Genomic DNA, 105400 nt, shown 5'->3' on the forward strand with positions numbered 1-105400 from the left:
GCGCTGCTGCACATCGCTTACGAGCGTCTGTTGACCGGTATTCACAACGAAGACACCATTGAACAGTATCATTCTCATGGTCGTCAGTTGGGTAAACTGCTGTATCAGGGCCGCTGGTTCGACTCGCAGGCGCTGATGCTGCGTGACGGCCTGCAACGTTGGGTCGCCAGCCAGATTACCGGTGAAGTGACGTTGGAGCTGCGTCGCGGCAACGACTACTCAATTCTGAACACCGTATCCGACAATCTGACCTATAAGCCAGAACGTTTAACCATGGAAAAAGGCGATTCCGTATTCTCGCCAGACGATCGTATCGGTCAGTTGACGATGCGTAACCTGGACATCACCGATACGCGTGAAAAACTGTATGGCTATGCGCAGTCTGGCCTGCTGGCGACATCGTCCGCCACCGGTTTACCGCAGGTCGGTAGTCTGGAAAACAATGCAAAGTAACCGAATGATATTTCTCACAGGTCGCGCAAGCGGCCTTTTTTATGAGGGATAATGACTGTAGGCCGAACAAGGCGTTTACGCCGCCATCCGGCATTGATTGCCTGATGGCGCTACGCTTATCAGGCCTACATGCCACATCATTTGACGGGTCACAGACGAAAAAAAAGACGCTTTTCAGCGTCTTTCTTTCGGAATATTGGTACCGAGGACGGGACTTGAACCCGTAAGCCCTATTGGGCACTACCACCTCAAGGTAGCGTGTCTACCAATTCCACCACCTCGGCACGGATACTGCTATTAGCGCGGGATATCGCTGGTCGGCTGGGCCGGCGCGGCAGGTTGAGTCTGCTCGGTCTTCGCCGGCGCGCTCAGATTTTCCCACTCGCTCCCTTTATTGGTTTTGTTGCTATTGATATTACCCAACACCAGACTGATGATGAAGAACAGCGTCGCCAATACCGCCGTCATTCGGGTCATGAAGTTACCAGAACCACTTGAACCAAATAGCGTAGCGGAAGCGCCTGCTCCGAAGGAGGCTCCCATATCAGCGCCTTTACCTTGCTGCAGCATGATCAGACCTACAAGGCCAATTGCCACAATAAGGAAAACAACTAAAAGAGCTTCGTACATAATCAACCTGTTCCTTGCGGAGTTGCCGCGTACCAATGCTTCTACCAATAAAGCGGGATTTTTACTGTTTCCCACTGAAGCGGGTGTGAATACTAACCAAAGCGAATGACCTTCGCAAGGGCAATTTAAGCGCATTGTATCAACTGCGGAAAAAAACAGCAAAAGCGTTGTTTTTTAGGTGCAGCAAGGCGGCAACCGCCGCCTTTTTAGTCACTTAAACGCTTAAACGGCTTTTACCGCATCCGCGATACGATGAGCGAATGCCGTAACCTGCGCTTCATCCTCGCCTTCCACCATCACGCGAATCAGCGGTTCGGTACCGGATTTACGTAGCAGTACCCGCCCACGATTGCCGAGTGTGGCTTCTACGTCCGCCGTTACCGCTTTCACCGCTTCATTTTCCAGCGGATCGCCGCTACCAGCGGTGTAACGCACGTTAACCAGAATCTGCGGGAACATTTTCATACCGCTGCACAGATCGTGCAGACTCATATGATTACGCACCATCGCCGCCAGAACTTGTAGCCCCGCTACAATACCGTCGCCAGTGGTCGTTTTATCCAGCAGAATAACGTGACCAGAGTTTTCCGCGCCGATGCGCCAGCCTTTTTCCTGCAATTTTTCCAGCACGTAGCGGTCGCCCACTTTCGCCCGGGCAAACGGAATGCCAAGCTGCTTGAGCGCCAGCTCCAGCCCCATATTGCTCATCAGCGTCCCCACCGCGCCGCCGCGCAGTTGCCCCTGGCGCAACCCTTCGCGCGCGATGATATACATGATCTGATCGCCATCGACTTTTGCGCCTTCATGGTCAACCATGATGACCCGGTCGCCGTCGCCGTCAAGCGCGATGCCGAGGTCCGCTTTCTCCGCCAACACGCGCGCCTGTAACGCGTGCACGTCGGTCGCGCCCACTTCTTCGTTAATGTTGACGCCGTTTGGCTCACAGCCGATGGCGATCACGGTCGCGCCCAGCTCGCGCAGCACATTCGGCGCGATATGGTAGGTAGCGCCGTTGGCGCAATCCACAACCACTTTCAGGCCGTTGAGGCTCAGTTCGTTCGGGAAGGTGCCTTTGCAGAACTCAATATAGCGTCCGGCGGCATCGACGATGCGGCTGGCTTTACCCAGCTCGGCGGAGTCTACGCAGGTGATCTCTTTTTCCATTTCGGCTTCGATGGCTTCTTCCACATCGTCAGGCAGTTTCGTACCGTCGATAGAGAAGAATTTAATGCCGTTATCATAGAATGGGTTATGCGAAGCCGAGATAACGATACCCGCCTCCGCGCGGAAAGTCCGCGTCAGATAGGCGACGGCTGGCGTTGGCATAGGTCCGGTAAACGAGGCCGACAGCCCCGCAGCGGCAAGGCCCGCCTCCAGCGCGGATTCCAGCATATAGCCAGAAATACGCGTATCTTTACCGATAATGATTTTACGCGAACCATGACGCGCCAGCACTTTTCCGGCAGCCCAACCCAGTTTAAGCACAAAATCAGGTGTAATAGGGGCATCGCCTACACGTCCGCGAATCCCATCGGTACCGAAATATTTACGATTACTCATAGCGTTTGTTTCCCTTTGCAGACAGAGTGGCTTCCACCACCCGCATCGCCTCTACGGTTTCTTTGACGTCATGGACGCGAATGATCTGCGCGCCCTGCATCGCGGCAATTACTGCGCACGCAAGGCTGCCGTTCAGACGGTCTGATGGCCCCACGTTAAGTAGCTGACCAACCATCGTTTTACGCGACATGCCCACCAGCAGCGGCAGGTTAAAATGATGAAACTCACCCAGTCGCGCCAGTAAGGTATAGTTGTGAGAGAGATTTTTACCGAAACCGAATCCGGGGTCGAGCAACAATTTCTCTTTTGCGATGCCGGCCTTCTCACAACGTGCTATTTGCTCAATAAAGTAGCGATTCACCTCAGCAAAGACATCGTCATATTTCGGCGCCTCCTGCATGGTTTTGGGGTTGCCCTGCATGTGCATAAGACTGACCGGCAAGCCGGTTTCCGCTGCCGCTTCCAACGCGCCGGGCTCGGAGAGCGAACGGACATCATTGATAATATGCGCGCCCGCCCTTGCCGCTTCACGGATCACCTCGGGTTTAGAGGTATCCACAGAAATCCACACTTCAAAACGTTGCGCGATTGCTTCCAGTACCGGAATAACGCGATCCAGCTCTTCTTCCACGCTCACTTCCGCCGCGCCTGGTCGCGTTGATTCCCCCCCCACATCAATAATTGTCGCCCCGGCATTCACCATTAAATTCGCATGTTTCACCGCCTCAATCAGCGTGTTATGCGCACCGCCGTCGGAGAACGAATCCGGCGTTACGTTCAGGATCCCCATAACATGCGGATGAGTGAGATCGAGCGTGGCGCCCTGAGCGAAGAGTTTCATGGTCAAAATCCCTGTTTTATTTGTGGTGAGTTAAAAAAAGAAAAACCCCGGGGCAAGCCCCAGGGTTTCGGTGAGCGCTAAACATAATGTTGTACAACAAACGCTTATTTGTCGCCCAGTTGCTCTGACATCGTGTTGCCCGGGTTCGGCGTGCGTGGTTCATCAACCGGACGCGGCGCCTGAGGCGTACCATTGCTGTCAGAGTTATTGGTGCCGTTTGGATCTTCCCAGCCCGCAGGCGGACGCACTTCACGACGCGCCATCAGGTCATCAATCTGCGGCGCATCGATGGTTTCATATTTCATCAGCGCATCTTTCATCGCGTGCAGAATATCCATATTGTCAGTCAGGATCTGACGAGCGCGATTGTAGTTACGCTCAATCAGCGCTTTCACTTCCTGGTCGATGATACGCGCGGTTTCATCAGACATATGTTTCGCTTTTGCGACGCTACGGCCGAGGAACACTTCGCCCTCTTCTTCCGCATACAGCAGCGGACCAAGTTTGTCGGAGAAGCCCCACTGAGTCACCATGTTACGCGCCAGGTTAGTCGCGACTTTAATGTCGTTCGACGCACCGGTAGAAACATGCTCAACGCCGTAGATAATCTCTTCCGCCAGACGGCCGCCGTACAGCGTGCTGATTTGGCTTTCCAGCTTCTGACGGCTGGCGCTGATCGCGTCACCTTCAGGCAGGAAGAAGGTCACACCCAGCGCGCGACCACGTGGGATAATCGTCACTTTGTGCACCGGATCGTGTTCCGGCACCAGGCGACCGATAATCGCGTGGCCCGCTTCGTGGTACGCGGTCGACTCTTTCTGCGCTTCTGTCATCACCATGGAGCGACGTTCCGCACCCATCATGATTTTGTCTTTCGCTTTTTCGAACTCAACCATCGACACTACGCGTTTGTTGCCGCGTGCGGCAAACAGCGCCGCTTCGTTGACCAGGTTCGCCAGGTCCGCACCGGAGAAACCCGGCGTACCGCGCGCAATGATCGCCGCATCAATGTCCGTCGCTAACGGCACGCGACGCATATGCACCTTCAGAATCTGCTCACGACCGCGAACATCCGGCAGGCCTACCACCACCTGACGGTCAAAACGGCCTGGACGCAGCAACGCCGGGTCCAGAACGTCCGGACGGTTAGTTGCGGCGATAACGATGATACCTTCGTTACCTTCGAAGCCGTCCATCTCGACCAGCATCTGGTTCAACGTCTGCTCACGTTCATCGTGACCACCGCCCAGACCAGCGCCACGCTGGCGACCTACGGCGTCGATTTCATCGATGAAGATAATGCACGGCGCCGCTTTCTTGGCCTGTTCGAACATGTCACGCACACGAGACGCGCCGACACCGACGAACATTTCCACAAAGTCAGAACCGGAAATCGTAAAGAATGGCACCTTCGCTTCACCCGCAATGGCTTTTGCCAGCAGGGTTTTACCGGTACCCGGCGGGCCGACCATCAGGACGCCTTTCGGAATTTTACCGCCCAGCTTCTGGAAACGGCTCGGTTCACGCAGGTATTCAACCAGTTCCGCCACTTCTTCTTTCGCTTCGTCACAACCCGCGACGTCAGCAAACGTGGTTTTGATCTGATCTTCCGTCAGCATACGCGCCTTGCTCTTACCGAACGACATGGCGCCTTTGCCACCGCCGCCCTGCATCTGACGCATAAAGAAGATCCAGACGCCGATCAGCAACAGCATCGGGAACCAGGAAATGAAGATAGAAGCCAGCAGGCTTGGCTCTTCAGGTGGTTCGCCAACAACCTTGACGTTTTTAGTCAGCAGGTTATCAAGCAGCTTCGGATCATTAATCGGAATGTAAGTCGTGTAACGGTTACTATCTTTCTTGGTAACGTTGATCTCACGTCCGTTGATACGCGCTTCGCGAACCTGGTCCTGATTGACCTCTTGCAGGAAGGTAGAGTAATCCACCTTACGGCCATTAGACTCGCTGGGCCCAAAGCTCTGGAATACTGACATCAGCACAACGGCAATGACCAGCCAGAGTATTAGGTTTTTCGCCATGTCACTCAAGGGATTAACCTCTTATTACAACTGTGTTAAAAACAGCGTCAGGATACTCTATATCCAGTTTCTTTCAAACCTTACGTCTGAAATCTGCCGGTTATCACTTTCGCCCGGTCGCTACAATGTACACTTCACGCGAACGCGCACGCGAAGAGTCCGGCTTACGAACTTTAACCTTCGTAAACAGGGAGCGAATTTCCCTTAGATACTCATCGAAACCTTCGCCCTGGAACACCTTCACTACAAAACTTCCGCCTGGCGCCAGCACATCGCGGCACATCTCTAACGCCAGCTCCACCAGATACATGGCGCGGGGGATATCCACCGCCGGTGTTCCGCTCATGTTTGGTGCCATATCAGACATGACAACTTGTACTTTACTGTCACCCACGCGTTCCAGTAACGCTTTCATGACAAGTTCATCACGAAAATCGCCCTGAAGAAAGTCCACACCAACGATAGGATCCATAGGTAAAAGATCACAAGCGATGATGCGGCCTTTGCCGCCAATCTGCGTGACCACATACTGTGACCAGCCTCCTGGCGCAGCGCCGAGATCGACTACCGTCATTCCCGGCTTAAAAAGTTTGTCACTTTGCTGTATTTCATCAAGTTTAAACCAGGCACGGGAGCGTAGCCCCTTTTTCTGCGCCTGTTGAACATATTTATCGCTAAAGTGTTCCTGAAGCCAGCGGCTTGAGCTGGCAGAACGCTTTTTACCTGTCATTTAACTTTCCCGTCGGGGCAGTTCATCGTAGCCAATGGCGTAAATTTCTACACGCCTATTTGGCGATATAAGGGAGATGGCGGTAGAATGACCCGTTTTCAATCCCAACGTAAGCAAAAATATACGATGAATCTGAGTACTAAACAAAAACAGCACCTAAAAGGTCTGGCACATCCGCTCAAGCCTGTTGTTATGCTTGGCAATAATGGTTTGACCGAAGGGGTACTGGCCGAGATTGAACAAGCGTTAGAGCACCATGAACTTATCAAGGTGAAAATCGCCTCGGAAGATCGCGAAACAAAAACCTTGATCGTGGACGCTATCGTGCGCGAAACCGGCGCCTGTAACGTACAGGTCATCGGTAAAACGCTGGTGCTGTATCGCCCAACTAAAGAGCGTAAAATCTCGCTGCCGCGTTAAGGATATCCTAAAGTCGAACACAAAATCTGTGTAAAACGAGGGGTTTTCCACGAGCAGAAGAGCAAAATGCCACGCTCTCTCCGTTGATAAAAGGCCGCTATGCGGCCTTTTTCCTTTCTTTACAATACACCAACAATTTGCGTATTGAGTACTACTTAAAGGTATTCCACTTTAAGCACTTCGTATTCCACATCGCCGCCAGGCGTTTTGATCACCACGACGTCATCCTGCTCTTTGCCGATCAGGCCGCGAGCGATTGGCGAGTTTACCGAAATGAGATTTTGCTTAAAATCCGCCTCATCATCGCCAACAATACGGTAGGTCTGCTCTTCGTCGGTGTCCAGGTTCAGCACCGTGACGGTAGCGCCGAAAATCACGCGACCATTGTTCGGCATTTTAGTGACATCAATCACCTGCGCATTCGACAGTTTTGCTTCGATATCTTTAATGCGCCCTTCGCAGAAACCCTGCTGTTCGCGTGCAGCATGATACTCCGCGTTTTCTTTTAAATCGCCATGTTCGCGCGCTTCGGCGATAGCGGCGATGATTTCAGGACGGCGCACAGATTTCAGAAAATCCAGCTCTTCGCGCAGTTTTTCGGCTCCGCGTAAGGTCATCGGAATAGCTTGCATTTGTTATACCTCTTGAACATTCCTGTAGGGGGCAATGAACTCTACCCCGGCTGCTAAGCCAGCCCCGGCATATGCCATACCAGGGTCAGAAGCAAAAAAACACCAACCCGGGCGCGCAGTCCCAGGTCAGCTACAATTTCCTCTTTGATAACCATTTTACCCTGGAGTTCCCTATGGGTCATCGTTTACTTTTTAGGGCGTTGCGCCGTAGTATGACGGCTTGTTTCCAGGGTGTTAGCGCGAGATTATGCGATTTTCCAGATTTATCATCGGATTGACCACCAGTATAGCGTTCAGCGTTCAGGCCGCGAATATTGACGAATACATCAAACAGCTTCCGGCCGGCGCCAACCTCGCGCTGATGGTGCAAAAGATTGGCGCGCCCGCGCCGGCTATTGATTATCATAGTCAGCAGATGGCGCTTCCCGCCAGTACCCAAAAGGTGATTACCGCGCTGGCGGCGCTGATTCAACTCGGCCCGGATTTCCGTTTTACGACCACGCTGGAGACTAAAGGCAACGTCGATAACGGCATCCTGAAAGGTGACGTAATTGCGCGCTTCGGTGGCGATCCAACGCTAAGACGTCAGGATATTCGCAATATGGTCGCGACGCTGAAAAAGTCCGGCGTCACGCAAATCGACGGCAATGTGCTTATCGACACGTCGATTTTCGCCAGCCACGATAAAGCGCCAGGCTGGCCGTGGAACGACCTGACGCAGTGTTTCAGCGCGCCTCCCGCCGCCGCCATTGTTGACCGCAACTGTTTTTCTGTGTCGCTTTATAGCGCGCAAAAACCAAACGATTTAGCCTTTATTCGCGTGGCCTCTTATTATCCGGTAACGATGTTCAGCCAGGTACGGACTCTGCCGCGCGGTTCGGCAGACGCGCAGTATTGCGAGCTGGATGTTGTGCCTGGCGATTTGAACCGTTATACGCTTACCGGCTGTTTACCACAGCGCGCCGACCCGCTGCCGCTGGCCTTTGCTATTCAGGACGGTGCCAGCTACGCGGGCGCGATCCTCAAGCAGGAACTGAAAGAGGCCGGGATAACTTACCGCGGCACGCTGCTGCGCCAGACGCAGGTTAACGAGCCCGGAACGATCGTCGCCAGTAAACAGTCGGCGCCACTGCACGATCTGCTTAAGATTATGCTGAAAAAGTCAGACAACATGATCGCCGATACTGTTTTTCGGATGATTGGTCATGTCAGGTTTAACGTGCCTGGCACCTGGCGGGCGGGATCGGATGCCGTTCGCCAGATCCTGCGCCAACAGGCGGGAATTGATATCGGCAATACCATTATTGCCGACGGTTCCGGTCTTTCTCGCCATAACCTGATCGCTCCCACCACGATGATGCAGGTGTTGCAATATATCGCCCAACACGATAACGAGCTGAACTTTATCTCTATGCTGCCGCTGGCGGGCTATGATGGTTCATTGCAATACCGCGCCGGGCTACATCAGGCGGGCGTAGACGGTAAGGTTTCGGCGAAAACCGGGTCACTGCAGGGCGTGTATAATCTGGCGGGCTTTATTACCACCGCAAGCGGGCAACGGATGGCATTTGTACAGTATTTGTCCGGCTACGCGGTTCCACCTGCTGACCAGCGTAATCGCCGAATCCCGCTGGTACGCTTCGAGAGTCGGTTGTATAAGGATATTTATCAGACTAACTGAGTGCATTATTGCCGGATGGCGGCGCTAACGCGTCTTATCTGGCCTACAACGAACATAATAAAACGGGCCGCAAATGCGGCCCGTTGACTTTTGTAGGCCGGATAAGCGTAAGCGCCATCCGGCTACGAGATTAACGTTTGTAGATGAACTCGACGCCTTCTTCGTCGTCTTCATCCCAGTCGTCATCCCAGTCATCGTCTGCGTCTTCTTCCACTTCAGCCAACTGCTGGCGATGATAATCGTCCCACATGAACTCGACTTTTTCCGGCTGTTTTGCTTCTTCAGCCTGCGCGATCGGATTCTCGATGATAAAGGTCATCACATCCCAGCAGAGATCTTTCACCCCTAGCTGACTGGCGGCGGAAATCAGATAGTATTTCCCTTCCCAGCCCAACGCTTCGGCGATCGCTTTCGCTTTCTCTTCCGCTTCGGTTTTATCCATCAGATCGATCTTGTTGAACACTAACCAGCGCGGTTTAGCCGCCAGATCCTGGCTGTATTTTTCCAGTTCGCCAATAATGATACGGGCGTTTTCCACCGGATCGGAACCGTCGATCGGATCAATATCAATGAGGTGCAGCAGTACGCGGCAACGTTCGAGGTGCTTCAGGAAGCGAATCCCCAGGCCCGCGCCTTCCGCCGCGCCTTCGATCAACCCCGGAATGTCGGCCACCACAAAACTCTTTTCGCTGTCCATACGTACCACGCCCAGGCTCGGCACCAGCGTGGTAAACGGATAGTCCGCGACTTTCGGTTTTGCTGCCGATACCGCGCGAATGAACGTTGATTTACCGGCGTTTGGCATCCCCAGCATCCCGACATCCGCCAGCAGCATCAGTTCCAGCAGCAGGTCGCGCTTATCGCCCGGCGTACCATTGGTTTTCTGGCGCGGCGTACGGTTAACCGAGGATTTAAAACGGGTATTGCCTAACCCATGCCAGCCGCCCTTCGCGACCAACAGACGCTGACCGTGTTTGGTCATGTCGCCCATCGTTTCACCGGTTCCCTGGTCGATAACGCGCGTACCGACCGGCACTTTAATGGTCACGTCTTTACCGCGTTTACCGGTACAGTCGCGGCTCGCGCCATTCTGACCACGTTCAGCGCGGAACGATTTTTCAAAGCGGTAATCGATCAGAGTATTCAGGTTTTCATCGGCTTCCATCCAGACGTCGCCGCCGTCGCCGCCATCACCGCCGTCCGGGCCGCCTTTCGGGATATATTTTTCGCGGCGGAAGCTCACACAGCCATTACCGCCATCGCCTGCAACGACCAGAATCGATGCTTCATCAACAAACTTCATTTTATTCTCCGTAAATCATTCGCCTGAGCGGGGTTGCGAAACCACCGTTTCATGCTTGCGTAAACCGCCCCAAATACGATGACCAATGGCGGAATACATCGCGCCCGCAACCACGACAAACGCACCGAGATAACCTAAAAGGTTTAACATCGGTCTGGCGAAGAAATCGGGCCAGGCCATAGATAAAAGATCTGAAAACAGCAGGGTAAATAGCGGTGTAAGCGTGATTATCGCGCTCACCTGCGCCGCCTGCCAACGCGCCATCGCTTCCGCCAGGGCGCCATATCCTACCAGCGTATTTAGCCCGCAGAAAATCAAACAGGCGAGCTGCCAGTCGCTCAGTTGCGCTATCACCATCGGTTTTGCCAGCGGCAAGAGCGCTATCGTACATAAAGTGTACAGTAAAAACAGGATCTGCTGCGAGGCCAGACGTCGCAATAATACTTTTTGCGCCACGCCATAGCTCACCCACACCATCGCCGCGCCTACGCCAAAAATAACGCCCCAGGTGTAGTCGGTCAGTCGGGTAAAAATCTCGATCAGACTGGTGTTAAAAAACATCACCAGCCCGCTCAATAACATCAGCGCGCCAATCACCTGCGTACCGCGCATCTTTTCTTTCAGAATAAAGACGCTGGCGACCATCATGCCAACCGGCGAGAGCTGGCCGATAACCTGCGACGCGGTTGGGCTTAAATATTGCAGGGAAGAACTGAACAAAATGAAATTACCGAACAGTCCGCAGGTCGCTATCGCCAATAACACCAACCAGCGCGGCTTACGAAAAATACGCAGCGGCGGCAGCTTTCTTTTTACTACCAGTATCGCCCCGAGGCCAATACTGGCCATGAAGAAGCGGTAGAAGACAATGGTTGGAGGCTCCATTACCTCCAGCACTTGCTTCATTGCTATTGGCAACGCTCCCCAGCACATCGCGGTAGTGAGCGCTAAAAGAATGCCAATGCCTGCCTGCTGCTTCATGCCGTGTTCCCTGCAAAGACCCGTTAACGGCATTCGTACAGCCACACGGGTATATTTTAGTCGGCCATCGAATGTAAAAAGCCCCGCAACAGGTGCGGGGCTTTCATCCGTTACCGGACCACAAAAAACTTACTCAGCAACGATGCTGATGTATTTACGGTTTTTCGGGCCTTTAACTTCGAATTTCACTTTACCGTCTGCTTTAGCAAACAGAGTGTGGTCACGACCGCAACCAACGTTGGTGCCAGCGTGGAATTTAGTACCACGTTGACGAACGATGATGCTGCCTGCCAGAACTGCTTCACCGCCAAAGCGTTTTACGCCCAGACGTTTAGCTTCAGAATCGCGACCGTTACGAGTCGAGCCGCCAGCCTTTTTATGTGCCATTTAATCTGCTCCCCTAATCTTAAGCGCTGATGCCGGTAATTTTCACATCAGTGAACCACTGACGATGGCCCTGCTGCTTACGGTAGTGTTTACGGCGACGAAACTTAACGATTTTAACTTTCTCGCCACGACCGTGGGCAACAACTTCAGCTTTGATTACGCCGCCATCAACGAAAGGAACGCCGATTTTGACTTCTTCACCGTTTGCGATCATCAGAACTTCAGCGAACTCGATAGTTTCGCCAGTTGCGATGTCCAGCTTTTCCAGGCGAACGGTCTGACCTTCGCTTACTCGGTGTTGTTTACCACCACTTTGGAAAACCGCGTACATAAAAAACTCCGCTTCCGCGCACACCTTTCAATGATTCAGAGCGCGCTATAAATATTCACAATAGGGCGCGAATATTACGCAAATTGCACGGCTTTGACAAGTGCTACCATCAATACATGAAGAAAAAAAACACAACGCATACGGTAACGTTTATCTGCGGCGTTTTTTCAGTACAATCAGGGTATATTTCTAACCATAAACCCTACGTTACCTCATTCAGACATGGGATAATCGGGGCGATAAGCCCGGCTTTTGCGATGAATTTAGAAAAAATCAACGAGTTAACCGCGCAAGATATGGCGGGTGTCAATGCGACAATCCTTGAACAGCTTAATTCCGATGTTCAACTGATTAATCAGCTAGGATATTACATTATTAGCGGCGGCGGAAAACGCATTCGTCCGATGATTGCCGTTCTTGCCGCGCGTGCGGTGGGTTATCAGGGTAACGCGCACGTGACTATCGCCGCTCTGATCGAGTTTATCCACACGGCGACGCTGCTACATGATGATGTGGTGGATGAATCCGATATGCGTCGCGGCAAAGCGACGGCAAATGCCGCCTTCGGTAATGCTGCCAGCGTGTTGGTCGGCGACTTTATCTATACCCGCGCCTTCCAGATGATGACCAGCCTCGGCTCGTTAAAAGTGCTGGAAGTGATGTCGGAAGCGGTCAACGTGATTGCAGAAGGCGAAGTGCTGCAATTGATGAACGTGAATGACCCGGACATTACCGAAGAAAATTACATGCGGGTGATTTACAGTAAAACGGCGCGTCTGTTCGAGGCCGCCGCCCAGTGCTCCGGTATTCTTGCCGGTTGTACGCCTGAGCAAGAGCAAGGGTTGCAGGACTATGGTCGCTACCTTGGTACGGCTTTTCAGCTCATTGACGATCTGCTGGATTACAGCGCCGACGGCGAGCATCTCGGTAAAAATGTGGGTGATGACCTCAATGAGGGCAAACCCACCTTACCGTTGCTTCACGCCATGCGCCACGGTACGCCAGAACAATCAGCGATGATCCGTACCGCTATTGAACAAGGTAATGGCCGTCATCTTCTGGAACCGGTTCTGGAAGCGATGACCACCTGCGGCTCGCTGGAATGGACGCGTCAGCGAGCGGAAGAAGAAGCCGACAAAGCGATATCCGCGTTGCAGATATTGCCGGATACTCCCTGGCGTGAGGCGCTAATCGGTCTCGCACACATCGCGGTGCAGCGCGATCGTTAATGCCGTTCTCTTATCCCGCGTACTGCGCGGGATACCCCATTAAGTTCTAATAAATTCCATATAATCTATTGCCTGTCTTTTTATATACCCATATACGGCTTTCCCTGGCATATTCTGAATATTGCCGCCACTTACATGAACTTTTTAGAACATTCTTTCACGAAGCGTTATAGTATCGAACGTCGTCGGGTTGTTAAAACCGTAAGTGATTAACCTAAGGAGTGATGGATGTATGGAAAGCAAGCTTATTGACTGGCATCCGGCCGATATCATTGCCGGACTACGTAAAAAAGGGACTTCAATGGCCGCTGAGTCACGTCGGAATGGATTGAGTTCATCCACGCTGGCCAATGCATTAACGCGCCCGTGGCCGAAAGGAGAGTTGATTATCGCGAAAGCATTGGGAACGGAACCCTGGGTTATTTGGCCATCGCGTTATCACGATCCGCGCACGCATGAGTTTATCGACAGAACGCGGCTTATGAGAGCGCGTAATAAAGACAAACAGAATGTAGAGTAAGAGCCTGTAAAACAACCCCCGCATCGCGTTCGCGGGGGTTATTCAGCGTACAGAAGGTTATTCGCCTTTCACGCGTTCAATATTCGCGCCTAGCGCGCGCAGTTTGTCTTCGATACGCTCATAACCGCGATCGATGTGATAAATGCGATCCACAATCGTCGTGCCTTCCGCAATACAGCCCGCCAGCACCAGGCTCGCAGATGCCCGCAGATCTGTCGCCATGACCTGGGCGCCAGAGAGCGTTTCTACGCCATGGCATATGACGGTATTGCTTTCAATTTCCGCACGCGCGCCCATGCGGCTGAGTTCAGGCACGTGCATAAAACGGTTTTCAAAGACGGTTTCAGTGATAAAGCCCGTCCCTTGCGCCACCAGGTTCAGCAACGTGAACTGCGCCTGCATATCGGTCGGGAATGCCGGGTGCGGTGCGGTACGGACATTGACCGCCTTCGGTCGTTTGCCGTGCATGTCCAGACTAATCCAGTCCTCGCCCACTTCGATATCCGCGCCAGCATCGCGCAGTTTCGCCAGTACCGCGTCCAGAGTGTCCGGTTGCGCGTTACGGCAGAGGATTTTGCCGCGAGAGATCGCTGCCGCCACCAGGAAAGTCCCCGTTTCGATACGATCCGGCAGCACACGATAAACGCCGCCGCCCAGACGCTCTACGCCCTCGATCGTAATACGGTCGGTGCCCTGCCCGGCGATCTTCGCCCCCAGCGTAACCAGGAAGTTAGCGGTGTCGACAATTTCCGGCTCGCGCGCGGCGTTTTCAATGATGGTCGTCCCTTCCGCCAGCGTAGCAGCGCACATAATGGTGACGGTCGCGCCGACGCTGACCTTATCCATCACGATATGCGCCCCTTTAAGACGTCCTTCGACGGAGGCCTTTACGTAGCCCTCTTCCAGCTTGATGGTCGCACCCAGTTGTTCCAGACCGGTAATATGCAGATCAACCGGACGCGCGCCGATAGTACAGCCCCCCGGCAGAGAGACTTGTCCCTGACCAAAACGGGCAACCAGCGGCCCCAGCGCCCATATCGAGGCGCGCATGGTCTTAACCAGATCATAAGGCGCGCAGAACACGTTCACCTGGCTGGCGTCAATGTGTACCGATCCATTGCGTTCCACTTTCGCGCCTAATTGGCTCAGGAGCTTCATCGACGTATCCACGTCTTTCAGTTTTGGAACGTTTTGGATCTCTACCGGTTCTTCTGCCAGCAGAGCGGCGAACAGGATCGGCAGCGCGGCGTTTTTGGCGCCGGAAATTGTGACTTCGCCCTGGAGCGTCGTTGGCCCCTGTACACGAAATTTATCCATTATTGTATTCTCAGTTAAGCATTCATCTCCGCTACCGGCAGGTTACCCGTAGCTTAAAATCCGTTAAGTTTACGATCGCGCGCCCATTCCGCCGGGGTATACGCTTTGATCGATACGGCATGGATACGGTTGTCCGCAATGTACTCCATTAGCGGCCCATAGACCGTTTGCTGTTTCTTGACCCGGCTCATGCCGTCAAACATCTCGCCCACGGCAATAACCTGAAAGTGACTGCCATCGCCGGAGACATGGACTTCCTGGAGGGAGAGGGCATTCATCAGCACACTCTGAATTTCATGATTTTCCATGGGTTCTTTATTCGTCAAATAGTGAAAACAGCCCAACATCTTAGAGCAAAGTCGCGCCGTCTTAAATAAGCAAAAGATTACGCTGATAAATCAGCGCGGTAAAAGTGCCGGATGGTGCTGCTAACGCAACTTATCCGGCCTACGGGGATCATGCGAAGTGTAGGCCGGATAAACCATCCGGCATTCATTACATACGGGGAAGTACGTCTTCGGGCAAGTTATATAATTGCGCCAGCGCGTAAACCTTGTCGTTAACGCCAGACAGCGATACGGCATTGCCCTGCTTTTTTGCCTGGTTCACAAGGTGCGCCAGCAGCGCCAGTCCCCCCGTATCCACCCTGGAGATCTGGCTCAGGTCGATACGGGTAACGCCAGTCATCGCTTCTACGCGCGCGTCCCATAGCGGCGACAACACGTCCTGATCCAGCTCTCCCGCCAGCACCAGAGTGTCCGCCTCACGCGTCCAGGTGAGTTGCGGCGTCATTACTGTTTCTCGTCCAAAGTAATTTTCTGTTGAGAGATAGATTTCAGTTGTGCGGTCAGGCCGTCGATGCCTTTAGTACGCAGCAGATCGCTCCACTCATTTTGCTTGGTGGTGATCATGCTGACGCCTTCCGCAATCATGTCATACGCCTGCCAGTTGCCGGTCTGGGTGTTTTTGCGCCACTGGAAATCCAGGCGTACCGGCGGACGACCGTTGGGATCGATAATCGTTACACGGATAGGCACAATGGTCGCATCGCCCAGCGGTTGCTCAGGCGCTATCTGGTAAGTCTGGCCGTGGTACATCGCCAGCGCCTGACCGTATGCCTGTTTCAGGTATTCGCGAAACGCTGCAAAATAGGCTTCACGCTGCGCCGGGGTCGCCTCTTTGTAGTAGCGGCCCAACACCAGCGCGCCGGCATATTTTACCTGCACGTACGGCAGAAGTTCCTGATCAACAACGTCGCGCAGGTAATCCGGATTGGCACGAATTTTCGGCTGTTCGTTTTTCAGGCGATCAAAAGTTTTCTGCGCCGCCTCGTTCATCAGTTTATAAGGATTGCTCTGATCCGCTGCCGTTGCTGCGCTTAATGGCGCAATGACCAGCAGGGCCACCATCATCAGTCGTTTAAACATGCCTCAATTCTCCTGAGATTATTTCGTTTCGCCCGCGGGCGTTGTGGCTTCAGTATGGCCTTCCGTTGCGGCTGGCGCATCGCCAGAATTCTTATTGTCGTCGCCTTTGCTGTTATAAAGGAACTGGCCAATCATATCTTCCAGCACCATTGCAGACTTGGTGTCCTGAATCGTACTCCCATCTTTGAGGATAGACGTTCCCAGCTCAGGATCTTCAAAACCGACGTTTAATGCCAGATATTGCTCCCCCAGCAGCCCGGAAGTACGAATACTCAACGAGCTGGTATCGGGAATATGGTTATAACGCTCTTCGATGTCGAGCGTTACGCGCGGCAGGTATGTTTTCGGATCAAGCGAGATATCTTCAACCCGCCCGACAACCACCCCGCCGATGCGTACCGGGGAACGCACTTTCAGACCGCCGATGTTATCGAAGGTCGCATAAACCTTATAGGTCGGCTCCGTGCGCATAGAGGTCACATTTGCCGCCTTCAGGCAAACAAACAGCGCCGCCAGCAACGCTACCAGCAAAAAAACGCCTACCCAAATTTCATTTTTTTTCGTTTGCATGAACTCAATTCCCAAACATCAGTGCGGTCAGCACAAAATCCAGCCCCAGAACGGCCAACGATGCGTGAACCACGGTACGCGTCGTTGCCCGGCTAATCCCGGCAGAAGTTGGTATTGCGTCATAACCGTTGAATAACGCAATCCATGTTACCGTAATGGCGAACACCACGCTCTTTATCAGACAGTTCACCAGATCCATACGCCAGTCGACGGCATTCTGCATCGCGGACCAGAAGAACCCGGCGTCGATTCCTTTCCAGCTTACGCCGACCAGCGAGCCGCCCCAGATACCGACCGCCACAAAGATAATGGTCAGTAGCGGCAACGAAATCACGCCCGCCCAAAAGCGCGGCGAAATCACCCGGCGCAATGGATCGACCGCCATCATCTCCATACTGGAGAGCTGCTCCGTCGCCCGCATCAGGCCGATTTCCGCCGTCAACGCCGACCCGGCCCGCCCGGCAAACAGCAACGCCGCGACCACCGGCCCCAGCTCGCGCAGCAGCGAAAGCGCCACTAACATGCCAAGACTGGTCTCCGCGCTGTAAGTGGTCAGAACCAGATAGCCTTGCAGCCCCAGCACCATACCGATGAATACGCCGGAGACAATAATGATAAGCATCGACAAGACGCCCACATTATAAAGCTGGCGCACCAGCAGCGGCGCATGTTTGCGAAACTCCGGCTTACCGATAATCGCATTGAATAACATTAACCCGGCGCGCCCGAACGTCCTGACGGTTTTGATCCCGCTGTGTCCGAGTGCTGCCAGCGCATTTAACAGCATGAGTGGCTTAACTCCCCGTTTCGAGTAAATCAAGGTGATAGTCGCCCGCCGGATAGCGGAACGGAACCGGCCCGTCGGCAATGCCGTCAAGGAACTGACGCACGCGCGGGTCCGTATTCTCCTGCAACGCCTGAGCGCTACCGTGAGCGACGATTTTTTTGTCCGCCATGATCCAGGCGTGATCCGCAATACTGAGCACCTCTGGCACATCATGAGAGACCACCACGCAGGTCACGCCCAGCGCGCTGTTCAATTCTGAAATCAGCTTCACCAGAACGCCCATGGTAATCGGGTCCTGGCCGACAAACGGCTCATCGAACATGATGAGATCCGGTTCCAGAGCGATGGCGCGCGCCAACGCGGCACGGCGCGCCATCCCACCGGAGAGCTCGGAAGGCATCAGTTTTGCCGCGCCGCGCAGCCCGACAGCTTCTAGTTTCATCATCACGACGCTTTTTAGCAGCGGCGCGGGTAAATTGGTGTGCTCCCGTAGCGGATAGGCCACATTGTCAAACACGTTCATGTCGGTAAACAGCGCTCCCGACTGAAACAGCATACTCATACGTTTGCGGACGGTGTAGAGCCGCGAACGGGACATGGCCGGCACATTCTCGCCATCAAATAAGATCTCGCCCTTATCCGGCGGGATCTGTCCGCCAATCAGGCGCAACAGCGTGGTTTTACCGATGCCCGACGGCCCCATGATCGCCGTGATCTTCCCGCGCGGCACCGTCAGGGAAATATTATCGAAAATGCAGCGTTCGCCACGGGAAAAGCTGACGTCGCGCATATCGACTAAATTGGCCGCAGACTGACCCATTGATTCATCCTTCGTATTGCCTTGTTGAGGTAACCATGGCGCTGAATTTAACCATGGGTTCGACATAATTACAGAATATTAACTGACAGGGTTAGCGAAAGCTGGCATTCGTTTTACTTTTTAGCCGCATAAAGTCAAAATTAGGACTTCGTTACGGCTTCCAGATATCCCTTCCAGGGGACCGGCGAGTATACCTGAAGAAAGGACTTTAGATGCTTTTAGCGATGGCGCTACTCATAATTGGTTTGCTTCTGGTGGCCTACGGCGCCGATCGTCTGGTGTTTGCGGCCTCTATTTTATGCCGTACATTCGGTATTCCCCCGCTGATCATCGGGATGACGGTAGTGAGTATCGGCACCTCGCTGCCGGAAATTATTGTGTCGGTCGCCGCATCGCTACACGGTCAGCTCGATTTGGCCGTCGGCGCGGCGCTCGGTTCTAACATCACCAATATTTTGCTGATCTTAGGGCTGGCGGCACTGGTTCGTCCATTTACCGTGCATTCCGATGTTTTACGTCGCGAATTGCCATTAATGTTATTTGTTAGCGTGGTAGCCGGTTCCGTACTGCATGACGGACAGTTAAGCCGCAGTGATGGTATCTTTCTCCTGCTTCTGGCTGTGCTATGGCTGTTATTCATTGTTAAAATCGCGCGTCTGGCCGAACGCCAGGGGAATGACAGCCTCACCCGCGAACAACTGGCGGAGCTGCCGCGCGAAGGCGGGCTCCCCGTCGCGTTCTTATGGCTGGGCATTGCGCTGGTCATCATGCCGATGGCGACGCGCATGGTAATCGATAACGCTACAGTGCTGGCGAACTATTTCGCCATGAGTGAATTAACGCTCGGTCTGACAGTCATCGCCGTCGGCACCAGTCTGCCAGAGCTGGCGACGGCGATTGCCGGCGTGCGAAAAGGCGAAAATGATATTGCCGTTGGTAATCTCATTGGTGCCAATATTTTTAATCTCGCCATCGTGCTGGGGCTGCCTGCGCTGATCGCGCCGGGGGAGATCAACCCGCTGGCGTTTGGGCGTGATTATAGCGTGATGTTGCTGGTTAGCGTGGTTTTCGCTTTACTTTGCTGGCGGCATCCGCGCCAGATTGGTCGGGGCGCAGGTATACTGCTGACCGGCGGGTTTATCGTATGGCTGGCGATGCTCTATTGGCTATCGCCACTTCTTGTTGGATAACTGGAAACGGATTATGTCGCATTTAGCGTTGCAACCGGGGTTTGACTTTCAGCAGGCAGGCAAAGAGGTCCTGGAAATTGAACGTGAAGGCCTGGCGGAGCTTGATCAATATATCAACCAGGATTTCACGCTGGCCTGTGAAAAAATGTTCAACTGCACCGGAAAAGTGGTGGTCATGGGGATGGGAAAATCCGGTCATATCGGACGGAAAATGGCCGCCACGTTCGCCAGTACCGGCACCTCTTCCTTTTTTGTACATCCGGGCGAAGCCGCGCACGGCGATTTGGGGATGGTTACGCCGCAGGATGTGGTTATCGCTATCTCCAATTCCGGCGAATCCAGCGAGATCGCGGCGCTAATACCGGTGCTTAAACGTCTGCACGTACCGTTAATTTGCATTACCGGGCGACCGGAAAGCAGCATGGCGCGTGCGGCAGATGTGCATCTGTGTGTTAAAGTGCCCAAAGAAGCGTGTCCGTTAGGCCTGGCGCCTACCACTAGTACCACCGCAACGCTGGTGATGGGTGACGCGCTCGCCGTGGCATTGTTAAAAGCGCGCGGCTTTACCGCCGAGGATTTCGCTCTGTCGCATCCTGGCGGCGCGCTGGGACGTAAGCTACTGCTGCGCGTAAGCGATATTATGCATACTGGCGATGAGATCCCGCATGTTAATAAACATGCCACCCTGCGTGATGCGCTGTTAGAAATTACGCGTAAAAATCTCGGTATGACCGTCATTTGCGATGAATCCATGAAGATCGACGGTATCTTCACCGACGGCGATTTACGTCGCGTGTTCGATATGGGCGGCGATATGCGCCTGTTGGGGATCGCCGAGGTGATGACGCCAGGGGGTATTCGCGTGCGCCCCGGTATTCTCGCTGTCGATGCGCTGAATTTAATGCAGTCCCGCCATATCACCTCCGTACTGGTTGCTGATGGCGACCAGTTACTCGGTGTGTTACATATGCATGATCTCCTGCGTGCAGGCGTCGTGTAGAAACTCAAGGATAATTAACGATGAGTAAAGCAGGTGCGTCGCTTGCGACCTGTTATGGCCCCGTCAGCACCCACGTCATGACCAGGGCGGAGAATATCCGCCTGCTCATCCTGGACGTGGATGGCGTATTGTCTGACGGCCTGATTTATATGGGCAATAACGGCGAAGAGCTGAAGGCTTTCAACGTTCGTGACGGCTATGGTATTCGCTGTGCTTTGACCTCCAATATCGAGGTTGCCATTATTACCGGACGAAAGGCTAAACTTGTAGAAGATCGCTGCGCCACGCTGGGGATTGTCCATCTTTATCAGGGACAGTCGAATAAGCTGATCGCCTTTAGCGATCTGCTGGAAAAACTGGCCATTGCGCCGGAAAATGTTGCCTATGTCGGCGATGATCTGATTGACTGGCCGGTGATGGAAAAAGTGGGGTTAAGCGTTGCCGTTGCGGATGCGCATCCGCTGCTGATCCCCCGCGCTGACTATGTGACGCACATTGCTGGCGGGCGCGGCGCGGTACGTGAGGTGTGCGATTTGCTGCTGCTGGCGCAGGGCAAGCTGGATGAGGCCAAAGGGCAATCGATATGAGTAAAACCAGACGTTGGGTTATCATTCTACTGTCGCTGGCCATTCTGGTACTGATTGGTATCAATCTGGCGGATAAAGACGATCCTGCTGCCGTGATGGTCAACAGCAACGATCCCACGTATAAAAGCGAGCATACGGATACCGTCGTGTACAGTCCGGAAGGCGCGTTGAGCTATCGGCTGATCGCGCAGCACGTTGAATATTTTTCCGATCAGGCGATCTCATGGTTTACACAACCGGTATTAACCACCTTTGATAAGGATAAAGTGCCAACATGGTCGATCAAAGCCGATAAAGCCAAATTGACTAACGATCGAATGCTCTATCTGTATGGCCATGTTGAAGTCAACGCCCTGGTGCCTGACGCTCAATTACGCAGAATTACCACCGATAACGCGCAGATTAATCTGGTGACGCAGGATGTTACCTCGAACGATCTGGTGACGTTATACGGCACAACATTTAACTCCAGCGGACTGAAAATGCGCGGTAACTTACGCAGCAAGAACGCCGAGCTGATTGAAAAGGTTAGAACCTCTTATGAAATTCAAAACAAACAAACTCAGCCTTAATCTTATGCTTGCCGGCTCGCTGCTGGCCGCCAGCATTCCGGCCTTCGCCGTCACGGGCGATACCGAACAGCCTATTCATATTGACTCGGATCAACAGTCGCTGGATATGCAAGGCAACGTCGTGACCTTTACGGGCAACGTGGTGATGACCCAGGGCACGATTAAGATCAACGCCGATAAAGTCGTGGTTACCCGCCCAGGCGGCGAACAGGGGAAAGAGGTGATCGACGGTTACGGCAATCCGGCCACCTTCTACCAGATGCAGGACAACGGTAAGCCGGTGAAAGGCCACGCTTCCCATATGCACTACGAGCTGGCGAAAGATTTTGTGGTGCTGACCGGCAACGCTTATCTGGAGCAGCTTGACAGCAACATTACCGGCGACAAAATCACCTACCTGGTGAAAGAGCAGAAAATGCAGGCCTTCAGCGAGAAAGGCAAACGCGTCACCACCGTTCTGGTGCCATCGCAGTTGCAAGACAAAAACAAAGGCCAGACTCCGGCGCAAAAGAAGAGTAACTAATTCGTTATGGCAACATTAACTGCAAAGAATCTGGCGAAGGCCTATAAAGGCCGTCGCGTAGTGGAAGATGTCAGTCTGACCGTTAACTCCGGGGAGATTGTCGGGCTGCTCGGCCCAAACGGCGCGGGTAAAACCACCACCTTTTATATGGTCGTCGGTATCGTGCCGCGTGACGCGGGCAATATCATCATTGATGATGAAGATATCAGTCTGCTGCCGCTGCACGCGCGTGCGCGCCGCGGTATCGGCTATTTGCCGCAGGAAGCCTCTATTTTCCGCCGTCTCAGCGTATTTGATAACCTGATGGCGGTACTGCAAATTCGTGACGATTTGACCGCAGAACAGCGAGAAGACCGCGCCAACGAGCTGATGGAAGAGTTTCATATTGAGCATCTGCGCGACAGCATGGGACAGGCGCTGTCCGGTGGTGAACGCCGTCGTGTAGAAATTGCCCGCGCGTTGGCCGCTAATCCCAAATTTATCCTGCTGGATGAACCCTTTGCCGGCGTTGACCCAATTTCCGTTATCGACATCAAACGCATTATCGAGCATCTGCGCGATAGCGGGCTCGGCGTGCTGATCACCGACCATAACGTCCGTGAGACGCTGGCAGTCTGTGAACGCGCCTATATCGTGAGCCAGGGCCATCTTATTGCCCACGGTACACCGACAGAAATCCTGCAAGACGAACACGTTAAGCGTGTATATCTTGGGGAAGACTTCAGACTCTGATAGGGTAGAGGGCTATGCTGCTCTAGCGGGAGAAAACGACTCTGAATATGAAGCAAGGTTTGCAACTCAGGCTTAGCCAACAACTGGCGATGACGCCTCAGCTACAACAGGCCATCCGTCTGTTGCAGTTGTCTACGCTGGAACTTCAGCAGGAACTCCAGCAAGCGCTGGAAAATAACCCGCTGCTTGAGCAAACCGATCTTCATGACGAAATCGACACTCAGCAACCTCAGGATAACGATCCTCTCGATACCGCCGACGCGCTCGAACAAAAAGAGATGCCGGAAGAGCTGCCGCTTGACGCCAGCTGGGATGAAATTTACACCGCCGGGACGCCGTCCGGCCCCAGCGGCGATTATATCGACGATGAGCTGCCCGTCTATCAGGGCGAAACGACGCAGTCGTTGCAGGATTATCTGATGTGGCAGGTTGAGCTAACGCCCTTCTCGGACACCGATCGCGCTATTGCGACATCCATTGTCGACGCGGTAGATGATACCGGCTATCTCACCGTATCCCTGGATGAAATTCGCGAAAGCATGGGCGATGTAGAGGTGGATCTCGATGAGGTCGAAGCCGTCCTGAAGCGCATTCAGCGTTTTGATCCGGTAGGCGTCGCGGCAAAAGATCTTCGCGACTGTCTGCTGATCCAGCTTTCACAATTCGACAAATCCACGCCGTGGCTGGAAGAGGCGCGGCTCATTATCTGCGATCACCTTGATCTGCTGGCCAACCACGATTTCCGCACGTTGATGCGCGTTACCCGACTAAAAGAAGAGGTGCTGAAAGAGGCGGTAAACCTGATTCAGTCGCTCGATCCCAGACCCGGTCAATCGATCCAGACCGGCGAGCCGGAGTACGTTATCCCGGATGTGCTGGTACGCAAGCATAACGGTCGCTGGACGGTGGAGCTTAATAGCGACAGTATTCCCCGTTTACAGATTAACCAGCACTATGCCGCCATGTGCAACAGCGCGCGCAACGATGCCGACAGCCAGTTCATCCGCAGTAATTTACAGGATGCGAAGTGGCTGATAAAAAGCCTTGAAAGCCGCAACGACACATTGCTGCGTGTCAGTCGCTGCATCGTCGAGCAACAGCAAGCCTTTTTTGAACAGGGCGAAGAATATATGAAACCGATGGTACTGGCGGATATCGCCCAGGCCGTCGAGATGCACGAATCCACCATATCCCGCGTGACCACGCAGAAGTATTTGCACAGCCCGCGCGGTATTTTTGAACTCAAATATTTCTTTTCCAGCCACGTCAATACCGAAGGCGGAGGCGAAGCCTCTTCCACCGCGATTCGCGCGCTGGTGAAGAAGTTAATTGCGGCGGAAAACCCCGCGAAACCGCTGAGTGACAGCAAGTTAACCTCTCTGCTGTCAGAACAGGGTATCATGGTGGCACGCCGCACTGTTGCGAAGTACCGAGAGTCTTTATCCATTCCGCCGTCAAACCAACGCAAACAGCTGGTTTGACCCAACCGATAAGGAAGACACTATGCAGCTCAATATCACCGGACATAACGTCGAAATTACTGAAGCCCTGCGTGAATTTGTGACGACGAAATTCGCCAAACTTGAACAGTATTTTGAGCGGATTAATCAGGTATACGTGGTGTTGAAAGTGGAGAAGGTCACGCACATCTCGGATGCGACGCTACATGTTAACGGCGGCGAAATTCACGCCAGCGCGGAAGGCCAGGATATGTATGCCGCCATTGACGGCTTGATTGATAAACTGGCAAGGCAGTTAACCAGGCATAAAGATAAACTGAAACAACACTAATTGTCCGGGCAGTTAGCCAGTGCAGGACGGCCTGTTGTGTGACACAACGGGCCATTTGTACAGTTAGCGCTCCGAACCTGGCCATCAACCTGACAGGACAGGTTCTTAGGTGAAATTATGATAAATAACGATACGACTCTACAACTGAGCAGTGTACTTAACCAGGAGTGTACGCGTAGCGGCGTTCATTGTCAGAGTAAGAAACGCGCGCTGGAAATCATCAGCGAACTGGCGGCAAAACAGCTCAGTTTACCTCCTCAGGTCGTGTTTGAAGCCATTCTGACACGCGAAAAAATGGGCAGTACCGGTATTGGTAATGGTATCGCCATCCCGCACGGGAAACTGGAAGAAGATACCTTACGCGCCGTCGGCGTGTTCGTTCAGCTCGAAACGCCGATCGCGTTCGACGCCATTGATAATCAGCCGGTCGATCTCCTCTTCGCCCTGCTGGTGCCCGCCGATCAAACTAAAACGCATCTGCACACGCTGTCGCTGGTGGCGAAACGTCTGGCGGATAAAACGATCTGCCGCCGCCTGCGCGCGGCGCTGAATGATGAAGAGCTGTATCAAATCATTACTGACACCGAAGGTGAGCAGAATGAGGCATAACAACTCAATGGCATTTCTTTCTGTCGTTGTGAGGAGAAACGGTACATGGTACTGATGATCGTCAGCGGGCGCTCCGGATCAGGTAAATCTGTCGCTCTGCGCGCGCTGGAAGATATGGGATTTTACTGCGTAGATAACCTCCCCGTCGTGCTGTTGCCCGATCTGGCGCGAACGCTGGCCGATCGCCAGATTTCCGCCGCCGTCAGCATTGATGTGCGCAATATGCCTGAATCACCTGAGATTTTTGAACAGGCGATGAATAATCTGCCTGGCGCTTTCTCGCCGCAATTGCTGTTTCTTGATGCCGACCGCAATACCTTGATTCGCCGCTACAGCGACACGCGCCGTTTGCATCCGCTTTCCAGCAAAAATCTTTCTTTAGAGAGTGCGATCGATAAAGAGAGTGACTTGCTGGAGCCGTTACGCTCACGTGCAGATCTGATCGTCGACACTTCAGAAATGTCCGTCCATGAGCTGGCGGAGATGCTGCGTACCCGGCTGTTGGGCAAACGCGAGCGCGAACTGACGATGGTATTTGAGTCCTTCGGCTTTAAACATGGTATCCCGATTGATGCGGACTATGTGTTCGATGTCCGCTTTCTGCCCAACCCGCACTGGGATCCAAAACTGCGCCCCATGACCGGGCTTGATAAGCCGGTAGCCGCGTTTCTTGACCGACACACAGAAGTTCACAATTTTATCTATCAGACTCGCAGCTATCTTGAGCTATGGTTACCGATGCTGGAGACCAACAACCGTAGCTACCTTACCGTCGCTATCGGTTGTACCGGCGGGAAACACCGTTCGGTGTATATTGCAGAACAGCTGGCAGACTACTTCCGCTCGCGCGGTAAAAATGTCCAGTCTCGCCATCGCACGCTGGAAAAACGCAAAACATGACCGTAAAGCAAACTGTTGAAGTCACCAATAAGCTGGGCATGCATGCCCGGCCTGCCATGAAGCTTTTCGAACTGATGCAGGGTTTTGACGCCGAGGTGCTATTACGCAATGACGAAGGCACCGAAGCGGAAGCGAACAGCGTCATCGCGCTGTTAATGCTCGATTCCGCCAAAGGGCGTCAGATCGAAATTGAAGCCACCGGCCCGCAAGAAGTTGAAGCGCTGGCAGCGGTTATCGATCTGTTCAATTCCGGCTTTGACGAAGACTAAACCTCCCCTCTATTCCCTATTTCCCCCAACGCCGTCCCGGTATTTGATGACAGCACCCCCAAAGCCGGGCGTGTTACGCCTGCCTGCCACTTCTCCCGCAGCCCCACCCTTTTGTAAGATTTGTACATTTCGTGCGCTTTACCTGTGCATAAAAACATTAAGAAAACCTTAAAAAATTTCGTTTAGGTTTTATTTAAGTTCTTTGTCCATACTAAATTTATGTGAATAAATTTAGTATGGACTTGCCATGATCCTCTTATCCAAACAGACTCCGCTGGGCGCCGGTCGACATCGTAAATGCTATACACATCCGGATAATGCCCGGCGTTGCATAAAGGTCATTTACAACCGTGACCACGGCGGTGATAAAGAGATTCGGCGTGAACTGAACTACTATGCGCATCTGTCCCGCTACCTGACAGACTGGAGCGCTATCCCCCGTTATTACGGCACGGTAGAAACCGATTGCGGCACCGGCTATGTCTACGACATGATTACCGATTTCAACGGCGCGCCCTCTATTACCCTGACCGAGTTCGCCGTGCAATGCCGTTATGAAGAGGATGTCGCTGTCCTGCGGCGGCTACTGAAAAAACTGAAACGTTACCTGCTGGATAACCATATTGTGACGATGTCGCTGAAGCCGCAAAACATCCTGTGCCAGCGTATCAGCGAGTCAGAAGTGGTTCCGGTGGTTTGCGACAATCTGGGGGAAAGTACCTTTATCCCGCTGGCGACCTGGTCAACATGGTGCTGTGAACGCAAACTGGAGAGAGTGTGGCAGCGGTTTATCGCCCAGCCTGCGCTGGCCGTTGCCCTGGAGAGGGACGCGCAGCTAAAAGACAAAAAAGGGCTGGCGCTTACTTCTCACGAAGCTTAATGGCCTGTGCTTATCAGGCCTGGACGACACAGACGCAGGCCGGATAAGGCGTTCACGCCGCCATTCGGCAAAATTAATTAAGCTGGTTGCGCGTCATAAAAGATTCCCCGCCCAGTTGGCGCATCTGGCGCATAATCCACGCCTGCCGGCTACGCACATAGCCGGAAGGCGCATTCGCCTTATAGCGAATCGGGTTAGGCAGCACGGCCGCCAGCAACGCGGCTTCGGCCATATTTAAGCGGCTGGCGGGCTTATTGAAATATCGCCAGGCCGCAGCCTCCACACCAAAAATACCATCGCCAAACTCCGCGATATTCAGATAAACCGTGAGGATGCGCTTTTTGCTCCAGACAGTTTCAATGCCCAGCGTTAGCCCGGCCTCGAGACCTTTGCGCACCCAACTGCGGCCATCCCATAAAAAGAGATTTTTCGCCGTTTGCTGCGAAAGCGTAGAGGCGCCGCGAATACGGCTCTCATTCCGCTCATTATGCGCCAGCGCTTTTTCAATCGCCGGAACATCAAAGCCCCAGTGCTCAGGGAACTTCTGGTCTTCCGCCGCAATTACCGCCAGCCCCATCCACGGCGAGATATCCGCCATACTGACCCAGTCAGAATGCGCCACATAACCGAACTCTCCGCCGAACCAGGCGCTAATCTGCCGTTCCGCCATCACCGCCGAAAAAGGCACCGGAACCACGCTAAACAGCGCAATGCCGCCGCCCCAAAAGACGGCGAGCGCAGCAAGAGTACGTAAAAGTAGACGGCGCAAAAACGTTAACGGCGCGATGCGTCGTTTGCTCATTCCGCCAGAACCAGCACGCGCGACACTAATTTATCAATGCCGCTTGCCGCCTGGGCGATATCCTGCGCCAGCATATAGGCAGGGGTGGTCACGACCTTGTTATCCTCGTCCACAACGATATCATCAACCGGGCAAGGTACGTGTTCGGCGCCCATCTCTTCAAGTACTTCAGCGGTATCAATATCCGTCCCTATTGTCAGACGTAGCGGAAAGTCAAAGATTTTCGGCAACATTGCGGGCGCGATACAGATGAATCCCAGCGGCTTGCCGGAATGATGCATGGCCTTCGCCAGCGCGACGACATCGCTATCCACCCGGCATTCGCTCCCCTGGCTGGCGAAATTACTCAGGTTCTTCGCCGCGCCGAAACCACCAGGCACAATGAGCGCATCCAGTTCCTCTGGCTGAGCCTGGGACAGGGGACGAATATCGCCCCGCGTAATACGCGCCGCCTCAATCAGAACGTTACGCGTTTCCGCCATCGCTTCGCCGGTCAGGTGATTAATAACATCCGCCTGTGGTTTATCCGGCGCGAAGCAGACAGCCTGCGCGCCGCTGCGGGCAATGGCCAACAGCGTCAGAACGGCCTCATGAATTTCGGCGCCGTCATAGACGCCGCATCCGCTGAGCACTACGCCAATTTTTTTCATGGTGAACATCCTCCTGCAACCGACTCAAGCCCATTAATAATTTTGATTAAAATGCTACGCTTCACACATTTAAATGATTCATGTAACAAATCATTTAGGATTTGCTATCTTAACTGCGTGCGGCCTGAAAACAGGACTGCGCCTTTGACATCATCATAATAAGCACGGCGCAGCCACGATTTCCCTGGTGTTGGCGCAGTATTCGCGCACCCCGGTCAAACCGGGGTCATTTTTTTTCCGCGTTTGCCACCCAGGCTTTCAGCACCGCGACATCGTGCTGCCACTCCTGCTTCATCTCTTCAATCCATTCCGCGACATTATCTTCCCAGGCGGGAAGATCCGGCGACTGGATTTGCTGGCCAAGTTGTTGCAGATGACGCAGCCCTACCGAACCGGCGGCGCCTTTAATCTTATGCCCTTCCTCAACGACACCTTTTTTGTCACGCGCCGTCAGATTGGACTCCAGCACGCTTAAATAGCCAGGCATCATTTTTTCAAACACCACGAGACCGTCGGTGATCAATTTAGGCCCAACCAACTCGATGTACTGTTCCAGCATCGGGATATCCAGCAGCGCTTGCGCTTTATCGCTCTCTTCAGGCGTCACGGTACTCTCCTCTTTATCGGTGGCATCCCAGAATTTTTTAATCATCGCGGTTAAGGCTGGCACCGACAGCGGCTTACTCAGCACATCGTCCATACCGGCGTCCAGATACTCTTTTTTATCTTTCAGAACGTTAGCCGTAAGCGCTACCAGCGGCGGTAAATCTTCCCGCGCGTGGCGACGGGTCAGTTCTCTGGCAATATCCAGACCCGTCATATCCGGTAGCTGAATATCCAGTAAGACCAGGTCATATTCGCCCGGCGCGAACATCTCCAGCGCCGCCTTGCCGGTCATCGCGACATCCACGCTGTTACCCAGTTTTTCCAGTACTGAACGCGCCACAATCACGTTCAGTTCAATATCTTCGACCAGCAGAACATGCAACGCGGGCAGCGGCATGTCGTCTTCATCAAAGGCGTCCTCCACCTCTTCCGCCACCGCTGGCGCATGGACCGTTAGCGTAAAGGTCGACCCTTTGCCCGGCAGACTGGAAACGGTAATATCGCCACCCATATTTTTCGCCAGCCGACGGGAGACCGCCAGCCCGATACCAGTACCCGTTGCCGGTTTACCGCCATGACTGTCTTTCACCTGATAATACATGGCGAAAATTTTATCCTGCTCATCCTGCGGAATGCCGATCCCGGAATCTTCCACTTCAAAGTGCAGCATGTCGCCTTCATCATAGCGCGCCCGCACCGTCACCCGGCCCTGCTGAGTAAACTTCACCGCATTGCTGATCAAATTCCACAAAATCTGGCGCAGACGCGTTCCGTCGGTAATGACTTTGTGCGGTAGCGGCAGCGTCGGCTCAAGCACAAAACGTAGCCCTTTTTGCTGCGCCTGCAAACCGGAAAGGTTTTCCAGATCGGCCATAAAGCTGGTGAAATCAACCGGTTGGTTATCAAGCTGAACCTTACGCCGCTCCATCTTATCCATATCAATGATATCATTGAAAATATTGCCTAACGTTACGGCGGAGACATGGATTGTCTTAAGGTATTTTTCCTGTTCGGCGGTGAGATCGGTATCCAGCAGGATGCGGCTTAAACCAACGATGCCGTTAAGCGGGGTGCGCAGTTCATGACTGATGGTAGAGATAAACGTGGTCTTGTCGCGGCTGGCGCGCTCCAGCGCGTCCTGATAACGCTTACGTTCGGTAATATCACGACCAAATCCCATCAGGCCATGACGTTTACCGACACGGTCGTAATAAGGCACTTTACGAATTTCAAAGCAGGCTTTTCGTCCGTCCGGGTAATCCAGCCACTGTTCGTAGGTCAGGGAGACGTTATGGCGGAATACTTTTTCATCGGTTTCAATGACTTTCTCCGCCGCTTCGGGAGAGTACACATCTTCCGGCTTCAAATGCACCAGTTGTTTTTCGCTCTTGCCGGTTAGCAATTCCATTGCGCGGTTACAGCCGGAAAATTCTTTATCTTCATTACGATAAAAAACCAAATCCGGCGAGGCGTCCAGAAATGAGCGCAGAAAAGAGGATTGCTGTTCTAGCTGGATTTGCGCCTCTTCACGCTCTTTAATTTCTACTTTTAGCTGTTCAAATGTCTCTTGCAGCTCCGCTTCCGCTTTTTCGCGATCGGCAATTTCCTGATTAAGCTGGGCAATATTGTCCTTCAACTGTACGTTAAGCTTGAGATCGCGCTCGCGCATCTCCTCCAGCTTTTGCACCAGACGCGACAGTCGCTGCCTTGACTCTTCCAGTTGTTCAACAACAACGGATAAGAAATAGACCGCCCAGGGCGTAATTAACAGGCCAAAAAAGATGGAACGAATGACGTCGATACTTTCAACCTGACCATGCAGCACCATGGTCACCGCCATCTGCACGACAATCGCCAGCACCACCAATGCCAACGCCAGGAGCATGGAAAAGCGCACCAGACCCAATTTCATCATCAGATCGACATAGTATTGCGCCAGCATACGAATTTGCTTCATAGAGGATTCCTTCACCGCAACTTCGCACATAATACCCAATTATGGGAACCGCGTTGAATATTGTGCGAAATATGCGTAGCGCCCCTCATCACGCTACGCTATAGGTGGTATCCAGGGACGGGCCAGCGCAGAGCCCTGCACGCCATGCTCATTCAGGTATCTGTCCAGCTCAACCATCCCCGTCCAGCGATTCTCGCACCACAGCGGGGCAAGCAGCGTCGGACGGCGAGCGCTGGCTGAAATCCGGTGATAAATCACCTCCGGCGGCGTATGACGAATCATCTCACCTGCCGTTAGCGTGTAGTCGTCCAGTTCGATGCCGTTCAGCCGCCCCGCTTCCCAGGCTTTGGCCATCGTACTGCCTTTCACAATATGCAGCGGATGCAGTTTAATACCGTCCACGCCGGTCTCGACCACGCGTTGCAGCGTTTGCAAGCATTCACTCTGGCCTTCGCCCGGCAGCCCCACAATCAGATGCGCGCACACTTTCAGCCCGCGCTCCCGGGCAATCCGGGTGGTACGCTGATAGCAGGCGAAGTCATGCCCGCGGTTAATTCGGTGCAGGGTTTTATCGTGCGCGGTTTGCAATCCCAGTTCCAGCCACACCTCGTAGCCTTGATCTTTATATTCACACAGTAAATCTACTACTGCCTGCGGGACGCAATCCGGACGCGTACCGACGCATAACCCGACGATACTGGCCTGGCTGACTGCCTGTTGATACATGGAACGCAGCACCTGCACTTCTGCAAAGGTGCTGGTGTAGGCCTGGAAATAGGCCAGATAGCGTTTAGCGCGGTTCACCAGATGCGCCTGATGCGCAAGCTGCTCGGCAATCGAATGATGCTGCTGCGCCTCATCGGCAAAAGAGGCGACATTACAGAAGGTGCAACCGCCACGCCCGATGGTGCCGTCGCGATTAGGGCAGCTAAAACCGCCATGAAGCGTCAGCTTATGAACCTTTTGCCCATACCGACGTAAAAGATCCCCACCAAACATATTGACTAATTTCTGTAACTGCATAATCTGATAGACCGCCTCTTAAAAAGAGGCCAAAGCCTGCCATTTTTAGTCTCCTTTGGCGATGACCTGGATCAATCGTCCCGGAAGGCTTTTATCAGTTGCATAATCAAGCAAAATAAACGACATTTCATTCATAATCCCGCTGATGATTTTTCCTGATATTCCCCTCTTTTTTCAGCGTCTGCAGGGCCATCAATAAAAACAGTATCATTCAATACTGTTCACTCTCAAAACAGCATAAAATGCTAAGATTTTTGAAAAAGCAAGGTCAGATAACGCCTGGCGAGCGGCTCTTATAGTGAGACAGATCACAGGCTTTCTGTCGCTCCGTATTAGCAGCTCTTCTATAAAAAACCTTTTAATTTCAACAGATTCAAAAAGTTATCTGTGCTACAGCACACTTTTGCATAAATCAGTTTGCCATTTGACCTGGGTGTGGATTCCCGATAAGTTGGGGATCCGCTGGAAGCTTTCTGGATGAGCCGTCTGCTCATCATATTTATGCAGTAATTGAGATTCCCTCTTAACCGTATTTATCAATGCGCAAAGGACACAAAGAGGGCGAATGCGAGGTAAGCGTATGATGCGCCAGCCCCGTCGCCATGCTCTTGCTGTGCCCGCGCGCCGTCGGTTGGGAGAGCGTCCCGTAGAGCCTGGGGAGGTTCACTGATATGTTGTACGATAAATCCCTTGAGAAGGATAACTGTGGTTTCGGCCTGATCGCCCACATAGAAGGCGAACCTAGTCACAAGGTAGTGCGTACCGCCATACACGCGCTGGCCCGGATGCAGCACCGTGGCGCGATCCTTGCCGACGGTAAAACCGGCGACGGTTGCGGCTTGCTGTTACAAAAACCTGACCGTTTCTTCCGCATCGTGGCCGAAGAGCGCGGCTGGCGCTTAGCCAAAAACTACGCCGTCGGGATGATCTTTTTGAATAAAGATCCTGAACTGGCCGCCGCGTCACGCCATATTGTCGAAGAAGAATTACAGCAGGAAACCCTGTCGATTGTCGGCTGGCGCGATGTGCCAACCAATGAAGGCGTGCTCGGTGAAATCGCCCTCTCCTCTCTGCCGCGTATTGAGCAGATTTTTGTCAACGCTCCGGCAGGCTGGCGTCCGCGTGATATGGAGCGCCGTCTGTTTATCGCCCGCCGACGCATTGAAAAACGCCTGCAGAACGACAAAGATTTCTACGTATGCAGCCTGTCGAACCTGGTCAACATTTATAAAGGTCTGTGTATGCCGGCGGATCTGCCGCGCTTCTACCTGGATCTTGCGGATCTGCGTCTGGAATCGGCCATCTGCCTGTTCCACCAGCGCTTTTCCACTAACACCGTGCCGCGTTGGCCGCTGGCGCAGCCGTTCCGCTACCTGGCGCATAATGGCGAGATTAACACCATCACCGGCAACCGCCAGTGGGCGCGCGCCCGTACCTATAAATTCCAGACGCCGCTGATCCCGGATTTACAGTCCGCTGCGCCGTTTGTTAACGAAACCGGTTCGGATTCCAGCTCGCTGGACAACATGCTGGAACTGCTGCTGGCAGGCGGGATGGACATCATCCGCGCCATGCGCCTGTTGGTGCCGCCCGCCTGGCAGAACAACCCCGATATGGACCAGGATCTGCGCGCCTTCTTTGACTTTAACTCCATGCATATGGAGCCGTGGGACGGTCCGGCAGGCATCGTGATGTCCGACGGGCGCTTCGCCGCCTGTAACCTTGACCGTAACGGCCTGCGCCCGGCACGCTATGTCATTACCAAAGACAAGCTGATTACCTGCGCCTCCGAAGTCGGTATCTGGGACTATCAGCCGGATGAAGTGGTCGAGAAAGGCCGCGTCGGCCCAGGCGAACTGATGGTGATCGACACCCGCGGCGGACGTATTCTGCATTCCGCGGAAACCGATGACGATCTGAAAAGCCGCCATCCATATAAAGCGTGGATGGAAAAGAATGTTCGCCGTCTGGTGCCGTTTGAAGAGTTGCCAGATGAAGAAGTCGGTAGCCGCGAACTGGACGATGACCTGCTCGCCAGCTATCAGAAACAGTTTAACTACAGCGCCGAAGAGCTGGACTCGGTTATCCGCGTGTTGGGCGAAAACGGCCAGGAAGCCGTCGGCTCAATGGGCGACGACACCCCCTTTGCCGTGCTCTCCAGCCAGCCGCGTATTATTTACGACTACTTCCGCCAGCAGTTCGCGCAGGTCACTAACCCGCCTATCGACCCGCTGCGTGAAGCGCACGTCATGTCGCTCGCCACCAGCATCGGTCGCGAAATGAACGTCTTCTGCGAAGCGGAAGGTCAGGCCCATCGCCTGAGTTTTAAATCGCCAATTCTGCTGTACTCCGATTTCAAACAGCTCACCACCATGAGCGAGCATCACTACCGCGCCGACTGGCTTGATATTACCTTTGATGTCACCGAAACCACACTGGACGCGACGGTTAAGGCGCTGTGCGATAAAGCGGAACAGATGGTGCGTAACGGCACCGTGCTGCTGGTCCTCTCGGATCGCAATATCGGTAAGAATCGCTTGCCGGTCCCCGCGCCGATGGCGGTGGGCGCGGTGCAAACGCGTCTGGTAGAACAAAGCCTGCGCTGCGACGCTAACATCATCGTAGAAACCGGAAGCGCCCGCGATCCGCATCACTTTGCGGTACTGCTCGGCTTTGGCGCAACGGCCATCTATCCGTACCTGGCCTACGAAACGCTGGGGCGTCTGATTGATACCCAGGCCATCGCTAAAAACTACCGTACCGTGATGCAGAACTACCGTAACGGCATCAACAAGGGGCTGTACAAGATTATGTCCAAAATGGGCATTTCGACCATTGCCTCTTACCGTTGCTCCAAACTGTTTGAAGCGGTTGGGCTGCACGATGATGTGGTAAACCTGTGCTTCCAGGGCGTGGTCAGCCGTATCGGCGGCGCGAGCTTTGATGACTTCCAGCAGGATCTGCTGAATCTCTCCAAACGCGCCTGGCTGGCGCGCAAACCCATTAGCCCGGGCGGCCTGCTGAAGTACGTCCACGGCGGCGAATATCACGCCTATAACCCGGATGTCGTGCGTACCCTGCAACAGGCGGTACAGAGCGGCGAGTACAGCGATTATCAGGAATACGCCAAACTGGTCAATGAGCGTCCGGCGGCAACGCTGCGCGATCTGCTGGCGATACATCCAGACGGCGAGGCGGTGACTATCGACGAGGTTGAGCCCGCCAGTGAGCTGTTTAAACGCTTTGATACCGCAGCCATGTCTATTGGCGCATTAAGTCCGGAAGCGCACGAAGCGCTGGCGGAAGCGATGAACAGCCTCGGCGGCAACTCCAACTCCGGCGAAGGCGGTGAAGACCCTGCGCGCTACGGCACCAATAAAGTGTCGCGTATCAAACAGGTGGCCTCTGGTCGCTTTGGCGTGACGCCGGCCTACCTGGTCAATGCCGATGTGATTCAGATTAAAGTCGCGCAGGGCGCGAAACCGGGCGAAGGCGGTCAGTTGCCGGGGGATAAAGTCACTCCGTATATCGCTAAACTGCGTTATTCAGTGCCGGGCGTGACGCTGATCTCCCCGCCGCCGCACCACGATATCTACTCTATCGAGGACTTAGCGCAGCTCATTTTCGATCTCAAGCAGGTCAACCCGAAGGCAATGATCTCCGTGAAGCTGGTGTCCGAACCGGGCGTCGGCACCATCGCGACCGGCGTGGCGAAAGCCTATGCGGATCTGATCACTATCGCCGGCTACGACGGCGGTACCGGCGCCAGCCCGCTCTCTTCGGTGAAATATGCGGGCTGTCCGTGGGAACTCGGACTTGTTGAAACCCAGCAGGCGCTGGTCGCCAACGGTCTGCGTCACAAGATTCGTTTGCAGGTGGACGGCGGTCTGAAAACCGGCGTCGACATCATTAAAGCGGCGATTCTCGGTGCGGAAAGTTTCGGCTTCGGCACCGGCCCGATGGTGGCGCTGGGCTGTAAATACCTGCGCATTTGCCATCTGAACAACTGCGCAACCGGCGTGGCGACGCAGGATGAAAAACTGCGTAAGAACCACTATCACGGCCTGCCGTTCAAAGTAACCAACTACTTTGAATTTATCGCCCGCGAAGTGCGCGAGCTGATGGCTTCGCTTGGCGTGACCCGCCTGGTGGATTTGATTGGCCGCACCGACCTGCTGAAAGAGCTGGAGGGCTTCACCGCTAAACAGCAGAAGCTGGCGCTGTCTCGTCTACTGGAAACCGCTGAACCTCATCCGGGTAAAGCGCTGTACTGCACCGAGAATAACCCGCCGTTTGATAACGGTGTGCTGAATGCGCAACTGTTGCAGCAGGCGAAGCCGTTTGTCGATGCGCGCCAGAGCAAAACCTTCTGGTTCGACATCCGCAACACCGATCGTTCCGTCGGCGCGTCGCTTTCCGGCTACATCGCACAGACCCACGGCGATCAGGGGCTGGCTTCCGATCCGATTAAAGCGCACTTCAGCGGTACCGCAGGCCAGAGCTTTGGCGTGTGGAACGCGGGCGGCGTGGAGTTATATCTGACTGGCGATGCCAACGACTATGTCGGTAAAGGTATGGCAGGCGGTTTGATCGCCATCAGACCACCGGTAGGTTCCGCCTTCCTCAGTCATAAGGCCAGCATTATCGGCAACACCTGCCTGTATGGAGCCACCGGTGGCCGTCTGTACGCGGCGGGCCGCGCGGGCGAACGTTTCGGCGTGCGTAACTCCGGGGCGATTACCGTAGTAGAGGGCATCGGCGACAACGGCTGTGAATACATGACCGGCGGCATCGTCTGCGTGCTGGGTAAAACCGGCGTTAACTTCGGCGCGGGCATGACCGGCGGCTTCGCCTATGTGCTGGACGAAGATGGCGAATTCCGTAAACGCGTGAACCCGGAACTGGTAGAAGTACTGGACGTTGATTCGCTGGCTATCCACGAAGAGCATCTGCGCGGTCTGATCACCGAGCACGTGCAACATACTGGTTCGCAACGCGGCGAAGAGATCCTGTCCAGGTGGTCAAGCTTCTCAACCCAATTCGCGTTAGTGAAGCCCAAGTCCAGCGATGTCAAAGCCCTGTTGGGCCACCGTAGTCGTAGTGCGGCAGAATTGCGCGTGCAGGCGCAGTAAGGAATTGAAATGAGCCAGAATGTTTATCAATTTATCGACCTGCAGCGCGTTGATCCGCCGAAGAAACCGCTGAAGATCCGTAAGATCGAATTTGTTGAAATCTACGAACCGTTTTCTGAAGGTCAGGCGAAAGCCCAGGCGGATCGCTGTTTGTCCTGCGGTAACCCCTACTGCGAGTGGAAATGTCCGGTACATAACTACATCCCGAACTGGCTGAAACTGGCTAACGAAGGGCGTATTTTTGAGGCGGCTGAGCTATCGCACCAGACTAACACCCTGCCGGAAGTGTGTGGCCGCGTCTGCCCGCAGGACCGCCTGTGCGAAGGCTCCTGTACGCTGCACGATGAGTTCGGCGCGGTGACCATAGGTAACATTGAGCGCTATATCAACGATAAAGCGTTTGAGATGGGCTGGCGCCCGGATATGACCGGCGTGCGTCAGACGGACAAGCGCGTCGCGATTATCGGCGCAGGTCCGGCAGGGCTGGCGTGCGCCGACGTGCTGACCCGCAACGGCGTGAAGGCGGTAGTCTTTGATCGCCATCCGGAAATCGGCGGCCTGCTGACCTTCGGTATTCCAGCTTTCAAACTGGAAAAAGAGGTGATGACCCGCCGTCGCGAGATCTTCACCGGCATGGGTATTGAGTTCAAACTCAATGTTGAAGTGGGCCGCGACGTGGAACTTGACGAGCTGTTGAAAGAGTACGACGCGGTATTCCTTGGCGTCGGCACCTATCAGTCGATGCGCGGCGGGCTGGAAAATGAAAATGCGGACGGCGTATTCGACGCTCTACCGTTCCTGATTGCCAATACGAAGCAGATCATGGGGTTTGGCGAAACCAGCGACGAACCATATGTCAGCATGGAAGGCAAACGCGTGGTGGTGCTGGGCGGCGGCGATACCGCAATGGACTGCGTACGTACCTCCATCCGTCAGGGCGCAACGCACGTCACCTGTGCTTATCGTCGTGATGAAGAGAACATGCCGGGCTCCAGACGCGAAGTGAAGAACGCGCGCGAGGAAGGTGTCGAATTTCAGTTTAACGTTCAACCGCTGGGCATTGAAGTCAATGCCAACGGCAAAGTGAGCGGCGTAAAAATGGTGCGCACTGAAATGGGCGAACCGGATGCCAAAGGCCGTCGGCGGGCGGAGATCGTCGCCGGTTCCGAGCATGTGGTTCCGGCTGATGCGGTGGTGATGGCATTTGGTTTTCGTCCACACAGCATGGAATGGCTGGCGAAACACAGCGTGGAGCTGGACTCGCAGGGACGAATTATCGCGCCGGAACGCAGCGATAATGCTTTCCAGACCAGCAACCCGAAAATCTTCGCCGGTGGCGACATCGTGCGCGGTTCCGATCTGGTGGTGACGGCGATTGCCGAAGGCCGTAAGGCGGCTGACGGGATTATGAACTACCTCGAAGTGTAACCCTTCCGGCTCCCCGGTTGATGCCTTGTGCTGATGGCTGGGGAGCCGATATTCCTCTCCTCAATATCTCTCCTGCCGGTTCTGGAAACCCGCTCGTAAATCGAGATGTAATGCCATGTAAAATCCGTTCATGGATTGATCCGTTTACGCCTGAAGCGTATTGATAGCGTTCTAATTTCACAATGAAACTATCACGTAAGGGATGACATGACGAATCCAACTTTAGCGCCACAGTCTGATGAATATCAGCAAATCCATGACGGCATTATTCGTCTGGTCGATACGGCACGTACCGAGACCGTGCGCAGCATCAATGCCATTATGACTGCCACCTACTGGGAAATGGGCCGACGCATTGTCGAATTTGAACAAGGCGGTGAAGCCAGAGCTGCTTATGGTGAACAGCTAATTGATCGTTTATCACAGGATTTAAGCCAAAGATATAAACGAGGTTTTTCTGCCAGTAATCTATGGCAATTTAAAAAGTTTTATCTTTATTTTCAAAAAATTGAGATTCTCCAGACAGTGTCTGGAGAATCTCTCCATTTGGCGCAACTGGCTAAATCTTTCCCACTCCCCTGGTCGGCGTATGTCCGCCTCTTGTCGGTAAAAAATCCCGATGCCCGCACTTTTTACGAGAAAGAGACGCTACGTAACGGCTGGTCCGTACGGCAGCTCGATCGGCAAATCGCCACTCAATTTTACGAACGAACACTACTGTCCCACGACAAATCCGCCATGTTGCAGCAGCCTGCACCCGCCGAGCCAAACGTTTTGCCGGAGCAAGCCATACGCGACCCGTTCATTCTGGAATTTCTTAACCTGAAGGACGAGTATTCCGAATCAGATCTCGAAGACGCGCTGCTCAGCCACCTGATGGACTTTATGCTGGAGCTCGGTGACGATTTTGCTTTTGTTGGCCGCCAACGCCGACTACGCATAGACGATAGCTGGTTCCGCGTCGATCTGCTGTTCTTCCATCGTCGCTTGCGCTGCCTGTTGCTCGTTGACCTGAAGGTAGGCAAATTCGGTTATGCGGATGCCGGGCAGATGAATATGTACCTGAACTATGCCAAAGAGCACTGGACAATGCCCGGAGAAAACCCGCCAGTCGGCCTGGTTTTGTGCGCAGGGAAAGGCGCGGGGGAAGCGCATTACGCGCTGACTGGCCTGCCAAACACCATCATGGCGAGCGAGTACAAAGTGCAGTTGCCCGACGAAAAATTACTCACAGACGAACTTATTCGTTCGCAAACCATGCTGGAAACTCAACTCACACGCGGTGGTTCACTGACAACGGAGAGAAACTAGCGAACCATTAATACCATGAATAATTATCAAAAAAAATATCATACGAAAACGTTTGCTTTATTCTGAGAACTGTATATTATGCGGCGGATTTTTTGGGCAAAATTCATGGAGGCGTTGTGTCGCAGGACAACAATTATAGCCAGGGCCCCGTCCCTCTGGCGGCGCGGAAGGGCGTGATTCCACTGACATTTGTCATGTTGGGTTTAACGTTTTTTTCCGCCAGTATGTGGACCGGAGGGACACTCGGCACCGGTCTTACCTATCACGATTTCTTCCTCGCAGTTCTCTTCGGTAATCTCCTCCTCGGTATCTACACTGCATTTCTTGGTTACATCGGCGCAAAAACCGGACTCTCCACCCACCTCCTTGCACGTTACTCCTTTGGCGTTAAAGGCTCATGGCTTCCCTCGCTGCTGCTAGGCGGTACTCAAGTGGGCTGGTTTGGCGTTGGCGTAGCGATGTTCGCTATTCCGGTCAGTAAAGCGACGGGCATTGATGCCAATATTCTGATTGCCGTTTCGGGTCTGCTGATGACCCTGACCATTTTTTTCGGCATCTCGGCGTTGACCATTTTGTCTATCATTGCCGTACCCGCGATCGTTATTCTGGGCAGCTACTCCGTCTGGCTGGCGGTCAGCGGCGTGGGTGGGCTGGAGCATTTAAAAACGATAGCGCCGCAGACGCCGCTGGATTTTTCCAGCGCGCTGGCGCTGGTGGTGGGATCGTTTGTCAGCGCCGGTACATTGACCGCCGACTTCGTCCGCTTCGGGCGTCATGCCAAAAGCGCCGTACTGATTGCGATGGTCGCTTTTTTCCTCGGCAACTCGCTGATGTTTATCTTTGGCGCGGCAGGCGCTGCCGCCGTCGGTCAGGCGGATATCTCTGACGTGATGATAGCGCAGGGGCTGCTGCTGCCCGCGATTGTGGTGCTTGGCCTGAATATCTGGACCACCAACGATAACGCGCTGTACGCATCGGGTCTGGGCTTCGCCAATATTACCGGTCTTTCCAGCCGTACGCTGTCGGTGGTGAACGGGATTATCGGTACCGTGTGCGCGCTGTGGCTTTACAATAATTTTGTCGGCTGGCTGACGTTCCTGTCATCTGCCATCCCACCGATTGGCGGAGTGATTATTGCCGACTATCTGTTGAACCGCCGCCGCTATGCCGACTTCAACACCGTGCGCTTTATTCCCGTTAACTGGATTGCTATTCTTTCTGTCGCACTGGGCATCGCCGCCGGACATTATGTTCCTGGTATTGTGCCCGTCAACGCCGTACTCGGCGGCGTCTTCAGCTATATCCTGCTGAATCCACTTTTCAACCGCAGCCTTGCTAAATCACCAGAGGTCAGCCATGCAGAACAATAACATCACCATTCGTCAGGCGCGTCTGCAGGGACACGAAGGATTATGGCAGATTACGATTGAAAACGGGCGCTTTAGCCGGATTGAGCCTCAGGAAGCCGCATCGTTACCGCAGGGCGAAGTGCTTGATGCCGAAGGCGATCTGGCTATTCCACCGTTTGTTGAGCCACATATCCACCTGGATACCACGCAAACGGCGGGTGAACCGAACTGGAACCAGTCCGGCACACTGTTTGAAGGGATTGAGCGCTGGGCAGAACGTAAAGCAATGCTCACGCATGAAGATGTGAAAGCGCGCGCGATGCAGACCCTGAAATGGCAGATGGCTAACGGCATCCAGTACGTTCGTACTCACGTTGACGTTTCAGATCCTACGCTCACCGCGCTGAAAGCCATGCTGGAAGTGAAGCAAGAGGTTGCGCCGTGGGTAGACCTGCAAATTGTCGCCTTTCCGCAAGAAGGCATTCTGTCTTATCCCAACGGTGAAGCGCTGTTAGAGGAAGCCGTGCGTTTGGGCGCTGACGTTATTGGCGCTATTCCGCACTTTGAGTTCACGCGGGAATATGGCGTTGAATCGCTGCACAAAATCTTCGCCCTGGCGCAGAAATACGATCGCTTGATCGATGTGCACTGCGACGAAATTGATGACGAGCAGTCTCGCTTTGTCGAAACGGTCGCGGCGCTGGCGCATCGCGATGGCATGGGGGCGCGCGTGACCGCCAGCCACACCACGGCTATGCACTCGTACAACGGCGCGTATGCGTCACGCCTGTTCCGCCTGTTGAAAATGTCGGGGATTAACTTCGTCGCCAACCCGCTGGTGAATATTCATCTGCAAGGACGGTTTGACACTTACCCGAAACGTCGTGGCGTCACGCGAGTGAAAGAGATGCTGGAAGCGGGGATCAACGTCTGCTTTGGCCATGATGACGTCTTCGACCCGTGGTATCCATTAGGCACGGCAAATATGCTGCAGGTGCTGCATATGGGGTTACACGTTTGCCAGTTGATGGGGTATGGGCAAATCAACGATGGGTTAAATCTGATCACTACCCACAGCGCAAAAACCCTGCATTTACAGGACTACGGTCTGAGTGTCGGCAATGCCGCGAATCTGGTTATCTTACCCGCTGAGAATGGATTCGATGCGGTACGTCGCCAGACGCCTGCCCGTTACTCGATTCGCCACGGGCGGGTAATTGCCGAGACGGTGCCGAGCCAGACGACGCTGCACCTGACCCAGCCGGAAGCCGTGACGTTTAAGCGTTAACCCGTCATACCCGCGCTCTCCGGCACATTCGCCACGCAGCCCGTAAGGGGCTGCGTTCGGAAGACTGTTCCGGCAAGAGATTCAGGCCACCAGCAGACTGGCGCGTACTTTCACTACCACTTTCTTGATGTCATCCGGCTCACCCACTGCACATCCCGGTTTATGCGGTTCTCCCGGCATAAACACAGCAAACGTCCCCGCTTGCAGCGTAATAGTCTGCTCGTCGGCAATTTGACTACAAAGCTGGTAATCCTCGTCAACATGCATCTCCTCGCACTGGCGAGCGGCACCGGACATCCCAAACGCAATACGCTCGACGCCGGTTAGTAGTAGCTGAATATCAATGTATTGTTCATGCAATTCCGCTTTCTTCTCTGCCGGCATTTGCGTCGTTAACTGCATTACATTCATAAAGATATTGTCGCCCTGCAATTCATAGCGCCCCGGCGCTTTCTCCTGCGGCCTTGCCGCCAGCGCGAGAGTCAAGGCATCCAGCAGTCGCGGATGCAACCCGCAAGAAGGCAACGACTGTACTTCCCCCATCATCATAATGTGTCTCCTTGAGCTAACAAAGCAGCGCCTAATAATCCTGCGTCATGCCGATAGTGAGCGGCGCTCAGTGCCACGTGATAAGGCGCAGGCTCTTGCATCAAAAACGCGCGAACCTGCTCCAGGTATCCCTCAGCTAACCCTACGCTGCCGCCAATAACCACACACTGGCAGTTGGTAATCGCTTTCACATCGGCGATCATCCGCGCTATTACCTGCGCGGATTGGCTTACCAGATGTCGCGCCTGCCGATGACCTTCGCCAGCGCGAATAAACAGGGTTTTGGCGTCGCATCCCGCCAGATCGTCCCGCGCCGCCGCGGCCATCCCTCGTCCGGAGGCGATGGCCTCTACACAGCCAACGCGTCCACAGCCGCATACGGGCCCGTGTGGGTCCGCCAGGGTGTGTCCCAGGTGCCCGGCCAGACCGCCTTTTCCGGTAAGGAGCTTGCCGTCGCAGACAACGCCGCCGCCAACGCCTGTTGAAACGGTGATAAATACCATATCGCGGATATCATCAGGGAGCGCGTGATACTCCGCCCAGGCCGCCGCCTGCGCGTCGTTCACCGCCAGCGTCGGCAGACCTGCGATCGTTTCCAGTGTTTGTACTAACGGAAAGTGTAGCAAGCCGCCCAGATTATGGGGGTTTAGCGCCAGCAACATCCCTTCCTGAATGATCCCGGTAGAAGCTATCGCTACCTGACGCGCCTCTGCCCGTAGTGGTTCAACCAGCGCCTTTAATGCTTCACGTAACGCATCCGGCGTTTTGCTTGCGGGGGTCGGCAGCTCGCGACGCTGGCTAATGCGCAAGTTTTTGTCGATGAGCGCGGCGGCAAGTTTAGTACCGCCAATATCGATTGCTAACGTAGTCATGACGCCGCCTTTTTTAATGCGTCGTTATACCATCCACAGATATGTTCCAGACGGGTAATGGCGGACCCCACCGTCACCGCCCATGCGCCATAGCGGATCGCCTCCGCCGCCAGTGCTGGCGAGTTATAGCGCCCTTCGGCTATTACCCGGCATCCGGCGTCATGCAACGCTTTGACTAAGGGCAGATCGGGGTCCTCCGGCGTATCGGAGGTGGTGTAGCCGGACATTGTCGTGCCGATAATGTCCGCGCCTATCCGTTGGCAGGCAAGACCATCGTCCACGGATGAGCAGTCGGCCATCGCCAGTAGATGGTGGTGATGAATGCGCGCCAACAACGCCTCAACGGCTACCGGCCGTTGCCGAGCGGTTCCATCAACGGCGATAATATTTGCGCCGGCCTGCGCCAGCGCATCTACATCGTCGAGAAAAGGGGTAATGCGCACTGGAGACTCATCCAGATCGCGTTTGATAATGCCGATAATGGGTACCGAAACGAGCGAGCGGGCCACACGCAGGTTGTCTATGCCTTCAATACGCACCGCAACCGCGCCCGCCTGTTCCGCCGCCCACGCCATTGCCGCTACAATCTCCGGCTTATCCAGCGGACTGCCCGGAACGGGCTGGCAGGAGACAATCAGGCCGCCAGAAGCGGCAATATTTTTATCCAGTTGTTCAAGTAACGACATACTACTCCCTTACAAATATTGCCCGGTTTAAAACCGGGCAAGCGGATTAACTTTTCGTTTTTACAAAGGCACCTTTACCACTGCCAAGCGGTACGGCTCCGCTGAACGGTTTGTCGTCGATAGCATCGTGGGTGCGTAACGCTTCCGGACGTAGCCAACGCTGTACGCGAGACGGCATATCAAGCCCAATAAGCAGGATCACGACAAACGTCAGGCTGAAAGAGAGCGATGCCAACGCAGTGCCCAAATCCAGACGTTGAGCGATCAGCGCTCCCAGGATCGGCGCCAGCGCGCCGCCGAGCGCGCCGACGTTATAAGTAAAGCCCAGCCCCGCCGCGCGCTGATCGGTATCGAAGTAACCGCCGATCAGTTTCGGCAGAATCCCGGCAATCCCCTGCCCCAACATCTGTTGGAAAAACAGTAGCAGACCCAGAACCCAGACGTTTGTGCCGCCAATCGCAAAGACCGGAATAATGAGGATTTGCGAGGCCAGCAGGCTACAGACATAGGCTTTACGGGTTCCCAACCAGTCGCCAAGAAAACCGCCTACGCAGCAACCAACCGCCGCGCCAAATCCGCTAAAGAACAGGACATTCGCCACCGTATGCGGATCGTAGGCCAGCTCGGTTTTCAGATAAGTAGGTAATAGCGCCTGAATCGGCCAGGAATAGAGGAAAGCAAACAGTACCACCAGCATCAGCATGACGCCAGTGGGCCAGCGTTTACCGCTGCTCTGCACCATAAAACTGATAAAGATAACCGCGCACAGTAGTCCCAGCCCCGCCACAATCGCAGCATTTTGTAGGTTACCGGCAAAGCAGAACCACAGCGCAGCGGCGGCGGCGAAGGTCATTAAAATGTTGATGATGCGATGTTCGCCCCGATAAAGAATGTCGACCATCGTGCGTACCGGCGCTTTACCCGCGTGTTTCTCTTTCCAGTCTTCCGCTTCCGGAATGTTTTTCCGCAGCCAGAGGGCGAAGATAATTGGCAAGATGCCAATGAAAAACAGCGCGCGCCAGCCCCAGACAGGCACCACCAGGCTGTACACCTGCGCGGCAACGACCGCGCCGACGGAGAAGCCGGAAATCAAAAAACCGCTGGCTTTATTGCGTAAATGTTTTGGCCAGCTTTCAATCACATAGGTCGCGCTGGAACCATATTCGCCCGCCATGCCCATACCAATCACCAGTCGGGCGATGAACATGGTGGTGTAACCGGGCGCAAACCCGCAGGCCAGGGTTCCCACCGAAAACAGAATGATGCTGCTGACCATCGCCAGACGACGCCCATAGCGATCGCCCATCGCGCCCAGTAATAACCCGCCGAACCAGCGAGAGATAAAAGCTGCAGAAATCAGGCTTGCCGCCTGTACCGTCGTCAGCCCAAATTCGCTTTGTACCTCAGTCAGTACAAGAGCAATCAACACAAAATCAAAACCATCAAGCAGATATCCCAGCCAGGCAGCGGAAAATGCCCGCCACTGCGCCCGGTTGAGATGGCGATACCACGGGATGTTCTGGGTAGAAGTACTCATTTTACTCTCCCGACGATTTTTGTTGTCGTTATGCCGAATGGCGGCTCCGCCTTATCCGGCCTACTGTTCGCACTGTTGTAGGCCGGGCAAGCGTAGCGCCCCCGGCATTATGCTGTTACGCCTTTTCTTCCATCAGTTGTTGAGCCAGCGCCTTGAGCTCCGGCAAGTATTTTTCATCAACAGGCGCGAACGGTTTACGACACAGCGGCACCGATACCACGTCCATATAATGCAGGACCGTTTTCAGGCCGCGGAATACGCCGGTTTTAATCAGTAAATCAATAACCTTATTGCACTCGGTTTGCAGACGCTGCGCTTTCGCCACATCGCCCTCACGTAATGCCTGCACAATCCCCTGATAACGCCAGCCCATAATGTTGTATGTGCTGCCGATACCGCCGTCCGCGCCCGCCAGCAGGCCGGAAGCGAAGATTTCGTCATAACCGTTGTACAGCACCAGATCCGGATGCGCGCGGCGGATCTGCTCCATCTGGAAGAGATCGCCAGAGGTTTGCTTCAGCGCGCTCACGCCCGGTAATGTCACCAGCGTATTGATCTGATCGAGGGTAAGTTTTACGCCGCTTAACGCCGGAATGTTGTATACCACCATCGGCAATCCATCTGCGGAATCAATGATTGCCCGATAATGGTCACAGTGCTCTTCAAAACTGAAAGGGTAATAAAAAGGCGTCACCGCAGAGACCGCATCAAAACCGTAACGCTTTGCGGCGCTGGCAAGCTGCTGGCTTTCTGCGGTGCTTACCGTCCCGACATGGGCGATCAACGTGATTTTTCCCTTCGCCTCTTCGGCGACAATCTCCAGTACTTGCTCTCTTTCAGCAAGGTTCTGTACGAATGCTTCCCCGGTGGAACCGCCAACGTACAGCCCGTCGATACCCTGCCCGATGTTAAAACGCACCAGACGGCGCAGGCTTTCGCTATCCAGTTGCTGCTGATGATCAAATGGGGTCAACAACGCCGCCATTACGCCTTGCAATGCTTTTGCCATACCTACCTCTACGGATGATGAATATATTAACTACCTACCTTTATACCTGTTATACCAGATCAAATAAGCAGCAAATAATACAGAACGCTTATAGTGCGATCTGCTTCACTAAACTGGGATCGGAGGTGCGATCGCTACCGCATTTTTTGACTTTTTTTACCGAGCGCGTGCCAGGTAGCGGAAACGCTATTGAGGTGGGTTTGCAGAGCGCGATCCGCTTTATCGGGATCTCGCTGGCGAATAGCATCAACAATCACAATATGCTGTTGATAACTCACGTTATTATGTTCATGCAGCTCACGATCGGGAACGCTTGGGCGAGCGGCGATTAGCCAGTCCAGCAGAGCAACATGAATAGCCATAAAGATCGGATTGCCGGGAATTTCAGCCAGCACCCGGTGAAACTCGACATCCGAACGAATAAACAGCGCGTTGTCATCCAGCGACTGGCTATTAATTTCCAGCGCTTTCGTTAACAACGCGATCTGCTCGTCGGTGGCATGTTCCGCCGCATAGCGCACCAGGCTGGATTCAAAGAAAAGCCGTAGCTGTTCAAAGTGAGCGATGCCGCCAGGATGAGTAAGAAAATCTTTCGCCATACCCGACAGTTCGCTGATGATGGTATCAGCAGAGGGGCGCGAGACGCGGGCGCGTTCGCCGTTATTGATTTGCACCAGACCTTTACGCTTCAGCGCAGCTAACGCTTCACGCACGGAGGGACGTCCCACATTGAAGAAGGCCATTAATTCACGTTCAGACGGTAGCTGTTCTCCCTCGCCAAACTCATGACGGCGGATCATCTGCTCCAGCTCCTCCTCAACCATTTCAGACAGTTTTTTACGCGCCAGCGGACGGCGGCGCAAACTACGCCCGAGGGATGTCGGAGAATCTTCTGCTTGCGAATCAAATGCGTTCATAACGTCCATTCATGAGTGGTCGGTGGCAAATAATAGCAAACTTATCGTAACACAGCTTCAAAAGCAGGGTGAACCCGCGAGGAGACCAAACAAAACAGGCCCTTCAGGGCCTGTTGATTATTTTACTACGCGCAGCGCCGGACGTCCGCCACGCGGCGGAGGCGGCTCGTCATCAGGACTACTGTCGTCATCGTGGTCGGGCTTATCGCCATCAATGACGGACATCACGGTCTCGCTTTCCGCGCCTGCGGTATTGTCATCATCATTTAAGCTGACAACGTCTTCATCATAGGCGGCTTCAGGCTCAAACATGGTGCCTGCGCCGTTTTCACGGGCGTAAATCGCCAGCACCGCAGCCAAAGGCACAGAAACCTGACGGGGAACGCCGCCGAAGCGCGCATTAAAACGCACTTCATCATTAGACAGCTCCAGATTACCTACCGCCCGCGGCGCAATATTAAGGACGATTTGCCCATCGCGCGCATATTCCATAGGGACATGCACGCCAGGCAACATCACATCCACCACCAGATGCGGGGTCAACTGGTTATCCAGCAACCACTCGTAGAAAGCACGCAACAGATAAGGACGACGCGGCGTCAACTGTGACAAATCCATACAGGTTAACCCCGACCGAGGCGCATTTCACGTTCAGCTTCGGTTAAAGAAGCCAGGAAAGAATCACGTTCAAAGACGCGGGTCATATAGCCTTTCAGCTCTTTCGCCCCTGCACCGCTGAATTCAATACCCAACTGCGGTAAACGCCACAGAAGAGGCGCCAGGTAGCAATCAACCAGGCTGAATTCGTCGCTCAGGAAATACGGTTTCTGACCAAATACCGGCGCAATCGCCAGCAGCTCTTCACGCAGTTGTTTACGCGCAGAGTCGGCCTCGGAAGCAGACCCGTTTACGATGACGTTCATCAGCGTATACCAGTCTTTTTCAATACGGTGCATGTACAGACGGCTTTCACCGCGCGCGACCGGATAAACCGGCATCAGCGGCGGATGAGGGAAACGCTCATCCAGATATTCCATAATGATGCGAGATTCCCACAGGGTCAGCTCACGATCCACCAGTGTCGGAACGCTTTGATTCGGGTTGAGGTCAATCAGATCCTGAGGTGGATTGTCCTTTTCCACATGTTCGATCTCAAAACTAACACCCTTTTCAGCCAGCACAATGCGGACCTGATGGCTATAGATGTCAGTAGGACCAGAAAACAGCGTCATTACCGAACGTTTGTTGGCAGCGACAGCCATGAAAACCTCCAGGTATATTCAGAATTTTTACTGCTACCAGCCACAATGTGACCAGCCAGATGTTATGTCACCCAGGGCGAAAAAAGCCATCATTGCTCAGAAACGAGACAAAAAATGAACATTCCCCGCTATTTGGGCAGAAAATTGGATGATAGTTTACCAGATTTTGTGACCTTTGTGGTGAGTCGATTCTGGAATTGGGGAAAAAGAGATATTCCTGGTCTGAAATGCTCGCCCCACCTGAGATATTGTCTTTCGCCTGTTATGCCTGTACTACCGGTGCGCCCCAGCCATCAAAACTGCCGCCATGTTTTTCAGCCAGATCGGTAAGCTGGCAAGTGATTTCTGTCATATGCCATTGTTGCGGAGCATCGGTGCTGATAAAAGACGCCATAAACCCCTGTTGCGGGTCATTCATTCGAATACTGACCAGCGTTATGCCATACGGTAATGCAGCAATATCTTGCGCCAGGTCGCGCGCTGCGACCTCTGTAGGCAATGTCGCATAATAATCAATAGCGCGCGGAAGCGTCAGATCATCACCTTGTTCCTGTAATCCCCGGCACACACGGGAATCGTGTATCCAGTTCCAGTCGTATCGGGTTGGATACAAGAACTGGCGGTAAAAGTTTCCTTTATCATTGTGACTCTCTCTATAACTAAAAGAGATTTCCGGGCCACCAGCGAGCAATTTATCCAGCGTCTTTTCCCAGTTAAGATCCTCTTCCGACATGAACACAAAATCGCGCCAGCCTTGTTGGGTAACCACACCCACCAGCCAGATCGGAAACGTCTTCCCCTTTTCATCAAGCCAGTCCTCTATACGATTTAAACTCTGTGTTTCATCGGGCTGCGGTAAACCATTTTCATAACAGTTGGTGTAATGAACACGTAAGAACCCGGTATGGATAAGGCGATCAAATTTTTCATCCTGAATGGCGCCGATATCCACACGTATACCCGTAACATGGTCATCCACCGTTGTTATAAAGAATTCCCATTTATTCGACAGCATTAACGACTCTTTCTTAGTAAACAATGAGTTAAAAAATCCCACTGTGACTTCCTTTTCTCTGAGCGTGCATGAAAAATGAATAAGATGAGAATAATGCTAAAGATAGGGAGGAAAAGAGACTGGATTCGGACTTTAGCCATAAAAAAACCCGCCGAAGCGGGTTTTTCGCTAACAGTTGTCTGCCGAAGCAGAAACCCATTAACGTTTGGAGAACTGCGGACGACGACGTGCTTTACGCAGGCCGACTTTCTTACGTTCAACCTGACGAGCGTCACGAGTAACGAAGCCAGCTTTACGCAGTTCGCCACGCAGGGACTCGTCGTACTCCATCAGAGCGCGGGTGATACCGTGACGGATCGCACCAGCCTGACCAGAGATACCACCACCTTTAACAGTGATGTACAGATCCAGTTTCTCAACCATGTCGACCAGTTCCAGCGGCTGACGAACTACCATGCGGGCAGTTTCACGACCGAAGTACTGTTCCAGAGAACGTTGGTTGATAACGATTTTACCGTTGCCCGGTTTGATGAACACGCGAGCTGCGGAACTTTTGCGGCGACCAGTGCCGTAGTATTGATTTTCAGCCATTGCCTATAATCCCGATTAGATGTCAAGAACTTGCGGTTGCTGTGCCGCGTGGTTGTGCTCGTTGCCCGCGTAAACTTTCAGTTTACGGAACATAGCACGACCCAGCGGGCCTTTTGGCAGCATGCCTTTAACCGCGATTTCAATCACACGCTCAGGACGGCGGGCAATCATCTCTTCAAAGGTCGCTTGTTTGATACCACCGATGTGGCCGGTGTGGTGATAGTACACTTTGTCAGTACGCTTGTTGCCGGTTACAGCAACTTTGTCAGCGTTCAGAACGATGATGTAATCACCGGTATCTACGTGCGGAGTGTATTCCGCTTTGTGCTTACCGCGCAGGCGACGAGCCAGTTCAGTAGCCAGACGGCCCAGAGTTTTACCGGTCGCGTCAACAACATACCAGTCGCGTTTTACGGTTTCTGGTTTAGCTGTAAAAGTTTTCATTAAAAGCTTACCCAAATAAATAAGTTACACGTTGGTGAACACCCAAACGTTTTAAATAGTTGAGGTTCACACGACAAAGTCCGGTAAACCTACCCCCTCGGATATGTTTGGCCGGCACAGAGAAAGTTTGGGAAAAAACTCTCTTGTAACGTGGGGTCGCAGGATTATAGAGAAGTCCAGGTCAAAGATCGACCCCTTTTTGCGATTTGCCGCGGGTTTTGTTCAGGCCTGGTTCACCCTCGGTCGGGGAGGTTGCACAGATATAATACCGCACAATGCCGGGGCGCTGCGCTTGTCCGGCTTACGGCATATGCTCCCGCTTGAGGTACTCCGCACTCTGCATCTCTTGCAGGCGTGACAGACAGCGCTGAAATTCAAACTTGAGCCGCTCCCCCTGATAAATTTCATATAACGGCGCGGCGGCGCTGACCACCAGCTTAACGTGGCGCTCGTAAAACTCATCCACCAGTGCAATAAAGCGGCGCGCTTCGTTCTCCATCAGCGGCGTCATGACCGGCACGTCAAACAGCAGAACCGTGTGAAATAACCTTGAGAGCGCAATGTAATCATGCTGGCTGCGGGCCTCGACGCACAGCGTAGCGAAAGAGACCGCTAACGTTTGGTTTTCAACGCCCAGGGTGGATAAAGGGCGATGATTGATTTCCAGCGTCGGAGCGTGCTCGCGCGCGGCCCCCGCTAACGCCAGCCACAGTTTATCCATTTGCCGCCGGGTTTCATCATTAAGCGGCGTTAGCCATAAATGGGCCTGCGTCAGCGTCCGCAGTCGGTAATCGACGCCTGCGTCCACATTCATAATGTCGCAGTGCTGTTTAATGGCATCGATAGCCGGCAGGAAGCGGGCGCGTTGCAAACCGTTGCGGTAGAGTTCATCCGGCGGAATATTGGAGGTCGCGACCAGCGTAATGCCGCGTGCAAACAGCGCTTTCATTAAACCGCCCAGCAGCATGGCGTCGCTAATATCGGTGACGAAAAACTCATCGAAACACAGTACGTCCGTCTCGGTTTTAAACCGATCGGCAATAATGTCTAACGGATCGATCTGTCCCTGTAACGCGGTAAGCTCTTCATGCACGCGCAGCATAAACCGATGAAAATGCAGGCGTAGTTTTCGCTTGCCCGGCAGGCTGTGGTAGAAGAGATCCATGAGCCAGGTTTTGCCGCGCCCCACGCCCCCCCACATATACAGCCCGCGAACCGGTATTTGCGCGTCCGGTTCGTTTTTGCCTAATAATTTCCCCAGTCGCGCTATCAGACCGCCGGGTGGCGTAGCCGACGATTTTTTCGCGGTGAGCGCTTGATAAAGGGTTTCCAGACGGTCGACCGCCTCTTTCTGTACGTCGTCAGGCTGATGGGTGCCTTCGTTGAGTGCCTGGAGATAACGCGATGTAGGGGAAAGGCTTTGCATAATGTTATTGTTATTCCTTGAAAATCGATGTGCCGTCGTTCACGGCTGACGAAAAAAAGGCCGTTCTACACTACGCGATATGCTGTCGGGATTCCACTTCTACGAAATTAGCGGTTATAGTGGCATAATCAGGCGCGGGCATGGAGCCTGGAGCCAACACCCTACGGAAACATAAGACAACGGGAGATGTTCATGACCTGGGAATATGCGCTAATTGGATTAGTCGTCGGTATCATCATTGGTGCCGTGGCCATGCGTTTTGGTAATCGTAAGTTACGTCAACAGCAGGCATTGCAGTACGAACTGGAAAAAAACAAAGCTGAGCTGGAAGAGTACCGTGAAGAGCTGGTTAGCCACTTTGCCCGCAGCGCGGAACTGCTGGATACCATGGCGCATGATTACCGCCAGCTGTATCAGCATATGGCGAAAAGCTCCAGCAGCCTGCTGCCGGAAATGTCTGCGGAGTCGAATCCGTTCCGTAACCGTCTGGCGGAGTCTGAGGCGAGCAACGATCAGGCGCCAGTACAAATGCCACGTGATTATTCTGAAGGCGCGTCTGGCCTGTTACGTAGCGGCGCAAAGCGCGATTAATCGCACGCCGTTAAGAAATTTATCGGGCGCATCGCTTGCGCCCTCTCTCTATCTTTCCTGTCCCAGCTATTATCATTGTTACCAGGCTGAAAATTCAATAACATCAATCTGTTTTGAATTGTCTATCCGTTCATTCAAGGTACGAGAGCAGCATCCATGAAAAAACACACCCAGCTGTTAAGTGCATTAGCGTTAAGTGTCGGGTTAACTCTTTCGGCGCCGTTTCCAGCCCTTGCATCGATACCAGGCCAGGTGCCAGGCCAGGCGGCGCTGCCAAGCCTTGCCCCTATGCTGGAGAAAGTGCTGCCTGCTGTCGTCAGCGTAAAAGTCGAGGGAACCGCCGCCCAGAGCCAAAAAGTGCCGGAGGAGTTTAAAAAATTCTTTGGCGAGGATCTGCCAGACCAGCCGTCCCAGCCGTTTGAAGGACTCGGTTCGGGGGTGATTATCGATGCCGCAAAAGGCTATGTATTAACCAATAATCATGTGATTAATCAGGCACAGAAGATCAGCATTCAACTGAATGACGGACGCGAATTCGACGCGAAGCTGATCGGCGGCGACGACCAGAGCGATATCGCCCTGTTACAAATTCAGAATCCCAGCCAGTTAACGCAAATTGCCATCGCCGATTCCGACAAACTCCGCGTCGGCGATTTCGCCGTGGCGGTCGGTAATCCGTTTGGCCTTGGGCAAACCGCCACCTCCGGAATTATTTCAGCGCTGGGACGCAGCGGGCTTAATCTGGAAGGGCTTGAGAACTTTATTCAAACCGATGCCTCTATTAACCGCGGCAACTCCGGCGGCGCGCTGCTTAACCTGAACGGCGAGCTGATCGGGATTAATACCGCAATCCTCGCGCCAGGGGGCGGGAGCATCGGCATTGGCTTTGCTATTCCTTCCAATATGGCGCAGACGCTGGCGCAGCAGTTAATTCAGTTCGGCGAAATCAAACGCGGATTGCTGGGAATTAAAGGCACTGAAATGACCGCTGATATCGCTAAGGCATTCAAACTGAACGTTCAGCGTGGCGCTTTTGTCAGCGAGGTTTTACCCAATTCAGGTTCGGCGAAGGCCGGAGTGAAATCCGGAGACGTGATTATCAGTCTTAACGGTAAGCCGCTGAATAGCTTTGCCGAACTGCGTTCGCGTATCGCCACCACCGAACCGGGCACGAAAGTGAAGCTGGGCCTGCTGCGCGATGGTAAGCCGCTGGAGGTGGAAGTCACGCTGGATTCTAATACCTCCTCTTCCGCCAGCGCCGAAATGATCGCCCCGGCGTTGCAAGGCGCGACGTTGAGCGACGGCCAACTGAAAGGCGGGGCGAAAGGCGTTAAGATTGATAGCGTCGAAAAAAGCAGTCCTGCCGCGCAGGCCGGTTTGCAAAAAGATGATGTTATCATCGGCGTTAACCGCGATCGCATCAGTTCTATCGCCGAAATGCGCAAAGTGATGGCGGCAAAACCGTCCATCATTGCTCTTCAGGTAGTACGCGGCAACGAGAACATTTATCTATTGCTGCGCTAATCCTGTCTTAAACCGGGCATCAGCCTGCGATGTGATGTCCGGTTAACTCATGGTATGCTGCTGCCGTTCCCTTTTTTAACGACGCCTCCATCATGTTTGTGAAGCTATTACGTTCGGTCGCAATAGGTTTAATTGTCGGCGCTATTCTGTTGGCCGTCATGCCTTCTTTGCGCAAAATTAATCCTATCGCCGTCCCGCAATTCGACAGTACCGATGAGACGCCAGCCAGTTATAATTTTGCGGTTCGCCGCGCCGCGCCTGCCGTCGTCAATGTCTATAACCGCAGTATGAACAGTACCGCGCATAATCAACTGGAGATCCGCACGCTGGGTTCCGGCGTGATCATGGATCAACGCGGTTATATTATTACCAACAAGCACGTGATTAACGATGCCGATCAGATTATCGTCGCGCTACAGGATGGCCGCGTCTTTGAAGCGCTACTGGTTGGCTCCGATTCGCTTACCGATCTGGCGGTGCTGAAGATCAACGCCACTGGCGGGCTGCCTACCATCCCGATTAATACAAAGCGTACACCGCATATTGGCGACGTCGTACTGGCTATCGGCAACCCATATAATCTGGGACAGACCATCACCCAGGGGATCATCAGCGCAACGGGTCGTATCGGCCTGAACCCGACGGGGCGACAGAATTTTCTCCAGACCGACGCCTCGATTAACCACGGTAATTCCGGCGGCGCGCTGGTCAACTCGTTAGGCGAACTGATGGGGATCAACACCCTCTCTTTTGATAAGAGTAACGATGGCGAAACGCCGGAAGGCATCGGTTTTGCGATTCCCTTCCAGCTAGCCACGAAAATTATGGATAAGCTTATCCGCGACGGTCGCGTGATTCGCGGCTATATCGGTATTGGCGGACGAGAAATCGCGCCGCTGCACGCGCAGCAGGGTAGCGGCATGGACCCGATTCAGGGCATTGTCGTTAATGAAGTGACGCCAAACGGCCCCGCCGCGCTTGCCGGTATTCAGGTTAATGATTTGATTATTTCGGTCAATAATAAACCCGCCGTGTCCGCGCTGGAGACGATGGATCAGGTGGCGGAAATCCGCCCAGGCTCCGTCATTCCGGTCGTGGTGATGCGGGATGATAAGCAGCTCACGTTCCAGGTGACGGTGCAGGAATACCCGGCGTCGAACTAAAACGACGCGGCTTTTGCCCGCGTCGTTCGACGGCTAGTCAATAAAGACTGGCCCTGCCGGAAAATGTGCCAGGAAACTCGTGAAGATCAGCAGAGCGGGGAGACTTTTCTCCCCGACGGCTTCTTCACGCAGCGCCTTATCCAGTGCAAGCAGGCTATGCTCCCCCCCTTCCCCCAAAATGCCGCCCATCCAGAGCAGTCGTTGCGCCTGTTGACGCGCATACTGCGATGCGCTTTTCCAGGCGACCAGATGCAGCAACGTTTGTAACAGCAGGATCCGAGACGCGTGACCATCGCGTTGTAATCGCCTGAATACGGGTAATGCAATACTACGTACCGTCGAGAAACCGCTCGCCGCTTCCTCTTCAATCGGCGATAAACCAACAGCCGCCTGTTTGACGAAATCGCATAACTGATTGTGTGTTAATGGCCGCTCGCCTGCGCTCATATACCCTGCGGCAAAACAGAGTAACCCGATACCCTGAGCCCAATCGGTTGATGGCAGAATCCCCTGCGGAACATTCGGTGCCGACGTCTGTGCGGCACAAAGCCCCTCGTCGTAACACTGTGCAAAACGTTGCTCATATATTGCTGAGTTGACGCCGGACCACGGCAGCAAATGCAGCGCTGGCTCAAGCTCAGTTATCTGATTCACCGTCTCAACAACATAATGCAAGATGGTTTCTCTGGATGGCATGGATGTACCTTGCCGAAACGCAACCATTTCACTCATTACTGTGTCCTCATTTTGCGGGAGCAGAATCACTGCTCCCGATTAGATTGGATTACATCGCCAGCACGTATTTCAGCATCACGCCCGCGGCAATCGCCGAACCAATAACACCCGCCACGTTCGGCCCCATCGCGTGCATCAGCAGGAAGTTCTGTGCGTCTGATTCCAGGCCCACCTTGTTCGACACCCTGGCTGCCATTGGCACCGCCGACACCCCCGCCGAACCTATCAGCGGGTTGATTTTGTTCTTACTGCACAGGTTCAGCAGCTTCGCCATCAGCACCCCGGCCGCCGTCCCAATTCCGAACGCAATCACCCCCAGCAGCAGAATGCCCAGCGTCTGCGGCTGCAGGAACTTATCCGCCACCAGCTTCGCGCCCACCGACAGCCCGAGGAAGATGGTGACGATATTAATCAGCCCGTTCTGTACCGTGTCGCTCAGACGCTCCACCACCCCGCTCTCGCGCATCAGGTTGCCGAAGCAGAACATCCCCAGCAGCGGGGCCGCGTCCGGCAGCAGCAGCGCCACCAGCAGCAACAGCACCGCCGGGAAGAGGATTTTTTCCCGCTTACTCACCGTGCGCAGCTGCACCATGCGGATTTTCCGCTCCTTCTCCGTGGTCAGCGCCTTCATAATCGGCGGCTGGATTAACGGCACCAGCGCCATATACGAGTACGCCGCCACCGCGATGGCTCCCAGCAGCTCCGGCGCCAGCTTGCCCGACAGGTAAATGGCCGTCGGGCCGTCCGCGCCGCCGATAATGCCGATGGCCGCCGCCTGCGGCAGGGTAAAGCTGATAAGGCCGAAGTAGTTCAGCGTCAGCGCCCCCAGCACCGTGGCGAAGATACCGAACTGCGCCGCCGCGCCGAGCAGCAGGGTGCGCGGGTTGGCCAGCAGCGGGCCGAAGTCGGTCATCGCGCCGACGCCCATGAAGATGACCAGCGGCGCGACACCGGAGCCAATCGCCACTTTGTAGAACAACGCCAGCACCCCCGGCGTGTAGCCCATGTCCACCGCCAGGTTCTCCATCTGGCTCTGCACCGACGGCAGGGCCAGGGCTAACGCCTCCTTGATGGCGTGCACGTCCGGCGCGCAGTTGAGCTTCGCGGCAATCACCGCCAGTTGCCCGGCGTCGTGGTGCGCCAGCAGGCTTTCCAGCGCGGTCAGCGCCATGCCCGCTTCCGGGATGTTGGAGAGCAGGCCGCCGAAGCCAATCGGCAGCAACAGCAACGGCTCGAATTTCTTCGCAATCGCCAGCCACAGCAGCAGCAGGCTCACCAGCAGCATGATGGCCTGGCCTGCGCCAAGGTGCATCAGCCCCATGCCCTGAAGCAGGGCGTTCAGACTTTCCATTTCAGTTCTCCGTTACGCCAGCGTCATCAGGGTGTCGCCCACGGAGACCGCGTCCCCGGACTTCACCGCGATACCGCGTACCGTCCCGGCCTGCGCGGCGCGGATTTCGGTTTCCATCTTCATGGCTTCCAGAATCAGCAGCACGTCGCCTTCCGCCACCGTCTGGCCCTCGGTGGCAATCACCTTCCAGATGTTGCCCGCCAGCGGCGCGGTGACCGGGGTGCCGGCGCCTGCCGGGGCGGCAGCCTGAACCGGTGCGGAAGACGGGGTGGCAGCAGTGAGCTGGCTGATATCGCCGCCGTCGCTGACTTTGACCACAAAGGCTTTGCCCTCCACTTCGACGGTGTAGATACCGGAGGCGGCAGGCTTCTCTGCTTTTGCCACCGGCTGCGCGGCTTCCGCCTGCGGTACTGGCTCAAACGCCGCCGGGTTGTGGCGGTTCTCAAGGAACTTGAGGCCGATTTGCGGGAACAGCGCCACGGTGAGTACGTCGTCGATGGCGTTTTCCGCAAGGGTAATTCCCTTCTCCTGCGCCTGGCGCTTCACGTCGGCTTCCAGTTCAGCCAGTTCCGGTTTCAGCAGGTCCGCCGGGCGGCAGGTCACCGGAGCGCCCCCTTCCAGCACGCGGGCCTGTAACGCGGCGTTAACCGGCACCGGGGTGTGGCCGTATTCGCCTTTCAGAATGCCGGCGGTTTCTTTGGCGATGGTTTTGTAGCGCTCGCCGGTCAGGACGTTGAGCACCGCCTGGGTGCCGACAATCTGTGAAGTCGGAGTGACCAGCGGAATAAAGCCGAGGTCCTCGCGCACGCGGGGGATTTCCGCCAGCACCTGGTCGAGTTTGTCCGCCGCGTTCTGCTGCTTCATCTGGCCTTCCAGGTTGGTGAGCATTCCGCCCGGCACCTGAGCCACGAGGATGCGGCTGTCGTAGCCCTTCAACTGGCCTTCAAAGGCGTGATACTTTTTGCGCACCTCGCGGAAGTACGCGGCGATATTTTCCAGCTTCAGGATATCCAGCCCGGTGTCGTGCTCAGTACCTGCCAACGTCGCCACCAGCGCTTCGGTGGCCGGGTGGCCGTAGGTGGCGCTCATGGAGGAAATCGCCGTGTCCACGCCGTCGACGCCCGCCTCGATGGCCTTCAGCAGGGCCATCTCCGCCATCCCGGTGGTGGCGTGACAGTGCAGGTGCAGGCGCACCTCAAAACGTTTTTTGATTTCGCTGACCAGCTCAAAAGCGGCCATCGGGGTGAGGATGCCGGACATATCCTTGATGGCAATCGAGTCAACGCCGGTTTCCAGCAGTTGCTCCGTTAAATCCAGCCAGGTCTGCAGCGTATGCGCCGGGCTGGTGGTATAGCTCAGCGTGCCCTGGGCGTGCGCGCCGTGGCTGCGCACCGCCTGCAGGGCGGCTTTCATATTGCGCGGGTCGTTCATGGCGTCGAAGACGCGGAACACGTCCATGCCGTTTTTCACCGCGCGTTCGACGAAGCGTTCCACCACGTCATCGGCGTAGTGGCGGTAGCCGAGCAGGTTCTGGCCACGCAGCAGCATCTGCAGCGGTGTTTTGGGCATGGCTTTTTTGAGTTCGCGCAGGCGCAGCCACGGGTCTTCGCCGAGAAAGCGGATACAGGCGTCAAAGGTGGCGCCGCCCCAGCATTCGAGGGAACCGTAGCCCACGTCGTCGAGCTGAGCGGCAATCGGCAGCATATCGTCAAGGCGCAGGCGGGTGGCGAAAAGGGACTGGTGGGCGTCGCGCAGGACGACATCGGTAATGGCAATAGTCATGGATCCCTCCGTGAAATTAAACGTGGTGGCGGTGATGGTGAATGGCGGCGGCAATCACCGGCTTTAAGCGGGTGAAGTCGTCCACGACGGGAACGGCGCGCGGTGCGGGCGCGGCGACGGGTTCCGGGAAGAAGCGAGTAATCACGGCGGACATGCCGCGGATGGCGAAAATCAGCAGGAACAGAAACGCCAACACGAACCCCATGCCGAGGAACATCAGGGTGAAGCCTTCACCTAATAGCAGAGCTGCATTAGTCATAAAATAGCCTTCAGGCAGGAGGCACGATAATGGGGCTATTTATGACGATGAAATAATAAGGGTGGATTTCCCTGAGCCGCCCCCGGCCAGAGCCCTTGGTTATTATTATCGTCATAACGTATTACCACCATTATCGTGCAATTTACGTAATCAGGTTTATTTAATGAAACTTACGTTCTGGCATATTTCATCAGCGACGATCTCTTTACGCTGATTAAAAATAATTTTGTTCTGTTCAAACAGATTATTTCCATGGGTATCAATAGAAACAATCAGCGGGCCAAACTCTTTAACCCGGCAGACCCACAGCGTTTCCGGCATCCCCAGATCGCGCCATTGGGCATCTTCAATTTCTTCCACGCACACGGCGGCTACAACCGCACAACCGGCAGGGAATACGCAGTGCAGCGCTTTGTGTTCAGCACAGCCCTCTTCGGTACCTTTACCCATACCGCCTTTACCCACAATTAATTTCACGCCGGTCTGCGCAATAAATTCTTTTTCGAATTTTTCCATACGCATGCTGGTGGTTGGTCCCACGGAGACCATTTCAAACTTATCGTCTTCGCCTTTAATTGGGCGGACAATTGGGCCAGCGTGTAAAATAGCGCCGCCGCGAACATCTACCGGAAGTTCGCGACCACCTTCAATTAAACGGCGATGTGCTACGTCACGGCAGGTAACAATATGACCGTTGAGATAAATAATATCGCCAGCCTTAATATCCGCTAAATCTTCATCTTTAATTGGCGTAGTCAGGATTTTTTTAGTCATCAGAAATTCACTCCGCTGTGAGACGTAATGGTGTAATTCAAATCTTTATCGAAAACGATATGCCCTTTACGGTGCGACCAGCAGCCGACGTTTACCGCCACGCCGATGGTAGAAGGATGACGCGCGGTGTTTTCAATGTTCACGCCCATAACGGAGGTATTACCGGACATCCCCTGCGGCCCCAGGCCAATTTTGTTAATGCCGTCTTCCAGCATTTTTTCCAGCGAGGCTGCACGCTCATTCTCGTTATGCGAACCGATCGGACGCATCAGCGCTTTTTTCGATAGCAGTGCCGCCGTTTCAACAGAGGTCGCTACGCCCACGCCAACCAACAGCGGCGGACACGCGTTGAGGCCGTAGCTGGTCATCACATCCAGTACAAAGCGGGTCACACCTTCATAGCCTGCACCCGGCATCAGCACCATCGCTTTCCCCGGCAGAGAACAACCGCCGCCCGCCATATAGGTATAAATGCTGCACTGATCGGAATTGGGAACGATCTCCCAGAAGACCGTCGGCGTACCTTTACCAACGTTTTTACCGGTGTTGTATTCATCAAAAGTTTCTACGCTGTTGTGGCGCAGCGGAGAATCTACAGTTGCTTTGATCACCGCCTCACGCAACAACGCTTCCAGCTCGCCAATCAGCGGAAAGTTCGTCCCGCACTCCACCAGAAACTGAATGACACCGGTGTCCTGGCAGGAAGGTCGATCCAGCTCTTTCGCCAGACGCTGGTTCTCAATCATGGTAGTAAAGATGACGTCGGCCAGTTTACTGGTCTCTTTCTTATGCAAATCTTCCAGTTTTGCAGTGACATCATCAGGCAAAACTTTGCCGGTATATCCCACAAACTTGGCCATAACGTCGGTCATATGGGATATCTGTTCACTTTTGCTCATAAATGCTCCTTAGTCAGAACAGCTTCCGTTAATTACGGATGAAAAGGGAAAAGGATTGGCAGCAGGATCAAGCTGACAATGGTTGAAACGATAATCAGGGGGATACCGGCCTTAGCGTAGTCGACAAATTTATAGCCACCCGCGGAGAGCACCATCATGTTGGCAGGCATACCGATAGGGGTTGCGTAGGCGCAGGAACCGCCAATGACCGTCGCCATCAGAACCGCACGCGGGTCGGCCCCCATGCCTGCGGCAATGGACAAACTCACCGGCACCAATAGCGCTGTCGTTGCGGTATTGGACATAAAGTTGGTCATCACAACGGATAAGGCGAAAACGGCGATCAGCAACATGAACGGTGAGGAGTTTTGCCCCAGCATGCCGATTACATAGTCCGCAACCAGCTTGCCTGCCCCGGTCATTTCCAGCGCTTTTGCCAGCGCCAGGGTGCCGCCAAAGATAAAAATAGTCTGTGAATCAATGGCTTTATAGGCCTGTTTTTCCGTGAGTACGCCGCTTACGACCAGCACAAGAGCGCCAATACAACCGGTCACGGCCAGGCTGACACCGATCTTCTTCTCAAAGATCATGCCGAGGATCGTTGCGATCAACACCACGAGTGAGAGCCGTTGTTTCCACTGTGGAACATGGCTGTAGTCACGTTGCTCCCCGACGCTCCCCACCTCACCGCCGGTCGCATTATTCGGCAGAAAGCGATAGCCAATAGTCAGGAAGTAGAGAATGCCGCAGATGAGCATCGGGAGACCGATTTTTGCGTATTCAAAAAAGCCAAAGCCGCCGCCAATATTCTGTAGCGCAGACTGCGCGATAAGATTTCCCGGCGCGCCAATTAACGACAGGTTACCGCCAAGCGCTGCCGCAAAAACCAGCGGCATCAGTAGACGAGAACGCGAGAAGCCCGATTTTGCCGCCACGCCGATCACCACCGGAATCAAAACCGCAGCGGTACCGGTGTTAGAGAGGACGCCAGACATCAAACCCACCACCACCATAATGGTGAAGATCAGCTGTTTTTCTGTTTTCGCGAAGCGCGTGATGACGCCTCCCACTTTGTTCGCCATACCGGTCTCGAACAACGCACCGCCCACGATGAACATCGCGACAAAGAGGATGACGTTAGTGTCGATAAACCCAGCAAAGGCCTGTTTGATATTCAGAACGCCGGTGATAACTAAGGCCACGCAGACAATCATGGAAGTGACGGCCAGCGGCACTTTTTCCCATACAAACATGACGATAGCGAACACCAATAAACATAGGGTAAGGGTAATGGGTTCCATAGTTATAATTATCCAATCAATGATATATGATATTGTATCCAATGTTGACGGGAAGAAATTATTCCCATACAAAAACTAAGTCAAATCGTTTCTCAGGAAAGATGCAGGAGTGAGATCTACATCAAGATCGTAGTTGGATCGTTACTGGACGTGATTAATAGAATTGAAGAATTGGTTGAAGCGCCTGCGATGCTCACGCAGGCGAAAAGATCAGGCAGAAGGGTCACCAACATAGCGGGTCAGCATATTCTCCATCGAGCGAATAATGTGTTCGCGCATACGCTGGCGTGCCAATGTTTCGTCATGAAGTTCAAGAGCTTGCAGAATACTTTTATGTTCCTGAATGGAAATCACGGCATACTCTTCTTCGGTGACCTTATGGCCCATCGACAGGCCGTTCCACATATTACAGAGCAACATTTTCATTTTTTCGTTGCCAGCAACATTCCATATTTCCATATGAAATGCCTGATTCAGGTCGGAGTATTCCGCCGAGTTATTTTCCGCGAGAGCCTTTTCAGCGGCATAATGCACCTGGGCTATCCGCGAGATATCGGTGCCAGGACGAGAAGCTTTAGCCACCGCCTCACTTTCTAACAGCGCGCGAATTTCATAGTGTTCACGGATCGTTTGTTCATTGATGCCCAACACCACCGCCCCTTTATTAGGGCGCACTTTTATCAGCCCATCCGCCGCCAGAATCTGAAACGCCTCGCGCACTGGCATACTGGACACGCCGACCATTCCGGCAATGCCTTCTAACGTAATCTCCTGCCCTTCCACTAACTCCCTCGAAAGAATCGCTTTACGCAGCACCGCCGCGACCTGTTCTTTCGCTGAAAGAAGCTTAATCTTCCCTAACTTAGGCTTCTGCACTTTCCCAATCCTTCATATGTTGACGCATTATTTCTGCTAAAGAGAGGAAATAACGCTGCATAACTTGCCCAATCTCATCACGCCGCCCCTGGCGTATGACGTCAGCCAGTTCAGCGAAAAGCTGCGCCGACTCCTGATTATCTTTTTTCAGATGCAAAATAACATAAGAGACATAACCGTCCAGGAACTGCTGATACACCTTTTCCAGATAGCGGCTATTCACATAAGAAATCAGCATCGCATGACACTCCAGCTCGCAGGATTTGTCTTCTGCGACAGCCAGCGCTTGCGCACGTATCAGGAGGGCATCGCCTACTTCGCTGGGTATCAGCGAAAACATTTCGGCGGCCATCGCGGCAATCACGCGAAAAATATGACTCACGCGATCGGCCTCAAGATGCGCGACCTGCATGTGCCTGTTGGGCAGTCGGATTAAAAAACCTTCCTGTTCGAGTGACTGTAGCGCTTCTCGAACCGGCATTCGTGAAAGACCGAGCTGCTCCGCAATACTTTCCTGCGCGAGTTCTTCTCCCGCTTTTATATTGCCGGAAAGAATTTCATAGCGAAGCATTTGCGTAATGTGATCGCGGGTTTGCGTTCTTTGGATCTTTTTCACGACGTTCTCGTTAATAACCGATAAGACGTGAGGAGTTTAGCAGATTTAGTGCTTGATTTCGTGGCTTGTTTACAGTCAAAGAAGCCGGAGCAAAAGCCCCGGCATCGGGCAGGAACAGCTTATTTATTAATAAAATCTTCACCCAGCTGAATATCTTTTTTCAGCGTATCCAGCATAGCGTCCAGCGAATGTTGCTCGAAAGCGCTCAGTGTGCCGATGGATTTGCGCTCTTCTACGCCGTTTTTACCCAGCAGCAGCGGCTGAGAGAAGAAACGGGCATACTGACCGTCGCCTTCCACATAGGCGCATTCCACCACGCCTTTTTCGCCCTGCAGAGCGCGAACCAAAGAAAGACCGAAACGCGCGGCAGCCTGACCCATAGAGAGGGTTGCCGATCCGCCGCCGGCTTTCGCCTCGACGACTTCAGTACCGGCGTTCTGAATGCGTTTAGTCAGCTCGGCCGCTTCTTGTTCGGTAAAACTTACGCCTGGAATCTGCGACAGCAGCGGCAGAATCGTCACGCCGGAGTGTCCGCCAATCACCGGAACTTCAACTTCCGTTGGCAGCTTACCTTTCAGCTCTGCGACAAAGGTATTAGAGCGGATGATATCCAGCGTGGTAACGCCAAACAGTTTGTTTTTGTCGTATACGCCTGCTTTTTTCAGCACTTCCGCCGCAATCGCAACGGTGGTGTTCACCGGGTTGGTGATAATGCCCACGCACGCTTTCGGGCAGGTTTTAGCGATCTGCTGCACCAGGTTTTTCACGATGCCGGCGTTAACGTTAAACAGGTCGGAACGGTCCATACCCGGCTTACGCGCCACACCCGCAGAAATCAGTACTACGTCAGCGCCTTCAAGCGCCGGGGTTGCGTCTTCACCGGAGAAACCTTTGATTTTTACAGCGGTGGGGATGTGGCTCAAATCAACGGCCACACCGGGAGTCACTGGAGCGATGTCGTACAGGGAGAGTTCTGAACCTGAAGGCAGTTGGTTTTTTAAAAGTAATGCCAGCGCCTGACCGATACCACCAGCAGCGCCGAGGACTGCGACTTTCATCCTAAACTCCTTATTATATGATTAACTAAGTGTCTATTGCTCCGCGGCGGCGACCTTAATTCACAAATTCAATGATTACAATCCTCACTCATCAAGAATGCGGAGTCGCGCAATTTTGGCTTTTATGCATTTAATTTGCGTAATCCGGATCGACTGCAACCAGAGAGCAACGTTCCTACAGGTGGTGACAATATACCCTACTATCCTCTCAAAACAACATCATTTTGATAACAATTAATTTACTTTTAATCTTATTTGCGAGGCGTGACACAGGCATGTTTCTTGATAACGAAATTTGATAAAATTCCGCTCTTTCATAACATTATTTCAGCCTTAAACAAGGCAGACTGTTTGCATAAAAATTCATCTGTATGCACAATAATGTTGTTTCTACCGCCATATTACGGGTGACTTATGCGAAGCTCGGCTAAACAAGAAGAACTAGTAAGAGCGTTTAAAGCGCTCCTCAAAGAAGAAAAATTCAGCTCACAGGGCGAAATCGTCCTCGCGTTGCAGGATCAGGGCTTTGAAAATATCAATCAGTCCAAGGTCTCGCGCATGTTGACTAAGTTCGGCGCAGTGCGTACACGTAACGCAAAAATGGAAATGGTGTACTGTCTTCCGGCTGAACTGGGCGTCCCAACAACATCCAGTCCGTTGAAAAATCTGGTGCTGGATATCGACTATAACGACGCTGTCGTGGTGATTCATACCAGCCCCGGCGCGGCACAACTCATCGCGCGCCTGCTGGATTCACTGGGGAAAGCGGAAGGTATTCTCGGCACGATTGCCGGCGACGATACTATCTTCACTACGCCTGCCAGCGGCTTTTCCGTAAGAGATCTGTACGAAGCCATTCTGGAACTTTTTGAACAAGAGCTCTAGTCCCACTTCCTCCGTCGTCGTACGGCGGAGGCATCTTTTTGCCCTCTCCCCTCGCCGCTTTCCTGTACGGCTATCATTTGGCAAATCATGCCCTTAAACATTCATCACATGAATGACAAATCAAAAAAACGCACAAAATGTCAAATTTTTTAACCAATTGATTTTCTTTTATTTTTCAAACAACAGCGGCGAAAAACAGCAATTTTAATTCCATAACGTTATAAAAAATAAAATTTTTGATATTTTTAAAAAGCAGAAACAATTAGCGTGGTATTAATTAATCGCGTGATTAGTGTATACTTAATTTTGTGATGAGGGTCACGAAACAAAGACCCCAGTAAAGGAATTCGACGAGGTAAAAATCATGAAAATCAAAACCACTGTTGCAACATTAAGTATTCTGTCCGTTCTCTCTTTTGGCGCTTTCGCCGCAGAACCTATCAGCGCAGAGCAAGCGCAAAACCGTGAAGCAATCGGATCGGTTTCAGTCAGCGCTATCGGCTCATCGCCTATGGATATGAATGCCATGTTGAGCAAAAAAGCGGATGAACAAGGCGCTACGGCCTACCACATTACCGAAGCGCGTAGCGGCAGCAACTGGCACGCCACTGCCGAACTGTACAAATAAAATTCACCTGCCATCGCATATAACGTGTCGTTACTTCGCGGAGATATCGCATAAGAAAAGCCCATTAATCCGCGAGGTTGACCCTATAAAGGAATAAAAGACCATGAAAACGAAATACATTATCGCATCACTCGGCCTGGCCACTCTACTCTCTTTCGGCGCAAATGCCGCAGTACATCAGGTCAACGCGGAACAGGCGCAGAATCTGCAACCGATGGGCACCATTTCCGTCTCGCAGATTGGCAGTACGCCAATGGATATGCGCCATGAGATCGTCGCTAAAGCCGAAAAAGCAGGGGCTAATAGCTATCGCATCATTGAATTAAAAGAAGGTGATAACTGGCACGCCACCGCCGAGTTGTATCAGTAAACCCTCGTCGTCTAACCCGACGACTTGCCCCCGCCTGTCGGGGGCTTTTTTATGCTTTTTCAATGCCGGACATTAAACCGTAGCCGCCCCTCCAGCTCTTCTTCCGCTTCATCAAAGAGTAAAATCAGCGCCCCATATCGCCTGCGCAGTTTATCAGGCAGGTGAACGAACTCAATCTCTAGCGGTAGGGGTAAGATATCGCTCATTACCGCATCCCATAATGTATCAAGATCGCTTACTTTCTCACTGGCAAGACCAAACGTCTGCGTAAACTCGCGATAAAAATCGCTTTGGTTTTTAATATCATTAAAATCAAAAGTATAGACATTCATAGCCAGCCACCATCCCCGACAGACAATTGTCTGTTTTACTACTAAGCATCATTATGCAGAGGTTTCACTTCCAGAAACGCTTTTAGCCCCGGAGCACTCTTGCGCTGTTTTTGTATCTCAAATAAGTATAGTCATAAAAAAACCGACGCTTTTGGCATCGGTTCTTGTGGGTTAGCTATCGGTAAGCGCGTTCTGGTATTTATGTAACATGCCCGTCAGGCGTTTAACCGGTTCCGTCACCTGCGGCGGCGCCTCCCAGATACGTAATTTCTCCTGATAGATATCCAGCTCATCCAGCAACTGACCAAAGTAGCGTCGCCGTTTATCATCGCTTCCGGCGGAAATAACATGGTCTGCAGTACGACGAAGCTGGCGGTGGAACACTGACAGATCTTCATTAACCGGTATCGGCGCGTCGCGCAGACGTTGATGAGCAATGATCATCGTTAGCGCCAGGCGAAACTTCGGCAAATCGCCAGGGAATTTATTCATCAGCAAAAAGAGTTGCTGATATAACGCAGGCAGACGGTTTTCTTTACGACGTACCACGTTGGTCGTCATTGCCGAGACCGCAGCGGAAACAAACTGATTAAGCAGCACGCGACCGGTTCGATCTTTGGATTTATCACGCACCAGCAGGATGACGATAAACGCCAGCATACAGCCGACAATTTGCCCCAACGCGCTGTCGAGGAACTGGCTGAAATGGAACGTCATCGGATTATCCAACACAATAATGTTAATCGTACTGGCCAGCGCCCCCATCGACCCCAGACGCCGTTTCTGGACCTCAATGCCGATAAAGAACCCCAATACCGCCAGGCTCAAACATAACAACAGCATACTTTGCTGCGTATTGGGAATAATCACCAGGAAATAGAGCAATCCCAGCGGCAACGCCGCCAGAGTGCCATAAATAAAATCAATGCAGACCATGCGCGGATTGGGTAAACGCATCGCCAGCGAGGTCACCACGGCAATCATCACCATCGCGCCATTACCCGATGTCCAGCCGGTCCATAGCCAGAATAATGTCCCCAGTATGCAGGAAAGCGTGGTGCGCCAGAAGTTCACCATCGCATGGTGACGTTCAGCGGATTCCACTTTAACCACGGGCTCGCCTTGCAGGATCTCTTCTTCCGTCGCGCTGATTTTGGTGTTGCTGATCACGCCGCGTTTAAGCAGCAGATAGCGCGTCGCAGCGCCTACCCAGCTATAAAGCGTGACGGGCGTTTCGCGCTCGCCGGTCCAGACAATAACACGCCGCATCCGTTTTAACTGCCTGTGGACGTCCTGTACCGTTTCAACCGGCGTCTCGAACAGTTCCCGGAATGTATCGGTAATCAGTTCCGGCCGCGTGTTTTGAATAAGATAAGTTTCACAGGATTGCGTAATCAGCGTGAGCGAAAGCGTATTCAACGCTTTCAGGCGGCGGTTAGCGCGTACCCAGCGCGAAGATTCCATATTCAGATTACTTCGCATCCCCTCCAGCGCCGCCGTGCGTCGCACCAGATCGCCCCAAGCGTTGTCGACTTCTTCGCTGTCGCCATGCTTAATACAAAGTTGCATTAGCTGATATTGCGCTACCAGTAAACTGTCCAGTTCGCGATCAACCTCCTGCTTTATCGATCGCGGCGAAAAAAGCAGATCCGCTAAAATAGCGCAGCCAATGCCTATGACGATTTCGCTACAACGCTCAAGCGCAAATTGCGGCGTGAGCAGCGGCTCCGTCTGAATGGTAATCACAATGATCAGCGCAGTATAACCTGACAGTCCCCACGCATAAGAGTTTTCGATCCGTACTAAAGAGGAGATCCAGGTACAAAAACCGGCCCAGACACAGCACACCAGAATCATCAATAGCGGCGCGCGGATCATAGCGATAATGATGATAAGCGCGGCGATACAGCCAATAAACGTCCCGATAATACGCAACATTCCGCGATAACGGATAGCGCCGGAATAGGGTTCTCCGCCGGCGGCAAATGCCGGGCCTGCCGCCACGATCGCGGCGGTCAGCACCGCCCAACGCGGCGTCTCCAGTTGAAAATGGAAGCCGATAAATAATGCCAGCACAATGGCGCACGCCAGCTTTACCGCAAAGCGAATGTGCTGGTTGGCAATGGAGAAAATGCCCATGACGATTAACCGAATTCGCGCAGCCGGTGCGCCAGTTTACGGAAGAAGGAGTCCTGGCTTGCGTCACGATCCTGCTTACCGGTGATCACGACGGTTGCCGTCGTACCGGCAGGCCACAAATTCCCCTGCTGCTCGTCAAGCCGGATGCGCACCGGGACACGCTGGGCCAGACGCACCCATTCGAGGTTAGAGTCTATCGTCGCCATCCCTTTCGCATCGCTGGTACTGCTGGCATTCGTTACCCCTGCCGCCACGCTATCGACGGTCCCTTTTAATACCCGGTTGCTGCCAAGCGGCGTGATTTCGGCACGATATCCCGGACGCACGCCTTCCAGCTTGGTCTCTTCCATATAGGCCTGCACGTAAAAAGAGTTCTTTTTCACCAGGGCGACGGCTGTGGTACCGCGGGTAATAAATTCACCGGCATAAACATTGAGGTTAGTCACCCAGCCATCGGCAGGCGCGCGAATGACGGTGCGCTCCAGATCGAGTTTAGCCAGATCACGCGTCGCCTGGGCTTTAGCCAGTTGATGCAGTACTGTCTGCAAGACATTGTTCGCCTGATCGATCTCTTCCCGGGACATCGCCTGTACGCCGAGGCGATTACGGCGACTGGCTTCCTGGCGTTTTTCCTGCGCCAGGACCTGATAATAGGCTACATCAGCTTCCGCTTCCGCCAGCGCTTTTTGATAGCGTGGCTGATCGATGGTAAACAGGACCTGATCCTTTTTCACCAGTTGGTTATCATGCACGTTTACATGGGTAATCAGGCCCGCGACATCCGGGGCAATAGCGACGACATCGGCGCTAAAACGCGCGTCGCGCGTCCAGGGAGATTCGGTGTAATACACCCAGGCGCGGAAAATGGCGATAAAGGCCAGAATAACCAGTACGAGGGTAATGGCCGTACGGGAGAGTTTTCTTGTTAGTGTTTTCACTTCAACCTCAAACGAACAGGCGCGATATTAAATAAAACAGACAACAATACAGCGCAGTATTGAACAGAGCCGGATGCCAGACAAAATCATAGATGCCCGTCGGCACTAGCATCCGACGCACCAGCCAAAAAATAGCCAGTGACAAAAGCAATTCGAAAAATATCGGTGGGAAGGAAAGACCAAACACCACGATAACGGGAAACAGACTCATGTTGACCTTGATTTCTGAGAGAGAGCAGGCGATAGATTGTTAAGCTACATCGCCGCAGAGAAGGGCAAGAGACGCCAGGCGAGAGCGACATAGCTCTTATTCGAATAATAGTATATTAACGTAATTGTTATGCTGTTATCTATATTATGTGATCTAAATCACTTTTAAGCCAGAGTGAATAATGGAACGATTAAAACGAATGTCGGTATTCGCCAAAGTTGTCGAGTTCGGCTCTTTTACCGCCGCAGCCAGACAGCTGCAAATGAGCGTATCGTCCATCAGCCAGACTGTGGCGAAACTGGAAGATGAGCTTCAGGTTAAATTGCTCAACCGCAGCACACGCAGCATTGGGCTCACCGAAGCTGGAAAAATCTATTATCAGGGCTGTCGTCGTATGCTGCATGAAGTGCAGGATGTTCACGAGCAGCTTTACGCTTTTAATAACACGCCTATCGGTACATTGCGTATCGGCTGTTCTTCAACCATGGCGCAAAATGTGCTGGCCGGGCTTACCGCAAAATTATTAAAAGAGTATCCCGGTCTGGCGGTCAATCTGGTGACAGGAATTCCGGCTCCGGATTTAATTGCCGACGGGCTGGACGTGGTGATCCGCGTGGGCGCGCTGCAAGACTCCAGCCTGTTTTCCCGTCGACTCGGCGCGATGCCGATGGTTGTGTGCGCCGCCAAGCCGTACCTCGCTCAGTACGGCGTCCCGGAAAAACCCGCCGATCTCAGTAGCCATTCCTGGCTGGAATATAGCGTGCGCCCGGATAATGAGTTTGAACTTATCGCGCCGGAAGGAATTTCTACCCGACTGATTCCACAGGGGCGGTTCGTCACTAACGATCCGATGACGCTGGTACGCTGGCTGACCGCCGGAACCGGAATCGCCTATGTGCCGCTGATGTGGGTGATCGATGAGATTAATCGTGGCGATCTGGAGATCCTGCTGCCTCGCTATCAGTCCGATCCTCGTCCGGTGTACGCGCTGTACACCGAAAAAGATAAGCTGCCGCTTAAAGTGCAGGTAGTGATTAACGCGTTAACTGACTATTTTGTCGATGTCGCACACCTGTTTCAGGGGATGCACGGGCGAGGGAAAGAAAAATAAAAACACCGGGTAATTGCTGAAGACGATTGTAGGCCAGATGCCACCCGACGCAGACATTGCCTGATGGCGCTGCGCTTATCAGGCCTGGGCGGCACACACCACAGGCCTGATAAGGCGGACAGTTATGCGGTGCCGCCAACCGTCAGGTTATCGACTTTCAGCGTCGGCTGGCCTACGCCTACCGGCAGACTTTGACCCTCTTTACCGCAGACCCCCACCCCGTTATCCAGCTTAAGGTCGTTGCCGACCATGGAGATCTGTTGCATCGTTTCAATGCCTGATCCAATCAACGTCGCACCCTTCACCGGCGTCGTGACTTTGCCGTTTTCAATCAGATACGCTTCCGAGGTAGAGAACACAAACTTGCCGGAGGTGATATCCACCTGACCACCGCCAAAGTTAGGCGCATAGATGCCGTACTCAACGGATTCGATAATTTCCTGCGGCGTTGACTGCCCCGCCAACATATAGGTATTCGTCATACGCGGCATCGGCAGATGCGCATAAGATTCGCGACGCCCGTTACCGGTCGGCGCAGCGCCCATCAGGCGCGCGTTCAGCTTGTCCTGCATGTATCCTTTCAGTACGCCATTTTCAATCAATACGTTGTACTGGCCTGGCGTACCTTCATCATCAATAGCAACGGAGCCGCGACGGTTCATCATTGTGCCGTCATCCACTACGGTGCAAAGCGCGGAGGCAACCTGCTCGCCGATCTGACCGCTAAACACAGATGTCCCACGACGGTTAAAATCACCTTCCAGCCCGTGACCGACCGCTTCGTGCAGCAATACGCCCGGCCACCCGGCGCCCAGAACCACCGGTAACGTCCCCGCTGGCGCAGCGACCGCGGAGAGATTAACCAGCGCCATGCGTACCGCTTCTTTCGCCCACGCGTCGGCACGAACCTCGCCGTCGAGATCGGCAAGAAAATACTCATAACCAAAGCGACCGCCGCCGCCGCTGGCGCCGCGCTCGCGTTTACCGTCTTCTTCCACCTGCACGCTAACGGACAACCGCACCAGTGGACGGACATCCGCCGCCAGCGTCCCGTCGGTCGCCGCCACGAGGATTAATTCATATACGCCGGTCAGGCTGGCGTTAACTTCCTGCACGCGTTTATCGGCTTCTCGCGCCGCTTTGTCAACGCGTCTGAGGATATCCAGCTTCTCTTCGCGGCTCATACTTTGCAGCGGATCAAGGGTGGTGTAGAGCGGCTGATGCGCTACGGCGGCGAGCGTTTTTACCTTGCCTTCGCCGTTCTCGCGTACAATGGTTCGCGCTGCCTGCGCACTCTGCTCCAGCGCCAGGAGGCTTATCTGGTCAGCATAAGCAAAACCGGTTTTTTCGCCGCTAATGGCGCGAACGCCAACGCCCTGGTCGATATTATATGAACCATCTTTAATGATGCGGTCTTCTAAAACCCAGGATTCGTGATAGCTCGACTGAAAATAGAGGTCGCCATAATCAAGACGGCGTTCGGCCAGTTGGCCCAAAATAGCGAACAGATCCTGATGGTTCAGGCCATTCGCCGCTAGCAATTGTTCACTTACCAGGTTCAGACTCATCGTTTTTGCTACTCGTTGATTTCTGCCGGATGGCGGTTCACGCCTTATCCGGACTACGTTGTTAGATTGTACAAACCGGATAAACGCAGCGCCGTCCGGCATGACTATTTACTGAGAGTGGGGCAATTCCTCGCCCCCGTCAAATCATTGCTGGCTTTCTTTTATCGGTTGGCGCAGAACTTCGTTGATCTGCGGCGCATCGACCGGACCGGTAATGCGATAACGCAGAATGGAGACCTTGCTCCATAGCGGCCCCAACACTTTACTGGCGGCAAATACCGCCGCGCCGACAATCGGGTTAACGGCAAACGCGGCGGCGACGCCCACTGTGGCGGAAATTTCCGGCGCGACGACTGCCTCCATATCAAGACGACGACGCACCAGATCAACAGAACCTTTCATTGCAATATCCGCTTCCAGCCCATCCACCAGCGTATCGTCAGTATGCAGGACGCCATCTTTAATCCACGCGGTACTATGAATAGAGTCGAAATAGAAGCCCTCGCTAAAGGTATCTCTGAAGTCAAACCGCAGCTTACGCAGCAACGCATCAAAACTGAGCAGCCGCAGTAGCTGTCCGGCATGACCGCTACTGAGATCAGTAAACTCGCCTTTACCCAGACGCGTGCGTAAAATCCCGTTGAGCGTGGCTTCATCAGGTTGCCAGGGCGGGTTTCGCCAGTGCAGATCGTAATCTACGTTAAAAGACGCGTTCTGGATTGGCGTCGAGATACCGAAGAACCCGGCAGCCGTGTCGAGGTTACTACCATGCAGACTACCTTTCAGCGAGGTTCGTTCATTACCCGGCGCATTCACCCACTCGCCGTTCGCTTTCAAACGGGCGAATCCGGTATCGATCAGGCCATTCGCCAGAGTCAGCGTATTGCCTTTGATGGCGAAATCGCCATCAATACGCCCATATTTTTGCCCCCACAGCCAGCACTCTTCGCAGCGAAGCTGTAAGTCCGGCCAGCCGCGGAAGCTAATCGTGTTCGCCGAAGCCAACGGCGATGTCGGCGTTGGTGACGAGGCGTGCGTTTTTGCGACGCCAGGGTTGTAGTACAGGTACTTAATGTTCGCCAGCCACGGCGCATGGTTGCGCATGAGCAGCGTGGCGTTCACCTCACGCCCCTGCGCTTCAATTTTTGTTCCGTTCAGCGAGGGGGCTGAAACGACGCTCAAATTGTTCCACTGCTGGCCGCCCAGCGATAGCGCGGGAGTACGCAACGTGACGCGTTGAGGAAACTCGGCCGAACTGCTCACGTTATCCGCCGCGCCTTTCTGGAATAACGCCAGCCATTGCGCACCATCCAGCGCCGGCAGATTGAGTTCAACGCCTTGTTGAGCAGGTAATGGCGGAATCGTCCGGCTGTCCGTCGTCCAGATAGCCCGATCCAACGTCAGCTTCTGATTTAATAACCAGCGGCTGTTAAAGTGATTTTTACTCCCTGCGCTCCCCGTTAGCGCAAAACTTTTCAGGTTGCCGTCAGCCTGAATGTTCACCGGAATGGCTTCGCCTGCGGGTTTATTTAGCGGAGAAGGTAAGTGACTGCTCACATTTCTCAGATCGCCGTTCAGCTCGATGTGATAAGTGGTGTCAGCGTGATACGGAAGATCGATGCCGACTTTACCATTCCACGTCACGCTGCCGCTCAGGGCGTCATTCAGTTGCGGCGGTAAGACGCCCATACGCGTTGGCTGCCAGTTACCGTTCAGGTTGACGGCGACCTGATAGGCTTTTGCCCCTTCCGTCGTACTGAAATCCAGGTTAAGCGGCTGATTAAACCAGTTTGCCGTCAGCGGCCCGCTTTTTAGCGCGCCATTCACAAAGCTGAATTTACCGTTCAGATTTTTGAGCGTGCTGTTTAGCGGCTTAATAAACAGACTGTTATTACGCAACGAGACATCGCCCTCGGCGGTAACCTGTTCACCATCCAGCGGAATATCAAGATGTAAGCGAGCATTCACATCGCCATCTAATTGGAGCTCCGTCAGCGTCGAGCCAAGCGAGTCTTTTAGCGGCGTCTCGTCGAAATAAGGCCCAACGGCTTTTCCCGGCCCGTTAATATCGGCATCAATGAGCAGTTTCTCTTTGGAATAATCCGGAATCGCCGCTGCGAGTTTTCTGGCCTTCACCCCGCCCAAATCGACGCTATCCGAACGCATCCACAGACCGTCGTTCAGGAAATCCAGTTCAATGTTGAGATTTTTTAGCGCCGGCCAGTCGGGTTGAAAGGCAAACGTCGCATTGCGTAGCGGCACCAGCACTTCAAACTGACCTTCGTTATGCTTATAGGGAAAGAGGTGCGGGTTACCACCGTAAACCAACGTGGCGTTATCCGCCTCGCCGCCCTGAATCGCGCCGCTAAGGTAATCGACCAGCGCTTTGCCCATCAGGTTTTCCGGAAAATAGCGCCACGCCTGAGATCCATCGTCGGTACTGATTCCGGCCAGAATGCCCAGCCACGGTTCGTCGCCCGTCGGTTGCAGATAGCGGAACCCGCCGCGCGCATGTACCGCCTTTGCTTTGACGTCAATGTCGCGGCCATCAAGCTGAAAGCCGTTCTCATTCTTCAACCAACTAAGCGTCGCGACGCCGTTTTCAATTTCCAGCGGCGCGCGAAAAACGGTTTCATAGGGCATTTTAGCCTGCTGCATCGCAACCTTCATCTGCCCGTCTTCTACGCTTCCCGCCAGCGTACCGGAAAAATGTTCCGCGCCGGGCAACAGCTTCCACTGTTTCCAGGCAAGATTTTCCCACGATGCCTGAAAACGCGTTTTTTCGGTCGCCTGTAGCGGAATATCCAGCGCCAGTGTGGCGATCTTTCCGCTCGGCTGCGTAGCCTGCCATATTTCGCCCAGCACAGGCGACAGTTTAGCCGCCAGCGGACGTAATGCTTCCAGCCCCGCCAGTTCAAGATTACTGGCGCGAATGCGTAGTTCATCGCTACGTGTGTGATTCTCGCCGCCGACGTCCTGCTGCGGGAGCCAGGCCACGGTTAAGGCTCCGCTCGGCCAGGGTTTACCATCAAGCGTAATCCGTGTGTCCGGAATATAAAACTGCCAGCCCGGCTGCTCGCGGCTAATCTGCGCCGTCAGGTTATCGACAGACAGCGTGTGCGTCGTGTTATCGCCCAGCCAGCTTGCGCCGCCCTGTTTCAGCCAGACGTCTCCTCCGGCGATTTCGCCTTTACTGAGCGTCATCCAGCCTTCCAGACTGAAACGCGCCGTCTGGAGCGCCACATTATCCTGCATCCATTTGCCCAGCCACGGCTTGACGTCAATATCGTCGGCCTGTAACCAGACTCTGCCGTTATTCAGCAAACCGTCGTCATCGCGTAAATCCATCCGCACCTGCATCACGCCGTGCTGCCCGGTCAGGCTGGAGAGGCTGACCTCGCCTTCGGCGCGGTGCCGCTCTTTGCCGTTTAGCCAGGTAAGCTGTGGGATCGCCAGCTCCGCGCGTTGTCCGGAAAGCGTCAGAAAACTGATTTGGCTATCGCGCAGATCGAAATGATCGAACTGCCGCAGGAAAAGATCGCTTAAACGGCTGGTTTCGATGCCTTCGCCGTCGCTGCTTTGAAGAGGCGTATTGGTGCGGAAATTGAGTTGCCAGAAGGTCAGGTCGCGAAACTGCCAGCGCATATGCAACAGGCTTTGCCAGACGTCCAGCGCCAGCGTAACGCGTTTTATCGACAGTTCGCCGCCATCTTTCAGGGCGGCATGAATATTATGCGCTTCCAGCGTAGGGCCAAAATTTTGCCAGCTTGCGGAGAGTTGGCTGGCGGCCACCGGCACGCCGGTCACAGACTCAATTTTATTCAGGATAGCTGGACGCCAGGCGTCAAGATGAGGCAACGCCAGGCGCAGCCCGCTAACCAGCAGCGCTGCAATGACGATGAGCGCGGCTCCAGTGAGCAATAAAATCCCCGGCAATCGCCTCACGCGTCTCTCCTTGTCTGCCAAAAAATACGACTCACACCCCTTGAGGGTATATTGCCGGATGGCGGCGCTTGCGCCTTATCCGGCCTACATGCGCTGGTGCTACTACTCAATTACATCATTACGACGTCAAACTGCTCCTGGTTATAAAGCGGTTCGATCTGAACTTTCACCTGTTTGCCGACAAAGATTTCGACTTCCGCCAGCGCGTGTGATTCTTCGCCTTTCAGCGCTTCCGCCACCGCAGGAGAAGCATAAACCAGGAAGCGATCGGAGTCATAAGCGTGATGAACACGTACAATTTCACGCATGATCTCATAGCAGACGGTTTCCACCGTTTTTACCGTCCCGCGGCCATGACAGGTTGGACACTCGTTACAAAGCACATGTTCCACGCTTTCACGGGTCCGTTTACGGGTCATTTCCACCAGTCCCAGCGGCGAAAAACCGTTAATACTGGTTTTCACGCGATCCTTACTTAACGCCTGTTCCAGCGAATGCAGCACCCGGCGGCGATGATCTTCATTATTCATGTCGATAAAATCGATAATGATAATGCCGCCCAGATTACGCAGGCGTAGCTGGCGGGCAATGGCCTGAGTCGCTTCAATATTGGTATTAAAAATGGTGTCGTCGAGATTACGGTGTCCGACAAACGCGCCGGTATTGATATCTACCGTCGTCATCGCTTCGGTTTGGTCGATAATCAGATAACCGCCGGACTTGAGTTCAACCTTGCGCTCCAGCGCGCGCTGGATTTCATTTTCCACGTCATAAAGATCGAAGATCGGCTGATGGCCACTGTAATGCTCCAGCTTACTGGTCATTTCCGGGATGTATTCTGCGGTAAACTCCAGCAGCGACTCATAGGTCAGACGTGAGTCGACGCGAATTCGGTCCAACTGCGCATCGGCGAAATCGCGCAGCACGCGCTGCGCCAGCGCCAGTTCGCCATACATCTGGTAGCGCGTTTGCGGACGCTTTTTGCGCTCCATGACTTTCGTCCAGACGCGCTTGAGATAGGCGGCGTCAGACGCGAGATCCTCTTCACACACGCCTTCCGCCGCGGTACGGATAATAAACCCGCCCTGTTCGTCGCAGTATTCCGCCACCACCTTTTTCAGGCGCTCGCGTTCACTTTCGCTTTCGATGCGCTGGGAAACGCCAACGTGTGACGCGCCGGGCATAAAAACAAGGTAACGGGAGGGCAACGTGATGTCCGTGGTCAAACGCGCGCCTTTCGTGCCGAGCGGATCTTTCACTACCTGCACCATCAGATCCTGTCCCTGACGCACCAGTTCGGAGATATCGCGCACGGTAAACTGTTTTTGCTCGTCGCCTGCCACGCATTCGGTATGCGGCATAATGTCGGAAGCGTGAAGAAATGCGGCTTTATCCAGCCCAATATCTACAAAAGCCGCCTGCATACCTGGAAGTACACGACTTACACGACCTTTGTAGATATTGCCAACGATTCCGCGTCGCGCTTCGCGCTCAATATGGATTTCCTGAAGAATACCGCCATCAATGTACGCCACGCGCGTTTCCGATGGCGTTACGTTTACCAACAATTCAGCCGTCATGTTTATCCCTTTTATCACGCAGTGCGTTAAAATGACTCAACAACTCATACGTTTCAACCAGCGGTAAGCCGACCACGGCGTGATAGCTGCCATTTATCTTCCTGACAAAACAGCCACCCCGCCCCTGAATACCGTATGCACCTGCTTTATCTAAAGGCTCGCCGCTGGCGACATAGCCAGTAATATCCTGCGCAGAAAGCGTGCGGAAAGTCACCTCCGTTACCACCAGACAATCCAGCGTCTGCTGCGAGTCCGCAAGCGCAACAGCAGTCATCACCTGATGCGTATTTCCGGAAAGCAAACGCAACATTTCTGCGGCATGAGCGGCGTCGCGCGGCTTTTCCAGCACCTCGCCGTTTAACACGACTATCGTATCCGCGCCCAACACCGGCAGATCACGGGGAACCAGCGCCACGCCAGCCTGCGCCTTTTCGCGCGCCAGCCGAACAACATACTGCTGCGCGCTTTCCTGAGCACGCCGTTGCTCTTCAATACCAGGCACGACCTGCTCGAATGAAAATCCAAGTTGAGTCAATAATTCCTGGCGACGCGGGGAACCGGAAGCAAGATACAGAGTTGTCATATCGACCTTTATTGCACAGCAAACTGCTGGCGTACTTTACGCATCAGCAAAAAGAGCCAGGGCCACAGCACGCCATTGACTACACTACTCCAGAACACTTCCGGTCTGAAAGAGACGTTGATCACTAAAAACTCGGCCCAGAAAACAATAATGTCCACGGCCAGTGAAAGCAACATTACCACCAGCGCCTGCTGCCAGAGCGCCAGGTTACGGAAGAGCTGGAATTTCAGAGCGACCAGGTAGGCGACAATACTCATCGACAGAGCGCGCACGCCAAGTGTGGAACCGCTGATGAGATCAAGTATGGCACCCATCACAAATCCCGTCCCCACATTTACGCGGTGCGGCAGGGCCAGAATCCAGTACAGTAAGATGAGCAAAACCCAGTTTGGCCGGAAAACAATGATGTCGTCCGGCCAGGGCATGATTTGCAGCAACAGCGCAATAAGAAACGAGAGCCAGATAACCCAGCGCCCCTGGCTACGATAACTCGCCACCATTACCCTCCCGGCGCACGCGCAGGCGGCGTGGTCGCGCCCGAAGGCGATGGTTGCGTTGCTACCGGCGCCGTCTGGCCCGCAGATGGCTGAGTAATCCCCGTCGCCGGGTCCGGCACTGGCGCCGGCGGCCCCATCGCATCCGGAGAAGGCAACACCTGCGGCATCATCTGCATCAGGCGCTCATTGGCAACGCGGTGAACCTCTTCCGGCGTCATCGGATTGGCGCCGTTACGATCGGCTCCCCACAACAGCAGCAGATAGCGTAAACGCTGCAAACCCGCGGTTGGACGTGCCTGAATGACGGTATAGGCGCGCTGAGTGTCCAGCTTGACGGAGGAGACCACCGCCACCGGATACCCTTCCGGGAAACGCCCACCAAGTCCGGACGTTACCAGCACATCGCCGACGCGAATATCGGTATTGGCGGGCAGATGTTCAAGCTGAAGATCGTCAGTACAGCCGTTACCGGCGGCAATCACGCGGATGTCATTGCGCAGTACCTGAATCGGCAGCGCATGAGTCGCATCGCAAATCAGCAGTACGCGACTGGTCAGTTTCGCCACGGCGACAACCTGCCCTACGACGCCTTTGTCGCTAATGACCGGTTGACCTTCATATACGCCATTAACACTGCCTTTATCGATAACGACCTGATCGCTGTAAGGATCGTTAACCGTTGAAATAACCTGCGTTACCATTTTCTGCTCGTCCTGACGCAGCGGCGACCCCAGCAGCTCGCGCAACCGCGCGTTCTCCTGTTTGTACTGCCCCAGCATCAGCAGGTCGCTGTTTTTTAGCAGTAATTCCTGGCGCAGCGCCCGGTTTTCCAGCTCAAGCTGGTCGCGAGAAGCCAGCGTTTGCGACACGCTGTCGAGCAGTTCACGAGGGCCGTTTGAAATAAAATAGAAAGGACTGACGGCAGTGTCCATGTACGTTCGGATTTGACTGAACGTCCCCAGGCGGCTGTCGGCAATGATAACGCCGAGCGCCACCAGCACCGCCAGAATAAGGCGAATCTGTAGCGACGGGCCACGGCTAAAAATTGGCTTCATAGGCTATGCGTATTCTCGCGTCGGAGAGGCAGGACAATCCAGGGATAATCCTGCCCGAATCCAACTACTCTTCGCTGAACAGGTCGCCGCCGTGCATATCGATCATTTCCAGCGCCTTGCCGCCGCCGCGCGCCACACAGGTCAGCGGATCTTCAGCAACCACGACAGGAATGCCCGTCTCTTCCATTAACAGACGGTCAAGGTTACGCAGCAGCGCGCCGCCGCCGGTGAGCACCATACCGCGCTCGGAGATGTCTGACGCCAGCTCCGGCGGACACTGCTCCAGCGCCACCATTACCGCGCTGACGATACCGGTCAACGGTTCCTGCAACGCTTCCAGAATCTCGTTTGAGTTCAGAGTAAAGCCGCGTGGAACGCCTTCCGCCAGGTTACGGCCACGCACTTCGATCTCGCGGACTTCATCGCCCGGATAAGCGGAACCGATTTCGTGTTTAATACGTTCTGCGGTGGCTTCACCAATCAGAGAACCGTAGTTACGACGAACGTAATTAATGATGGCTTCGTCGAAGCGGTCACCACCAATACGGACAGAAGAAGAGTAAACCACGCCGTTCAGGGAGATAACGGCAACTTCAGTGGTACCACCACCGATATCCACAACCATTGAACCGGTTGCTTCAGAAACTGGCAGACCTGCGCCGATCGCGGCCGCCATCGGCTCTTCGATCAAAAAGACTTCACGGGCGCCTGCGCCCTGAGCGGATTCACGAATCGCGCGGCGTTCTACCTGCGTCGCGCCGACCGGCACGCATACCAGTACGCGCGGGCTTGGGCGCATAAAGCTGTTGCTGTGCACTTGCTTAATAAAGTGCTGGAGCATTTTTTCGGTCACAAAGAAGTCAGCGATAACGCCGTCTTTCATCGGACGGATCGCAGCGATATTGCCCGGCGTACGGCCCAGCATCTGCTTTGCATCATGACCGACTGCAGCCACGCTTTTCGGCGAACCGGCACGATCCTGACGAATGGCCACAACGGAAGGCTCATTCAATACGATGCCTTGTCCTTTTACATAAATGAGGGTATTCGCGGTACCCAGGTCAATGGACAGGTCATTGGAAAACATGCCACGAAATTTTTTCAACATACTAAGGGATAATCCTGAAAGCTGGGGCGGAAAACAAAATCCGCTTACTTTACCAACCACACGCAGCAGCGACAAGGCGCAAAAATCATCTGCTACGGTGAAAATTAGTGCAGTTCGTTTCCTTTGTTACAAATCTCGGTCTGAGTCCCTCAGGGCTGAAAAAATCAGCAGCAATCCTCGCCTTCGTTTGCAACCTGTCAAAGGTCATTCACCTGCATATTTGCTGCAACAATCTGGCGAGCAGACAAGCACACTCCCATGAGGCGCAGCGCGCGTTATTCTACGTGAAAACAAATTAAACGGCAGGTTAAACCGAGTATCTTTGCGAATATTTTTTCACGTTTGTGTCAAGTAATTGGGAGGAGGCAAAAAAATCACCCTGCCCGCCAGCCACACCGCTTTTTGTCAGCGTCTGCCACTCGCCGCGCGAACGGACGCCCGTCGCGTAAACCTGCGTAGGCGTACCCGCGCAGGCCTCTACCAGACTTTGAACCAGAAGCTGGTTTTCCGTTCGCTTCTCAATGTTTCTGACCAGACTCGGATGCAGCTTGAGTAATTCCACATTGAGCGCTTTAATCCAGCTCGTGCTAACCAGCGTCAAACCCGCCTGTGTCACCGCCACCCGAACGCCAAGCGCATTGACTAAGCGAAGGATGGGTTGTAACCGGCTGATGTGTTGACAAACATCTGCCTCCGCAAGTTCAATAATTATGCGATTTCGCTGTGATTTTTCACACTGCATTAACGTATCGCGCAACCAGCGCTGAAAACGCGGACGAATCAGCGACTCAACCGTCAACTGCATTGCCAGATTTTCATCCGGCCAGTAGCCCAGCAACGTAATCAGGCGGCTAATTTGTAATCTGTCATACTCTTCCGATAAACCAAATTGCAACACCATCGGCATATACTCCGCCGAGCTCACCTCTTCTTTACCGTCATAGATGCGACACATCAATTCCCGATGATGCACGCGACCTTCTCGCGTGACCGCCGGTTTTTGATAAAGTCGCGGTCCGCCCCGGTTCAGCATCTGCTCAATCAATGTGCGCCAGCGCACATTGCCGCGCCCTTTTTCCGGCAGAGTGTCGTCGTAGATAGCCCAGCTATTTCCCCCCTGCAGGGCGGCGTTCCGCGCCGCGGCTTCAGCATGTTCCATCACCTGCTCGGTGGACTGTCCGCTGCGCCAGGCGCAAATGCCGATATGTACCATATCGTCACGATCGAGCATTTTGTTAGCCGGTAGCGCATCGACAGCTTTTAAAAGTTGTCCGGCAATACTTTCCGCTTCTTTCAGCGTTCGATGCGGTAGCAGCACGGCAAAGTCGCTGCGGTGATAACGCGCCAGCAGCGAGCCTGGGTAACGCATAATAAATGTCGATAGCAGATTGATAAGCATAAACATCTGCTCTTCCGCCTGATTGCCTCCCAGGCTGTCGCGCAGAAGATTGAAGTCTGGCAAGCGGATCATCATCACCACGCCATGCACTCCCACTTTTTCCTGATCTTCCAGCAGCGTCGCCAGTTGGTTATCAAAGAACAGGCGATTACCGAGTCCGGTTTTGGTGTCCTGCGCGGCGTAGGAGCGAATGAGGGTGTCCAGGCGACTACGCTGTTCGTGAGCAAACTGAATTTCGGAAAGCAATACATCAAGCGCGCTACTGGTGCGCGCCGGCCATTCGTAAACAGAGCCGCGGACATTCGCCCCGCGTTCGCCGTTCAGAATACGCGTTGAGCGAATTTCCAGAAGCTCTTGCCCGGAAAGCTGCCGCTGCAGCCAGCGCACCGATAAAAACAAAATCAGAACGATAAAACCGATCGCCAGCGTCAGCGGCGCCGTGGTGATCAGTGAGTGAAAATAGTTGCCCATCGGGTCCTGATAAACCAGACATAGCGACATTCCTGGATGTTTTATCAGCGGTACGACCAGCTCGCGATACATGTCGCTGGTGCCGGCTGGCCGATAACCTCTGGCGCGAGAATGGCTGTAGACGCTGCGCTCCCCCTGCAGCAGATCGACACGCACAATATCGGAAGCGATCATAAGTTCGTCGATTTGCGGCGTCAGCGAGACAATATCATGGGTCACCAGGTGCGTATCAATGGCTGTCGCCGTCGCCTGCACACGGCTGACATACTTATACTGTACGGCGTTATAAAAGCTTAGCGAGCAACCTATCAGCGTCACGAAGATCGTTAACCCCGTGAGCAGCGTGATAAAAGCTGAGAACTTCGTCGTTAATCGCATCCTTGAGTTAACTCCGACGGTTATAAACAGTATGAAAAAGCGAATCTGAAGGCGGAATTCGCCACGGCGCGCAATGAAGCAGGCATACTACCAAAATGGATCTATCTGGCAATTTATTGCGTTGCATCGGCATCACGTTTTAATTAGCGAGTATAGTCTTCGTAGCTATTTTTCCAATCTACCATGTAAAGTGAGGACAGGTTATGCAGGCGTTGATCTTAGAACAGCAGGACGGTAAAACCCTCGCATCCGTGCAACATCTCGAAGAGAGTCAACTGCCAGCAGGTGATGTGACGGTGGATGTCCACTGGTCCAGCCTGAATTATAAAGATGCTCTGGCTATCACCGGAAAAGGGAAAATTATCCGTCATTTTCCGATGATTCCTGGTATTGATTTCGCCGGCACCGTTCGCGCAAGCGAAGATCCTCGCTTTCATGCAGGCCAGGAAGTACTACTGACTGGCTGGGGCGTGGGCGAAAACCACTGGGGCGGCCTGGCCGAACGCGCACGCGTTAAAGGCGACTGGCTGGTCGCGCTGCCTGCGGGACTGAGCAGCCGTAACGCCATGATCATCGGCACCGCCGGTTTTACTGCCATGCTGTGCGTCATGGCGCTTGAAGATGCAGGTATTCGCCCGCAAGACGGTGAGATTGTCGTCACCGGCGCCAGCGGCGGCGTGGGCAGCACTGCCGTTGCATTACTGCATAAGCTGGGCTATCAGGTTGCAGCAGTATCAGGACGTGAAAGCACCCACGGCTATCTTAAGAGCCTGGGAGCTAACCGTATTCTCAGCCGCGATGAGTTTGCTGAATCTCGCCCGTTGGAAAAACAGCTGTGGGCCGGTGCAATTGATACCGTTGGCGATAAAGTGCTGGCGAAAGTGCTGGCACAGATGAACTATGGCGGTTGCGTGGCCGCCTGCGGCCTGGCGGGCGGCTTCGCGCTGCCGACCACCGTTATGCCATTCATTCTGCGTAATGTGCGTTTGCAAGGGGTGGACTCGGTGATGACCCCACCGGCACGTCGCGCAGAAGCCTGGGCGCGTTTGGTTAAGGATCTGCCGGAATCGTTCTATGCTCAGGCCGCCACAGAGATTACGCTGGCGGATGCGCCGAAGTTCGCCGATGCCATCATCAATAATCAGGTTCAGGGCCGTACGCTGGTGAAGATAAAATAACGTCACGTATAAAAAAATTTACACTTAATTAACTATTTATTTTTACACATTGACAGACTCCCTGTCATATTCACTACACGCCATGTTGTGGTGGGTAGACCGGGAGTCTGTGATGAAAAAGATACGTCCATTAACAGAAGCCGATGTGACTGCGGAATCGGCTTTTTTTATGCAGCGCCGACAGGTGCTAAAAGCATTAGGCATCAGCGCGGCCGCCTTATCCTTACCCTCAACGGCGCAGGCCGATCTCTTCAGTTGGTTTAAAGGCAACGATCGTCCGAAAGCGCCTGCCGGTAAACCGCTTGAGTTTAGTCAGCCTGCCGCCTGGCGAAGCGATTTAGCGTTAACGCCGGAAGATAAGGTGGCGGGCTACAACAATTTCTATGAGTTTGGCCTCGATAAAGCCGACCCGGCGGCCAATGCCGGGAGTCTGAAAACCGAACCGTGGACGTTGAAAATCAGCGGGGAAGTCGCGAAGCCATTTACGCTGGATTACGACGATTTAACACATCGTTTTCCATTAGAAGAGCGTATCTATCGAATGCGCTGCGTCGAAGCGTGGTCCATGGTCGTGCCGTGGATTGGTTTCCCTTTATATAAGCTACTCGCGCAGGCACAACCCACCAGCCACGCTAAATATGTGGCATTCGAAACGCTATACGCGCCGGATGATATGCCAGGACAGAAAGATCGCTTTATTGGCGGCGGACTGAAATACCCTTATGTCGAAGGGCTACGTCTGGACGAAGCCATGCATCCGCTGACTCTGATGACCGTTGGCGTCTATGGTAAGGCGTTACCCCCGCAAAACGGCGCGCCCATTCGACTCATCGTTCCATGGAAGTATGGTTTTAAAGGTATTAAATCTATCGTCAGCATTAAACTCACCCGCGAACGTCCGCCAACCACCTGGAATTTGTCGGCTCCCAACGAATATGGTTTTTATGCCAATGTGAACCCGCATGTGGATCATCCACGCTGGTCTCAGGCTACCGAACGCTTTATTGGTTCAGGCGGTATCCTTGATGTGCAAAGGCAGCCGACGCTGCTGTTTAACGGCTACGCCAATGAAGTCGCTTCGCTGTATCGCGGTCTCAATTTGCGGGAGAATTTTTAAGTGCGTCTGACAGCAAAACAGATAACCTGGCTAAAAGTTTGTCTGCATCTTGCCGGTTTTTTGCCGCTTCTGTGGCTCTTTTGGGCGATAAATCACGGTGGACTCAGCGCAGACCCGGTAAAGGATATCCAACACTTTACCGGCAGAACCGCGCTCAAATTTTTGCTCGCCACCTTGCTGGTTTCACCGCTGGCGCGCTACGCTAAACAGCCATTATTGATACGCACACGCCGCCTGTTAGGATTATGGTGTTTCGTTTGGGCTACGCTGCATTTAACCAGCTATGCCTTACTGGAACTGGGGATACATAACCTGGCGTTGTTAGGAAGCGAGTTGATTTCACGCCCTTATTTGACGCTTGGGATCATTAGCTGGCTGGTGTTATTGGCGCTGACGTTGACCTCAACGCAATTTGCGCAGCGTAAATTGGGCAAACGCTGGCAAACACTGCATAACGTCGTCTATCTTGTCGCGATCCTGGCTCCCATACATTACCTGTGGTCGGTAAAGATTTTATCACCGCAACCGGTCATCTACGCGGCATTAGCGTTAGCCCTTTTAGCGTTGCGTTACCGGAAGTTTCGCCAGTGGTGGCGCTAGTTTGGTGAACTGTGCGGTCGATTGCAAAACGCAAAACAGGTAATGTCCTTTTTATGTTTCGGGTTGATTATCTTCCCTGATAAGACCAGTATTTAGCTGCCAATTGCGACGAAATAGTTATAATGTGCGACTTTACATTGCCCAACGGCGATTTTCGTTCGCAGAAAGGGTGACAATCGTGCAATGAAGGTATATTTTGTTTTTTGCCCGAAAATGGCAGAAGATAGCCACACAATGACTGGCAAATCATGAATTTCACCTTCGGGTGCTACGGCATAACAGGCAAATCAAAGATGCGCGGTATTTTACCCGCGGCAGTCATTCACATGCTTTACAGACGGCGCTAAAACGCCTGTCACAATCACACTAAACAAAGAGTACGGAACCCACTCATGGATATTCGTAAGATTAAAAAACTGATCGAGCTGGTTGAAGAATCAGGTATCTCCGAACTGGAAATTTCTGAAGGCGAAGAATCTGTTCGCATCAGCCGCACAACGGCAAACGCCGGTTTTCCGGTGATGCAGCAGGCTTATGCGGCGCCGATGATGCAGCAACCCGCTCTGTCTAACGCTGTCGCGCCAGCGGCTACTCCAGCAATGGAAGCGCCTGCCGCAGCGGAAATCAGTGGTCACATCGTACGCTCCCCAATGGTTGGTACTTTCTACCGCACCCCAAGCCCGGACGCGAAAGCGTTCATCGAAGTGGGCCAGAAAGTGAACGTGGGCGATACCCTGTGCATCGTTGAAGCCATGAAAATGATGAACCAGATCGAAGCTGACAAAGCAGGTACTGTGAAAGCGATTCTGGTCGAAAGTGGTCAACCGGTAGAATTTGACGAGCCACTGGTCGTCATCGAGTAACGAGGCGAACATGTTGGATAAAATTGTCATCGCCAACCGCGGCGAGATCGCACTACGTATTCTTCGAGCCTGTAAAGAACTCGGCATCAAGACCGTCGCTGTGCACTCAAGCGCGGATCGCGATTTAAAACACGTATTGCTGGCGGATGAGACGGTCTGTATTGGCCCGGCACCGTCCGTAAAAAGTTATCTGAACATCCCGGCTATCATTAGCGCCGCTGAAATCACCGGCGCGGTGGCAATCCACCCGGGTTACGGCTTCCTTTCTGAGAACGCCAATTTTGCCGAGCAGGTTGAACGCTCCGGCTTTATCTTTATCGGCCCGAAAGCGGACACCATCCGCCTGATGGGCGATAAAGTGTCCGCGATTACCGCGATGAAAAAAGCGGGCGTGCCGACCGTACCAGGATCTGACGGCCCGCTGGGCGACGATATGAATGCGAACCGCGCTCATGCCAAACGTATTGGCTATCCGGTGATCATCAAAGCGTCCGGCGGCGGCGGCGGCCGCGGTATGCGCGTGGTTCGTAGCGATGCTGAACTGGCGCAGTCCATCTCCATGACCAAAGCGGAAGCGAAAGCAGCTTTCAGCAACGACATGGTATACATGGAAAAATACCTGGAAAATCCACGCCACATAGAAATTCAGGTGCTGGCGGACGGCCAGGGCAACGCTATCTATCTGGCGGAACGCGACTGTTCCATGCAGCGTCGCCACCAGAAAGTGGTTGAAGAAGCCCCGGCGCCAGGCATTACGCCGGAACTGCGTCGCTATATCGGCGAACGCTGCGCGAAAGCGTGCGTAGACATCGGCTATCGCGGCGCAGGGACGTTCGAATTCCTGTTCGAAAACGGCGAGTTCTATTTCATCGAAATGAACACCCGTATTCAGGTTGAACACCCGGTGACTGAAATGATTACCGGCGTCGATTTGATCAAAGAGCAGTTGCGCATCGCGGCGGGTCAGCCGCTGTCGATCACACAGGACGAAGTTGTCGTTCGAGGCCATGCGGTAGAATGCCGTATCAATGCCGAAGATCCGAACACCTTCCTGCCAAGCCCAGGCAAAATCACGCGCTTCCATGCGCCTGGCGGCTTTGGCGTTCGCTGGGAATCCCATATCTACGCGGGCTACACGGTACCGCCGTACTATGATTCCATGATCGGCAAACTCATCTGCTACGGTGAAAACCGCGACGTGGCGATTGCCCGAATGAAAAATGCCCTGCAGGAACTGATTATCGATGGTATCAAAACCAATATCGATCTGCAGACCCGCATCATGAATGACGAGCACTTCCAGCACGGTGGAACCAACATCCACTATCTGGAGAAAAAACTCGGTCTTCAGGAAAAGTAATCGCACGTTAGTCTCAAAAGGCCGGTGAATCCGGCCTTTTTTATTTCTGGGGATAGCGATGCCCCATCATGTACAATTCCCGCTTTCTTCACCCATAAGGGACAAAAAATGGACGCTCGTTTTGTTCAGGCCCATAAAGAGGCGCGCTGGGCGCTGTGGCTGACCCTTTGCTATCTGGCGGCATGGTTAGTGGCTGCTTACTTACCTGGAGACTCGCCGGGAATTACCGGTCTGCCGCACTGGTTCGAGATGGCCTGCTTATTGACGCCGCTGGTCTTTATTTTGCTGTGCTGGGCGATGGTGAAATTCATTTATCGCGATATTCCGCTGGAGGATGACAATGCAGCTTGAGGTCATTCTACCACTGGTAGCCTATCTGATCGTGGTCTTCGGAGTCTCGATTTACGCTATGCGCAAGCGTACCGCCGGCACCTTTTTAAACGAATATTTTCTTGGCAGCCGTTCGATGGGCGGGATCGTGCTCGCGATGACGCTTACCGCCACCTATATTAGCGCCAGTTCCTTTATCGGCGGTCCCGGCGCGGCTTATAAATACGGTCTGGGCTGGGTCTTGCTGGCGATGATCCAGCTTCCCGCCGTCTGGCTTTCACTGGGTATTCTGGGTAAAAAATTCGCTATCCTGGCGCGTCGCTATAATGCCGTCACGCTTAACGATATGCTATTCGCTCGTTACCAAAGCCGCCTGCTGGTGTGGTTGGCAAGCCTGAGTTTATTGGTCGCGTTTATTGGCGCAATGACCGTACAATTTATCGGCGGCGCGCGACTGCTGGAAACCGCGGCGGGAATTCCCTACGAAACCGGCCTGCTAATATTTGGCGTCAGTATCGCACTCTATACGGCGTTTGGCGGCTTTCGCGCCAGCGTACTTAACGATACGCTACAGGGCCTGGTGATGCTGGTCGGCACGATAGTGCTGCTGGTGGGCGTGGTCCATGCGGCGGGCGGTCTAAGTCAGGCCGTTGACACGCTGCACGCTCTCGACCCCAAACTGGTAACGCCGCAGGGCGCCGATGACATACTTTCTCCCGCCTTTATGACCTCTTTTTGGGTACTGGTCTGTTTTGGCGTGATTGGCCTGCCGCATACGGCGGTGCGCTGCATCTCCTATAAAGACAGTAAAGCGGTACACCGGGGCATTATTATCGGTACGATTGTCGTGGCGATTTTAATGTTCGGGATGCACCTTGCCGGCGCGCTGGGTCGCGCGGTGCTTCCGGATCTGACGGTGCCGGACCTGGTGATCCCAACGCTAATGGTGAAAGTTTTGCCGCCGTTTGCCGCCGGGATCTTCCTTGCTGCGCCAATGGCGGCGATCATGTCAACAATTAACGCCCAACTGCTGCAAAGTTCCGCGACGATCATTAAAGATCTCTATCTCAACCTGCGCCCCGATCAGATGCAAAATGAGATCCGGCTGAAGCGTATGTCGGCAGCGATTACATTACTGCTAGGCGCGCTGTTGCTGCTGGCCGCATGGAAACCGCCAGAGATGATCATTTGGCTCAACCTGCTGGCGTTTGGCGGCCTGGAAGCGGTGTTCTTATGGCCGCTGGTACTGGGCCTTTACTGGGAGCGGGCAAACGCGGCAGGCGCGCTAAGCGCCATGATCGTGGGCGGCGTGCTATATGCCCTGCTTGCCACATTTAATATTCAGTACCTGGGCTTTCATCCGATTGTGCCCGCGTTACTGTTAAGTTTATTGGCTTTTCTGATCGGAAACCGATTCGGCTCTTCCGCTTCGCAAGCCACCGTATTGTCTACTGATAAATAAAGAGTTTTGCCATGCCATGGATCCAATTGAAACTGAATACCACCGGCGCGAATGCTGAAGAGCTGAGTGATGCGCTGATGGAAGCGGGCGCCGTTTCCATTACCTTTCAGGATACGCACGATACGCCGGTTTTTGAGCCGTTGCCGGGCGAAACCCGTCTGTGGGGCGATACCGATGTGATCGGTCTGTTCGACGCCGAAACCGACATGAAAGACGTTGTCGCGATTCTGGAGCAACATCCGCTGCTGGGTGCCGGATTTGCCCATAAAATCGAACAACTGGAAGATAAAGACTGGGAATGCGAATGGATGGATAATTTCCATCCGATGCGTTTTGGCGAGCGTCTGTGGATTTGTCCCAGCTGGCGTGACATTCCGGACGAGAATGCCGTCAACGTGATGCTCGACCCGGGACTGGCGTTCGGTACGGGAACGCACCCCACCACCTCTTTATGTCTGCAATGGCTGGACGGGCTCGATCTCAACGGCAAAACCGTGATCGACTTTGGCTGCGGTTCAGGCATTCTGGCGATTGCCGCGCTGAAGCTGGGAGCGGCAAAGGCGATTGGTATTGATATCGATCCGCAAGCTATTCAGGCCAGTCGCGATAATGCCGAACGCAACGGCGTGTCTGACCGGCTGGAGCTGTACCTGCCGCAAGACCAGCCAGAAGCCATGAAAGCCGACGTGGTCGTCGCTAACATCCTGGCAGGCCCATTACGCGAACTGGCCCCGTTAATCAGCGTACTGCCCGTTGAGGGCGGTCTGCTGGGGCTTTCAGGTATTCTCGCCAGCCAGGCGGAAAGCGTCTGTGATGCTTACGCCGAGCTTTTCACTCTCGATCCGGTCGTCGAAAAAGAAGAGTGGTGCCGCATTACGGGCCGTAAGAAATAATTCTTGTCAGCGTGGTCGCCCGGCCACGCTTTTCTCCACACAGCTGCCTTAACGCCTTTCAGGCACCGAGACATCATTAAATTCATCAAATGAATGCCTGAAATGACTTCTTTGTCACTATCCGTCTGGATAAACAGCTGCTACCAGCGGACAAAAGGTACTGGTGTTTTAACGGGTCGCAGCCATCGCCCTCGCGCTTAGTAAATGCTGTCCGGGTTGTTCTGCAGCATCCGCTAACGCGCTCTTCAGCGCAGCTGGAAAAATTTATGCGGGCCGTTCATGAACACAAAAGCGCATCTGTGCGCCGCCTTCCGACTGGCAATGGAGAAAAATCACGCGCAGCGGGAAGTGATCTTGTCCTGAAACGAGACGGCGATCCCATTCATTTGGGGTAATTAGCTTATAAAAAAAGCAGATTATCCCGTTTATCTTGTTTCTGGACGAAGAAATATAGAGAAGTTACGGGAATTTGTAAGCGCGTACAAAACCGTCAATAATAAATAACCCTATGATTTTACTGAATTATAAATTTATTTTGCTGTTTTTAAGCACGATTCATTGATCTACAACAGTGGATTGTTCAAAGTTTGGCCTTTCATCTCGTGCAAAAAATGCGTAATATACGCCGCCTTGCAGTCACAGTATGGTCATTTCTTAACTCATGCGCATCGGACAATATCAGCTCAGAAATCGCCTGATCGCAGCGCCCATGGCTGGCATTACTGACAGACCTTTCCGGACGCTGTGCTATGAGATGGGAGCAGGATTGACAGTATCCGAGATGATGTCTTCTAACCCGCAAGTGTGGGAAAGCGATAAATCTCGTTTACGGATGGTGCACGTTGATGAGCCAGGTATTCGCACGGTGCAAATTGCCGGTAGCGACCCTGTTGAGATGGCCGATGCCGCACGTATTAACGTGGAAAGCGGCGCCCAGATTATTGATATCAATATGGGGTGCCCGGCGAAGAAAGTGAATCGTAAGCTGGCAGGTTCAGCCCTCTTGCAGTACCCGGATTTAGTGAAGTCTATACTCATCGGGGTCGTAAACGCAGTGGACGTTCCTGTGACTCTCAAGATTCGCACCGGCTGGGCGCCGGAACACCGTAACTGCGTAGAGATTGCCCAACTGGCTGAAGATTGTGGTATTCAGGCTCTGACCATCCATGGCCGCACCCGCGCCTGTTTGTTCAACGGAGAAGCTGAATACGACAGTATTCGGGCAGTTAAGCAGAAAGTTTCCATTCCGATTATCGCGAATGGCGACATTACTAACCCGCATAAAGCCAGAGCTGTTCTCGACTATACAGGGGCGGATGCCCTGATGATAGGCCGCGCAGCTCAGGGAAGACCCTGGATCTTTCGGGAAATCCAGCATTATCTGGACACTGGGGAGCTGCTTCCGCCGCTGCCGCTGGCAGAGGTAAAGCGCTTGCTTTGCACGCATGTTCGGGAACTGCATGACTTTTACGGTCAGGCAAAAGGGTACCGAATCGCGCGTAAACACGTCTCCTGGTATCTCCAGGAGCACGCTCCAGACGACCAGTTTCGGCGCACATTCAACGCTATTGAGGACGCCAGCGAACAGCTGGAGGCGTTGGAGGCATACTTCGAAAATTTTGCGTAAACAGAAATAAAGAGCTGACAGAACTATGTTCGAACAACGCGTAAATTCTGACGTACTGACCGTTTCTACCGTTAACTCTCAGGATCAGGTAACCCAAAAACCCCTGCGTGACTCGGTTAAACAGGCACTGAAGAACTATTTTGCTCAACTGAATGGTCAGGACGTTAATGACCTGTATGAGCTGGTACTGGCTGAAGTAGAACAGCCCCTGTTGGACATGGTGATGCAATACACCCGTGGTAACCAGACCCGTGCTGCTCTGATGATGGGCATCAACCGTGGTACGCTGCGTAAAAAATTAAAAAAATACGGCATGAACTAATTTCGATTAGCTAACTGCTTGTTTAAAAAGGCGCTACTCGGCATGGGGAAGCGCCTTTTTTATACGCATCACATGGAATTTGGTCATGAAAGCGGAATGTGAACCTCAGTACTTTGGCGATGAATCGAAGAAGATTATTCACGGTGACGCGCTAACAGAACTTAAAAAACTGCCTTCTGAAAGCATTGACTTAATTTTTGCCGATCCGCCTTACAATATCGGAAAAGATTTCGACGGTATGGTGGAATCCTGGGACGAAGCGTCTTTTCTGGCCTGGCTGTATGAATGCATTGATGAGTGCCACCGCGTACTGAAGAAACACGGCACCATGTACATCATGAATAGCACAGAAAATATGCCGTATATCGATCTCAAATGCCGAACGCTTTTTACCATCAAAAGCCGTATCGTCTGGTCCTATGATAGTTCCGGGGTGCAGGCGAAAAAATACTTTGGTTCTATGTATGAACCGATCCTGATGATGGTAAAGAACCCGAAAAGCTATACCTTTAACCGTGACGCGATTCTGGTCGAGACCACTACGGGCGCTAAGCGCGCGCTAATCGATTATCGAAAAAACCCGCCTCAACCATACAATCAGAAAAAAGTGCCGGGCAACGTCTGGTCATTTCCTCGCGTACGTTATCTGATGGATGAATATGAAAACCATCCTACGCAAAAGCCCAGCGCGCTGTTAAAACGGATCATACTGGCCTCTTCTAACCCGAGCGATACCGTATTGGACCCTTTCGCGGGCAGTTTCACCACAGGCGCTGTCGCAGCGGCGTCAGGTCGTAAGTTTATCGGTATTGAACTCAATAATGAGTACGTAAAAATGGGGCTCAGAAGATTGAGCGTCACTTCGCATTATTCAGAAAATGAACTTGCAAAAGTCAAAAAGAGAAAAACACAAAACCTGTCCAAAAAGCAGCGAAATGTCGGGATAAACGCGCTATCTTCAGAGAAGTAAAAGCATTGTAAGTCCGCTTTTCAGCGTCAAAATTTCATGTATATTCCCAGCACGCATGGGCATGAATACACAGGATTTGACGATGATACGTAAGTATTGGTGGCTGGTTGTTTTTGCCGTCTCCGTTTTTCTTTTTGATGCGCTTTTGATGCAATGGATCGAATTGATGGCGACTGAACAGGATAAGTGCCGAAACATGGATTCGGTTAACCCTCTTAAATTGATCAATTGTACCGATCTGGAGTAGCGAATCGGGCGATTTAACCTATGATTATTTATCGCCCGGATTTCTTTTATCCCTTATAAAAACAGGGAATTAAAACACGTTGAGGATAAAAGAAGGGGTGATACTGTCTCGTCCTGTTCTTTTCCTGCATAACCAATGAGCTAATGATACATGCCGGTTAGTGAGTACAACCACATCCTTGTGGCGGTTTCATTTGCTGTCGCTATTTTTGCGTCCTATACCGCATTAAATATGGCCGGACGCGTAGCCGGAAGCGCCCGATCAAACGCCAGAATATGGCTAATGGGCGGCGGCTTCGCGCTGGGCGTCGGTATTTGGGCGATGCATTTTGTCGGGATGCTGGCGATGGATCACGCGATGAACATGCGCTTCGATCCGTTCCTCACCGGCCTCTCCATGCTGATCGCGATCGGCTCCTCCCTGTTTGCGCTATGGCTGGTTAGCGCTGAAAAACTGCGCCTGCGCCGTTTACTACCGGGCGCGCTGGTGATGGGACTGGGCATCAGCGCAATGCATTATACCGGGATGGCGGCGCTGCAATTTGCTTCCATTATCGTCTGGAATAGCGCGTGGGTTGCCCTCTCTATCATTATCGCGCTACTGGCGTCCTGCGGCGCGCTGTGGCTCACGTTCCGCCTGCGTAATGAGGGAACAGATGTCGCCCTGAGGCGAGCAGGCGCCGCGGTATTAATGGGAATAGCTATCGCCGGCATGCATTACGCCGGTATGAAGGCCGCACACTTTCCCCAAAACTGGCCGATGGAGCATCGTGGCGTCGATAGCAACTGGCTGGCTGTTCTTGTCAGCGTGGTCGCGCTGACTATCCTGGGCATTACTCTGCTGGTTTCTTTATTTGACGCCCGGCTTCAGGCCCGTACCGCACTACTTGCCTCTTCACTGGCGCAGGCGAACCAGGAACTGGCGCAGTTGGCGCTGCATGATACGCTCACCCGTTTACCAAACCGGGTACTCCTTGAGGATCGTCTGGAACAGGCCATCAGCAAAGCGAATCGGGAAAGCACGTCTTTCGCGCTACTGTTTATGGATCTGGATGGCTTTAAAGCTATTAATGACGCTTATGGTCATGATATCGGCGATAAGCTACTGGTGGCGGTCACGCATCGTCTGAACCAACCGCTGAGCGGGCAGTTTACCCTGGCGCGGATTGGCGGCGACGAATTTGTGCTGCTTGCAGAAGTCAGCGCGCCTGACGAAGCGGCTTCCCTTGCCAGCGCGCTGGTACATTCGATAGATGCGCCCTTTACGATAGATCTGTATGAACTGGTCGTCACCCTTAGCGTGGGAATAGCGCTCTATCCGCTGGACGGAAAAAACGAACGGGAACTGATGTTCAACGCCGATGCCGCAATGTACCACACGAAACATACGGGGCGTAACGGATACCATTTCTTTCAGCCATCAATGAATATGCTGGCGCAAACCCAACTTCAGCTAATGAATGACCTGTGGCTGGCGCTGGAAAGACAAGAGCTCAGGCTGGTGTATCAGCCTAAATTTCAGGCTCCTGCCGGCCCCATTGTAGGATTTGAGGCCCTGTTGCGCTGGTATCATCCAAAACAAGGCGTACTGAATCCTGACCAGTTTTTACCACTGGCGGAAAAAACGGGTCTTATCGTCACTATCGGTAGCTGGGTGATAGACGAGGCGTGTCGACAGCTACGCGAGTGGCACTTACAGGGATACACCTTATGGTCAGTGGCGGTAAACCTGTCCGCCTTACAATTTGAGCAGCCCGGGCTTGTGGACACCATTACGCGGAGCCTGACCCGACACAGTATCCGTCCCGATTTATTGATTCTGGAAATCACCGAAACCACGGCGATGAACAAGCCAGAGCAAAGCGTCGCTATACTCACCAGATTAACGGAAATGGGGGTTAAGGCCTCTATTGACGACTTTGGCACCGGTTATTCCAGCCTTCTCTATCTGAAACGTCTTCCGGCGTGCGAACTAAAAATTGATCGCGCTTTCGTACATGAACTCAGCGAGGCAAGCGACGGCGCGACCATTGTTGCGGCTATTGTCGCGCTGGCGAAAGCGTTAAATCTGCAAATTGTGGCAGAAGGGGTAGAAAATGAAACGCAGCAACAATTTTTGACCCAGTTAGGATGCCATACGCTTCAGGGGTTCCTGCTTGGCAAGCCGCGTACGGCAGAGGAAATTGCTCGCGATATTCGGGACCCTGCCAATATATTCACAAGGTAAATATATAATATCAACTCAAAATAATCTCAGGCTTCTTCCGCCTGTTGTTCATTTGGCATTAATTGCCTCACACTGCCATCCGGGCTTAGCATTTTTAATACATTATCGACTAATGCAGGCGCCTGCTTATAAAGATCATAACTTGTGGGATTCATTAACCAGTTCTTTACTATTCCGCTAAAACTACCATGCAGAATAATTAATATGACATCCAGATCAAGACTGCCTGAGATCAGCTTTTTATCCATACATCGCTGTAATACTTCAAGCAGCGACTGATGATGGAAACCCATCTTCTCCCGAATGGCCTGTTCCGATATCATACCATTATGGAATTCACATTTATGATATAAAATCTGCATTAATGCCTGCTGACGAGGCACTGCCGCAATATATTGTAAGGCTGCAATAAATTTCTCTCGTAGATCCTGTAAAGGATTGTCATTCCAGCATCCCGTAAGCCTATCCTGAATAAGTTCGCGTAAAGGTGGTTGCTGTAACCAAACCTCATTAAACAACTGCGTTTTATTCTCAAAGTGCCAGTAGATGGCGCCCCGCGTGACATCAGCGGCATCAGCGATATCATTCAACGTCGTGTTGGCAACGCCGCGCAAAGCGAACTGCGCAATAGCGGTTTCAATCAAATGTTGCCGCGTTTTAAGCGCATCCGCCTTCGTTTTCTTCGCCATAATTAAGATATCCTGGACCATAAAAACGATAAATACGCTGATAAAATACTCAGCACAAAAAACAACTTTACCATGTCCTTTTTAGTCAGACGAGAGACAGCTATTTTTATTTCGCACAATATCGCCAAATCAATAATAAAAACAAATAAATTAATAAAACATATTCATATAAAATATATATTTCTAATTATGTTATTCAACATCATGATTTTACTAATCGGGACATTATGAAACGACAGGGAATAGTTCTTTTTTTTTGCTTTTATGTGCCGTGAACCCCATCCCAAAATAAGTATTGCTTACATCACAAGCTAATAATTTGTAGGATACCCCACTGCTATTCTATTTTTCGCGCGTTAACGCCTTACCGTTATCCGGTGAATAACGAGCTTTCGGTTTTTTAAGGAACAGTAATGACGAAACATGCCAGGTTTTCACTCCTGCCCTCATTCATCATATTCTCTGCTGCGCTGCTGGCCGGTTGTAATGACCAGGGAGATACCCAGGCTCATGCCGGCGAGCCGCAAGTCACCGTCCATGTGGTCGAAACAGCGCCGCTAGCCGTAACGACCGAACTTCCCGGACGTACGTCCGCATTTCGCATTGCGGAGGTTCGCCCCCAGGTGAGCGGGATCGTGCTTAAAAGAAACTTCACCGAAGGTAGCGATGTAGAGGCCGGACAGTCGCTTTATCAGATCGATCCTGCCACTTATCAGGCCGATTATGACAGCGCTAAAGGCGAACTTGCTAAAAGCGAAGCGGCTGCGGCTATCGCGCACCTGACGGTCAAACGCTATGTTCCACTGGTCGGCACAAAATATATCAGCCAACAGGAATATGATCAGGCGATTGCCGACGCCCGCCAGGCCGATGCCGCCGTTGTGGCGGCAAAAGCCGCTGTTGAAAGCGCGCGTATTAACCTTGCGTATACCAAAGTCACCTCGCCCATCAGCGGGCGTATAGGAAAATCTAATGTGACTGAAGGCGCGCTGGTGACTAATGGTCAGTCAACTGAACTGGCTACCGTGCAACAACTCGACCCGATTTATGTCGACGTGACGCAATCAAGCAACGACTTTATGCGACTCAAGCAATCCGTCGAACAAGGTAACCTGCATAAAGACAGCGCCAGTAGCACGGTTCAACTGGTAATGGAAAATGGTCAGGTCTACCCGATTAAAGGCACGCTGCAATTTTCCGACGTTACCGTAGATGAAAGCACCGGCTCTATCACGCTCAGGGCGGTTTTCCCTAACCCGCAACACAGTCTGCTTCCCGGTATGTTTGTGCGCGCCCGCATTGATGAAGGCGTCCAGCCCAATGCCATCCTTGTCCCCCAGCAGGGCGTAACCCGCACGCCGCGCGGCGACGCAATGGTGATGGTGGTTAACGATAAAAGCCAGGTCGAAGCCCGCAATGTCGTGGCGGCGCAGGCTATTGGCGATAAATGGCTCATCAGCGAAGGGTTAAAACCGGGCGATAAGGTCATCGTCAGCGGCTTACAAAAAGCGCGACCGGGCGTCCAGGTGAAAGCCACTACCGATGCTCCTGCAGCGAAAACGGCGCAATAAGGTAACCGTACATGGCAAACTTTTTTATTAGACGTCCTATTTTCGCCTGGGTTCTGGCCATTATCCTGATGATGGCGGGCGCACTGGCAATAATGCAACTTCCCGTTGCGCAGTATCCAACCATTGCGCCGCCAGCGGTTTCTATTTCTGCAACCTATCCTGGCGCGGATGCGCAGACGGTACAGGATACGGTTACTCAGGTTATCGAACAAAATATGAACGGCATCGATAACCTGATGTATATGTCCTCTACCAGCGACTCTGCTGGTAGCGTGACCATCACCCTGACCTTCCAGTCCGGAACCGATCCGGATATCGCGCAGGTTCAGGTGCAAAATAAATTGCAGCTCGCCACGCCTTTACTGCCGCAAGAAGTCCAGCAGCAGGGGATTAGCGTTGAAAAATCCAGCAGCAGCTTTTTGATGGTCGCCGGGTTCGTCTCGGATAATCCGAACACTACCCAGGACGACATCTCTGACTATGTCGCCTCTAACATTAAGGATTCTATCAGCCGTCTGAATGGTGTGGGCGACGTTCAGCTATTTGGCGCACAGTACGCCATGCGTATCTGGCTGGATGCGAATCTGCTAAATAAATACCAGCTCACGCCAGTTGACGTCATCAACCAGTTAAAAGTACAGAACGACCAAATTGCGGCAGGCCAACTGGGCGGCACGCCAGCATTACCGGGCCAGCAGCTTAACGCCTCAATCATCGCCCAAACGCGTCTGAAAGATCCGGAAGAGTTCGGCAAAGTTACGTTGCGCGTCAATACCGACGGCTCTGTCGTCCATCTCAAAGATGTCGCGCGTATTGAGCTTGGCGGTGAAAACTATAACGTTGTAGCGCGCATTAACGGTAAACCGGCCTCCGGTCTCGGTATTAAACTGGCGACCGGCGCTAACGCGCTGGATACCGCAACCGCAATCAAAGCGAAACTGGCGGAACTGCAGCCTTTCTTCCCTCAGGGAATGAAGGTGGTTTATCCTTATGACACAACGCCCTTCGTAAAAATATCTATCCACGAAGTGGTAAAAACGCTGTTTGAAGCGATTATTCTGGTGTTCCTGGTAATGTATCTGTTTTTACAGAATATCCGGGCAACCCTGATTCCTACCATCGCTGTTCCTGTCGTGTTGCTAGGCACTTTTGCGGTACTCGCCGCCTTTGGCTATTCCATCAATACCCTGACGATGTTCGGCATGGTACTGGCGATAGGGCTGTTGGTTGACGATGCGATAGTGGTCGTAGAAAACGTTGAACGTGTAATGATGGAGGATAACCTTTCTCCCCGAGAGGCGACGGAAAAATCCATGTCGCAGATTCAGGGAGCGCTGGTTGGTATCGCGATGGTACTGTCTGCGGTATTTATCCCGATGGCCTTTTTTGGCGGCTCGACCGGGGCAATTTATCGCCAGTTCTCTATTACTATTGTTTCAGCAATGGCGCTATCCGTTCTGGTTGCGTTGATTCTGACACCAGCGCTATGCGCTACGCTGCTTAAACCCGTATCTGCTGAACATCACGAGAAAAAAAGCGGCTTCTTTGGCTGGTTCAATACCAGGTTTGACCACAGCGTTAACCACTATACTAACAGCGTAAGCGGCATCGTGCGTAATACGGGTCGCTATCTCATTATCTATCTACTTATTGTAGTCGGAATGGCGGTTCTGTTTTTACGCCTCCCGACCTCCTTCCTGCCGGAAGAAGATCAGGGGGTATTCCTGACCATGATTCAGCTCCCCTCTGGCGCTACGCAAGAACGTACGCAGAAAGTGCTGGATCAAGTCACTCATTACTACCTGAATAATGAAAAAGCGAACGTCGAAAGCGTGTTTACCGTAAACGGCTTTAGCTTTAGCGGTCAGGGACAAAACTCAGGGATGGCATTTGTCAGCCTTAAACCCTGGGAAGAGCGTAACGGTGAAGAAAATAGCGTCGAAGCCGTTATCGCCAGAGCGACACGCGCCTTTAGCCAGATTCGCGACGGGTTGGTGTTCCCCTTCAACATGCCGGCAATTGTCGAGTTAGGTACCGCGACAGGTTTCGACTTTGAACTGATTGATCAGGGAGGACTCGGTCACGATGCGTTAACAAAAGCGCGTAATCAACTCCTGGGTATGGTCGCGCAGCATCCTGATCTATTAGTGCGCGTACGCCCGAACGGGCTGGAAGATACGCCACAGTTCAAGCTGGATGTCGATCAAGAAAAAGCGCAGGCGCTCGGTGTTTCGCTGTCTGATATCAACGAAACCATCTCCGCGGCGTTGGGCGGCTATTACGTTAACGACTTTATCGATCGCGGACGAGTGAAAAAAGTATACGTTCAGGCTGACGCTCAGTTCCGTATGCTGCCGGGAGATATCAACAATCTTTATGTACGCAGCGCCAATGGCGAGATGGTGCCCTTCTCTACCTTTAGCTCAGCACGGTGGATTTATGGCTCGCCACGCCTGGAACGCTATAACGGGATGCCGTCAATGGAACTGCTTGGCGAAGCAGCACCCGGACGAAGCACCGGTGAAGCAATGTCGTTAATGGAAAACCTGGCTTCACAGCTGCCAAACGGTATTGGCTATGACTGGACAGGTATGTCGTATCAGGAACGGTTGTCAGGTAACCAGGCGCCGGCGCTGTACGCAATCTCACTCATTGTCGTTTTCCTCTGCCTTGCCGCTCTGTATGAAAGCTGGTCAATTCCGTTCTCGGTAATGCTGGTCGTACCGCTCGGCGTGGTTGGCGCTCTGCTTGCAGCGTCATTGCGCGGCCTGAATAATGACGTTTACTTCCAGGTCGGCTTGTTAACCACTATTGGCCTTTCTGCTAAAAACGCCATCCTGATTGTCGAGTTCGCCAAAGATCTCATTGAGAAAGAAGGACGTGGATTGATTGAAGCGACGCTGGAAGCATCCCGTATGCGTTTACGTCCTATTCTAATGACCTCGCTGGCCTTTATTCTCGGGGTAATGCCGTTAGTTATCAGTCGTGGCGCAGGTAGTGGGGCACAGAACGCAGTAGGCACAGGGGTTATGGGGGGAATGTTAACCGCAACCTTATTAGCTATCTTCTTCGTGCCAGTATTCTTCGTTGTTGTAAAACGCCGATTTAATCGCCATCATGATTAACCGGTAAACAGAGGCGTCTTCGGACGCCTTTTTAAACGGTACGTCTTTATCTCCGCTATTCCCCCCTCTCCGCTTACTTCTGCATTCTCCATAGTTTTTACAATTCACATGAATTGAGATGATTCCTCATGTCGGCCATTTTTTCTGTGGTGGTAGAATAACTCTCGTTTTCGCAGCGGTTAGAGCCAGCATTTACGTTGCTGTACTTCGCGAAACGCTGATTAATGAGGTAACACCATGAAAAGACTAATTCCAGTTGCATTGCTTACCACCTTATTGGCAGGTTGTGCACATGATTCTCCCTGCGTACCGGTTTATGACGATCAAGGGCGGCTGGTTCATACCAATACATGTATGAAAGGTACTACGCAGGATAACTGGGAGACAGCAGGCGCTATTGCTGGCGGCGCTGCGGCGGTAGCAGGCTTGACGATGGGTATCATTGCGCTTTCTAAATGATACATGCAGGCGCGGCAATGCCGCGCTTTCAGTAATCGTAAGGATACTCAGCGACGTAATCTATTCAGCCTATCCCCCGAAAGTTAACACGATAAAACGCTCTATTTTCTTACTCGCCCATCCCAATGGTATTTATTCTATTCCTTGTCCGATGCAGACAAAATTGTAGCTTGATAGCATCGTAAGCCGCATTACAAACAGGCTTTATACAGTAAGACTTAGAGCGTGGTCATTAGGCGTAATTATTACAGACAGTCTGGATAAAAACCGGAGCATACACGTAATACATGAGGATTTTGAGCACTGTCCCAGGGCCAAACTGGCAAATAAAATAGCCTAATGGGCCAGATTCTTAGTCCTCAGAGAATATCTCTATTGCTTATTAGAGGCGTAAGTAAAAGCCGTTTGTACATCTACTTCAGCACGGTTCACATTCGATGGTTCAGGCGGATATATGGAGGGAAATCACGTTGACTAAAACGGTTTTTATCCACTCTACGAAGATGTTTAAAACGCGTCGGCGTCATTACCCGATAACTTTTTCCATAGAAAGATAAATGCAAAAAGGCCCAGTCTTTCGATTGGGCCCTTTACTTTATTTGATGTCTGGCAGTTTATGGCGGGCGTCCTGCCCGCCACCCTACGGGCCGTTGCTGCGCAACGTTCAAA

General features: G+C 53.3%; 101 protein-coding genes and 1 tRNA gene (1 of these 102 only partly in view). 45 read left to right on the forward strand and 57 right to left on the reverse strand.

Annotated elements, in window-relative coordinates; genetic code table 11:
* A protein-coding gene (argG, locus tag ACLD11_RS00835; protein WP_183059371.1) for an argininosuccinate synthase crosses the window boundary here: on the forward strand, positions 1–453 show its final stretch. It extends 891 nt beyond the left edge of the window; 453 of the gene's 1344 nt are visible here — the last part of the coding sequence; the start codon falls outside the window, past its left edge; it ends in the stop codon at positions 451–453.
* A 197-nt stretch (positions 454–650) separates the two neighbouring features.
* Here argG and ACLD11_RS00840 read toward each other — a convergent pair.
* The 6 genes from ACLD11_RS00840 to rlmE form a co-directional block, all read right to left on the reverse strand.
* Positions 651–737: transfer RNA gene (locus ACLD11_RS00840), tRNA-Leu, on the reverse strand.
* 13 nt (positions 738–750) lie between these two features.
* On the reverse strand, positions 751–1083 hold the full coding sequence (gene secG / locus ACLD11_RS00845) for a preprotein translocase subunit SecG (protein WP_000272680.1): 333 nt from the start codon (positions 1081–1083) through the stop codon (positions 751–753).
* A 222-nt stretch (positions 1084–1305) separates the two neighbouring features.
* Positions 1306–2643, reverse strand: a complete 1338-nt coding sequence (gene glmM, locus ACLD11_RS00850) for a phosphoglucosamine mutase (RefSeq protein ID WP_411014412.1) — start codon at positions 2641–2643, stop codon at positions 1306–1308.
* Positions 2636–3484, reverse strand: coding sequence for a dihydropteroate synthase (gene folP / locus ACLD11_RS00855; RefSeq protein ID WP_000764711.1), 849 nt, complete (start codon positions 3482–3484; stop codon positions 2636–2638). Before folP ends, glmM begins: the two co-directional genes overlap by 8 nt.
* Positions 3485–3588: 104 nt before the next feature.
* Entirely contained in the window at positions 3589–5523 is a 1935-nt protein-coding gene (gene ftsH / locus ACLD11_RS00860; RefSeq protein ID WP_023137153.1) for an ATP-dependent zinc metalloprotease FtsH, read from the reverse strand.
* Positions 5524–5626: 103 nt separating this feature from the next.
* Entirely contained in the window at positions 5627–6253 is a 627-nt protein-coding gene (gene rlmE, locus ACLD11_RS00865) for a 23S rRNA (uridine(2552)-2'-O)-methyltransferase RlmE (RefSeq protein ID WP_000145974.1), read from the reverse strand.
* Between the two features lie 126 nt (positions 6254–6379).
* Here rlmE and yhbY point away from each other — a divergent pair, with 126 nt between their 5' ends.
* Complete coding sequence (gene yhbY / locus ACLD11_RS00870) at positions 6380–6673, forward strand: ribosome assembly RNA-binding protein YhbY (RefSeq protein WP_001592995.1); 294 nt, start codon at positions 6380–6382, stop codon at positions 6671–6673.
* A 155-nt stretch (positions 6674–6828) separates the two neighbouring features.
* Here the strand turns inward: yhbY and greA are convergent, their stop codons facing one another.
* A complete protein-coding gene (gene greA, locus ACLD11_RS00875) occupies positions 6829–7305 on the reverse strand; it encodes a transcription elongation factor GreA (RefSeq protein ID WP_001148008.1) in 477 nt (158 codons plus the stop codon).
* Positions 7306–7552: 247 nt separating this feature from the next.
* Here greA and dacB point away from each other — a divergent pair, with 247 nt between their 5' ends.
* The gene (gene dacB, locus ACLD11_RS00880; RefSeq protein WP_411014413.1) at positions 7553–8986 is read left to right on the forward strand and encodes a serine-type D-Ala-D-Ala carboxypeptidase; all 1434 of its coding nucleotides are present in this window, start codon (positions 7553–7555) and stop codon (positions 8984–8986) included.
* 130 nt (positions 8987–9116) lie between these two features.
* On the opposite strand, the gene cgtA is transcribed toward dacB, so the two are convergent.
* The 4 genes from cgtA to rplU all read right to left on the reverse strand — a co-directional run bounded on the left by cgtA (position 9117) and on the right by rplU (position 11988).
* Complete coding sequence (cgtA, locus tag ACLD11_RS00885) at positions 9117–10289, reverse strand: Obg family GTPase CgtA (RefSeq protein WP_000673556.1); 1173 nt, start codon at positions 10287–10289, stop codon at positions 9117–9119.
* A 15-nt stretch (positions 10290–10304) separates the two neighbouring features.
* A complete protein-coding gene (locus tag ACLD11_RS00890; protein WP_411011358.1) occupies positions 10305–11270 on the reverse strand; it encodes a DMT family transporter in 966 nt (321 codons plus the stop codon).
* Positions 11271–11399: 129 nt separating this feature from the next.
* Positions 11400–11657 (reverse strand): 50S ribosomal protein L27, encoded by a 258-nt coding sequence (rpmA, locus tag ACLD11_RS00895; protein WP_000940593.1) that lies wholly within the window; start codon positions 11655–11657, stop codon positions 11400–11402.
* A 19-nt stretch (positions 11658–11676) separates the two neighbouring features.
* On the reverse strand, positions 11677–11988 hold the full coding sequence (gene rplU, locus ACLD11_RS00900) for a 50S ribosomal protein L21 (protein WP_000271396.1): 312 nt from the start codon (positions 11986–11988) through the stop codon (positions 11677–11679).
* 257 nt (positions 11989–12245) lie between these two features.
* Here rplU and ispB point away from each other — a divergent pair, with 257 nt between their 5' ends.
* Entirely contained in the window at positions 12246–13217 is a 972-nt protein-coding gene (ispB, locus tag ACLD11_RS00905) for an octaprenyl diphosphate synthase (protein WP_183059368.1), read from the forward strand.
* A gap of 232 nt (positions 13218–13449) precedes the next feature.
* Positions 13450–13737, forward strand: a complete 288-nt coding sequence (gene sfsB / locus ACLD11_RS00910) for a DNA-binding transcriptional regulator SfsB (protein ID WP_000444167.1) — start codon at positions 13450–13452, stop codon at positions 13735–13737.
* A gap of 57 nt (positions 13738–13794) precedes the next feature.
* Here the strand turns inward: sfsB and murA are convergent, their stop codons facing one another.
* The 7 genes from murA to mlaF all read right to left on the reverse strand — a co-directional run bounded on the left by murA (position 13795) and on the right by mlaF (position 18658).
* On the reverse strand, positions 13795–15054 hold the full coding sequence (gene murA / locus ACLD11_RS00915) for a UDP-N-acetylglucosamine 1-carboxyvinyltransferase (RefSeq protein WP_000357289.1): 1260 nt from the start codon (positions 15052–15054) through the stop codon (positions 13795–13797).
* A 53-nt stretch (positions 15055–15107) separates the two neighbouring features.
* Positions 15108–15362, reverse strand: coding sequence for a BolA family iron metabolism protein IbaG (gene ibaG / locus ACLD11_RS00920; RefSeq protein ID WP_001518349.1), 255 nt, complete (start codon positions 15360–15362; stop codon positions 15108–15110).
* A 187-nt stretch (positions 15363–15549) separates the two neighbouring features.
* On the reverse strand, positions 15550–15846 hold the full coding sequence (gene mlaB / locus ACLD11_RS00925; RefSeq protein WP_079965357.1) for a lipid asymmetry maintenance protein MlaB: 297 nt from the start codon (positions 15844–15846) through the stop codon (positions 15550–15552).
* Positions 15846–16481 (reverse strand): phospholipid-binding protein MlaC, encoded by a 636-nt coding sequence (gene mlaC / locus ACLD11_RS00930; protein ID WP_000476475.1) that lies wholly within the window; start codon positions 16479–16481, stop codon positions 15846–15848. The genes mlaB and mlaC overlap by 1 nt, the downstream gene beginning before the upstream one ends.
* A gap of 18 nt (positions 16482–16499) precedes the next feature.
* Positions 16500–17051, reverse strand: coding sequence for an outer membrane lipid asymmetry maintenance protein MlaD (gene mlaD / locus ACLD11_RS00935; protein WP_001193591.1), 552 nt, complete (start codon positions 17049–17051; stop codon positions 16500–16502).
* A 4-nt stretch (positions 17052–17055) separates the two neighbouring features.
* The gene (gene mlaE, locus ACLD11_RS00940) at positions 17056–17838 is read right to left on the reverse strand and encodes a lipid asymmetry maintenance ABC transporter permease subunit MlaE (RefSeq protein WP_000925786.1); all 783 of its coding nucleotides are present in this window, start codon (positions 17836–17838) and stop codon (positions 17056–17058) included.
* 7 nt (positions 17839–17845) lie between these two features.
* Entirely contained in the window at positions 17846–18658 is an 813-nt protein-coding gene (gene mlaF, locus ACLD11_RS00945; protein WP_000531566.1) for a phospholipid ABC transporter ATP-binding protein MlaF, read from the reverse strand.
* A gap of 212 nt (positions 18659–18870) precedes the next feature.
* Here mlaF and ACLD11_RS00950 point away from each other — a divergent pair, with 212 nt between their 5' ends.
* The 12 genes from ACLD11_RS00950 (at position 18871) to yrbL (ending at position 27711) form a co-directional block, all read left to right on the forward strand.
* Positions 18871–19848 (forward strand): calcium/sodium antiporter, encoded by a 978-nt coding sequence (locus ACLD11_RS00950; RefSeq protein WP_000922742.1) that lies wholly within the window; start codon positions 18871–18873, stop codon positions 19846–19848.
* 13 nt (positions 19849–19861) lie between these two features.
* The gene (kdsD, locus tag ACLD11_RS00955) at positions 19862–20848 is read left to right on the forward strand and encodes an arabinose-5-phosphate isomerase KdsD (protein WP_411011359.1); all 987 of its coding nucleotides are present in this window, start codon (positions 19862–19864) and stop codon (positions 20846–20848) included.
* A 20-nt stretch (positions 20849–20868) separates the two neighbouring features.
* Positions 20869–21435 carry a 3-deoxy-manno-octulosonate-8-phosphatase KdsC gene (gene kdsC, locus ACLD11_RS00960; protein WP_183059365.1) on the forward strand — a complete coding sequence of 189 codons (567 nt, stop codon included), beginning with the start codon at positions 20869–20871 and terminating at the stop codon, positions 21433–21435.
* Complete coding sequence (lptC, locus tag ACLD11_RS00965; protein WP_371067093.1) at positions 21432–22007, forward strand: LPS export ABC transporter periplasmic protein LptC; 576 nt, start codon at positions 21432–21434, stop codon at positions 22005–22007. The genes kdsC and lptC overlap by 4 nt, the downstream gene beginning before the upstream one ends.
* Positions 21976–22530: a lipopolysaccharide ABC transporter substrate-binding protein LptA gene (lptA, locus tag ACLD11_RS00970; protein ID WP_000669770.1), complete on the forward strand. Its 555-nt coding sequence runs from the start codon at positions 21976–21978 to the stop codon at positions 22528–22530. Before lptC ends, lptA begins: the two co-directional genes overlap by 32 nt.
* 6 nt (positions 22531–22536) lie before the next feature.
* Positions 22537–23262, forward strand: coding sequence for an LPS export ABC transporter ATP-binding protein (gene lptB / locus ACLD11_RS00975; RefSeq protein WP_000224104.1), 726 nt, complete (start codon positions 22537–22539; stop codon positions 23260–23262).
* 47 nt (positions 23263–23309) lie between these two features.
* The gene (gene rpoN, locus ACLD11_RS00980) at positions 23310–24743 is read left to right on the forward strand and encodes an RNA polymerase factor sigma-54 (protein WP_000809020.1); all 1434 of its coding nucleotides are present in this window, start codon (positions 23310–23312) and stop codon (positions 24741–24743) included.
* Between the two features lie 22 nt (positions 24744–24765).
* A complete protein-coding gene (gene hpf / locus ACLD11_RS00985) occupies positions 24766–25053 on the forward strand; it encodes a ribosome hibernation promoting factor (RefSeq protein WP_001176589.1) in 288 nt (95 codons plus the stop codon).
* Between the two features lie 117 nt (positions 25054–25170).
* Positions 25171–25662, forward strand: a complete 492-nt coding sequence (gene ptsN, locus ACLD11_RS00990; protein ID WP_000609332.1) for a PTS IIA-like nitrogen regulatory protein PtsN — start codon at positions 25171–25173, stop codon at positions 25660–25662.
* A 45-nt stretch (positions 25663–25707) separates the two neighbouring features.
* Positions 25708–26562, forward strand: coding sequence for an RNase adapter RapZ (rapZ, locus tag ACLD11_RS00995; protein ID WP_000243749.1), 855 nt, complete (start codon positions 25708–25710; stop codon positions 26560–26562).
* A complete protein-coding gene (gene npr / locus ACLD11_RS01000) occupies positions 26559–26831 on the forward strand; it encodes a PTS phosphocarrier protein NPr (RefSeq protein WP_183059363.1) in 273 nt (90 codons plus the stop codon). The genes rapZ and npr overlap by 4 nt, the downstream gene beginning before the upstream one ends.
* A gap of 247 nt (positions 26832–27078) precedes the next feature.
* Positions 27079–27711: a PhoP regulatory network protein YrbL gene (gene yrbL / locus ACLD11_RS01005; RefSeq protein ID WP_411011360.1), complete on the forward strand. Its 633-nt coding sequence runs from the start codon at positions 27079–27081 to the stop codon at positions 27709–27711.
* Positions 27712–27784: 73 nt separating this feature from the next.
* Here the strand turns inward: yrbL and mtgA are convergent, their stop codons facing one another.
* The 4 genes from mtgA to ACLD11_RS01025 form a co-directional block, all read right to left on the reverse strand.
* The gene (mtgA, locus tag ACLD11_RS01010) at positions 27785–28513 is read right to left on the reverse strand and encodes a monofunctional biosynthetic peptidoglycan transglycosylase (RefSeq protein WP_411014414.1); all 729 of its coding nucleotides are present in this window, start codon (positions 28511–28513) and stop codon (positions 27785–27787) included.
* Entirely contained in the window at positions 28510–29163 is a 654-nt protein-coding gene (gene elbB / locus ACLD11_RS01015; protein WP_411014415.1) for an isoprenoid biosynthesis glyoxalase ElbB, read from the reverse strand. The genes mtgA and elbB overlap by 4 nt, the downstream gene beginning before the upstream one ends.
* Positions 29164–29389: 226 nt before the next feature.
* The gene (arcB, locus tag ACLD11_RS01020) at positions 29390–31726 is read right to left on the reverse strand and encodes an aerobic respiration two-component sensor histidine kinase ArcB (protein WP_183059360.1); all 2337 of its coding nucleotides are present in this window, start codon (positions 31724–31726) and stop codon (positions 29390–29392) included.
* A gap of 93 nt (positions 31727–31819) precedes the next feature.
* Positions 31820–32749, reverse strand: coding sequence for a TIGR01212 family radical SAM protein (locus ACLD11_RS01025; protein WP_115178801.1), 930 nt, complete (start codon positions 32747–32749; stop codon positions 31820–31822).
* 671 nt (positions 32750–33420) lie between these two features.
* On the opposite strand from ACLD11_RS01025, the gene gltB reads away from it, so the two are divergent.
* The 5 genes from gltB to ACLD11_RS01050 all read left to right on the forward strand — a co-directional run bounded on the left by gltB (position 33421) and on the right by ACLD11_RS01050 (position 43257).
* Positions 33421–37881, forward strand: a complete 4461-nt coding sequence (gene gltB / locus ACLD11_RS01030; protein ID WP_023165834.1) for a glutamate synthase large subunit — start codon at positions 33421–33423, stop codon at positions 37879–37881.
* A gap of 9 nt (positions 37882–37890) precedes the next feature.
* Positions 37891–39309: a glutamate synthase subunit GltD gene (gene gltD, locus ACLD11_RS01035; protein WP_411014416.1), complete on the forward strand. Its 1419-nt coding sequence runs from the start codon at positions 37891–37893 to the stop codon at positions 39307–39309.
* Positions 39310–39516: 207 nt separating this feature from the next.
* The gene (locus tag ACLD11_RS01040) at positions 39517–40620 is read left to right on the forward strand and encodes a PDDEXK nuclease domain-containing protein (RefSeq protein ID WP_411014417.1); all 1104 of its coding nucleotides are present in this window, start codon (positions 39517–39519) and stop codon (positions 40618–40620) included.
* Positions 40621–40736: 116 nt separating this feature from the next.
* Positions 40737–41990: a cytosine permease gene (gene codB / locus ACLD11_RS01045; RefSeq protein ID WP_023228165.1), complete on the forward strand. Its 1254-nt coding sequence runs from the start codon at positions 40737–40739 to the stop codon at positions 41988–41990.
* Complete coding sequence (locus tag ACLD11_RS01050) at positions 41977–43257, forward strand: cytosine deaminase (RefSeq protein WP_411014418.1); 1281 nt, start codon at positions 41977–41979, stop codon at positions 43255–43257. Before codB ends, ACLD11_RS01050 begins: the two co-directional genes overlap by 14 nt.
* An 81-nt stretch (positions 43258–43338) precedes the next feature.
* Here the strand turns inward: ACLD11_RS01050 and nanQ are convergent, their stop codons facing one another.
* The 12 genes from nanQ to zapE form a co-directional block, all read right to left on the reverse strand.
* Positions 43339–43806 carry an N-acetylneuraminate anomerase gene (nanQ, locus tag ACLD11_RS01055; RefSeq protein ID WP_411014419.1) on the reverse strand — a complete coding sequence of 156 codons (468 nt, stop codon included), beginning with the start codon at positions 43804–43806 and terminating at the stop codon, positions 43339–43341.
* Complete coding sequence (gene nanK / locus ACLD11_RS01060) at positions 43803–44678, reverse strand: N-acetylmannosamine kinase (RefSeq protein WP_411014420.1); 876 nt, start codon at positions 44676–44678, stop codon at positions 43803–43805. Before nanK ends, nanQ begins: the two co-directional genes overlap by 4 nt.
* Positions 44675–45364 (reverse strand): N-acetylmannosamine-6-phosphate 2-epimerase, encoded by a 690-nt coding sequence (locus tag ACLD11_RS01065; protein ID WP_411014421.1) that lies wholly within the window; start codon positions 45362–45364, stop codon positions 44675–44677. Before ACLD11_RS01065 ends, nanK begins: the two co-directional genes overlap by 4 nt.
* A gap of 46 nt (positions 45365–45410) precedes the next feature.
* The gene (gene nanT, locus ACLD11_RS01070) at positions 45411–46901 is read right to left on the reverse strand and encodes a sialic acid transporter NanT (protein ID WP_000108071.1); all 1491 of its coding nucleotides are present in this window, start codon (positions 46899–46901) and stop codon (positions 45411–45413) included.
* A 115-nt stretch (positions 46902–47016) separates the two neighbouring features.
* The gene (nanA, locus tag ACLD11_RS01075; protein WP_183059350.1) at positions 47017–47910 is read right to left on the reverse strand and encodes an N-acetylneuraminate lyase; all 894 of its coding nucleotides are present in this window, start codon (positions 47908–47910) and stop codon (positions 47017–47019) included.
* A gap of 134 nt (positions 47911–48044) precedes the next feature.
* Complete coding sequence (nanR, locus tag ACLD11_RS01080; RefSeq protein ID WP_000382926.1) at positions 48045–48836, reverse strand: transcriptional regulator NanR; 792 nt, start codon at positions 48834–48836, stop codon at positions 48045–48047.
* A 108-nt stretch (positions 48837–48944) separates the two neighbouring features.
* Positions 48945–49445, reverse strand: coding sequence for a ClpXP protease specificity-enhancing factor (gene sspB, locus ACLD11_RS01085; RefSeq protein WP_000366112.1), 501 nt, complete (start codon positions 49443–49445; stop codon positions 48945–48947).
* 5 nt (positions 49446–49450) lie between these two features.
* Positions 49451–50089, reverse strand: coding sequence for a stringent starvation protein SspA (gene sspA / locus ACLD11_RS01090; RefSeq protein WP_000257298.1), 639 nt, complete (start codon positions 50087–50089; stop codon positions 49451–49453).
* Positions 50090–50351: 262 nt separating this feature from the next.
* A complete protein-coding gene (locus ACLD11_RS01095) occupies positions 50352–51104 on the reverse strand; it encodes a DUF695 domain-containing protein (protein WP_001739021.1) in 753 nt (250 codons plus the stop codon).
* A 198-nt stretch (positions 51105–51302) separates the two neighbouring features.
* A complete protein-coding gene (gene rpsI / locus ACLD11_RS01100; RefSeq protein ID WP_000829815.1) occupies positions 51303–51695 on the reverse strand; it encodes a 30S ribosomal protein S9 in 393 nt (130 codons plus the stop codon).
* Between the two features lie 15 nt (positions 51696–51710).
* On the reverse strand, positions 51711–52139 hold the full coding sequence (rplM, locus tag ACLD11_RS01105; protein WP_000847559.1) for a 50S ribosomal protein L13: 429 nt from the start codon (positions 52137–52139) through the stop codon (positions 51711–51713).
* A 301-nt stretch (positions 52140–52440) separates the two neighbouring features.
* Positions 52441–53565 carry a cell division protein ZapE gene (zapE, locus tag ACLD11_RS01110; RefSeq protein ID WP_411014422.1) on the reverse strand — a complete coding sequence of 375 codons (1125 nt, stop codon included), beginning with the start codon at positions 53563–53565 and terminating at the stop codon, positions 52441–52443.
* A gap of 192 nt (positions 53566–53757) precedes the next feature.
* Here zapE and zapG point away from each other — a divergent pair, with 192 nt between their 5' ends.
* The 3 genes from zapG to degS all read left to right on the forward strand — a co-directional run bounded on the left by zapG (position 53758) and on the right by degS (position 56843).
* Positions 53758–54156: a Z-ring associated protein ZapG gene (gene zapG, locus ACLD11_RS01115; protein ID WP_001519074.1), complete on the forward strand. Its 399-nt coding sequence runs from the start codon at positions 53758–53760 to the stop codon at positions 54154–54156.
* 156 nt (positions 54157–54312) lie between these two features.
* Positions 54313–55680, forward strand: coding sequence for a serine endoprotease DegQ (gene degQ, locus ACLD11_RS01120; protein ID WP_411011369.1), 1368 nt, complete (start codon positions 54313–54315; stop codon positions 55678–55680).
* A 92-nt stretch (positions 55681–55772) separates the two neighbouring features.
* Complete coding sequence (gene degS, locus ACLD11_RS01125; protein ID WP_080108110.1) at positions 55773–56843, forward strand: outer membrane-stress sensor serine endopeptidase DegS; 1071 nt, start codon at positions 55773–55775, stop codon at positions 56841–56843.
* A gap of 33 nt (positions 56844–56876) precedes the next feature.
* Here degS and ACLD11_RS01130 read toward each other — a convergent pair whose 3' ends face one another.
* From ACLD11_RS01130 to mdh, 10 genes are all read right to left on the reverse strand, one after another.
* Positions 56877–57608 carry a triphosphoribosyl-dephospho-CoA synthase gene (locus ACLD11_RS01130; RefSeq protein WP_168999284.1) on the reverse strand — a complete coding sequence of 244 codons (732 nt, stop codon included), beginning with the start codon at positions 57606–57608 and terminating at the stop codon, positions 56877–56879.
* Between the two features lie 19 nt (positions 57609–57627).
* Positions 57628–58929 carry an oxalacetate decarboxylase subunit beta gene (locus ACLD11_RS01135; protein ID WP_129950490.1) on the reverse strand — a complete coding sequence of 434 codons (1302 nt, stop codon included), beginning with the start codon at positions 58927–58929 and terminating at the stop codon, positions 57628–57630.
* Positions 58930–58941: 12 nt separating this feature from the next.
* Positions 58942–60711 carry a sodium-extruding oxaloacetate decarboxylase subunit alpha gene (gene oadA / locus ACLD11_RS01140; RefSeq protein ID WP_411014423.1) on the reverse strand — a complete coding sequence of 590 codons (1770 nt, stop codon included), beginning with the start codon at positions 60709–60711 and terminating at the stop codon, positions 58942–58944.
* A 16-nt stretch (positions 60712–60727) separates the two neighbouring features.
* Positions 60728–60970 (reverse strand): oxaloacetate decarboxylase subunit gamma, encoded by a 243-nt coding sequence (locus ACLD11_RS01145; RefSeq protein ID WP_000180122.1) that lies wholly within the window; start codon positions 60968–60970, stop codon positions 60728–60730.
* A gap of 156 nt (positions 60971–61126) precedes the next feature.
* Positions 61127–61744: a L(+)-tartrate dehydratase subunit beta gene (gene ttdB, locus ACLD11_RS01150; protein WP_000162405.1), complete on the reverse strand. Its 618-nt coding sequence runs from the start codon at positions 61742–61744 to the stop codon at positions 61127–61129.
* Entirely contained in the window at positions 61744–62643 is a 900-nt protein-coding gene (gene ttdA / locus ACLD11_RS01155) for a L(+)-tartrate dehydratase subunit alpha (protein ID WP_000045349.1), read from the reverse strand. The genes ttdB and ttdA overlap by 1 nt, the downstream gene beginning before the upstream one ends.
* 32 nt (positions 62644–62675) lie before the next feature.
* Complete coding sequence (locus ACLD11_RS01160; RefSeq protein WP_000433390.1) at positions 62676–63944, reverse strand: SLC13 family permease; 1269 nt, start codon at positions 63942–63944, stop codon at positions 62676–62678.
* A 210-nt stretch (positions 63945–64154) separates the two neighbouring features.
* The gene (locus ACLD11_RS01165) at positions 64155–64820 is read right to left on the reverse strand and encodes a GntR family transcriptional regulator (protein WP_001171581.1); all 666 of its coding nucleotides are present in this window, start codon (positions 64818–64820) and stop codon (positions 64155–64157) included.
* A complete protein-coding gene (locus ACLD11_RS01170) occupies positions 64807–65436 on the reverse strand; it encodes a GntR family transcriptional regulator (RefSeq protein ID WP_411014424.1) in 630 nt (209 codons plus the stop codon). Before ACLD11_RS01170 ends, ACLD11_RS01165 begins: the two co-directional genes overlap by 14 nt.
* 119 nt (positions 65437–65555) lie before the next feature.
* On the reverse strand, positions 65556–66494 hold the full coding sequence (gene mdh / locus ACLD11_RS01175; protein WP_000861586.1) for a malate dehydrogenase: 939 nt from the start codon (positions 66492–66494) through the stop codon (positions 65556–65558).
* A 414-nt stretch (positions 66495–66908) separates the two neighbouring features.
* On the opposite strand from mdh, the gene argR reads away from it, so the two are divergent.
* From argR to yhcN-B, 3 genes are all read left to right on the forward strand, one after another.
* The gene (gene argR, locus ACLD11_RS01180) at positions 66909–67379 is read left to right on the forward strand and encodes a transcriptional regulator ArgR (protein WP_001257852.1); all 471 of its coding nucleotides are present in this window, start codon (positions 66909–66911) and stop codon (positions 67377–67379) included.
* A 364-nt stretch (positions 67380–67743) separates the two neighbouring features.
* Positions 67744–68007 (forward strand): peroxide/acid stress response protein YhcN, encoded by a 264-nt coding sequence (gene yhcN, locus ACLD11_RS01185; protein ID WP_000695693.1) that lies wholly within the window; start codon positions 67744–67746, stop codon positions 68005–68007.
* A 103-nt stretch (positions 68008–68110) separates the two neighbouring features.
* On the forward strand, positions 68111–68377 hold the full coding sequence (gene yhcN-B / locus ACLD11_RS01190) for a DUF1471 family stress response protein YhcN-B (RefSeq protein WP_411014425.1): 267 nt from the start codon (positions 68111–68113) through the stop codon (positions 68375–68377).
* Positions 68378–68436: 59 nt separating this feature from the next.
* Here yhcN-B and ACLD11_RS01195 read toward each other — a convergent pair whose 3' ends face one another.
* The 4 genes from ACLD11_RS01195 to aaeX all read right to left on the reverse strand — a co-directional run bounded on the left by ACLD11_RS01195 (position 68437) and on the right by aaeX (position 71997).
* Positions 68437–68709 carry a hypothetical protein gene (locus ACLD11_RS01195; RefSeq protein ID WP_001103887.1) on the reverse strand — a complete coding sequence of 91 codons (273 nt, stop codon included), beginning with the start codon at positions 68707–68709 and terminating at the stop codon, positions 68437–68439.
* Between the two features lie 171 nt (positions 68710–68880).
* Positions 68881–70848 (reverse strand): p-hydroxybenzoic acid efflux pump subunit AaeB, encoded by a 1968-nt coding sequence (gene aaeB, locus ACLD11_RS01200; protein WP_411011372.1) that lies wholly within the window; start codon positions 70846–70848, stop codon positions 68881–68883.
* A gap of 5 nt (positions 70849–70853) precedes the next feature.
* Positions 70854–71786, reverse strand: a complete 933-nt coding sequence (gene aaeA, locus ACLD11_RS01205; RefSeq protein ID WP_411014426.1) for a p-hydroxybenzoic acid efflux pump subunit AaeA — start codon at positions 71784–71786, stop codon at positions 70854–70856.
* 7 nt (positions 71787–71793) lie between these two features.
* Entirely contained in the window at positions 71794–71997 is a 204-nt protein-coding gene (gene aaeX / locus ACLD11_RS01210) for a p-hydroxybenzoic acid efflux pump operon protein AaeX (protein ID WP_000051840.1), read from the reverse strand.
* A gap of 181 nt (positions 71998–72178) precedes the next feature.
* On the opposite strand from aaeX, the gene aaeR reads away from it, so the two are divergent.
* Complete coding sequence (gene aaeR, locus ACLD11_RS01215; protein ID WP_000440300.1) at positions 72179–73108, forward strand: HTH-type transcriptional activator AaeR; 930 nt, start codon at positions 72179–72181, stop codon at positions 73106–73108.
* A gap of 122 nt (positions 73109–73230) precedes the next feature.
* On the opposite strand, the gene tldD is transcribed toward aaeR, so the two are convergent.
* The 8 genes from tldD to csrD all read right to left on the reverse strand — a co-directional run bounded on the left by tldD (position 73231) and on the right by csrD (position 85692).
* The gene (gene tldD / locus ACLD11_RS01220) at positions 73231–74676 is read right to left on the reverse strand and encodes a metalloprotease TldD (protein WP_000055936.1); all 1446 of its coding nucleotides are present in this window, start codon (positions 74674–74676) and stop codon (positions 73231–73233) included.
* A 144-nt stretch (positions 74677–74820) separates the two neighbouring features.
* Positions 74821–78621: an AsmA2 domain-containing protein YhdP gene (gene yhdP / locus ACLD11_RS01225; protein ID WP_411014427.1), complete on the reverse strand. Its 3801-nt coding sequence runs from the start codon at positions 78619–78621 to the stop codon at positions 74821–74823.
* A 110-nt stretch (positions 78622–78731) separates the two neighbouring features.
* A complete protein-coding gene (gene rng / locus ACLD11_RS01230) occupies positions 78732–80201 on the reverse strand; it encodes a ribonuclease G (RefSeq protein WP_183059340.1) in 1470 nt (489 codons plus the stop codon).
* Entirely contained in the window at positions 80191–80784 is a 594-nt protein-coding gene (locus tag ACLD11_RS01235; RefSeq protein WP_000210306.1) for a Maf family protein, read from the reverse strand. The genes rng and ACLD11_RS01235 overlap by 11 nt, the downstream gene beginning before the upstream one ends.
* Before the next feature lie 8 nt (positions 80785–80792).
* Positions 80793–81281 carry a rod shape-determining protein MreD gene (mreD, locus tag ACLD11_RS01240; RefSeq protein WP_000179403.1) on the reverse strand — a complete coding sequence of 163 codons (489 nt, stop codon included), beginning with the start codon at positions 81279–81281 and terminating at the stop codon, positions 80793–80795.
* Positions 81282–81283: 2 nt separating this feature from the next.
* On the reverse strand, positions 81284–82336 hold the full coding sequence (mreC, locus tag ACLD11_RS01245) for a rod shape-determining protein MreC (protein WP_080206689.1): 1053 nt from the start codon (positions 82334–82336) through the stop codon (positions 81284–81286).
* A 64-nt stretch (positions 82337–82400) separates the two neighbouring features.
* The gene (mreB, locus tag ACLD11_RS01250) at positions 82401–83444 is read right to left on the reverse strand and encodes a rod shape-determining protein MreB (RefSeq protein WP_000913396.1); all 1044 of its coding nucleotides are present in this window, start codon (positions 83442–83444) and stop codon (positions 82401–82403) included.
* A 307-nt stretch (positions 83445–83751) separates the two neighbouring features.
* The gene (gene csrD, locus ACLD11_RS01255; protein WP_411014428.1) at positions 83752–85692 is read right to left on the reverse strand and encodes an RNase E specificity factor CsrD; all 1941 of its coding nucleotides are present in this window, start codon (positions 85690–85692) and stop codon (positions 83752–83754) included.
* 203 nt (positions 85693–85895) lie between these two features.
* On the opposite strand from csrD, the gene ACLD11_RS01260 reads away from it, so the two are divergent.
* From ACLD11_RS01260 to ACLD11_RS01320, 13 genes are all read left to right on the forward strand, one after another.
* A complete protein-coding gene (locus ACLD11_RS01260) occupies positions 85896–86870 on the forward strand; it encodes an MDR family oxidoreductase (RefSeq protein WP_183059339.1) in 975 nt (324 codons plus the stop codon).
* Positions 86871–86982: 112 nt separating this feature from the next.
* Positions 86983–87987, forward strand: a complete 1005-nt coding sequence (gene msrP, locus ACLD11_RS01265) for a protein-methionine-sulfoxide reductase catalytic subunit MsrP (RefSeq protein WP_411014429.1) — start codon at positions 86983–86985, stop codon at positions 87985–87987.
* Positions 87988–88587, forward strand: a complete 600-nt coding sequence (msrQ, locus tag ACLD11_RS01270; RefSeq protein ID WP_001240053.1) for a protein-methionine-sulfoxide reductase heme-binding subunit MsrQ — start codon at positions 87988–87990, stop codon at positions 88585–88587.
* A gap of 392 nt (positions 88588–88979) precedes the next feature.
* Positions 88980–89450 carry an acetyl-CoA carboxylase biotin carboxyl carrier protein gene (gene accB, locus ACLD11_RS01275; RefSeq protein ID WP_000354626.1) on the forward strand — a complete coding sequence of 157 codons (471 nt, stop codon included), beginning with the start codon at positions 88980–88982 and terminating at the stop codon, positions 89448–89450.
* A 10-nt stretch (positions 89451–89460) separates the two neighbouring features.
* Positions 89461–90810: an acetyl-CoA carboxylase biotin carboxylase subunit gene (gene accC, locus ACLD11_RS01280; protein WP_000884627.1), complete on the forward strand. Its 1350-nt coding sequence runs from the start codon at positions 89461–89463 to the stop codon at positions 90808–90810.
* A 108-nt stretch (positions 90811–90918) separates the two neighbouring features.
* A complete protein-coding gene (locus ACLD11_RS01285) occupies positions 90919–91161 on the forward strand; it encodes a YhdT family protein (RefSeq protein WP_000340017.1) in 243 nt (80 codons plus the stop codon).
* Positions 91151–92602 (forward strand): sodium/pantothenate symporter, encoded by a 1452-nt coding sequence (gene panF, locus ACLD11_RS01290; protein ID WP_001175684.1) that lies wholly within the window; start codon positions 91151–91153, stop codon positions 92600–92602. Before ACLD11_RS01285 ends, panF begins: the two co-directional genes overlap by 11 nt.
* Positions 92603–92613: 11 nt before the next feature.
* Positions 92614–93495 (forward strand): 50S ribosomal protein L11 methyltransferase, encoded by an 882-nt coding sequence (prmA, locus tag ACLD11_RS01295; protein WP_411014430.1) that lies wholly within the window; start codon positions 92614–92616, stop codon positions 93493–93495.
* Positions 93496–94156: 661 nt separating this feature from the next.
* Entirely contained in the window at positions 94157–95122 is a 966-nt protein-coding gene (dusB, locus tag ACLD11_RS01300; protein WP_001219664.1) for a tRNA dihydrouridine synthase DusB, read from the forward strand.
* A gap of 25 nt (positions 95123–95147) precedes the next feature.
* Positions 95148–95444: a DNA-binding transcriptional regulator Fis gene (gene fis / locus ACLD11_RS01305; protein ID WP_000462905.1), complete on the forward strand. Its 297-nt coding sequence runs from the start codon at positions 95148–95150 to the stop codon at positions 95442–95444.
* Positions 95445–95529: 85 nt separating this feature from the next.
* Positions 95530–96414, forward strand: coding sequence for an adenine-specific DNA-methyltransferase (gene yhdJ / locus ACLD11_RS01310; RefSeq protein WP_000642611.1), 885 nt, complete (start codon positions 95530–95532; stop codon positions 96412–96414).
* 82 nt (positions 96415–96496) lie between these two features.
* The gene (locus ACLD11_RS01315; RefSeq protein WP_000620015.1) at positions 96497–96661 is read left to right on the forward strand and encodes a DUF2556 family protein; all 165 of its coding nucleotides are present in this window, start codon (positions 96497–96499) and stop codon (positions 96659–96661) included.
* Positions 96662–96811: 150 nt separating this feature from the next.
* Positions 96812–98887 carry a putative bifunctional diguanylate cyclase/phosphodiesterase gene (locus tag ACLD11_RS01320; protein ID WP_411014431.1) on the forward strand — a complete coding sequence of 692 codons (2076 nt, stop codon included), beginning with the start codon at positions 96812–96814 and terminating at the stop codon, positions 98885–98887.
* Positions 98888–98913: 26 nt separating this feature from the next.
* On the opposite strand, the gene envR is transcribed toward ACLD11_RS01320, so the two are convergent.
* Positions 98914–99576, reverse strand: coding sequence for an acrEF/envCD operon transcriptional regulator (envR, locus tag ACLD11_RS01325; RefSeq protein WP_001085725.1), 663 nt, complete (start codon positions 99574–99576; stop codon positions 98914–98916).
* 413 nt (positions 99577–99989) lie between these two features.
* On the opposite strand from envR, the gene ACLD11_RS01330 reads away from it, so the two are divergent.
* The 3 genes from ACLD11_RS01330 to ACLD11_RS01340 all read left to right on the forward strand — a co-directional run bounded on the left by ACLD11_RS01330 (position 99990) and on the right by ACLD11_RS01340 (position 104731).
* Positions 99990–101147: an efflux RND transporter periplasmic adaptor subunit gene (locus ACLD11_RS01330; protein ID WP_000160383.1), complete on the forward strand. Its 1158-nt coding sequence runs from the start codon at positions 99990–99992 to the stop codon at positions 101145–101147.
* A gap of 11 nt (positions 101148–101158) precedes the next feature.
* Entirely contained in the window at positions 101159–104272 is a 3114-nt protein-coding gene (locus tag ACLD11_RS01335; protein ID WP_411014432.1) for an efflux RND transporter permease subunit, read from the forward strand.
* Between the two features lie 237 nt (positions 104273–104509).
* Positions 104510–104731, forward strand: coding sequence for a membrane protein (locus tag ACLD11_RS01340; RefSeq protein ID WP_000825645.1), 222 nt, complete (start codon positions 104510–104512; stop codon positions 104729–104731).
* Positions 104732–105400 lie beyond the last annotated feature (669 nt).

This window comes from Salmonella sp. 741265116_PST (assembly GCF_046567715.1).
GTDB lineage: Bacteria > Pseudomonadota > Gammaproteobacteria > Enterobacterales > Enterobacteriaceae > Salmonella > Salmonella enterica.

Bases quoted from the DNA above. Each gene is read 5' to 3' on its own strand.
- secG (WP_000272680.1), bottom strand. From the start codon at position 1,083: ATGTACGAAGCTCTTTTAGTTGTTTTCCTTATTGTGGCAATTGGCCTT.
- glmM (WP_411014412.1), bottom strand. From the start codon at position 2,643: ATGAGTAATCGTAAATATTTCGGTACCGATGGGATTCGCGGACGTGTA.
- folP (WP_000764711.1), bottom strand. From the start codon at position 3,484: ATGAAACTCTTCGCTCAGGGCGCCACGCTCGATCTCACTCATCCGCAT.
- ftsH (WP_023137153.1), bottom strand. From the start codon at position 5,523: ATGGCGAAAAACCTAATACTCTGGCTGGTCATTGCCGTTGTGCTGATG.
- rlmE (WP_000145974.1), bottom strand. From the start codon at position 6,253: ATGACAGGTAAAAAGCGTTCTGCCAGCTCAAGCCGCTGGCTTCAGGAA.
- yhbY (WP_001592995.1), top strand. From the start codon at position 6,380: ATGAATCTGAGTACTAAACAAAAACAGCACCTAAAAGGTCTGGCACAT.
- greA (WP_001148008.1), bottom strand. From the start codon at position 7,305: ATGCAAGCTATTCCGATGACCTTACGCGGAGCCGAAAAACTGCGCGAA.
- dacB (WP_411014413.1), top strand. From the start codon at position 7,553: ATGCGATTTTCCAGATTTATCATCGGATTGACCACCAGTATAGCGTTC.
- cgtA (WP_000673556.1), bottom strand. From the start codon at position 10,289: ATGAAGTTTGTTGATGAAGCATCGATTCTGGTCGTTGCAGGCGATGGC.
- ACLD11_RS00890 (WP_411011358.1), bottom strand. From the start codon at position 11,270: ATGAAGCAGCAGGCAGGCATTGGCATTCTTTTAGCGCTCACTACCGCG.
- rpmA (WP_000940593.1), bottom strand. From the start codon at position 11,657: ATGGCACATAAAAAGGCTGGCGGCTCGACTCGTAACGGTCGCGATTCT.
- rplU (WP_000271396.1), bottom strand. From the start codon at position 11,988: ATGTACGCGGTTTTCCAAAGTGGTGGTAAACAACACCGAGTAAGCGAA.
- ispB (WP_183059368.1), top strand. From the start codon at position 12,246: ATGAATTTAGAAAAAATCAACGAGTTAACCGCGCAAGATATGGCGGGT.
- sfsB (WP_000444167.1), top strand. From the start codon at position 13,450: ATGGAAAGCAAGCTTATTGACTGGCATCCGGCCGATATCATTGCCGGA.
- murA (WP_000357289.1), bottom strand. From the start codon at position 15,054: ATGGATAAATTTCGTGTACAGGGGCCAACGACGCTCCAGGGCGAAGTC.
- ibaG (WP_001518349.1), bottom strand. From the start codon at position 15,362: ATGGAAAATCATGAAATTCAGAGTGTGCTGATGAATGCCCTCTCCCTC.
- mlaB (WP_079965357.1), bottom strand. From the start codon at position 15,846: ATGACGCCGCAACTCACCTGGACGCGTGAGGCGGACACTCTGGTGCTG.
- mlaC (WP_000476475.1), bottom strand. From the start codon at position 16,481: ATGTTTAAACGACTGATGATGGTGGCCCTGCTGGTCATTGCGCCATTA.
- mlaD (WP_001193591.1), bottom strand. From the start codon at position 17,051: ATGCAAACGAAAAAAAATGAAATTTGGGTAGGCGTTTTTTTGCTGGTA.
- mlaE (WP_000925786.1), bottom strand. From the start codon at position 17,838: ATGCTGTTAAATGCGCTGGCAGCACTCGGACACAGCGGGATCAAAACC.
- mlaF (WP_000531566.1), bottom strand. From the start codon at position 18,658: ATGGGTCAGTCTGCGGCCAATTTAGTCGATATGCGCGACGTCAGCTTT.
- ACLD11_RS00950 (WP_000922742.1), top strand. From the start codon at position 18,871: ATGCTTTTAGCGATGGCGCTACTCATAATTGGTTTGCTTCTGGTGGCC.
- kdsD (WP_411011359.1), top strand. From the start codon at position 19,862: ATGTCGCATTTAGCGTTGCAACCGGGGTTTGACTTTCAGCAGGCAGGC.
- kdsC (WP_183059365.1), top strand. From the start codon at position 20,869: ATGAGTAAAGCAGGTGCGTCGCTTGCGACCTGTTATGGCCCCGTCAGC.
- lptC (WP_371067093.1), top strand. From the start codon at position 21,432: ATGAGTAAAACCAGACGTTGGGTTATCATTCTACTGTCGCTGGCCATT.
- lptA (WP_000669770.1), top strand. From the start codon at position 21,976: ATGAAATTCAAAACAAACAAACTCAGCCTTAATCTTATGCTTGCCGGC.
- lptB (WP_000224104.1), top strand. From the start codon at position 22,537: ATGGCAACATTAACTGCAAAGAATCTGGCGAAGGCCTATAAAGGCCGT.
- rpoN (WP_000809020.1), top strand. From the start codon at position 23,310: ATGAAGCAAGGTTTGCAACTCAGGCTTAGCCAACAACTGGCGATGACG.
- hpf (WP_001176589.1), top strand. From the start codon at position 24,766: ATGCAGCTCAATATCACCGGACATAACGTCGAAATTACTGAAGCCCTG.
- ptsN (WP_000609332.1), top strand. From the start codon at position 25,171: ATGATAAATAACGATACGACTCTACAACTGAGCAGTGTACTTAACCAG.
- rapZ (WP_000243749.1), top strand. From the start codon at position 25,708: ATGGTACTGATGATCGTCAGCGGGCGCTCCGGATCAGGTAAATCTGTC.
- npr (WP_183059363.1), top strand. From the start codon at position 26,559: ATGACCGTAAAGCAAACTGTTGAAGTCACCAATAAGCTGGGCATGCAT.
- yrbL (WP_411011360.1), top strand. From the start codon at position 27,079: ATGATCCTCTTATCCAAACAGACTCCGCTGGGCGCCGGTCGACATCGT.
- mtgA (WP_411014414.1), bottom strand. From the start codon at position 28,513: ATGAGCAAACGACGCATCGCGCCGTTAACGTTTTTGCGCCGTCTACTT.
- elbB (WP_411014415.1), bottom strand. From the start codon at position 29,163: ATGAAAAAAATTGGCGTAGTGCTCAGCGGATGCGGCGTCTATGACGGC.
- arcB (WP_183059360.1), bottom strand. From the start codon at position 31,726: ATGAAGCAAATTCGTATGCTGGCGCAATACTATGTCGATCTGATGATG.
- ACLD11_RS01025 (WP_115178801.1), bottom strand. From the start codon at position 32,749: ATGCAGTTACAGAAATTAGTCAATATGTTTGGTGGGGATCTTTTACGT.
- gltB (WP_023165834.1), top strand. From the start codon at position 33,421: ATGTTGTACGATAAATCCCTTGAGAAGGATAACTGTGGTTTCGGCCTG.
- gltD (WP_411014416.1), top strand. From the start codon at position 37,891: ATGAGCCAGAATGTTTATCAATTTATCGACCTGCAGCGCGTTGATCCG.
- ACLD11_RS01040 (WP_411014417.1), top strand. From the start codon at position 39,517: ATGACGAATCCAACTTTAGCGCCACAGTCTGATGAATATCAGCAAATC.
- ACLD11_RS01050 (WP_411014418.1), top strand. From the start codon at position 41,977: ATGCAGAACAATAACATCACCATTCGTCAGGCGCGTCTGCAGGGACAC.
- nanQ (WP_411014419.1), bottom strand. From the start codon at position 43,806: ATGATGATGGGGGAAGTACAGTCGTTGCCTTCTTGCGGGTTGCATCCG.
- nanK (WP_411014420.1), bottom strand. From the start codon at position 44,678: ATGACTACGTTAGCAATCGATATTGGCGGTACTAAACTTGCCGCCGCG.
- ACLD11_RS01065 (WP_411014421.1), bottom strand. From the start codon at position 45,364: ATGTCGTTACTTGAACAACTGGATAAAAATATTGCCGCTTCTGGCGGC.
- nanT (WP_000108071.1), bottom strand. From the start codon at position 46,901: ATGAGTACTTCTACCCAGAACATCCCGTGGTATCGCCATCTCAACCGG.
- nanA (WP_183059350.1), bottom strand. From the start codon at position 47,910: ATGGCAAAAGCATTGCAAGGCGTAATGGCGGCGTTGTTGACCCCATTT.
- nanR (WP_000382926.1), bottom strand. From the start codon at position 48,836: ATGGACGTTATGAACGCATTTGATTCGCAAGCAGAAGATTCTCCGACA.
- sspB (WP_000366112.1), bottom strand. From the start codon at position 49,445: ATGGATTTGTCACAGTTGACGCCGCGTCGTCCTTATCTGTTGCGTGCT.
- sspA (WP_000257298.1), bottom strand. From the start codon at position 50,089: ATGGCTGTCGCTGCCAACAAACGTTCGGTAATGACGCTGTTTTCTGGT.
- ACLD11_RS01095 (WP_001739021.1), bottom strand. From the start codon at position 51,104: ATGCTGTCGAATAAATGGGAATTCTTTATAACAACGGTGGATGACCAT.
- rpsI (WP_000829815.1), bottom strand. From the start codon at position 51,695: ATGGCTGAAAATCAATACTACGGCACTGGTCGCCGCAAAAGTTCCGCA.
- rplM (WP_000847559.1), bottom strand. From the start codon at position 52,139: ATGAAAACTTTTACAGCTAAACCAGAAACCGTAAAACGCGACTGGTAT.
- zapE (WP_411014422.1), bottom strand. From the start codon at position 53,565: ATGCAAAGCCTTTCCCCTACATCGCGTTATCTCCAGGCACTCAACGAA.
- zapG (WP_001519074.1), top strand. From the start codon at position 53,758: ATGACCTGGGAATATGCGCTAATTGGATTAGTCGTCGGTATCATCATT.
- degQ (WP_411011369.1), top strand. From the start codon at position 54,313: ATGAAAAAACACACCCAGCTGTTAAGTGCATTAGCGTTAAGTGTCGGG.
- degS (WP_080108110.1), top strand. From the start codon at position 55,773: ATGTTTGTGAAGCTATTACGTTCGGTCGCAATAGGTTTAATTGTCGGC.
- ACLD11_RS01135 (WP_129950490.1), bottom strand. From the start codon at position 58,929: ATGGAAAGTCTGAACGCCCTGCTTCAGGGCATGGGGCTGATGCACCTT.
- oadA (WP_411014423.1), bottom strand. From the start codon at position 60,711: ATGACTATTGCCATTACCGATGTCGTCCTGCGCGACGCCCACCAGTCC.
- ACLD11_RS01145 (WP_000180122.1), bottom strand. From the start codon at position 60,970: ATGACTAATGCAGCTCTGCTATTAGGTGAAGGCTTCACCCTGATGTTC.
- ttdB (WP_000162405.1), bottom strand. From the start codon at position 61,744: ATGACTAAAAAAATCCTGACTACGCCAATTAAAGATGAAGATTTAGCG.
- ttdA (WP_000045349.1), bottom strand. From the start codon at position 62,643: ATGAGCAAAAGTGAACAGATATCCCATATGACCGACGTTATGGCCAAG.
- ACLD11_RS01160 (WP_000433390.1), bottom strand. From the start codon at position 63,944: ATGGAACCCATTACCCTTACCCTATGTTTATTGGTGTTCGCTATCGTC.
- mdh (WP_000861586.1), bottom strand. From the start codon at position 66,494: ATGAAAGTCGCAGTCCTCGGCGCTGCTGGTGGTATCGGTCAGGCGCTG.
- argR (WP_001257852.1), top strand. From the start codon at position 66,909: ATGCGAAGCTCGGCTAAACAAGAAGAACTAGTAAGAGCGTTTAAAGCG.
- yhcN (WP_000695693.1), top strand. From the start codon at position 67,744: ATGAAAATCAAAACCACTGTTGCAACATTAAGTATTCTGTCCGTTCTC.
- yhcN-B (WP_411014425.1), top strand. From the start codon at position 68,111: ATGAAAACGAAATACATTATCGCATCACTCGGCCTGGCCACTCTACTC.
- ACLD11_RS01195 (WP_001103887.1), bottom strand. From the start codon at position 68,709: ATGAATGTCTATACTTTTGATTTTAATGATATTAAAAACCAAAGCGAT.
- aaeB (WP_411011372.1), bottom strand. From the start codon at position 70,848: ATGGGCATTTTCTCCATTGCCAACCAGCACATTCGCTTTGCGGTAAAG.
- aaeX (WP_000051840.1), bottom strand. From the start codon at position 71,997: ATGAGTCTGTTTCCCGTTATCGTGGTGTTTGGTCTTTCCTTCCCACCG.
- aaeR (WP_000440300.1), top strand. From the start codon at position 72,179: ATGGAACGATTAAAACGAATGTCGGTATTCGCCAAAGTTGTCGAGTTC.
- tldD (WP_000055936.1), bottom strand. From the start codon at position 74,676: ATGAGTCTGAACCTGGTAAGTGAACAATTGCTAGCGGCGAATGGCCTG.
- rng (WP_183059340.1), bottom strand. From the start codon at position 80,201: ATGACGGCTGAATTGTTGGTAAACGTAACGCCATCGGAAACGCGCGTG.
- ACLD11_RS01235 (WP_000210306.1), bottom strand. From the start codon at position 80,784: ATGACAACTCTGTATCTTGCTTCCGGTTCCCCGCGTCGCCAGGAATTA.
- mreC (WP_080206689.1), bottom strand. From the start codon at position 82,336: ATGAAGCCAATTTTTAGCCGTGGCCCGTCGCTACAGATTCGCCTTATT.
- mreB (WP_000913396.1), bottom strand. From the start codon at position 83,444: ATGTTGAAAAAATTTCGTGGCATGTTTTCCAATGACCTGTCCATTGAC.
- csrD (WP_411014428.1), bottom strand. From the start codon at position 85,692: ATGCGATTAACGACGAAGTTCTCAGCTTTTATCACGCTGCTCACGGGG.
- ACLD11_RS01260 (WP_183059339.1), top strand. From the start codon at position 85,896: ATGCAGGCGTTGATCTTAGAACAGCAGGACGGTAAAACCCTCGCATCC.
- msrP (WP_411014429.1), top strand. From the start codon at position 86,983: ATGAAAAAGATACGTCCATTAACAGAAGCCGATGTGACTGCGGAATCG.
- accB (WP_000354626.1), top strand. From the start codon at position 88,980: ATGGATATTCGTAAGATTAAAAAACTGATCGAGCTGGTTGAAGAATCA.
- accC (WP_000884627.1), top strand. From the start codon at position 89,461: ATGTTGGATAAAATTGTCATCGCCAACCGCGGCGAGATCGCACTACGT.
- ACLD11_RS01285 (WP_000340017.1), top strand. From the start codon at position 90,919: ATGGACGCTCGTTTTGTTCAGGCCCATAAAGAGGCGCGCTGGGCGCTG.
- panF (WP_001175684.1), top strand. From the start codon at position 91,151: ATGCAGCTTGAGGTCATTCTACCACTGGTAGCCTATCTGATCGTGGTC.
- prmA (WP_411014430.1), top strand. From the start codon at position 92,614: ATGCCATGGATCCAATTGAAACTGAATACCACCGGCGCGAATGCTGAA.
- dusB (WP_001219664.1), top strand. From the start codon at position 94,157: ATGCGCATCGGACAATATCAGCTCAGAAATCGCCTGATCGCAGCGCCC.
- fis (WP_000462905.1), top strand. From the start codon at position 95,148: ATGTTCGAACAACGCGTAAATTCTGACGTACTGACCGTTTCTACCGTT.
- yhdJ (WP_000642611.1), top strand. From the start codon at position 95,530: ATGAAAGCGGAATGTGAACCTCAGTACTTTGGCGATGAATCGAAGAAG.
- ACLD11_RS01315 (WP_000620015.1), top strand. From the start codon at position 96,497: ATGATACGTAAGTATTGGTGGCTGGTTGTTTTTGCCGTCTCCGTTTTT.
- ACLD11_RS01320 (WP_411014431.1), top strand. From the start codon at position 96,812: ATGCCGGTTAGTGAGTACAACCACATCCTTGTGGCGGTTTCATTTGCT.
- envR (WP_001085725.1), bottom strand. From the start codon at position 99,576: ATGGCGAAGAAAACGAAGGCGGATGCGCTTAAAACGCGGCAACATTTG.
- ACLD11_RS01330 (WP_000160383.1), top strand. From the start codon at position 99,990: ATGACGAAACATGCCAGGTTTTCACTCCTGCCCTCATTCATCATATTC.
- ACLD11_RS01335 (WP_411014432.1), top strand. From the start codon at position 101,159: ATGGCAAACTTTTTTATTAGACGTCCTATTTTCGCCTGGGTTCTGGCC.
- ACLD11_RS01340 (WP_000825645.1), top strand. From the start codon at position 104,510: ATGAAAAGACTAATTCCAGTTGCATTGCTTACCACCTTATTGGCAGGT.